The 115,343-nt window shown below is 39.8% G+C and carries 95 protein-coding genes and 1 pseudogene (2 of these 96 running past the window's edge); 10 read left to right on the top strand and 86 right to left on the bottom strand.

The genetic code is table 11. The features are described from left to right. Window positions 1–19 precede the first annotated feature (19 nt). The 7 genes from B0H99_RS07275 to B0H99_RS07245 form a co-directional block, all read right to left on the bottom strand. Window positions 20–1,741, bottom strand: coding sequence for a CocE/NonD family hydrolase (locus B0H99_RS07275; protein WP_106532987.1), 1,722 nt, complete (start codon window positions 1,739–1,741; stop codon window positions 20–22). Between the two features lie 183 nt (window positions 1,742–1,924). Continuing rightward, complete coding sequence (locus B0H99_RS07270; protein ID WP_106532986.1) at window positions 1,925–3,019, bottom strand: acyltransferase; 1,095 nt, start codon at window positions 3,017–3,019, stop codon at window positions 1,925–1,927. A 256-nt stretch (window positions 3,020–3,275) separates the two neighbouring features. Further along, window positions 3,276–4,787, bottom strand: coding sequence for a glycerol kinase GlpK (gene glpK / locus B0H99_RS07265; protein WP_106532985.1), 1,512 nt, complete (start codon window positions 4,785–4,787; stop codon window positions 3,276–3,278). Window positions 4,788–4,990: 203 nt separating this feature from the next. Further along, the gene (locus B0H99_RS07260) at window positions 4,991–5,425 is read right to left on the bottom strand and encodes a VanZ family protein (RefSeq protein WP_245894431.1); all 435 of its coding nucleotides are present in this window, start codon (window positions 5,423–5,425) and stop codon (window positions 4,991–4,993) included. 359 nt (window positions 5,426–5,784) lie between these two features. After that, window positions 5,785–7,311 (bottom strand): right-handed parallel beta-helix repeat-containing protein, encoded by a 1,527-nt coding sequence (locus tag B0H99_RS07255; protein WP_106532983.1) that lies wholly within the window; start codon window positions 7,309–7,311, stop codon window positions 5,785–5,787. 539 nt (window positions 7,312–7,850) lie between these two features. After that, the gene (locus B0H99_RS07250; protein ID WP_106532982.1) at window positions 7,851–8,396 is read right to left on the bottom strand and encodes a DUF2179 domain-containing protein; all 546 of its coding nucleotides are present in this window, start codon (window positions 8,394–8,396) and stop codon (window positions 7,851–7,853) included. Window positions 8,397–8,789: 393 nt separating this feature from the next. After that, window positions 8,790–11,534, bottom strand: a complete 2,745-nt coding sequence (locus tag B0H99_RS07245; protein WP_181313606.1) for a S8 family serine peptidase — start codon at window positions 11,532–11,534, stop codon at window positions 8,790–8,792. A 278-nt stretch (window positions 11,535–11,812) separates the two neighbouring features. On the opposite strand from B0H99_RS07245, the gene B0H99_RS07240 reads away from it, so the two are divergent. Continuing rightward, a complete protein-coding gene (locus B0H99_RS07240; RefSeq protein ID WP_146137256.1) occupies window positions 11,813–13,846 on the top strand; it encodes a sensor domain-containing protein in 2,034 nt (677 codons plus the stop codon). 109 nt (window positions 13,847–13,955) lie between these two features. Here the strand turns inward: B0H99_RS07240 and B0H99_RS07235 are convergent, their stop codons facing one another. Further along, window positions 13,956–15,584, bottom strand: a complete 1,629-nt coding sequence (locus tag B0H99_RS07235) for a sensor domain-containing diguanylate cyclase (protein ID WP_106532979.1) — start codon at window positions 15,582–15,584, stop codon at window positions 13,956–13,958. 272 nt (window positions 15,585–15,856) lie between these two features. On the opposite strand from B0H99_RS07235, the gene B0H99_RS07230 reads away from it, so the two are divergent. Continuing rightward, window positions 15,857–17,212: a hypothetical protein gene (locus B0H99_RS07230; RefSeq protein ID WP_106532978.1), complete on the top strand. Its 1,356-nt coding sequence runs from the start codon at window positions 15,857–15,859 to the stop codon at window positions 17,210–17,212. 60 nt (window positions 17,213–17,272) lie between these two features. Here B0H99_RS07230 and B0H99_RS07225 read toward each other — a convergent pair whose 3' ends face one another. The 3 genes from B0H99_RS07225 to B0H99_RS07215 all read right to left on the bottom strand — a co-directional run bounded on the left by B0H99_RS07225 (window position 17,273) and on the right by B0H99_RS07215 (window position 19,799). Further along, window positions 17,273–17,704, bottom strand: coding sequence for a CBS domain-containing protein (locus B0H99_RS07225; RefSeq protein WP_245894429.1), 432 nt, complete (start codon window positions 17,702–17,704; stop codon window positions 17,273–17,275). Window positions 17,705–17,781: 77 nt separating this feature from the next. Continuing rightward, window positions 17,782–18,003, bottom strand: coding sequence for a YgaP family membrane protein (locus B0H99_RS07220; protein ID WP_106532977.1), 222 nt, complete (start codon window positions 18,001–18,003; stop codon window positions 17,782–17,784). Window positions 18,004–18,347: 344 nt separating this feature from the next. After that, window positions 18,348–19,799 (bottom strand): amidase family protein, encoded by a 1,452-nt coding sequence (locus tag B0H99_RS07215; protein ID WP_106532976.1) that lies wholly within the window; start codon window positions 19,797–19,799, stop codon window positions 18,348–18,350. A gap of 228 nt (window positions 19,800–20,027) precedes the next feature. On the opposite strand from B0H99_RS07215, the gene B0H99_RS07210 reads away from it, so the two are divergent. Then, entirely contained in the window at window positions 20,028–21,083 is a 1,056-nt protein-coding gene (locus B0H99_RS07210) for a mechanosensitive ion channel family protein (RefSeq protein ID WP_245894427.1), read from the top strand. Between the two features lie 90 nt (window positions 21,084–21,173). On the opposite strand, the gene B0H99_RS07205 is transcribed toward B0H99_RS07210, so the two are convergent. From B0H99_RS07205 to B0H99_RS07195, 3 genes are all read right to left on the bottom strand, one after another. After that, window positions 21,174–21,977 carry an ABC transporter ATP-binding protein gene (locus B0H99_RS07205; protein ID WP_106532975.1) on the bottom strand — a complete coding sequence of 268 codons (804 nt, stop codon included), beginning with the start codon at window positions 21,975–21,977 and terminating at the stop codon, window positions 21,174–21,176. Window positions 21,978–22,115: 138 nt separating this feature from the next. Next, on the bottom strand, window positions 22,116–23,354 hold the full coding sequence (locus B0H99_RS07200) for a S8 family serine peptidase (protein WP_106532974.1): 1,239 nt from the start codon (window positions 23,352–23,354) through the stop codon (window positions 22,116–22,118). Between the two features lie 305 nt (window positions 23,355–23,659). Next, window positions 23,660–25,459: a M3 family oligoendopeptidase gene (locus B0H99_RS07195; RefSeq protein ID WP_106532973.1), complete on the bottom strand. Its 1,800-nt coding sequence runs from the start codon at window positions 25,457–25,459 to the stop codon at window positions 23,660–23,662. Window positions 25,460–25,672: 213 nt separating this feature from the next. Between B0H99_RS07195 and B0H99_RS07190 the strand changes: the two genes are divergently transcribed. Next, complete coding sequence (locus B0H99_RS07190; protein ID WP_106532972.1) at window positions 25,673–26,497, top strand: aldo/keto reductase; 825 nt, start codon at window positions 25,673–25,675, stop codon at window positions 26,495–26,497. Between the two features lie 252 nt (window positions 26,498–26,749). Further along, window positions 26,750–27,139, top strand: coding sequence for an EAL domain-containing protein (locus B0H99_RS07185; protein WP_342750493.1), 390 nt, complete (start codon window positions 26,750–26,752; stop codon window positions 27,137–27,139). Window positions 27,140–27,916: 777 nt separating this feature from the next. Here the strand turns inward: B0H99_RS07185 and B0H99_RS07180 are convergent. From B0H99_RS07180 to B0H99_RS07125, 14 genes and pseudogenes are all read right to left on the bottom strand, one after another. Next, window positions 27,917–29,209: a lipopolysaccharide biosynthesis protein gene (locus tag B0H99_RS07180; protein WP_106532971.1), complete on the bottom strand. Its 1,293-nt coding sequence runs from the start codon at window positions 29,207–29,209 to the stop codon at window positions 27,917–27,919. Window positions 29,210–29,324: 115 nt separating this feature from the next. Next, a complete protein-coding gene (locus B0H99_RS07175; RefSeq protein WP_106532970.1) occupies window positions 29,325–30,068 on the bottom strand; it encodes a WecB/TagA/CpsF family glycosyltransferase in 744 nt (247 codons plus the stop codon). Between the two features lie 46 nt (window positions 30,069–30,114). Beyond that, entirely contained in the window at window positions 30,115–31,389 is a 1,275-nt protein-coding gene (locus tag B0H99_RS07170; protein WP_106532969.1) for an O-antigen ligase family protein, read from the bottom strand. A gap of 119 nt (window positions 31,390–31,508) precedes the next feature. Then, the gene (locus B0H99_RS07165) at window positions 31,509–32,186 is read right to left on the bottom strand and encodes a CpsD/CapB family tyrosine-protein kinase (RefSeq protein ID WP_106532968.1); all 678 of its coding nucleotides are present in this window, start codon (window positions 32,184–32,186) and stop codon (window positions 31,509–31,511) included. A gap of 6 nt (window positions 32,187–32,192) precedes the next feature. Beyond that, window positions 32,193–32,921, bottom strand: a complete 729-nt coding sequence (locus B0H99_RS07160) for a YveK family protein (protein WP_106532967.1) — start codon at window positions 32,919–32,921, stop codon at window positions 32,193–32,195. Window positions 32,922–33,104: 183 nt separating this feature from the next. After that, window positions 33,105–33,305 (bottom strand): annotated as a pseudogene (locus B0H99_RS07155) (sugar phosphate nucleotidyltransferase); the annotation flags it as partial. A 453-nt stretch (window positions 33,306–33,758) separates the two neighbouring features. Then, window positions 33,759–34,442, bottom strand: a complete 684-nt coding sequence (locus B0H99_RS07150) for a hypothetical protein (protein WP_106532966.1) — start codon at window positions 34,440–34,442, stop codon at window positions 33,759–33,761. A 512-nt stretch (window positions 34,443–34,954) separates the two neighbouring features. After that, window positions 34,955–36,004 (bottom strand): DUF1015 family protein, encoded by a 1,050-nt coding sequence (locus B0H99_RS07145; RefSeq protein ID WP_106532965.1) that lies wholly within the window; start codon window positions 36,002–36,004, stop codon window positions 34,955–34,957. Window positions 36,005–36,296: 292 nt separating this feature from the next. Next, entirely contained in the window at window positions 36,297–38,147 is a 1,851-nt protein-coding gene (locus B0H99_RS07140; protein ID WP_106532964.1) for an aminotransferase class I/II-fold pyridoxal phosphate-dependent enzyme, read from the bottom strand. A gap of 631 nt (window positions 38,148–38,778) precedes the next feature. Continuing rightward, complete coding sequence (locus B0H99_RS17815) at window positions 38,779–38,955, bottom strand: hypothetical protein (protein WP_181313604.1); 177 nt, start codon at window positions 38,953–38,955, stop codon at window positions 38,779–38,781. Window positions 38,956–39,261: 306 nt separating this feature from the next. Continuing rightward, the gene (locus B0H99_RS07135) at window positions 39,262–39,921 is read right to left on the bottom strand and encodes a sugar transferase (RefSeq protein ID WP_181313612.1); all 660 of its coding nucleotides are present in this window, start codon (window positions 39,919–39,921) and stop codon (window positions 39,262–39,264) included. Between the two features lie 621 nt (window positions 39,922–40,542). After that, complete coding sequence (locus tag B0H99_RS07130; RefSeq protein WP_106532962.1) at window positions 40,543–40,779, bottom strand: LbetaH domain-containing protein; 237 nt, start codon at window positions 40,777–40,779, stop codon at window positions 40,543–40,545. A gap of 63 nt (window positions 40,780–40,842) precedes the next feature. Continuing rightward, on the bottom strand, window positions 40,843–41,001 hold the full coding sequence (locus tag B0H99_RS17810) for a PglD-related sugar-binding protein (protein WP_181313603.1): 159 nt from the start codon (window positions 40,999–41,001) through the stop codon (window positions 40,843–40,845). Between the two features lie 261 nt (window positions 41,002–41,262). Then, window positions 41,263–41,472, bottom strand: a complete 210-nt coding sequence (locus tag B0H99_RS07125) for a DUF1028 domain-containing protein (protein ID WP_146137255.1) — start codon at window positions 41,470–41,472, stop codon at window positions 41,263–41,265. A gap of 593 nt (window positions 41,473–42,065) precedes the next feature. On the opposite strand from B0H99_RS07125, the gene B0H99_RS07120 reads away from it, so the two are divergent. Then, window positions 42,066–44,495 (top strand): EAL domain-containing protein, encoded by a 2,430-nt coding sequence (locus B0H99_RS07120; protein WP_106532960.1) that lies wholly within the window; start codon window positions 42,066–42,068, stop codon window positions 44,493–44,495. Between the two features lie 47 nt (window positions 44,496–44,542). On the opposite strand, the gene B0H99_RS07115 is transcribed toward B0H99_RS07120, so the two are convergent. From B0H99_RS07115 to B0H99_RS07100, 6 genes are all read right to left on the bottom strand, one after another. Further along, window positions 44,543–45,181, bottom strand: coding sequence for an acetyltransferase (locus B0H99_RS07115; RefSeq protein WP_181313602.1), 639 nt, complete (start codon window positions 45,179–45,181; stop codon window positions 44,543–44,545). Between the two features lie 291 nt (window positions 45,182–45,472). Further along, window positions 45,473–46,189 (bottom strand): DUF1028 domain-containing protein, encoded by a 717-nt coding sequence (locus B0H99_RS07110; protein WP_106532959.1) that lies wholly within the window; start codon window positions 46,187–46,189, stop codon window positions 45,473–45,475. Between the two features lie 17 nt (window positions 46,190–46,206). After that, window positions 46,207–46,329: a hypothetical protein gene (locus B0H99_RS18150; protein WP_281258867.1), complete on the bottom strand. Its 123-nt coding sequence runs from the start codon at window positions 46,327–46,329 to the stop codon at window positions 46,207–46,209. Further along, window positions 46,326–47,762, bottom strand: coding sequence for a sodium:solute symporter family transporter (locus tag B0H99_RS07105; protein ID WP_106532958.1), 1,437 nt, complete (start codon window positions 47,760–47,762; stop codon window positions 46,326–46,328). Before B0H99_RS07105 ends, B0H99_RS18150 begins: the two co-directional genes overlap by 4 nt. Continuing rightward, window positions 47,759–47,881: a hypothetical protein gene (locus B0H99_RS18145; protein WP_281258866.1), complete on the bottom strand. Its 123-nt coding sequence runs from the start codon at window positions 47,879–47,881 to the stop codon at window positions 47,759–47,761. The genes B0H99_RS07105 and B0H99_RS18145 overlap by 4 nt, the downstream gene beginning before the upstream one ends. Window positions 47,882–48,237: 356 nt before the next feature. Next, entirely contained in the window at window positions 48,238–49,764 is a 1,527-nt protein-coding gene (locus tag B0H99_RS07100) for a glycosyl hydrolase family 28-related protein (protein ID WP_106532957.1), read from the bottom strand. Window positions 49,765–50,242: 478 nt separating this feature from the next. On the opposite strand from B0H99_RS07100, the gene B0H99_RS07090 reads away from it, so the two are divergent. Further along, window positions 50,243–50,782: a serine O-acetyltransferase gene (locus B0H99_RS07090; RefSeq protein ID WP_106532955.1), complete on the top strand. Its 540-nt coding sequence runs from the start codon at window positions 50,243–50,245 to the stop codon at window positions 50,780–50,782. Between the two features lie 102 nt (window positions 50,783–50,884). On the opposite strand, the gene B0H99_RS07085 is transcribed toward B0H99_RS07090, so the two are convergent. The 28 genes from B0H99_RS07085 to lexA form a co-directional block, all read right to left on the bottom strand. Further along, window positions 50,885–51,790, bottom strand: coding sequence for an AEC family transporter (locus tag B0H99_RS07085; RefSeq protein WP_106532954.1), 906 nt, complete (start codon window positions 51,788–51,790; stop codon window positions 50,885–50,887). A 192-nt stretch (window positions 51,791–51,982) separates the two neighbouring features. After that, window positions 51,983–53,080 carry an acyltransferase family protein gene (locus B0H99_RS07080; RefSeq protein ID WP_281258868.1) on the bottom strand — a complete coding sequence of 366 codons (1,098 nt, stop codon included), beginning with the start codon at window positions 53,078–53,080 and terminating at the stop codon, window positions 51,983–51,985. A 439-nt stretch (window positions 53,081–53,519) separates the two neighbouring features. Beyond that, entirely contained in the window at window positions 53,520–54,863 is a 1,344-nt protein-coding gene (locus B0H99_RS07075; RefSeq protein ID WP_106532952.1) for an Ig-like domain-containing protein, read from the bottom strand. Window positions 54,864–55,164: 301 nt separating this feature from the next. After that, entirely contained in the window at window positions 55,165–55,512 is a 348-nt protein-coding gene (locus B0H99_RS07070; RefSeq protein ID WP_146137253.1) for a fibronectin type III domain-containing protein, read from the bottom strand. A gap of 38 nt (window positions 55,513–55,550) precedes the next feature. Continuing rightward, entirely contained in the window at window positions 55,551–55,790 is a 240-nt protein-coding gene (locus tag B0H99_RS07065) for a hypothetical protein (protein WP_106532950.1), read from the bottom strand. A 531-nt stretch (window positions 55,791–56,321) separates the two neighbouring features. Then, window positions 56,322–57,743 (bottom strand): Na+/H+ antiporter NhaC, encoded by a 1,422-nt coding sequence (gene nhaC, locus B0H99_RS07060; RefSeq protein ID WP_106532949.1) that lies wholly within the window; start codon window positions 57,741–57,743, stop codon window positions 56,322–56,324. A 543-nt stretch (window positions 57,744–58,286) separates the two neighbouring features. After that, window positions 58,287–59,753 (bottom strand): alpha-ketoglutaric semialdehyde dehydrogenase GucD, encoded by a 1,467-nt coding sequence (gene gucD / locus B0H99_RS07055; protein ID WP_106532948.1) that lies wholly within the window; start codon window positions 59,751–59,753, stop codon window positions 58,287–58,289. Between the two features lie 90 nt (window positions 59,754–59,843). Then, a complete protein-coding gene (locus tag B0H99_RS07050) occupies window positions 59,844–61,010 on the bottom strand; it encodes a mandelate racemase/muconate lactonizing enzyme family protein (protein WP_106533019.1) in 1,167 nt (388 codons plus the stop codon). Between the two features lie 51 nt (window positions 61,011–61,061). Beyond that, window positions 61,062–62,000: a dihydrodipicolinate synthase family protein gene (locus B0H99_RS07045; RefSeq protein WP_106532947.1), complete on the bottom strand. Its 939-nt coding sequence runs from the start codon at window positions 61,998–62,000 to the stop codon at window positions 61,062–61,064. Between the two features lie 13 nt (window positions 62,001–62,013). Then, window positions 62,014–62,994: an alpha/beta hydrolase gene (locus B0H99_RS07040; RefSeq protein ID WP_181313601.1), complete on the bottom strand. Its 981-nt coding sequence runs from the start codon at window positions 62,992–62,994 to the stop codon at window positions 62,014–62,016. Continuing rightward, window positions 62,942–63,814 carry a hypothetical protein gene (locus B0H99_RS07035; protein WP_106532945.1) on the bottom strand — a complete coding sequence of 291 codons (873 nt, stop codon included), beginning with the start codon at window positions 63,812–63,814 and terminating at the stop codon, window positions 62,942–62,944. The genes B0H99_RS07040 and B0H99_RS07035 overlap by 53 nt, the downstream gene beginning before the upstream one ends. A 10-nt stretch (window positions 63,815–63,824) precedes the next feature. Then, window positions 63,825–64,580, bottom strand: a complete 756-nt coding sequence (locus tag B0H99_RS07030; RefSeq protein ID WP_106532944.1) for an SDR family NAD(P)-dependent oxidoreductase — start codon at window positions 64,578–64,580, stop codon at window positions 63,825–63,827. A gap of 12 nt (window positions 64,581–64,592) precedes the next feature. Continuing rightward, window positions 64,593–65,555 carry an MBL fold metallo-hydrolase gene (locus tag B0H99_RS07025; RefSeq protein WP_106532943.1) on the bottom strand — a complete coding sequence of 321 codons (963 nt, stop codon included), beginning with the start codon at window positions 65,553–65,555 and terminating at the stop codon, window positions 64,593–64,595. Between the two features lie 4 nt (window positions 65,556–65,559). Continuing rightward, window positions 65,560–66,009, bottom strand: coding sequence for an ureidoglycolate lyase (locus tag B0H99_RS07020; protein ID WP_106532942.1), 450 nt, complete (start codon window positions 66,007–66,009; stop codon window positions 65,560–65,562). A 2-nt stretch (window positions 66,010–66,011) separates the two neighbouring features. Then, a complete protein-coding gene (locus tag B0H99_RS07015) occupies window positions 66,012–67,310 on the bottom strand; it encodes a TRAP transporter large permease (RefSeq protein WP_181313600.1) in 1,299 nt (432 codons plus the stop codon). Beyond that, entirely contained in the window at window positions 67,307–67,771 is a 465-nt protein-coding gene (locus B0H99_RS07010) for a TRAP transporter small permease (protein WP_106532941.1), read from the bottom strand. The genes B0H99_RS07015 and B0H99_RS07010 overlap by 4 nt, the downstream gene beginning before the upstream one ends. Before the next feature lie 121 nt (window positions 67,772–67,892). Beyond that, window positions 67,893–68,954 (bottom strand): TRAP transporter substrate-binding protein, encoded by a 1,062-nt coding sequence (locus B0H99_RS07005; protein ID WP_106532940.1) that lies wholly within the window; start codon window positions 68,952–68,954, stop codon window positions 67,893–67,895. A 197-nt stretch (window positions 68,955–69,151) separates the two neighbouring features. Further along, window positions 69,152–70,699, bottom strand: coding sequence for a response regulator (locus B0H99_RS07000; RefSeq protein WP_106532939.1), 1,548 nt, complete (start codon window positions 70,697–70,699; stop codon window positions 69,152–69,154). Between the two features lie 4 nt (window positions 70,700–70,703). After that, window positions 70,704–72,176 carry a sensor histidine kinase gene (locus B0H99_RS06995; RefSeq protein ID WP_106532938.1) on the bottom strand — a complete coding sequence of 491 codons (1,473 nt, stop codon included), beginning with the start codon at window positions 72,174–72,176 and terminating at the stop codon, window positions 70,704–70,706. Between the two features lie 198 nt (window positions 72,177–72,374). Next, entirely contained in the window at window positions 72,375–72,632 is a 258-nt protein-coding gene (locus tag B0H99_RS06990; protein WP_146137251.1) for a hypothetical protein, read from the bottom strand. 176 nt (window positions 72,633–72,808) lie between these two features. After that, complete coding sequence (locus tag B0H99_RS06985; RefSeq protein WP_106532936.1) at window positions 72,809–74,200, bottom strand: cytosine permease; 1,392 nt, start codon at window positions 74,198–74,200, stop codon at window positions 72,809–72,811. Window position 74,201: 1 nt separating this feature from the next. Next, complete coding sequence (gene hydA, locus B0H99_RS06980; RefSeq protein ID WP_106532935.1) at window positions 74,202–75,590, bottom strand: dihydropyrimidinase; 1,389 nt, start codon at window positions 75,588–75,590, stop codon at window positions 74,202–74,204. A 42-nt stretch (window positions 75,591–75,632) separates the two neighbouring features. After that, window positions 75,633–76,328, bottom strand: a complete 696-nt coding sequence (locus tag B0H99_RS06975; protein ID WP_106532934.1) for a FadR/GntR family transcriptional regulator — start codon at window positions 76,326–76,328, stop codon at window positions 75,633–75,635. Window positions 76,329–76,676: 348 nt separating this feature from the next. After that, window positions 76,677–77,594 (bottom strand): Ig-like domain-containing protein, encoded by a 918-nt coding sequence (locus B0H99_RS06970; protein ID WP_245894426.1) that lies wholly within the window; start codon window positions 77,592–77,594, stop codon window positions 76,677–76,679. 650 nt (window positions 77,595–78,244) lie between these two features. Then, the gene (locus tag B0H99_RS06965) at window positions 78,245–78,448 is read right to left on the bottom strand and encodes a hypothetical protein (RefSeq protein ID WP_106532932.1); all 204 of its coding nucleotides are present in this window, start codon (window positions 78,446–78,448) and stop codon (window positions 78,245–78,247) included. A gap of 309 nt (window positions 78,449–78,757) precedes the next feature. Then, window positions 78,758–80,137 (bottom strand): purple acid phosphatase family protein, encoded by a 1,380-nt coding sequence (locus tag B0H99_RS06960; protein WP_106532931.1) that lies wholly within the window; start codon window positions 80,135–80,137, stop codon window positions 78,758–78,760. A 498-nt stretch (window positions 80,138–80,635) separates the two neighbouring features. Continuing rightward, a complete protein-coding gene (locus tag B0H99_RS06955; RefSeq protein WP_106532930.1) occupies window positions 80,636–81,598 on the bottom strand; it encodes a GNAT family protein in 963 nt (320 codons plus the stop codon). 520 nt (window positions 81,599–82,118) lie between these two features. Beyond that, a complete protein-coding gene (gene lexA / locus B0H99_RS06950; RefSeq protein ID WP_106532929.1) occupies window positions 82,119–84,548 on the bottom strand; it encodes a transcriptional repressor LexA in 2,430 nt (809 codons plus the stop codon). Window positions 84,549–85,113: 565 nt separating this feature from the next. On the opposite strand from lexA, the gene B0H99_RS06945 reads away from it, so the two are divergent. Beyond that, the gene (locus tag B0H99_RS06945; protein WP_106532928.1) at window positions 85,114–86,487 is read left to right on the top strand and encodes an LA2681 family HEPN domain-containing protein; all 1,374 of its coding nucleotides are present in this window, start codon (window positions 85,114–85,116) and stop codon (window positions 86,485–86,487) included. Window positions 86,488–86,968: 481 nt separating this feature from the next. On the opposite strand, the gene B0H99_RS06940 is transcribed toward B0H99_RS06945, so the two are convergent. Both B0H99_RS06940 and B0H99_RS06935 read right to left on the bottom strand, forming a co-directional pair. Further along, window positions 86,969–87,430: a type II toxin-antitoxin system VapC family toxin gene (locus B0H99_RS06940; protein WP_181313599.1), complete on the bottom strand. Its 462-nt coding sequence runs from the start codon at window positions 87,428–87,430 to the stop codon at window positions 86,969–86,971. Beyond that, entirely contained in the window at window positions 87,427–87,681 is a 255-nt protein-coding gene (locus tag B0H99_RS06935; protein ID WP_146137250.1) for a hypothetical protein, read from the bottom strand. Before B0H99_RS06935 ends, B0H99_RS06940 begins: the two co-directional genes overlap by 4 nt. A gap of 371 nt (window positions 87,682–88,052) precedes the next feature. Here B0H99_RS06935 and B0H99_RS06930 point away from each other — a divergent pair, with 371 nt between their 5' ends. Continuing rightward, the gene (locus B0H99_RS06930; RefSeq protein WP_106532925.1) at window positions 88,053–88,844 is read left to right on the top strand and encodes a hypothetical protein; all 792 of its coding nucleotides are present in this window, start codon (window positions 88,053–88,055) and stop codon (window positions 88,842–88,844) included. Between the two features lie 651 nt (window positions 88,845–89,495). Here B0H99_RS06930 and ilvA read toward each other — a convergent pair. From ilvA to B0H99_RS06840, 18 genes are all read right to left on the bottom strand, one after another. After that, entirely contained in the window at window positions 89,496–90,782 is a 1,287-nt protein-coding gene (gene ilvA / locus B0H99_RS06925) for a threonine ammonia-lyase IlvA (RefSeq protein ID WP_106532924.1), read from the bottom strand. 549 nt (window positions 90,783–91,331) lie between these two features. After that, window positions 91,332–92,210, bottom strand: coding sequence for a UTP--glucose-1-phosphate uridylyltransferase GalU (gene galU / locus B0H99_RS06920; RefSeq protein ID WP_106532923.1), 879 nt, complete (start codon window positions 92,208–92,210; stop codon window positions 91,332–91,334). A 147-nt stretch (window positions 92,211–92,357) separates the two neighbouring features. After that, window positions 92,358–93,365 (bottom strand): UDP-glucose 4-epimerase GalE, encoded by a 1,008-nt coding sequence (gene galE, locus B0H99_RS06915; protein WP_106532922.1) that lies wholly within the window; start codon window positions 93,363–93,365, stop codon window positions 92,358–92,360. Between the two features lie 209 nt (window positions 93,366–93,574). Further along, a complete protein-coding gene (locus B0H99_RS06910; protein WP_106532921.1) occupies window positions 93,575–94,090 on the bottom strand; it encodes an acyltransferase in 516 nt (171 codons plus the stop codon). 23 nt (window positions 94,091–94,113) lie between these two features. Continuing rightward, window positions 94,114–94,734 carry an acyltransferase gene (locus tag B0H99_RS06905; protein WP_181313598.1) on the bottom strand — a complete coding sequence of 207 codons (621 nt, stop codon included), beginning with the start codon at window positions 94,732–94,734 and terminating at the stop codon, window positions 94,114–94,116. Between the two features lie 118 nt (window positions 94,735–94,852). Further along, on the bottom strand, window positions 94,853–96,376 hold the full coding sequence (locus tag B0H99_RS06900; RefSeq protein ID WP_106532919.1) for a lipopolysaccharide biosynthesis protein: 1,524 nt from the start codon (window positions 96,374–96,376) through the stop codon (window positions 94,853–94,855). A 17-nt stretch (window positions 96,377–96,393) separates the two neighbouring features. Then, entirely contained in the window at window positions 96,394–97,554 is a 1,161-nt protein-coding gene (locus B0H99_RS06895) for a glycosyltransferase (protein WP_106532918.1), read from the bottom strand. 16 nt (window positions 97,555–97,570) lie between these two features. After that, a complete protein-coding gene (locus B0H99_RS06890; protein WP_106532917.1) occupies window positions 97,571–98,545 on the bottom strand; it encodes a glycosyltransferase in 975 nt (324 codons plus the stop codon). Window positions 98,546–98,570: 25 nt separating this feature from the next. Further along, window positions 98,571–99,761, bottom strand: coding sequence for a CDP-glycerol glycerophosphotransferase family protein (locus B0H99_RS06885; RefSeq protein ID WP_106532916.1), 1,191 nt, complete (start codon window positions 99,759–99,761; stop codon window positions 98,571–98,573). A gap of 98 nt (window positions 99,762–99,859) precedes the next feature. Next, the gene (locus B0H99_RS06880) at window positions 99,860–101,077 is read right to left on the bottom strand and encodes an O-antigen ligase family protein (protein ID WP_181313597.1); all 1,218 of its coding nucleotides are present in this window, start codon (window positions 101,075–101,077) and stop codon (window positions 99,860–99,862) included. Between the two features lie 57 nt (window positions 101,078–101,134). After that, window positions 101,135–102,271 carry a glycosyltransferase family 4 protein gene (locus B0H99_RS06875; protein ID WP_106532914.1) on the bottom strand — a complete coding sequence of 379 codons (1,137 nt, stop codon included), beginning with the start codon at window positions 102,269–102,271 and terminating at the stop codon, window positions 101,135–101,137. Window positions 102,272–102,325: 54 nt separating this feature from the next. After that, on the bottom strand, window positions 102,326–103,093 hold the full coding sequence (locus B0H99_RS06870; RefSeq protein WP_106532913.1) for a glycosyltransferase family 2 protein: 768 nt from the start codon (window positions 103,091–103,093) through the stop codon (window positions 102,326–102,328). A gap of 83 nt (window positions 103,094–103,176) precedes the next feature. Continuing rightward, window positions 103,177–104,508, bottom strand: a complete 1,332-nt coding sequence (locus B0H99_RS06865; protein ID WP_106532912.1) for a UDP-glucose dehydrogenase family protein — start codon at window positions 104,506–104,508, stop codon at window positions 103,177–103,179. Window positions 104,509–104,578: 70 nt separating this feature from the next. Then, a complete protein-coding gene (locus B0H99_RS06860; protein WP_106532911.1) occupies window positions 104,579–105,160 on the bottom strand; it encodes a sugar transferase in 582 nt (193 codons plus the stop codon). Between the two features lie 51 nt (window positions 105,161–105,211). Then, window positions 105,212–107,044, bottom strand: coding sequence for a polysaccharide biosynthesis protein (locus B0H99_RS06855; RefSeq protein WP_106532910.1), 1,833 nt, complete (start codon window positions 107,042–107,044; stop codon window positions 105,212–105,214). A 302-nt stretch (window positions 107,045–107,346) separates the two neighbouring features. Beyond that, window positions 107,347–108,114 (bottom strand): tyrosine-protein phosphatase, encoded by a 768-nt coding sequence (locus B0H99_RS06850; RefSeq protein ID WP_106532909.1) that lies wholly within the window; start codon window positions 108,112–108,114, stop codon window positions 107,347–107,349. A 51-nt stretch (window positions 108,115–108,165) separates the two neighbouring features. Further along, window positions 108,166–108,879, bottom strand: coding sequence for a CpsD/CapB family tyrosine-protein kinase (locus B0H99_RS06845; protein WP_106532908.1), 714 nt, complete (start codon window positions 108,877–108,879; stop codon window positions 108,166–108,168). 2 nt (window positions 108,880–108,881) lie between these two features. Next, window positions 108,882–109,601 carry a YveK family protein gene (locus tag B0H99_RS06840; protein WP_106532907.1) on the bottom strand — a complete coding sequence of 240 codons (720 nt, stop codon included), beginning with the start codon at window positions 109,599–109,601 and terminating at the stop codon, window positions 108,882–108,884. A gap of 367 nt (window positions 109,602–109,968) precedes the next feature. Here B0H99_RS06840 and B0H99_RS06835 point away from each other — a divergent pair, with 367 nt between their 5' ends. Then, entirely contained in the window at window positions 109,969–110,898 is a 930-nt protein-coding gene (locus B0H99_RS06835; RefSeq protein WP_106532906.1) for a hypothetical protein, read from the top strand. A 197-nt stretch (window positions 110,899–111,095) separates the two neighbouring features. Here the strand turns inward: B0H99_RS06835 and B0H99_RS06830 are convergent, their stop codons facing one another. Further along, window positions 111,096–111,302: a hypothetical protein gene (locus B0H99_RS06830; protein WP_106532905.1), complete on the bottom strand. Its 207-nt coding sequence runs from the start codon at window positions 111,300–111,302 to the stop codon at window positions 111,096–111,098. A 129-nt stretch (window positions 111,303–111,431) separates the two neighbouring features. Beyond that, window positions 111,432–112,346: a trypsin-like peptidase domain-containing protein gene (locus tag B0H99_RS06825; RefSeq protein ID WP_181313596.1), complete on the bottom strand. Its 915-nt coding sequence runs from the start codon at window positions 112,344–112,346 to the stop codon at window positions 111,432–111,434. A gap of 363 nt (window positions 112,347–112,709) precedes the next feature. Further along, window positions 112,710–115,343: the 3' portion of a S8 family serine peptidase gene (locus tag B0H99_RS06820; protein WP_106532904.1), read on the bottom strand. The gene runs 33 nt beyond the window's last position; only the last 2,634 of its 2,667 coding nucleotides appear in the window; its start codon lies off the right edge, out of view; its stop codon occupies window positions 112,710–112,712. Further along, window positions 115,271–115,343, bottom strand: partial view of a S8 family serine peptidase gene (locus B0H99_RS17665; protein WP_146137248.1) — the end only. Its footprint extends 440 nt past the window's final position; the window shows 73 of its 513 coding nt (coding positions 441–513); the start codon falls outside the window, past its right edge; the stop codon is at window positions 115,271–115,273. The genes B0H99_RS06820 and B0H99_RS17665 overlap by 106 nt, the downstream gene beginning before the upstream one ends.

The following is a 115,343-nucleotide window of genomic DNA, read 5'->3' as shown; positions in this document are numbered from 1 at the left end:
TTCTCTAATTTCTCAACTTTTAGTTTCTTCTATCCAACTCTAATGTTTCTTGTCCAATTACCGGCAATCTTAAGCTAGATGGATATTTGGAGCCTTGATAAACAATGACCGTTGACCCAATCGGATTTATTCCCGGTCCTTGAGGTGATTTTTGTTTAGGAAACGCTTTTGTGCCGCCTGCAAGACTTAGTCTAATTCGATGTCCTTTTTTAAAGACATAGGAAGTTGGATAGATTTTTATAGTGTATTTCTTAATTTTGCCTGGTTCAACCATTATCGGTTCTGCGAGCGAATTTGCTCGTGCGGCATTCAAGTAACCTGCAGTTACTTGTCTAGAAGTTCCATTTGGCGCTGCATCTGTAATCTGGACCACAAAGTCGGCATCTTCTGCATTTACTGCCGCCCAAAAAGTCATCGACAGATTACCGGTTATCTCGGTTGGCTCAGCAAGCGCACCGGTTGTCCATGTCAGTGTTTGTTTTTCGTAGGGTTGCTGATTAATAGTCAAACGCCCAGTCGCACTCAATAATGTCGGCAAGAACGGTCCGGTTTCCGGAGAGTATTCATACATGGCCGTCGCTTCCTTATCGGTTGTTTTTTCTTCAATTAACAATCCGTCATTTATGCTATTGATAGAATCGCTTTTTTTGTTTGTTAAATAAAAATCGATGTAATTTGTACCAATAAGCGGCCATTTCTTTTCATAACGCCATTGATTGGCACCTTGCACATAAATAAGCACCGGATCATGTTGATTAACTCCATTGTTCTTATCTTTCAAATAATGGTCGAACCATTGAGCTTGATAATCTTCAAATCCATAAGGCATAACTCCTGACAAATATGTATGAGCATCAGAAGAAACAATTAATTTACTGTGTATGCTAGTTTTGCTATATTGTTCAAATGCCTCTATATTGTCTGGACTGATATAATCATTCCATCCTCCAGTGATAAAAGCAGCTACACCGTGCTTGGCTATTCTATTTAAGTCTTCAGTAGAAACTACACGCTCTTGCCACCAGCCGTCAAAGTTTCGGTGTTCTTTCGCCGCCTTGTATTCAACGCTACGTGCAATCCGTCCTGGTCCTGCTTCCATTCCACCAGGATGCCAAAGCATCTCATAACAATCGGCGCATGCAGCTGCTGGACTGATCGCTTTTAGACTTGGAGGCAATTCCTTTGCAGCAAGCCATTGGCTGATACCTAACAGGGAAAGGCCAATTGTTCCTACTTTGCCGTTACTCCATCCTTGCTCTGCCGCCCACTCGATGACATCATAGCCATCTGAACTATAAAAATTGTAAAGGCCTGCTTTTCCTTCTGAAGTTCCGGTTCCCCTCAAACTTACATGGACAACCGCATAGCCGCGTTCTGCCAGATCCATTAATTTCGTTTCGCTTTTGCCTCTGTCCGATTCATGCCCATATCCATTAAGTTGCACAATGGTCGGCAAAGGCTCTTTCACTCCTTTTGGTAAAAGCAAACGCCCTTTCAGGATGATCCCGTCTCTAACTTTAATATTTATATCTTCAATGACTCGAACTTCGTTTTTCTCATGGGACATCTTTTCTTCTTTTACTACCCATTTCCTTTCTAATGTCCCCTTGCCTTTGATTGAGGTTTCTGTTGGCCTCGCAAGAGCCTTTTCTTCATAGTATGTATCCAAACTTTCCACAAATCCAAACATTGAAAATACAATTCCAACAAAAAATAATATAAAAATAATATGGAGTTTCATCGCCTAAATTTCTCCTCTCCATTACTATCTTTTTAGATTATTCTAATCTATTGGTTACCATTCCACTATTGTTTTGATTTTTTCAGTTACTATTACTTTAAAAAATACTTTTTTTAGTTCATCCTTTCCCAAAAAATAAACAATAGCCTTGCGAATGCAAGGCTATTGTTTATAATCTTCCGCTTATAAAGAATTGGATACTGAAGTTGATAAATTTTCTTTTACAACCGGACTATTTCTTTTCGCTTTACCGATTGGTATTAGGTAGTTTGCTTTTGGTAAGAACATTATCAAATGAACAATAATTAGGCTTGTGAGAAGTACAATTCCAATTGTCACTAGTATTAATTCGGGTTCCCAAAAACTTGGTGGAGTATTTCTTCTTAAAATACCTTTCACCATCGGGTGTACTAGGTAGATACCCATCGAGTAATTGCCGATAATATTTAAACCGCTAAGAATAAAAGGAACTTTCGCAATCAAACCTTGAATAGATAATAAAAACAGCACGAAAATTGGCACATACAATAAATTTATCGGTCTTGAAGAAGTGAAAATATTATTTGGGTCAATTTCAAGACATAGCGCTAGAAAAATCAATATTGCAGAAACAAATAATACAACTTTTTGACGCTTCACAAATTTTAATATCTCTGAATAATAACTGACCAATACTGCTCCAAACATAAAGAACCCGATCCAATTCAGCAAAAATGAACGATGCCCGATTATTATATCAAGCAAATCAATTCCCGTATGTATTTTTGATCCTGTAAACCAGTAAAGGTTTACAAGCAAACTAACAAAGAAAAACCCTAATAGCATTTTTCGGTTTCGTATCAATTGAAGTAAAGGAAACATAATATAGAATTGAATAACAGTAATCATAAAGTAAAGGTGATAATATCCTGTTCCAACCAAAAAGTATTTTGCTGTACTTTGAGCATCTGGAAATATTTCATTACTATAAAAATATTTTTTAAAGCTTAAATAGATCAACGTCCAGATAATAAAAGGCAAAACGATTTTCGTTGTTCTTGATGTTAAAAAATGCTTAATATTGAAGCCACGTCGGTTCACAGAACCAAAAAGCAAGAATGCGCTGATCACCGCAAAAATAGGTGTCCCTAAGCGTGGTAACTCATACAAATATAAATTTAATGTATTTATAGAACCATTAGCTGCAGTAATAGTTCCAGATGAAACATGGACAAAAACAACCATAATACAAGCAATAGCCCGCACAAAAGGAATTTCTTCATAAAACTTTTTTTGCATTATATTTCACTTGCCCTTCATTAATTTCCAATAAAATTATATCATTATAACCCTACTAATATAATTTTTTAACTTTTTAGAATACTGCATATAAAAGCGACTCCTTTTTGGAGCCGCTTTTGTGTTACATGCCTATTATTCCCAAATCTTCTCTAACTTGCTTTACTAATAAAAAGAGACTTAAGCAAAGTTGCAGAATTTCTCTGCCTCACTTGCTAAGTCTCCTAATAGCTAGTCACCATATTTTTTTAAAAAATCATTTATCTAATTTTGCTTTTTTAAAGCTTCTAGTTGATGCCACCGCAAGCTTCCAGCCTTCGTAAAGTTCTTCGCTCTTTTCAGCATCCATTTCGCGCTTAAACGTTTTTTCAACTTTCCATTGCTGGGCAATTTCTTCTTTGTCTTTCCAGAAGCCGACCGCAAGACCCGCGAGATAAGCTGCCCCAAGCGCCGTCGTCTCCAAAATGCCTGGCCGTTCCACCGGAACATCCAAAATATCGCTTTGGAATTGCATCAAAAGATCGTTCGCTACGGCACCGCCATCAACTCGAAGCGTCTTCAGTTCAATTCCTGCGTCTTCAATCATCACATCGACTACATCTTTTGTCTGGTAGGCAAGAGATTCAAGCGTCGCACGGATAAAATGCGCTTTTGTTGTCCCGCGTGTTATGCCAAATATGGCACCTCTTGCATCAGTATCCCAATAAGGAGTGCCAAGGCCAACAAATGCCGGCACCATATAAACCCCATCCGTTGAATCCACAGATGCAGCATAGGTTTCACTTTCTCGTGCAGAATTAATAATTTGTAGCCCGTCCCGCAGCCATTGGATAGCGGAACCAGCTACAAAAATACTGCCTTCTAACGCATATTCCACTTTGCCGTCGATTCCCCATGCAAGTGTCGTCAATAAGCCATGCTCAGATTTTACACTTTGTTCGCCTGTGTTCATCAGCATAAAACAACCCGTGCCATAGGTGTTTTTCGCCATACCTTTTTCAAAGCAAGCTTGGCCGAAAAGAGCAGCTTGTTGGTCACCCGCTATACCGGCAATCGGCACTTCGTGGCCGAAGAAATGGTAGTTGATCGTATGCGCGTATATTTCAGAAGACTGCTTGACTTCCGGCAACATGCTCTTTGGCACTGTCAGGATTTCCAAAAGTTCATCGTCCCAAACCAAGTCGTAAATATTGTACATCAATGTCCGGGAAGCATTGCTGTAATCGGTGATATGTTTTTGGCCTCCGGATAACTTATAGACTAACCATGAATCGATAGTGCCGAACATTAAGTCACCATTGTCCGCTTTTTCCCTCGCCCCTTCAACATTATCCAATATCCATTTCACTTTTGTTCCTGAAAAATAAGGGTCGATAAGCAATCCCGTTTTGTTGCGGAACGTCTCTTCATGGCCATGCTCAATCAATTCTTTGCAAATGCCGTCGGTCTGGCGTGATTGCCATACTATTGCTTTGTAGACTGGCTTGCCTGTTGTACGGTCCCATACAACTGCCGTTTCCCGCTGGTTGGTTATGCCGATTCCCGCTACTTCACTAGGTTCTGCGTCCGCTTTCCGCAATACGCCAGCGATACAGGCCAGAACCGATGTCCAGATTTCATTTGCGTCATGCTCCACCCATCCTGGTTTCGGAAAAAATTGCTGGAATTCCTGCTGTGCAGTTTCAACAACCTCACCTTCATGGTTGAACAGCATTGCGCGAGAACTTGTCGTTCCTTGGTCAATTGATAATATATATTTTTTTTTCATAGAGATTCCTCCTTTACCAGTTTTGATACGTATGTTTCTATTACTCGGCTCTTCCTTAATTCTACCCTTGCCACTTCTGATAAAACCAGCACAAACTTTGTCCCCGATAGTTAAATGCACATAAAAAATAAAGAAAAGGCATGGTGGACTCCATCCAACATGCCTTTTCTTTATCATAAATTCATGAATTGCCATATATTTTGTTAAAAAACTTCATTCCAGCTCTTGCTTTGTTTTTTCATAGCCTTGAACTCGGCAATCATTACGTATAATCCGGCTCCAACCGCCGCACCGGCACTATCAATCGCTACATCCATCAAAGCAGGCCCTCTTCCTGGGATGAACATTTGATGGAACTCATCTGAAATAGCATAAACAAAACAAATACTTATAGCCCATATTAAGGCCCGGCATCTCGAAACACCGCTTGTTTTGAGCGCATTCATCACCAGTACACCCAGTACAAGATAAATGATGAAATGAGCGTTTTTCCGGACAATGTGATGGACCATATCCACATGCTCCCGCAACTCAGGCGCAATTTTTTCTGCTGCCATTAAGATAACTTCCACAACCCCTGAGCTTAACTCACTTGAATCCGTTGATGGCTGGTGGGATAGAAAAAAGATTAAAGCCATCCAAAGAGTAACTCCAGTCCAGGCTATTACTTTGCATTTAGACATATATATATTCCCTTTTCATATTGATTTAACAAATAAGGCATTATTGAATCTTTTTCAAAAGCTTATAAACGCCCTATTTATTATAGCATCCCCTAGTCCAAATGCTTTAAGTAAAAAGTCACTTTCGAAGCTGCCATAAAGAAATGCGATTAAATAAAATTCGGTAACTTTGTTGAAGCTAAGGTATTGCTTCTATCAGTCAACAATAAAAGGCCGCAGTTAAAATCCTTCGTGGATTCTAGCCGCAACCTTCTTGTTAAAACTGTTTCTACATTATTCTCCATTCCTCTTTATCGTTCCATTCAACATAACAATTACAAAATCGGATTGGTATATGAAACCATCCAACTTTTTTTATTCCTGCTATAAAAAGCGACAATTTTGTATCCAGCCCCCGCAGGCGCCTCTACGCCCTTTTTGCCGTCCTTATTGTTAACATCAGCAGAATCGCATACTATTTGAACCGGCTGGCCGGCGCTGTCTTCAACATACATTTCCAGAACTTCTCCAAATTTATGGGAAGGGGCCGCCGGAAGTTCAAACCGGATAGGATTGGTATCCCCGGATTTCCGATTGACGGTAATGCGCGGTTCCTGGTCCCGGCTGAAAGACGCGCTTTCCGGCTCTTCTCCTATATACTGATATAGCTGACCGTTATGAATTACACTAACAGTACTATAGTCAAAGTAGTTTTCGCGCAGTGATGTCAGGGAAGCAATGCCTTCACCCACCCCATCAACCGGTTTCGCCAATAGCGGTTCAAGGATGGTTAGGCCTGATGGATAATCCAAAATTGCATTTGCATAGCCGTTGTTTTCAAAATAAGCATGCGTAATGGAATTGGAATAAGCAGGCGTTGTATCGATAGAGCCGCTCCCGATATGGATACCGGTGATTCCATTGGAATCGAAATTGCCGCCTTGTATATGATGGCCGTAGAGTCCGCGCACCATGAGGCCCGCTCCTTTATTGCCGACAAAATGACAATCATAGATGCCGTAGACATTGTTGTCGCTTCCCCTATCCGTGTGGAGTCCGCAGCCGATATGGATGGCATACTCAGTCCCGACACTTAAAGGGCGTTTCAAATCCGGCGAGACTTTGATGCTGTTTGTGCCCACTTCATCAATGTGGTAGACCGAACCTTCTCCGCTCCCCACTTTCAAGTATGCCCCGACATATACACCGCTTTCTTTTGGATTGAAAGCCAAAAAGGATACTTTACTTCCGGAGCCTGAACCGCCTCTCCCTTTTGCAACTGTTCCATTTTGTGAAAACTGGCAGAGCCGTTCGAACACGCATAAATTATTGTTTCCTTCTCCTGTAATTTGAAGCCCATGAATCAGTGCCCATTCAAATACAGAATTCGAGAAGATCTTGTCATGAATATCAGTTGCCAACATGCAGACTTTGGCGTATTGCACATAGCCGTTTTCAGGATCGCTTCCTATGAATTTGATGCCTTTGACAGCTCCGCCGCTTCCGCGCATTCTGACCAGGTAATCCATCGGTTGCGAAGGCGCGATAATGGTAGAATCAGGGCTATGGCCAAGCCAAGCAACAGGGCTTCCGTCTTTAACTTCAGGCACTTCAAGCGGCCCGCTGATCCGGTACAGGCCTGGGGGGAAGAATAAGTTTCCTCCTTTTGAAGTGCGATAGACGGCATCAATGGCTTCCTGAAGCGCTTTGCGGTCATCTGCCTTGCCATCGCCTCTGGCGCCATAGGACTTCACATTAAAAATCTGGTCACTCGTTTTTTTAGGAATCCACATTTCCCGAATCAAATCTTCTTTGCTTCTAAGTTCTAAGGCCGTTTTACCGATATTGCTTCTGACAACCATCTATGTCCACTCCTTACTCCGTATACGCGTTCACGTCAATTTGCAGGCTTCCAATCTCTTTTCCTATGGATAAGATTACACTTGCAAGGTTAAATAAATGTTAAAAGTTGAAACTAATAGGGCCAGAAAATTCATCTTACGGTTCCGCCAAATCCTGCCCTCTTTTTAGCCGGATTTCTCTCGTTTGTAAACTGGACTTGAACCGCTCAGCCTCTAAATTAATATTCCTATTATTTGTTATACCAACACTATTTCGCTAAACAAATTCTATAGTTTAATTTTAATAATAGCACCAGCTTCCAAGTTGTCAAACTATTGTAAAGATTGGGAATGGGAGCTGTTACTAAAGTCGATATTTATACCAGACATACTGCATCTATATCGACAATGAAAATTCGGTTTTTAAACTGAGGGTTTAGGGGAGTTCGTACTAACTGATGATTGCTGCACTCGCGTTTTCCGATGAAACACCTAGTGATTATAAACTTAAAAACACAAAACCCGCAGTGCTGTCGCTCTGCGGGTTTTACAATATACTATTACGAATTAAACAGCCGGCCGCGTTTAATTGTCCGGATCCAAAATCCTCCATGAATAGTTTTTGAATCATTGGCTACTACAAACGCTTGAGGCTCCAACTCCTTGATTGTCTGATATAATTTTAGTTCATGTTTTTTCGGTGTCAAAATCTGCAATGAACGGCGCTTGCCTTCATGGCCATTCGTTTCCCAATCCGTTACGCCATAGCCTTTTTCCCTTAACTGTTTTGATAGTTTATCCGAGTTTTCCGGAGAAACAACACTAGCTGTTACATAACCTAAAGTCAATTTATCTTCGATTACAGAACCTACAATAATTCCTGCACCAAATCCAGCGGCGTATGAGATCAAGTTCTGGATTTGCGATATGTTTTCAAGCACCAAACCTAGTCCTAGAATATTGATGATAACCTCAAGCACGGATAAGGCGGCAGCCAAGTACCGATAACCTTTCATCATCAAAATCATCCGGACCGTCGATAATGTCACATAGACAATACTAATCGTAAAGATGATGAATACTAATAAGATCGGATTTAAGCCCAAAATAAAACCTTCTTTCCATTAAATATTATCTCTTTCCTGATGAAACGGTTTTTCCCCTGCAAAACAGCATGTAAACGTGTGTATTCCTTTTTTCATATTCTTTAAACTTCGTTAATAGTTTTTACATGATGACTTACTTATGCCCAGCCTTTAATTGGCACACTATTATTTCTGTAGTATTTTATTCGGAAGGCAAAAATAGCAAAACAAGCAGGATGGAAAAAATTTTTATCCCCTTGCTCTTCCCTATTTATTTCATCTATATTTCCACTTACTTATCTTTCCTAAACAATAATTCTCTATCTTTCTATAATATTTAGTGAATTTCCCGATCTTAGCTTCAGTTTTCTACGTAAAAGAAAGCTTGCTCCAGAATTCGGAACAAGCTTTCTTTCATGGTTTGTATGAACTAATTGTCGTAAAAGAACTATAAATCTTCTTTCCATTCACAATACGGTAGGCTCTTACTTTGTAATAATAAGTTTTACCTCTTACCAAACTTTTGTTTGAAAATTTGATAGTCGATCCGGAAGCGGTAGTTTTTATTTTAGTATAATTCCCTTTTTTGCTAGTTGCACGGTAAAGTTCATATCCGCTGGCTTCACTGGCTTTGCGCCAAGTTACTTTAAAAGTAGTGGTACTCGCCTTACTAATTGAAATGCTCACTGGTTTTGCCAGAACCGGCATTGTCCTTGTAATACTGGAGTAGGGACCAAAATGTTTTTTTCCATTGACCGTACGATAGGCCCTTACTTTGTAGTAGTAAGTTTTTCCAGTCGTCAAACCTGTTCTGGTGAAGCTCAGTGTGCTGCTTCCTACTGTTTTAACATTGCTGTACGTACCGTTTCTCGAAGTCGACTGATACACCACATAACCACTGGCTCCAGCCACTTTTGACCAGCTAACTTTGTTTTTGTTGTAGCCTGCAGTTGCCGCTTTTATAGAAGAAACTGCAGAAATGGTTGGTTTGATGCTCACAGCACTAGAATACGGACTATAATGTTTTTTTCCATTGACCGTGCGATAAGCCCTTACTTTATAATAATAGGTCGTTCCTGTTGCCAAGCTTGTATCGTAGTAGCTGAGCAAACTGCCGCTTTCGACGGTTTTGATATTGCTATAAGTCCCCGCCTTCGAAGTCGCTCTGTATAAGACGTACCCGCTTGCCCCGCTAACTTTAGACCAACTTATTTTGCTCTTATTGTAACCGGGTGATGCGGCTTTTACTGAAGCTGAATGAAAGATAGCCGGCTTTCCGTTCGCAACGCCAGTATACGGCCCATACACTTTGCCTCCGTCTGCCATCCGATACGCCCGCACTTTGTAATGATAAGTTTTGCCAGTTGCAAGGCCGCTGTTGATATAGCTTAACGTTTTTCCGTTGGTAACTGTACTGATTTTGCTGTAAGTTCCTGAACCTGATGCGCTCCGGTATATTTCATAGCCGTTCGCTCCAGCAACTTGTGCCCAGCTCACTTTTAGCTTATTGTATGCTGTCGCCGCAACTTTCACAGTGCCGTCAGCAACAGTAATTTTTGCTGCCGGGCTTTTATTCCCTGCTGCGTCTTTTGCAACCACGCTAACAGTTGTACCTGCTGTCTGCCTAGGGATTTTCATCATGAAGTTTCCGCCGATTGCTGCAGCTTTGCCAATTTCTTTGTTTCCTGCATAAGCGGAAACAGTGGATTCAAGTTCGGCCTTTCCAACAATCGAAGTTGCATTGTGATAAAGAGAAATGACTAGTGGCGGCTCAGGTGGGGTTACGTCAACTACAAAAACTTCTTTTTCCACTTTGCCAAAACGGTTTTCGGCAGTAATCGTTAGCTTGGTTCCCGCTTTCTGTTTCAAGATGGCAATGCCGAATGTCTCTTCCGCCGTTGCTGTACCAGTTCCTAAAACAGTTTCTCCTCGCTTAACAGTCACTGCAGCGTCCACTTCTGCTTTTCCAATTACCTCGTTTGACTGATCACTTACTTCGTCCACTTCCGGTATTGCAGGCGGAAGCAATAAGGCATCTTTTGCATTTACCCGGCCATTGCCGAAAAAATCGTCTTTGCCGGGTGCTCCTAAATCTTTTGCCGTTTCGTATAACCGCTTTTCAATGTCTAAGTTGGTTAACTTCGGATCATCAGCTAACACTAAAGCTGCGACTCCCGCGACTACCGGAGAAGCCATCGATGTTCCACTCATTTCCCCGAACGAATCTCCAGGAAGGGTCGATTGGATCGAACTGCCTGGAGCGGTAATATCAATCGTTGGCCCATAATTAGAGAAACTGGATAACTCATCATTAGCTGTAGTAGAACCGACTGAAATAACTTCTGGATAAGCCGCCGGATAATTTGGTTCGCTTTTTCCGTTATTGCCCGCGGCCGCAACCATGACTACTCCATTTTCATGTGCGCTTTGAACCGCTGTTTCAAGAGCTTCGCTAGGCTCTTCAGTCCAAAGGCTCATATTTATAATATCCGCACCGTTTTCCACTGCATAGTTGATGCCCAATATAACATCAGAAGTGTATGCGTACTCCCCATTAAAAACATTGATTGGCATGATGCTCGTTCTTGGAGCAATGCCTGCCCCCATCTTTTGGTTGTCAATTGAGCTTCCTATTATACCGGCCACGTGTGTTCCATGGGCTCCCGTTGGAATAGCAGTATTGCTTTTCTTTACTACATCGTACGGAGAAACAAATTTGCCTTCTAAATCTGTATGAAGCATATCAACGCCATCATCAATGACAGCGACCACCACTTCCGTGGATCCGAGGGTTTTATCCCAGGCCCGCATGGTTCCGATTGTCTGATGGTGATATTGCTTTAGACTTACGTATGAATCATTTGCAGTATACGCAAGCTTGATCTTGTGATCCGGCTCAACCTTTTCAATATCACTTCTTTTCTCTAGTTCTTCCATAAAACTCTCTACCGTTTCATTCTCTGGAACTTTCACTGATACCAACTGGCTATCTTGTCCTTCAACCGGAATCACTTCACCATTCTCTAGTGGATGTAAAGATTTTTCCTCCATTAGAACAATGACTTGATCAGTTTCCGCCTGTTGTGTTTCTGCAGATATGGTTATATCCAACTGTAAAAATATTATTAATGCCATTAGTACGGCTAAGGTTTGCTTCATTATTATTCTCCTTTTCATCAAAGCGACATCAAAATATAGATAATATCGCTATTTTCAAGAACTTTTACCAAACTTTCCTCCCACATGATATCATAATTCCAAAAGGATTATATACATTATTTTTTTACAAATATAGTAATATTTTTTATTATTTTTCAGCTATAATAGCTTATATCAATATTTTTCTGATTTCCATACAGAAAGAACCATAAATTTTTCTCAATCGTCTTAAAAGTTTTTTGTTTATACAATTTACCTATCTATCAGGAGTGGAAAAAGTGAAACAACAAATAAACCTATCAGAAGAATGGTTTTATGCAGCTACAGATCCGCTTATAGTAATTGATGACAAGGGAAAAATTATACAAGTGAACCAAGCATGGGAAAAAGCATGTTTAAAATACAATTTGTCGAAAGAGTGGACCGGCATCGGATCCGATTATTTTCAACTTAGCCGACAATCAGGAAACCAAAATGAAATTCGTGCCTTGCTTGCTGTGTTGAATAAAGAGCAATTTACAGTGGAAACAAAGCAACACTTTCCCGCAAAAACTGGAGATTATATTTCTTTATCATTCGAAGCAATCCCCATAAATTTTGACGCAAGTTTCCCTGACTATGCGCTGCTTTTACAGAAACCGACCAGTATCCATTCCGTGCAAGCTATCTCAGCAGAAAGTGTTTTAGAAAGTATGACTGAAGGGTTTTTCCTAATAGACCATCAATTCACCCTCTTCTACCTTAATGATGTTGCAGAACGAATCGTTCGTTGCCGCAGGGAAGATGTAATTGGCAGAAACTTATGGGAATCCTTTCCATCAGCTAAGAGCATTAGGCCATTATACGAAGGATATGAGCTTGCATTAAAAGACAAAGTTGAAGTTGAAGTAGAAACTTTCTTCGAATCGCTTGATACTTGGTTCAGGGTCAAAGCTTACCCTTTAGCAATCGGTGGATTAGCGGTCTACTTCCAAGACATCGGAAAACAAAAACAGGCTGAAATCACCTTGACCCAGTATGCTTATTTCGATGACCTAACCGGCCTTCCAAATCGGAGAAATCTTATACAAGAAGGCCTTTCTTTCAAAGGACAAGAAAAGCCATTTTCGATGTATTTTATCAATCTGGATAACTTAAAGCTGATTAATACTTTGCATGACTACAATACTGGAAATCAGATTTTAAAAATGGTGGCAGAAAAGCTCCGAGCAATGGCAGGCGAACAACATAAAGTTGGTCGACGCGACGGCGATAATTTTATTTATCTTCGTTGTGAGCCAGATTATGCAAATTCTTCTCAATTTGCTGAGAAGATACTTGCAGTCTTCGAACAGCCATTCAAATTAGGAAACTTTAAAACCATCAAAGTTACAGCCAGTATCGGAATTGCTCATTTTCCACACGATGCAGAAACCCTTGATCAATTAGTGGCTAATGCAGAAACAGCTATGCTGGAAGCGAAAAAATTGAAGGGTTCTTCGTATGCAATTTTTAATCCATCGATAAATGAGAAACGCACTCGCAGATTATTAATCGAAGAAGAACTTACAAAAGATTTACACGAGTCTGGTTTTCACTTTGCTCTACAGCCTCAGATTGACGGGAATTCCGGCCAACTTATAGGAGCAGAAATTCTTTCGCGGTGGGCTCATCCGGTACTTGGTGAACTTTCCCCATTAGAATTTATAGAAGTCGCGGAACAGGCTGGAACAATCATTCCTTTAACTTATCATTTACTGACAGAAGTTTTTAAGAAGATGAAAGAATGGGAGTCGCGGTATGGACGCCATATTAAAACTGCTGTCAATATGACGCCTTCGCTTCTGTCCTGTCCTACTTTTTTCGATATACTTACCGAAATGATGGAGCAATACGGCATCCTGCCAGAGTGGATTGAAATTGAAATTACGGAACAGGCCGAAATGACTTATTCGGAGCAGACGCTTGAAAACTTACTGCGCTGTAAAGCAAACGGCATTTCCATCGCCATCGATGATTTTGGCACCGGCTTTTCCATGATTTCTTACTTGACTCAGTTTCCAGTCAATAAAATAAAAATCGATAAATGCTTCGTCCAAGAAATTGGAAAATGCCGCAAAACAGAAGCCGTACTGAAGTCGCTTATCCATCTGGCAAAAAGCATTGAATGCGAATTAATAGCTGAAGGAGTAGAACGTCCGGAAGAAATCGATTTTCTTAAAAACAATGGCTGCACCGTTTACCAAGGATACCTATTTGATAAACCGCTAACCATAGAGGAATTTGAAACAAAGTATCTCCAGGAGAATTACCAGTTTTCGATTGAATACTAGAGAAAGCTCAAAGGGATAAGAAGAATCCTTCTGCTTATCCCTTTCCTGTCTCTGAGAACACAAAAAAGCAGAAAATCAAAAATTGATTTTCTGCTTTTTTGATACGCTTTTACATCGCAAGTACCGCTTCATTAAAATGAACACGGTTCTTGCCTGTGCGTTTTACGTTATATAACGCTTCGTCAGCCTGTCTGATTACATCGCTGATGCTTTCTTGATCAACGTCCCAAACAGCACCGCCGATGCTGCAGCCGATTGAAAGTATTTCCCCTTCAATAAGGTATGGCTTGTTAATTGCTGCGATGATTTGTTCGCCGATCGCTTTTCCATTCTCTACGGAAGAATTTTCAGAAGTCAGAACTACTACAAATTCATCTCCCCCCACTCGTGAAACGAGCTCTTCGCTATTAATATTCTGACTTAATCTCTTTGCTACCTGTTCAAGAAGTACATCCCCAATATGATGGCCATAAGTGTCATTTATTGATTTATAACCGTCTAAATCTATGTAAAGCACAGCAATCGTATCGTACTTCTGGACCGCCGCATCCACAAACTGATCGAGTGCATTGCGGTTTGGAAGGCCGGTCAAGGCGTCGTGGTAAGCTACATTCTCCATTCTTTCCAAAGCTGTTTCGGTCTGTGTCAAATTGGAAACAAGTTTCCGCAATGAATCTGTCAAGATTTCGATTTCTAGAATTCCTTTATAGGAGGGAATTTCAACAGTCTTGCCGGCTCTCAAGCGGTCTGCCACCGCTGTAATCCTTTTCAAAGGACGCGCGACTCGGTCTGCCAAAATCCAGCCTAGCCCTGCAAAAACGAAAATCAATAGGATACCGGATATCAAAATGAACCCCATCAATTCTTTGATTGGCGCATAAGCGACTTCCACCGGCTGCCTGACCAAGATAGTCCACCCGAGGCCTGGGTATTCTTGATAGCCTTCTTCGACAACATATCCCGTTAAGTACCGCTTGCCGTCTCCCCATTTTTCAAGTGTCCAGCCGTTTTTGTTCGTTTTTGCCAGTTCCATGCTTTTAACGTTCAGCGGATGGCCCACCATTTCTTTTGGCCCCAGTAACACATCATTGTTTTGTTTACTGACGATGAAAAATTGAATACCCTCTTGACCATTTACCGTTTTACTCATGGACTCTTCAATTTCTTTCATCCATTCCCAACTCAAATGGGTAGCCAATACACCGATAAACTTGTTTTGATAGTCATAAACAGGCGTGCTGATATCAACGAACTTCATCTTTTCCCCTGTAGGATTGGGCAATAAATCGGCTAATAAAACCGCTTCGTGAACATCTCCGATAAACTTTTCTTTCAATGCCATTTGATATACAGGCCGCTCCGAAATGTCCACGCCTTCAAGTATACTGTCAGTAGCGGCTGTTACAATGCCATCTGCGTCAGTATACCCAATCCAGGAAAAAGATGGAAATGTGGACTTTGACTGATCGAGCAGATCTTGGACTTGATCTATGTCTTCCGGCTGCCTCAATTCCTGCAGCTTACTCAAAATTTCAATTTCACCATACCGTGACCACATATATTGATCAAGTGTATTACTCATTAAATGAGCGCTTTCCGCAAGTGAACTTCCTATTTGAAGCTGGACTTGCTTAACGGAACGGTAGCCGATAACAGCACTTAGCACGATGATTAAAGTAAAAACCAATATCGCAAATACAACTGATAAACGTGTCCGAAGACTTGTGGTTCTTTTCATTTTTCTCCCCCGATTGCAAATAACTCAGGAAATTATATCATACTTTTCACACTGGAAAAGCGTTAATTAATGATTATTATTACCCATATAGCCTTTCCCTAATTTATTTTTATTTCTTCAGTCGGCCGTTCCTCCAAAAAAGGTATTCTTTCTGCCTTTTAGTCGATTTCTTATTTATATTGATGATTTTATTCTCCTTTTTGCTTTTTAAAAGACTATTGCCAAATTATCTGTCAAACTGAAGATTATTAGAAAACCGAAGGAGTTTTACCATGAAACCGATAATCAGGCCGCTTAGCACGTTGCTCATGGGTGGAACTTATTTGCTGTCGATTTTTTATCCATTTTCTTTCGCCCCGTCCCTTGTCAGCTTGTTTGCATTGATCGCCCTGCTGTCTTTTTTTCCATACTTGAATCGTGTCCCGAAAGTACTGATTTTGGTGTTGACCATCGGAGCGCTCAGCATAGAATTGAGCCGGGAAGGATTGCATCAGCTTTTCATTGGACTGCAGACAAATGCGAATGTCTTGGCCATTTTCATATTTGTCCCGCTTCTTGCTATACCAATCAAACAAGGAAACTATTTAGCATATGTAGAAGTCATATTTTCTTCTTATATTAAGAAAACGCATCAGTTGTACTTGTTTTCAACAATTTCTGCTGCTAGCATCGGCGCCGTCATGAATGTCGGTTCTTTGCCGATTTTGTATCAGCTGACCGATACCAAGTCGTTCCAGCCGTACACAACGCTTCGGCTTCAGTCGATGAGCCGGGGATTTGTGCTGGCTTTTCTCTGGTCCCCTTATTTCATTTCCGTTGGGCTTGTGCTCGCTTATTTTGACATCACGTGGCTGCAACTTTTCGTCCCTGGCATCTCCCTGGCCCTGCTCATCATGCTGACTGGATATTTTCTAGAAGGAAAAAAACGCGAAGAAATTCCGATAGATGTACCCAAACCTAGCCAAGATGTATTAAAAAAGGCCAAGTGGAAAGTGGCGGAATTGGCACTCATAGTTGCCTTAATTACCGCCATTATCATGATCATTGAAAGTCTTACCGGCCTGTCAGTTTTAACAGTCATTCCACTGGTCGCCATTTTGATGTCATTCGTCTGGTCGCTGTTCTTCAGCACCCGACAAGAACTGGTCCAAAATTATCGGGCATTTTTCGACGCGCGAATTCCCGGCATGGGCAACGAACTTTCACTGTTCATCATCGCCGGCGCTTTCGGTACAGCTCTCTTGGATAACGGTGCTGATGAGTGGATTTTGGCGCTGCTCGGTTCACTGAACATTTCGCATGTTCTTTTGCTTATCCCATTAATTTTACTTCTTATGGTTATACCAGCCATTGTCGGCCTTCACCCGGTCATTACAGCAACGATATTGGCCATTACATTGAGCAATTCCCCGCTTTTTGTCGGGGACCATCTTTACTTAAGCCTCGGCCTTCTTGCCAGCTGGATGGCTGCGATACTTGTCTCGCCATTTTCCGGCGTCAACTTGCTGCTCGCTGCCATCAGCAGAAAAAGTCCATTTGAAATCAGTTTGAAGAACAATGCAGGGTTTGCGGTTCTGTTGTGGGGGATATGTTATGCAGGGATTGTGGGGTTGTATTTATTGAAGTAAATCAAAAACAAGCCTTACTTGAAATAAACCAATTTCAAGTAAGGCTTGTTTATTTAATAGTTAGCCATTCGGCTTAGCAGGTTTCGAAATATTCTCGATCGCCTCGCTAGAATTTTCGGCTGTCTGGTCTTTAACTGCAATGTCACCGAGCGCGACAATGCCCAGAAGTTTGTTCCCTTCGCAGATAGGCAAACGGCGAATTTGGTGTTCCGACATCAAGGTGGCGGCATCTTCAACATCCATATCAGGCGTTCCAGTCACAAGGTCGGAAGAAATGATCTGGCCGACCGGCGTATCCAGCGCAAATTGCGCAGCAATCCCCCGGATGACAATGTCCCGGTCCGTGATGATGCCGACAAGCCCTCCACCGTTAGTATCCACGACCGGAATTGAACCTACATCCAAATTCAACATTTGGATTGCTACGGCCTGGATCGGTGTGTCTGTTGTGCAAGTTTCTACTTCTGTCGTCATAATTTCTGTCACTTTCACGATTAGTTCCTCCTTTTGGTTTGGGTAACTAAGCTCAGTAAGTTTCTTGAAATCAACTACAGATTAAAGGCGAAACATTACGCAGTAATTCGAGTTTTCTTCTGGTCCATGCCGAGCGCGTCAGTCAACGGGCAATAACGGGTAATTCCTTCAGCTACTTTTTGCGCACCCATCAGCGACACGAAAAGTTGTCCGCCAGATGGCTTTTCCCGCGCCATTTTAGCAATTGACCACGCAAGCAGCGTCAATCCGCACGAAATCCGGACCATCGAATCGATTGTTCCAATGTTTTGCTTCATCCAATATCCCCTCCCAGTATTCCTGATTTACACCTATAGTGTTCCCTTTTCTTTTCAGGCTAAACGATTTTTTCGTTTACAGTTTAAAGTCAAGAACATCAAAAAGACGGCTTTTCGCAAGAGAAAAGCGGAAAAATAAACGGACAGAGCATGTTATGCACGTTCAGGAGAAAATATGCACGCTCGTCGTAACTTATGCACGCTCAGAAGAAAATACGCACGCTCAGCCCAATTTATGCACGTTCAGAAGAAAATACGCACGTTCAACCCAACTTATGCACGCTCAACAAAATTTCCCGCAAAAAAGTCTCTCTCGTTAGTTTACGAGAGAGACCACACTACATTTATTCAAATTTTGGCGCTATGCGTTTTTTCGTCGCCTGTTCGTAGGAATAAGCGAGTTCGATCAATCTTGCTTCGCTGTATGCAAGTGCGCTGAACGTCACTCCGACTGGCTCACCTGTTGAAGTATAGCCGGCAGGCACCGTAATCGACGGATAGCCCGCTTTTGCCGGCATGGCAGCGCCGCGATTGTTTTCGAACAATAAAGCGTCCAAACTGTAGCGCGCCATGACCACATCAATTCCTTCAGCTGCAGAAATTCGGAGATCGGTTTCACGATGTTCCAGGTAAGTTGGATCTAGCGGGTCGTCGCTGAGCACCAGTGCCTTTTCCAATTCGCTTTGTCCAAATTTCATACGGACGGCAGGATCCATTTTATTGAACTCGATAACATCCACTAGCGATTTTACCGGCACTGTGTCGGATACTTTACGCAAGTAATCGTTAACGCCCCGCTTAAACTCATACCACAATACTTCCGAATCAAATTCCGCCCTCGGGATGATCACTTCTTCAACAATCGCCCCGAATGCTTCCAGCTCTTTGATTGCCTCTTCCATAATTGTACGTTCTTCTTTGTCCGCTTCGCTCAGGAAAGAACGGTCGACCCCGATTCGCGCGCCTTTTAACCCGTCCACTTTTAAATGAGGAGTATAATCAACTAATGCTTTTTCAGCATTTGAAAGAGTTTTGGGATCCCGTTCATCCACCCCAGTCAAAGCGCCAAGCGTAATTGCCGCATCTGCAACGGTACGTGCCATTGGCCCTGCCGTGTCCTGGCTTTCAGCAATCGGGATAATTCCTGTACGGCTAATCAAACCGACCGTCGGTTTAATGCCAACGATAGAGTTGGCGCTCGCGGGGCTCAAAATCGAGCCCGATGTTTCTGTGCCGATTCCGACGACCGCAAAGTTTGATGCGATGCTTGCGCCGGTTCCAGAACTTGAACCGCCGACGCTTCCCGCTTCAAAGGTTCCTACACCATAAGGGTTAAGTACCTGTCCACCAAGCCCGCTATAGCCGCTCGGCACGTTTTGCGTCATAAAATAAGCCCATTCGCTCATATTCACTTTGCCAAGAATAATTGCGCCAGCTTGTCTTAACTGCTCTGCAACAAAAGCATCGTCTTCAGCAAAATTGTCTTTTAGGGCAACTGTTCCTGCAGTAGTAGGCATGTTGTCCACCGTATCGATATTGTCTTTCAAAAGCACCGGAATTCCGTATAACGGCCCTTGGCCATCTTCACCCCGTTTTTCATCCAGCACTGTTGCAATCTTAAGTACATCCGGATTTATGGACAGAACAGAATTGATTTCCGGTCCGTTTTTGTCGTATTTCTCGATTCTGTCCAGATAAGCTTGCACCAGTTCGACAGATGTCAGGTGCTTGTTTTGGAAGGCTTGCTGAATATCGCTGATTGTTGCTTCTTCTATTTCGAATGCTGTTCTTTCCATGTAGTTGCCCCTTTTTTCCAGAGAATGGTTGGAAGTTTAATGTGTACATAGTAGAGCAAACCAATTGCCCTTCTTCTATTATATAAATAAATTAATAAAATAATAAAAAAATTCGTACCGGAGGAGCGTATTTTCAAGAACTCTCCACTATTTCTCAAAACCCTTTGTTTGAAAATGCTTGCAAAGGGAAAAATCATACTACTATTTCGTTTGAAAAGGAGAGGGATAATGAATAGCCAATTGTTTCAAGGTATTGAGTTTATGAAAAACCTTTCCTTGGTCGAGTTTTTCATGTTTTTCGTTTATGTCGCATTGATTTTTGCGGCAAAATCGGTGATCGTTTTTCTTTTAAGAACGTTGATTCCCTCCGAGCGGTTTCATGACCGCATCTTCCCTGTTCTTTCAGAAGTATTAAACTGGCTTGCTTTCTACGGAGCAATTCTCTTTTTCCTGCTCTACTTTTCAAAGGCGAACTGGCTGTTTTATCCGTTCTATGAAACCGAAGGCGTCAAGGTTTCGGTATTTCTGATTGTCGCAGTTGCCATTATCGTCAACTTTGCGAGCCGGCTTGTAAAATCGTTTAATCGGTACATTATGCCATTTATCTACGAACAGTTTGATGTCGACCTCGGCATGAGCTATACATTCAACCGGATCATCTACTATATCGTGATGTTTATCGCTTTGGCCCTTAGCTTTACGGCAGTCGGGCTGGATTTGACTGCGCTCGGCGTCGTCTTCAGCGTGCTTGGCATCGGGATTGGTTTTGGTGTACGGAACATTGCGGCAAACTTTGTATCAGGTATCATTATCCTATTCGAACGGCCGATGGAAGTCGGTGAACTGGTGGAAATTGACAACAAAATCGGACGGATTTCCAGAATCACTCTTCGTTCGACGGTAGTTGAAACATTAAAGAGCGGAACGCTCGTTGTGCCGAATAAATACTTTATCGAACAAATTGTTAAAAATCGCTCTAGTGCAAAACTCTTCGCCCGTGTGGTGGTGAGCGTCGCCTATGGCAGCGATACCGAAAAAGTGGAACGGCTCTTGATGCAGGCAGCCGAAAAAGAACAGCAAAAAATGGAAAACGTCCCAGGAGAGGCTCCAGACGTCCGGTTTATCGATTTCCGGAATTCCGCGCTTGATTTCCAGATAGAGGTAAGTGTCATGAATGTCGAAATGAAGGAAAAGCTGGAAAGCCGGATTCGCCACGCCATTTCAGAAGTGTTTATTGAAAATGATGTGAAGTTGGCCGAAGTGCCGATATTTCGGGAAGTATAAAAAACTAGCTAGCAACAAATGCAAGCCCGCAGAATTTTTTTTGTGGTCTTGCACTTTTTATTTCCATGTTTCCCCTTCCCCTTTCTATATTCACTTAGCCGTTATTTCATTGCCTATTGCTTTCGAAAGCAGTGGCCGGTTGTTGTGCCACATGACGGTCACCGGGATTTCGAAGAACTTGGACAGCCCTTCGCTAGTGATCAGTTCTTCCATATTGCCCGAAGCAAACACTTCTCCGTCTTTCAGCAAAAGAGTTTTATCGAATACCGGAAGTATTTCTTCAATATGATGTGTTACGTATATGACTGTCGGGGCATCTGGTTGCTTCGTGATTCTTTCAATCGCCTCGAGCAATTCTTCTCTTGCGATAAAATCCAATCCGTTTGTCGGTTCATCCAGGACTAAGAGCGCTGGCTCCGCCATCAAAGCCCGCCCGATCAATACACGCTGCTTTTCACCTTGGGACAACGTCTCGTAAGGGCGGTTCGCATAGTCAAGACAGCCTAATTTCTTTAGAATTTCAACACCCCTCTTGTCCATTTCCGCTGTTGTTTCTTCGAACAAGCCGATTGAAGCAAATGCACCGCTTAGCACCACTTCATATGCATTGTCCGACGGAGGAATTTTGTGCTGGAGCGAAGAAGAGACAAATCCTATTTGCTTGCGAAGCTTTTCAGCCAAATACGTCTTGCCGAACTCCATTCCGAGGACGCTTATCTTTCCTTGGGTCGGAAAAAAGTAAGCGTTGATCAAATCAAGAAGCGATGTTTTTCCAGCGCCGTTCATACCATAAAGAATCCAGTGCTCTCCCTGTTCAATCTGCCAATTCACATTTTTCAGCAGCGTCTTATCGCCTCGTCTTCTCGAAATATTTTCTAGGTCCAAAATTTTCATTTTTCTTCCCCCTTCCATCTCTTTACTAAGACTCACATTTATATTGAAAGAAAATTTTGATAAATTACAGTTTACCTTATTAGAACAATAAAATAAACCACATAAAAAGGTTGAGCCTAAGCTCAACCTTTTTCTCTCTTATTGCAACGCCTTATAAACATTCACGATACCATGCCCAAAATATTGGCGGCTCTTGCCTGTTCCGCCGTCTGCTGTTTGTTGAAGCAACGTAATGATTTGAGAACCTTTCAACTCAGGGTTTTGCGCTTTTACCAAAGCAGCAGCTGCAGCCACTTTCGGTGCGGCCATGCTGGTTCCGTTCATCGTCCCGTAGCCTCCGCGGCTAACCCGAATGGTGTTGTAAGCGCGGGCTTCAGAATCTCCGCCTGGAGCTGCAAGTTCCACGTTCCCATAGTTCGAGTATGAAGCTAGTCCGTCACGGATAGTAGAAGAAGAAACGCTAATCACCCAAGGAATATCAGTAAATGTATCGAATAACGGACCTTCCCACTGAGCTCCCTCGCCTGGCTTTGTCGCCATTTTCTTTCCTAAATCGATTGCATCGTTGCCGTTCGCGCCGACAATGATCATGTCTTTGCTTTTCGCGTAGCGGACCGCCCGGGATGCAGCCAGGTGAAGAGTGCGTTCCTGTTCGTTATTTTTGAATGAGTATGTTCCCAAACTCAAGTTGGCAACATCCACTCCATCGTCAGCGGCTGTTGTTACACCGGCCAGAATGCTTGTCCAGTTGGAAACGCGGTATGACGCAATTCCAAGTTCCGGCCCGACTCCCATGACGCGTCCGTTTGCGGCAATCGCGCCTGCCACATGTGTTCCGTGGTCCCCATTAAAGGAGTTCTGTGCGGTACCAGGCACAAATGATTTACTATAAAGCAGGTTCTTCTGCAAATCCGGATGCGTATAGTCAACGCCGCCATCTATGATCGCCACCACAACATCGTGATTTCCTGAATGAAGCGCCCATGACTTGCCGTTATTTGTTACGCGTTTAATGTCCCATTGGTATTGCTCGTAAAGATCAGCTGTGCCCACTTCTGCACGCAAACTTTCAGGTGCCGCTTCCACTTCCAGTTGAGGCGAGCGGATCTCTACATCTTCTGCAACCGCAGCAATGCCGGACTGGCTTTTCGCCCAAGCTTCAAAATCGGGATTGGATGTACTGACATTGATCACGCCGATTTGCGGCACTTGCTGCACAATCTCAACGTCCAAGCTCTTCATTTCCTCCACTAAACCTTGCGGAACTTCCTCTCCGCTAAACGTCACGATATAGTCCGTCTTTTCTGCTGCCAAAGCGTTTCCGCCGCCAAATGCCAGCAACCCCGTTAACGTCATGCCCATCAAAAACTTCTTCATAAAAACCCTCCTCAAATTTAATTTACTTTTGTCTGATTTTATTATATTCCATTTCCGAAATAAAAAAGGCAATTATTTCATATTTATGAAAAATGAGAAAATAGAACTTCTCTTCTATAGTTATAATAGATTAACCAAGTAACCCCCTATTGGAAAATTGGGTTTCCACTTATGTATTTGTATATATGTCCCAACATTCATTCCCTTCACACAAAAAACGGCCTCTTTGAAACGCATAGGTTTCAAAGAGGCTGTTAAGATATAAAATAATGTATTCTTCTGTCGTAAGATGCAAATTAACGCTGTTACCCCACAGGCACTTCTGTCAATTCCAGAAATTCCTCTACATCCTTCACGCAAAGCGCAATGGCTTCTTCCCAGAAGCCGGCTTGTTCAAGATCGACGCCAAGGTGTTTTTGAGCTAGTTGTTCCACAGTCATACGGCCGGTATCGCGAAGAAGTGCTTTATAAGACTCTTCAAAGCCGCCTTCTGTCTGGAGTGCTTTGGCGTAAATTCCCTGGCTGAATAGATAGCCGAACGTATACGGGAAGTTATAGAACGGCACGCCCGTAATATGGAAGTGAAGGGTCGAAGCCCAGAATGTCGGGTTGTAGCTTGCAAGTTCCCCGCCGTACGCTTCCTGTTGCGCTTCCACTGCGAGCTGGTTCAGGCGATCTACAGAAACAGCGCCATTTTTGCGCTCTTCGTAAAAGCGCGTTTCAAAAAGAAAACGGGAATGGATATTCATGAAGAACGCGATGCTCCGTTTGATTTTGTCCTCGAGCAAAGCGATCCTCTCTTCTTTGGTGCCAGCATTTTTCACCGAAGCATCCGAAACGACCATTTCCGCGAATGTCGAAGCGGTTTCTGCAACGTTCATGGCGTAACGCTGGTTCAATGCTTCCGTATCGTTCATAACATGCTGGTGGTAAGCGTGGCCAAGTTCGTGCGCAAGTGTTGAGATATTTGTCGCCGATCCCGAAAATGTCATAAAAATACGGGTTTGTTGACTGTCTGGAAAACTCGTACAAAAGCCTCCAGGACGCTTGCCGGCACGGTCTTCCGCTTCGATCCAGCGCTTTTCGAACGCCATCTGTGAAAATTCCGCCAGTTGCGGGCTGAACTTGGCGAACTGCTCCAAAATGAACGCTGCAGCTTCATCGTAGTTCACTCTTTGAGTCGATTTGGTGATCGGCGCGTTCAAGTCCTGCCACTCCAGTTTCTCAAGACCAAGCAGTTCCGCCTTGCGTTTCAAGTAAGAAACGAACGGCGCTTTTTGGTCGGTAATTGCCTTCCACATTGTATCCAACGTTTTTTCGCTCATGCGGTTAAGCTCAAGAGGCTCTTTTAACGGATTGTCCCATTTCCGGTGTTTGTATGTCTGCAGGCGGAAGCCCGCCAAGTTGTTTAACGTTTCACCGAAAAGCTCTGATTCCTCTTCCCATGCCCGGCTGATTTTGCCAAACACTTCTTTTCGCGCGGCGCTATCCGGTGTGCTCAGGCGGTTCGCGGCCTGCCCCATCGACAGTTTCTTTGTCTCACCGTTTTCCGTATGCTCGATGCTCATTTTTGCAACGATGCTGCTGTACATTTGGTTCCATGCCGAATAACCGTTGACCGATAAATCATTGATGAGAATTTCCTGCTCAAGCGGCAACCTTTCTTTCGCATTCGCCCGGCGCTCATCCAGCACAAACGCCAGTGGCTGAAAAGCAGGCTGTTCTAATAGTCTAGTCCAGACCCCATCTTCCGTTTGCAGGAACTTCTGGTCCAGCTTTGCCAGGATTGAGACATACTCGGCTCCCAGTTCGCTTCGTTTGCCTGTCAGTATTTTCGCTTCGTTGTCGCTCATATCCTGGGCCGTCAAGCAGCTTGCAAATGCGCCGATTTCCCGCAGCTGTTTCGTTGTTGTCTCCATTAACGACAAAATCTTAACTAGTTCCTCAGTCTGTTCTGCAGAAGTTGGAACACTGAAGGCCTCCACGCTTTTCGCCAAATCTTCCATATTGCCTTTAAATAAAGTTATATACGATTTCAATTCTTCTGATTTGCTGCCGCCTTTAAAAATGGAATCCAAATCCCATGTCGATTCGTAATGGTTCATTAAGTTTCTCCCCTTACTCATTGATGTATAGTGAAAATATTTCGATTCCCTAAATTCCACTCTCTATATTTTAATTTAAAAATTCTTTCAATTCAAGCTGGTTTAAAAATGTTCGCACCTTAGGAGTCAGAATAAAGGAAATAAAAGATAAAATCATTTAGACTATAGAAGTAATCTGTAAATCTATCCAATTGGAAAAGGAGCTTATATGATATGGAATTTGTAACGTTGAACAACGGATTGAAAATGCCTCAGCTTGGATTTGGAGTATGGCAAGTGCCAGATGAAGGAGCAGCTGCTGCAGTATCGAAAGCGCTTGAAGTTGGCTACCGCTCGATTGACACAGCGATGATTTACAAAAATGAAAAAGGCGTTGGCCAAGCGTTGAAGGAATCGAATGTTCCCCGCGAAGAGCTTTTCATCACGACAAAAGTATGGAACAGCGACCAAGGCTACGAAAACACACTTCGTGCATTTGATGAAAGCTTGGAACGTTTGGGCCTTGACTATGTCGATTTGTATTTGATCCACTGGCCAACACCGCAGTTTGACGAATACATTGATACATACAAAGCACTTGAAAAATTGTACAAAGACAAACGCGTCAAAGCAATCGGCGTCTGCAACTTTGAAATTGAGCACTTGGAGCGCTTACTCGCGGAATGCGAAGTGCCCCCTGTCTTGAACCAAGTCGAGTGCCATCCCTACTTGGCACAAACAGAACTAAAATCATTCTGCGCAGAACACAATATCTTCGTTGAAGCATGGAGCCCGCTTGACCAAGGCGGCGAAGCATTGCAAGACGAAACGATCAAAACAATTGCAGAAGCACACGGCAAAACGACTGCCCAAGTCATCTTGCGCTGGCACCTGCAGAACAATTCGATTGTCATCCCTAAATCAGTTACGCCATCACGCATTGAAGAAAACTTCAATGTATTTGGTTTCGAACTGTCAGATGATGAAATGGAGCAGATCCATAACTTGGACCGCAACCGCCGCAAAGGCGCTCATCCGAATGAGATGAACGTGCGGTAAATTGCAATGTTATCGATTATAAATAGTGTGTAATTTAAAAAGAAGCTTGCCCTAACTTGGGAATTGTCAACGCCGGTTTAAATTTGTGCTGCGTAAGGCATGCGAACAAAACAAGGCGCGGCAAGATGCCGACCTGCCCCATTTCCGGTTAGCAGTCAACATCTCGGCACTCTAATTCACTCAAGCTAAATTTGCTGAAACCGTCAAGAATACGTAGAGGATTCCAGATTAGATCCGCATTACCTGGAACTGATGGATAGCATCATTCAAGGTTCCAAAAGCGCCATTTCCACGATGCAAGAGCTGAAAGCGATGAACATCCATTTGTTTATTGACGATTTTGGGAGAGGCTACTCCTCGTTAAGTTACTTGAAACTGTTTCCTATCGACACCTTGAAAATTGACCAATCGTTTACCCGCAACCTCCACCTGGATGCAAAAACGGCCGCCTTGTTGGATACAATCATTGGTAAGGCCCATAACTTGGAGTTAAACATCATTGCCGAAGGCGTCGAAACGAAAGAACTGCTTGAGTTCTTGAAGCGGAAGCAATGCGACCAGACACAAGGTTATTATTTCAACCGGCCGTTGCCTGTAGAAGAGATCGAGAAAATCTATATGCCGATGAAAAGCTTAAAATAATAAGAGAGCATTCATACAGGTACTGTACTTATTATGAAGACAAAATCCCCAACCGGTTTGCATCGGTTGGGGATTTAGTTATTAATCAGCTTACCTCAAGTATTGCAATACACAGTATCCATTCGATATACTACTTATTTTGAACAGACTTATTAGCTGTGCTGAAGAAATTTCTTCTATTACTTAATTATTTATAACTATATAATTCTCATTACTCTTTGGATAAGACTTCTTTTAAAAACAGCATCTTTAAATAAAACTCACTGTAACCGCCATTCAAAGCTTTTCTAAACTTTCGCTGTTATAATAGAAGATAAAATTCATGCCGCTTTTTAGTTCTTATTATTGCATCCTCGTACTGATAGGCAGTATACTGATTTACTTCGTCCAGCAACTCAGCTATTTCTTTATAATGGGCTATTTTTTGTCAATACAAATTAGTTTGTGCCCAAGAACCACTCACATCTACTCAATAAGCTGACATTATTTTATTTATAAAATAAACTGTGACTTTGAGCGAAAAATGAAGAACATCCTCCACTTTTATAGCAATGCTGACAAGCAGTAAAATTGGAGATAAAAGGATAAGCCTTATTATGGCAACCAATACATCAATTAACCGTTTATTATCAAATATTCTACAGTGTCATTAGGCAATATTTTTTCAAATGCATTTTCTATTGAAATCTTTATCAAGGGTTCTTCTCTTCTTACAGGTGGGTAGATTGACATTGGAATCACCATCTTGATTTTAAATCAACATATTATCTACAAAAGCTACCTTCCTTGCCGTGAAAAACTTCTACAAATGTAGATAGTAATTATCATTAATGCAATGTTCATTAAGGCGCCTGATATTCCAAAAATAGCGATAGTAATCTGCTCACTTTCAAATATGTATGCACCGATAGATAGGCCAGTAGCCCATATAAAAACCATCACTACTGTATAGATAAGGTGAAAAGCTTGGGCTGATAGTACAGGCAAAGCTACAGTGCTAGGTTTTGCCATTAACCCAAAGAATAACCATAACGCAATCCATCTTCCATATTCTCCTGCTACAATCCACTCTTCACCAAAAACCAATACAAAAATATATGGACCAAAAAACATAATGGCTCCAAAAGGAAGCAGCCCTACTACCCCTAGCAAAAAACTAGCTTTTACAAGCAACAAAGGAAGATCTTCGTCATTTTTTGCGGCTACTGTAAACCTTTGATAAAATACATCACCAATTGATTGTTTTATAAGATTTGCAGGTACATTTAAAACTGTTCTCCCGATTGAATAGAACCCTGCTGAAGCAGGACCGAAGAAACTTGCCAATAACAGCAGCGGCAAACTTTCAGAGATGGAGTACAATAGAATCTGAGGAGCTCTAAACAACGGGAAATCTTTGTATTTTTTTGCTATACCCTTTAATGTAGCAACTGTTTCACCTGAAAAAGATATTCTGTTATATCCAGCGTAATGGGAAAAGAGGTTTAATAAAGCAGCTTTAAAAGCTTGACCTAGTGACCAACTAAATATGAGTACGAAAGACGTTGGCTGAAAAAATCCGATTCCTAATCGGCTACCTTGCAATACCAGCGCTTGCAATACTTCGACTCTTGCACTGACCAGAAATTGTTCTTTTCGAATAAGCCATTGTTCTATAATCTGCAAATAACCGGAGAAAAGAATTACAAATGGAATAAGGTAAAACAATGACGTGATTTTTTCTAGATGAAACAAGTGCCCTATAAAACTACTAAAGGCAAGTAAAATTGCAGATGTAACAAGCGATACCACAATGCAAACCCTTAAAGAAATGTTCGCTAAACCTTGTGCTTCAGTATCATCCTTTGCCATCACAATGGCGCTTGGATAAGTTAATGCTGCTATCGGAATAATTAAGTAACAAAAAGAAATAAATATTCCCATTAATCCGTAAGCTTCTGGACCATATAATCTAGTAATAAGAGGAGCCATCAGTATAGTAATAATTTGTCCGCCAGCTGTTCCGCTTCCCATAATCAGAATGTTTTTTATGAATGGTTTCTCTATATACCTCATAACTTTTTCATGCATTGGCTCAATCCCCTTTAATCACCTCTTTTAGATTAAAGATCATACAATAAAACTTTCTTCAATCTTCATGATTCTTTTCAAAGTTTTAAATTAGGGAATTATTAGTACGGATATTTTATTTGGTGAATTTGAAAGAAGCAATTTTCAGTAAATAACTGAAATTACCAAAAATATATCTTCTAGAAAGGCGAAAAGGCTCTTGAGAAAGTCTATACAGCCATTCAAAACCTACTTTTTGCATTAATAAGGGAGCACGTTTTACATTATTCGAATAATAGTCGAATAGACCTCCACATGTAATTATGGATAAGCTCTCTATTTCTTTCTGATGGGCATTTACCCACTTTTCTTGAACCGGATTTCCGAATCCTACAAATAATATATCGGCTTTTGTTTGGTTGACCAGTTCTATAATTTTTTTGCTTTCTAAATTTTTATCGAAATATCCATGATGAAATCCGACAATTTGAACACCGGGATACCTTTCACTAAACGTTTTTGCGACTTTTTTTACAGTGTCCCCTTTTCCACCTAATAAAAAAATCCTTATTTCTTCTTGTCTTTTATCTATTTCTTCCATCAATGCAGGAAATAAATCAGTAGTAGCGATACGTTCTTTTGCCACTGGTAAGTTCAGTATTTTTTGAGAAAAGATGATGCCCATACCATCTACATAAACGATATTCTCATTATTATTAATTATTTTTCTATACTCTTCATCTTTCCAATACTTAAGCATACAATCAGGATTTAATGCATAATATGATGTTTTTTTTCTTGAAGTTATATTATCTAAAATAAGAGTTAACAAATCATTTTGAGTACCTAAAAACATCTCTCGATCAATGAATTTTTTCATTTTCCCAATCCCCTATAAAATTTGTAGAATAGCCTTTGCTGCAAAACTACTGCTTTTCTTTCTCCCAATTATTATTATTCAAAAGCAAAGCAACAAATACAAAGTAAAGACAAATCAACCAGTTTGCTCCATCCACATCTTCTACTATAAAAACGAGAGGCATTAAAAAAATAAATATACTTATTATTTTTCTATCCAGATTATTTTTTAATAGAATAATTTTTAAATTAATAAAAATGAACATACATATTCCTAAAAACAAGCCAACTGTTCCTGTTTTATAAAAAAAACCAATAAATGTTGAATGAGAACCAAGCGGATAGCCACTCGAGGAATTATCCTTTACCCCCATGCCTATTATGGGTGAATCTCTTAAAGTGATGCCTATACTTTCAGCTACAATTACTTCCCTACTGTCATTGCTTCCTTCTCTTGCAGTTGACAATTCTTCGATCTGTAGAACAATTAGATTATGAAAATCAGTAATAAAAAGAATTGTGATCAGTATAGAAAAACTTAAAAAGGAAAGGAAAAAAAACACATTTTTATTTATAGTGTTATAGAAGAAATAAATAGCCCCCAACCCTATTGCTGTTCCAATAATCAAGTATCCACTTCTGGAGTAACTGCTAATAATAGGAAGAACTCCTGTAAATAATAATGTTGCTTGCATAATCTTGCTTTTAAAATTACGAATGTACATAAAAAACAAGGGATAGAAAAAGATACAAAACATTACAATTAAATTAGGATAATCCATCAGCCCTACAAATCTTGTGACAATTTGATGATTGAAAGTTTCATTGTAATATAATGTTCGGTTAATCAAGTTCATTTCGGTAATATTTGTGATGGAATGAACTGCCATACTTAATCCCCAAAGTATAATCAGTAGCAAGTAATTAATAAATCCAATCTTTTTTAATTTTTTCATGTCAATGCCAACTTTTTTGTACATTAAATATAATACAAAAGCCAATATCCAAATGCTTAAAGAATTGAATGCTGCTAATATTCGAATATAGTGAGAAGAACGTGTCAACACGTTAAAAAAAATGGAAAAGGCATAAAGCATAATATAGGAATAGAGAAAATAACTAAGAGTATCAAAGTACAATTTATGTCTTCTTAATAAAAGCAATGCAATTAATGACAATAAAACAAACTGTAATTCTTTAGGTGAGATAATAATTGGCCAAAGCATATAAAAAAGAAGCAAGTCGCTATTTAAAAAATAACCACCAGTCTTGATTTTTGTTTTTTGGAAAACATCTTGTGAATATTTCGCTTTTGCCTTATTACTGGAACCTAAAGTCAGCAATAATATCACCACCTTCTATCGAAACTTAAACTTTCAAAGAAAAAGCAATTGACTATTTCATTAAATGCCCAGCTTATTTATGATCCATACTAATAAAGCTTGTCTTCGTACATTTCACTTTAAGCCTTCATTCCATTTATTGGAGCTTTATAGTTATTTAATACAGCACCTAGTAACTTAGATTCTGATATATCAAGTATTTCCTTTGCTTTCAATGCAAGGGTTTTTTCCGTTCCTTGAGAGTTGATTACTAAAATAGAACAGTGGCACTTATCCGCAAGCAATTGGGCATCAGAAAGATACAAAACAGGTGGTGAATCGAATATAACTAAATCATAGGCGGTATTTAATGTGGCTATAAGTTCATCCATTGTATGAGATGCTAGCAATTCAACAGGATTTGGAGGTATCGATCCACCTGTTAAGATTTTCAGCCCTTGGATTGAGGAAGGCTTTATCGCATTCTCAAAAGAAATTTGCTGATTCAACACATTTGACAGGCCATGAATATTTTGCTGGTTGAAAATCTGATGTACTGTCGGTTTACGCATATCCGCATCAATGAGCAACACTTTTTTTCCTTCTTCTGCAAATACTGCTGACAAGTTTACCGCTGTAGTCGTTTTGCCCTCTGAATACGAAGGTGACGTGATGACAATTGAATTGACTCTTTGATTTTTAGTTTGCAAATTTATGCTTGTTCTTAAATTCCGAAATTGTTCTGCTTCGTAAGATTGAGGGGTTGAAGCGACAATAAGCTTATGATCTCCGCGTTTCACGTTCTTTTTTATTGCCATAGATTCTCAAACCTCCTTTCTTTCAAAAGTAGTCTTGACGATTTCTTTAGGCTTTTCTTTCTCCACCAAAGAAGGGATCATAGCAAGGACAGGTATATTCAGAACATTTTCCACATCTTGATCGTTTTTTATGGTCGTATTCAAGTAGTTGATCAAGAAGGCAAGACTTGTGCCAAATAGCAAACCAATTAGAGACGTTATTGCCGTATTCAAAAAAACTTTCGGACCCACTGGTAAAGGATTGTCTTCTATGTCTGCAGCAGATATAACGGATACATTACTTACATTTAGCAATTTTCTAACTTCTTCACTGAACACTTCTACTATCGTATTAGCAATTGATACAGCTCTTTCAATATTCTTATCTCTTACAGAAATACTAATGACCTGTGAGTTTTCATTGGAGGTGACGGTTATCTGTTCGCTCATTTGCTTAGCTGTAAGACCTAAGTTAAGTTGTTCACTTACGGTTTTCAATATTTCCGGATTTTCTACAATATCACTGTAGGTCTTAATCAATCGTATATCGGCTTCAACATCCTGGCCCGTCAGTTGGTTATTTTGTGCTCTATTTTGGTTAACCAAAATCTCCGTTGAACCTTCATAAACTGGTGGAAGTACAAAATAAGACAGTATCCCTGCCAATAGTGCAGCAACAAAAGTGATAGAAAGAATTAACACTTTATATTTATTAAGTATATTAAACACTTCTCTTAAACTGATTCCTTCTTCCATTTCTTACCTCCTATTTTTTATTCCTGTTGAGCATTCTTTAATTTGTTCCAAGTAATACCTATTTAACCCATTAACCCTTTTACATTACTTGATATACTATATCTTGCATTGATAATTTCTATTTTTATACTTTAACTAATTGCACTTTTATCCAGTGTTTCTAGCTATTTATGAACTCTGCCTATTTCCCAATAAACTTAAATAAGATGAAATACTCCTAGGATTAGAAATGATCAATATTTCTCTAATGCCTACTCTCATTGAAATTGAAAGTGGATAATAAAACTTTGGCTTATCGTATACCGGAAGCATTTGCTTTCATATTGCTTTGATCAATGGATATAATCGTGTGCCTTTTCCGCCAGCTAAAATAATACCTTTCAATGATTCTTCCTTTCTGCTTTTTATGCTCCATCACTAGGAAAAATTTAAACTTCTTTTTTTGGCATTAGAACAAATGTTATTTTCAACTTTTAAAGAATGATTCATGCCTATAAAAAGGTCTCATGTTGATTTTAAAGATTTCGCATAACTGAAATAGTATAATTTTATCTATATAAATACAAAAATAATAAAATAAACTAGATAATAGTTACTTTTTATCTAGTTTATTTATTAAAATCCATTCTAACATAATTATTATTACAAATAACAGATAATTTAAAAAATTAAAAAGAAAAAATTATTACTTTAATTTTTAAAATATGCTCTGAAAAGCGTTTATTTTCTGTCCTTATATAATTTTTTAAAATTAAACATTATGATATTGATCTTAGTAAATAAGGTTTGTATAAAATATTTCATTAGTATTTTTTAGAAAGTATAGTTTGATTATAATCAAAAATTTTTTTTCTTTAATATTCCAATAGCATCAACATTAACAATACTTGGTGACATCCAAAATTCAAACTTTTCATCAGGAACTTTCCAATTTATACCATATTTTTCTTCTAAAGCTTTTTCCGGATTTTTTGGCACAGGTACTCGAGTACCATTAAGAATTATATTTTCCAATTCATTTATTTTAGAAAAATTATATTCAAATACACTAAAATCAGTTATTTTTTTATAATGGACTTCTGGTAATCGATAAAAAGAATAACATTTACTTTTATTTTCTTCATTTTTGTAATAGAAAAAATCTACTTTTACACCTTGAATTTTATATGATTCTTCTACAACCTCTCCTTCATAAATAAATTCTTGAGTTTTTATAAAACCCCTTTTTTTCATTTCGTATTCAATAAGTTTCCGTTCTCCTTCCTCGTTAATTAAAACCCCGAAATCCAAATCTGCATCATGTGATATAAAATTTTTTTCTCTAATAAAACCTAATAGCGTTCCAAAATCTGCAAAGTGTTTTAAGTTAAGTGATTGAAAAACTTCATTTACTAAATTTAAAACATAAAATCCATTTTTCTTTATTGCTTTTGTACGAATGGGAGTAACAAGCATAAAATATAAATCGTATATTATTTTGTATCGCTTCAAATAGTCTTTAGTTGATCCAATGATATTCATTTACAGCACACCCCTTCCCTCTTTTTCTTTTACAAAGAAATTTTACTATTATCTTATATATAGTATTGTTCTTTTCCAATTTTCATCAATCATTTTATAACTATTCAAATCTTTCCATTCAAACGATCTACTAATCGTTAAATATGATATGATTTCATTCTAAATCTACTATAATTTGTAGTTTTTTTAGGGTAATGTTTAACCCCCAAAATTAGAAGTATAAAAAACTGTTAAACTTTCTCTTTTAAATATTAAGAAAAAACTTGATTTTCATCATCTTTATTTTCGCATTCCACTTTGAATAAACAATAATAGTGGAAGGTTGTGGCAAGTTTCGAAAATATTTTGATTTAGAACAAACATCACTTTCCAGTGCATACAAATTCAGTAAAAAAGGAAGACCCACGTTAAATCATCAAAACGACAACTCTACAACAAAATTAATAGCAAAATCAAACAATCCATATGCTACTTCAATCGTCTATAAACTATTTTTTATTAATTTCAAGCAATTATTTATACTGTTTAAAAACCAAAAACGATGGAAACTTAGGTGCGAACCATGTAGATTTCGGCGGCATTATAGTGTTGTTATTGGCACAATTCATAAATTCTTCTTTAGTTACGGGATACGTTTCGATTAAGATATTCTTCTTGCCAGGCGATGATTTATAATTTTTTAATTCCATATTTGAGAGATACAGAAGGCTGCCTGTATCAAAAATACGGAAAGCTTGAGTAATAATTTGTGTATTTAAGCGGTATATGTCATTATTCCAAAAAGCATCTGAATTTAACTCTATTAGATCTACAACAAACTTTTCTTCTTCATATTCAAGGCGGACTTTGCCTTTTGATAGAGGCGTGTGTTCTGTCATCACATTAAATTTTCTATGAATAAAATCTTTCGCATTTTCAAAGAGCTGTGCATCAATATTTGGAATAAGCCGATGGATGGGTAAAATATCTAAGTATTCGAAGCTAATCAAGCAAGACAAAACCGAGCTTTTAAAGCTTGATAACGAAGTTGTATATAGGCGATGATGCCCATCAGCCACATAAACATTTTCTTCATCCACAAATTCTTTTGTGATTTTAACAGCTTCTACTCCACAAAAAACGTAAATCTCCAATCCTTCACTTAAACTAAAATTTTCTACATACTTCTTTTCAGAAATATAGTATGAGTAATTAATTTTTTTCCGGTGTGCCAGTAAGATTGGAGCCGCTTCACAATTATAACTGTGGAGATTACTTAACATTCCTTGAACAGTGTCAGGCATCACAAGCTCATGGCATTTTATCCGGCCAGAGTCATACTCCTTGATCGGCACGTCTCCAATCATCCCATAAACATGTTTATACTTAAAAATATAAACGGCATCATTATAATTTTTAATTGGCTGTACATTTAGTCTTTCTTTCTCCACATGAGTAAGAAACAGAGTCCTCTCATCAAGCGCTACTTTATCTCCTTCTATGTTGACCAAGTTAATATATTCAGAATCGTATATTTCCCCGCTAATATTGATAAAAGATTTTTCCAACACATTAATTTCCAAAATATCTCACCACCTTGTAAAATTCGTTTCTATTTTTTAGGAGCAATCCACCATCTTCACTTTCTTCTCGATAAAGAAATTTTTATTAAAAAATCTTTCATAACCTCAAATTATCTTAGTAGCTTCCGACGTACTGCTATTCATCAAGCCTGTATATAGGAGTTTTAACAGACATTCCTTCATAATAGGTTTATTAAAATATCATCGGCCAAGCCAGCTTTCTTTAATGCTTTGATATAAAAACCAAAAACTAATTCAGCGCATATATCGCAACTAAAAACATCGGCACGAATTAAATTTTCTGTTCGTGCACCTCTACTATTATATTGTTTGGTTCTAAAATTTCTTTTAAAGCTGCAACCATTTTTTTGTTTTCTTCCGGCCTCTTTACTGCAAGTCGAACATACTCTCCGTCTGCTCCATTTTTTTGCGACAAATCTTTTATTAGCAGATTGAATCTGTCCAACAATGCTTCTGTCACATCTTTCGTTTTGTAAGCTCCTAAAATTTCGCACATTACATAATTCGCTTGAGAAGGTACAACACGTATAGAGTCTATAGCTTCCAGATTTTCGATATAATCTCGTCTTACTAATTTAAATTTTTGCATGGCATTCTCATAATCATCTCTATACTTCTCAAAAATCTGCATATAAAATTCCCCAAAGGAATTGATATTCCAAATAGCTATATCTTTTCTTATAGTTTCAATTAGTTCCATATTATTGGCTGCAAGAATACCTAGACGTAGCCCTGGTACACCAAAGGATTTGGAGATGCTTTTAAGGACAATCAGATTAGGAAAGCTCGATAAAATTTCTTCTTGTAAAAGAGTAGCACTTGTCTCGTCCGCAAAGTCGACAAATGATTCATCCAAAATAAAGTTTATCTGTTTGCTTTCAGCCCATGCCGCAAGTTTCAAAATACCACTCTTATTGATATAGTTTCCTGAAGGATTATCGGGATTAATTAGTAGTAAAACCGATATATCCTTATCTTCATAGAAATTTATTAAATCGTCTGCTGTGTAGGAATAATTCTTGTTATCCGGATAGAAAGGAACAAGATCATTAGAACGTTTCCGATTTACATATTCTTCAAATGTGGGAAGAGCCATGCCAATCTTACCATCAAAAATTCCCATCAAAGACTTAATTAATTCAGCCGCACCATTCCCAACAACTACGTGCTCTTTCTTCAATCCAAAATATTTAGCAGCCAGCAAGCTATTAACTTCAATTCCTGAAGGATAATCGCAGATCAAGCGATCGAAATTCGCTTTTATTTCATCAAGCAATTTTGGAGGCGGGTAAAAAGGGTTCACCAAATAACAAAAGTCAATTAGACCTGGATACCTCCAATAGCCACCATATCTGTTTTGTATTTTGTTTAACTTCTCATGAGAAGAAGTGGCAAAAATAGATTCTGCTATATCAAGGTCTTGTACATCATCTATTTCATACCAAGGCTCATTTTCTAAAATAGTCGCTTTTATTTCTGGTTTATCAAGCATCGTAATTACTTTAAGTACTTGTTCGTAATATTCATTGTTCCCAAGCGCTTTGCTATAAGCTTCTAAAAAAGGAACATAATGAGTAGCGGAAAATTCTTTGCTGAATTTATATATGTTAACTGTTTTGAAATATTCGTGCCGATCTTCATATTTGAAATCTTTTTTACTTAAAAAACTTTTTATATTGTTGTCTTCATCCAAAGTGACTACTGTACCATCCATCCAGCTTTCATATTTAGCCACTAATGCAAGACTTGGGTAAGGATTATCAATCAACTTACTTAGTATAGAACTTTCAAAGATTAAATCTGATTCTAATAACAATGTATCTTCCCTTAACAGATAGTCTCTCGCCATGTAAAGTGAGTAGATATTGTTCGTTTTATCATAGATTTTATTTTCCACATATTCTATTGGTGTATGGATTCCTAAAGTTGAAACAAACTCGAGCAATTCTTTTCCTTTATATCCAATTACTAAGACAATTTTTGAAAGCTGGAGTTCATCTAATTGGCGAAGCATTCTTTCAATCATAGTTACGCCATTTACTTTCACCATACTTTTTGTATTGTTATTTGTTAATTCTTTAAGACGCTTTCCCATCCCCGCTGCTAATATCATCCCCTGCATTTTGCTTCAGTCCTTTACTAGATAATGAAAAAATTAAATTTATTAATATTGAAACAAGACCTCTTTACTTGAATTTAAACTCCTCCTTAGGATTAATTTACAATAATAGAATTCTAAGCTATTAGTAAAAAATAGATTAATCACAATTTTACGAATAATCTGATAAAATATCAAGTTAATATTTTTATAATAAATTTCGATTAATGAAATATATAAACTATCCATTAATTTTCCCATTAGTCTTTACTTTTTATGAATCCTTATCCATTAGTATTTATATGGATTATTAAAGAATTTATACCAGCTTGGTAATTTAGTATTGATTAATGCCTCAAAATTTTTATAAAATTTTTAACCGAGAGTTATGTCGTAAGTCTAATTCTTATAGATACCTAGCAACTGTTCTTTAATAAATCTATTCTTCTTAACTACTCAGATCATATAACGAACAATAATGACTTCAAATATCCCTTTTAAAAAAAGCTCTGTGAATAGTTGAAATGCAACTGTCCACAGAGCTTTTTATTTTCATTTTGCTGTTATAAATACTCTTATATAAAATTTCCTCTTCAAAAGTTCCTGTAATAAAAAAAGAAGCTTTTTTCAGTAGTCCCTGAATAAAAAGCTTCTTTCAACCCTTCATTTGATTTTTATTTTGAGCATCGTAAGATGTTTTCCCTACTTTTTTTCTTTCAAGCAATTCGGTACGGTGTGCATCAGTAATTTTGTCAGAACGAGAACTAGCTTTAGCTAAAGAAAAGACAATGGCTAGAATTAATAATCCTCCACTCATAAATACTCCCCACATAGGAAACGCCTCTTTTAAGTTTATTTTTTATAAATACTAAATTTAAAATACCTTTTTGCTTTTATTTTGGACCTTTATACAAAAACTTCTTTGTTAATTAAAACCCAACATTTTCTATATTTTTCTACTTTAATTATATCATTTTTTCTTCTAGACCATAGAATTCTTTACCTTCTTTCTAGAATTTTATAATGTAATTGTCAATAATGATCAAGTACTGGCTCCCCAACTTTAACTGATGAACAATTTAATTTCCCACAAAAAAGTAAAACCTCTGCCGAAATCAAATTGGCAGAGGTTTATATTCTAATAAGCGTTACGTGAACCAAAGAGAACTAATAACGTTTTAAATATTAGTTTTAAATCCACTAAAATACATTGCTCTTCTATATATTTCAGGTCCAAAGCAACCCATTCTTCAAATCCAATACTACTTCTTCCACTTACCTGCCAATAGCAAGTAAGTCCTGGAGTTACAGCCAACCGCTTTTTTTCATGAACAGTATATTGCTCCACCTCATCCGGCAGCGGTGGTCTCGGTCCTACTAAACTCATTTCTCCTTTGAGCACATTTAATAGCTGAGGCAGTTCATCAATACTTGTTTTTCTGATAAATCTTCCTATTTTCGTAACTCGCGGATCGTGTTTAATTTTAAAAACTGGTCCTGTTGCTTCATTTCGTTTTGCCAAAGTTGCTTTTAACGCTTCCGCATTGCTTACCATTGAACGAAATTTATACATATAAAATACCTTTTCGTCTTTTCCAACTCGTTGTTGCTTAAAAAAGATTGGGCTGCGCCAGTCTTCACTCTTAATTAAAATACATATAACTACCAACAATGGAAGGAGAAGAATAATCCCAATTAATGAAAATAAGATGTCGATAAAACGCTTAATATATTTATAAGTACTGTTAACATTATTTACAGCTACTTTAATAGTAGGTTGCAGAAAGTCGGTTGCTATCTCCTGTTTTCTTCTCTCAGAAACTTTCAAAAAGATCCCCCCTTTTTCGTCTGGTAATCTACAATTAAGTTTTGAAATTCTCGTTTAATCTCCTAAGTCTAATTGAGCAATTTTTTGACTTAATTAACACTAGAGACAATTACTAGTTTAATAGAGTTTTAAGAACTAGTTTTGAAACAGTACTGCAACCCCCCCGATCTTTTTCTGAATTTTCAATAATTAATCATATTATAGTTTAATTTAACATTCTTTTAACAATTAATTTTTTAAAACTAGTAAAATGTAACTTAATATTCAGTTTACTTAATCTACTTTTTAATAAACCTGAATACATTTGCCTAATTAAAAATTAAATCTTTTTCTATCTTTATTCTCTTACTTTTAAATTTTTTAGTATGCTAGAAAGCTAGAATATAATTGGAAAAGAATATAATCCATAGTTGACTTGAATGAAGACAACTTGGCCAATGTAATAGATACAATGACCGAGCTGTTTTGATTATAGATGTATAATGTTTAGTTATTTTAATACTTTCGTACTTATAACCTTCGCTGGAAATCCTACAACAGTAGAAAATTCCTCTACATTTTCCAACACAGCAGAATCGTATGAATAATACTCTATTGCCCAACTTCTATCATCGGCAAAATGGCATCTTCAGTTCTAATTAATGCCATTCCCCTATTCTTTGCACTACCTGCTATTGCAGCACCTGGAGATATATAGATAAAATTCCCGTTTCTAAAATCACGTTCCACCATAGTTCTCAAGTTTACTATCGTATGTCTGCCGATGCTTGCAGCAGCGTTCACTACCGCTCCCGGCATAATAGTCGGTATTTGATCCAAGACACTCAACGATTTTGCTTCTCACCGTATTGGCACCGATTGCGATAAAGACTTTTGCCTGCTCTTTTCGGATCAATGTATGTACTTCAGAAATCGGCCGAACCAGCAATTTTTTAAAAAAAGACCGGTGTATTTATCGTCCAGCTTTGCTACAACTCGGTTCCCACAAGATACTACATTATCGGCAATGACGCTGGCATGGCCACTATCTCCAATCAGTATAATGTTCATTTGCCTTCTTCCTCAATCAATTTAGTATTTTGCATTTTAATCTGATTTCTTTCCTTGTTATGTTATTTTTGTTATTTTCAGTATATATTCTCCTATGAAACTTGACATATAAGTAGTTAAAAAGTAACATTTTATTTATGTAAAAATAAGCGCCAAAAGATGTTTTTAATACTTTTATCAAATTCACAGCCACCTTAAAGAAATTGATGCACTTCCTTTAAAGCGGCCCTATTTAAAAATTTTATTTGTCTTTCGCTGTACTTACTCACTATCTTGCAACAACTCCATCTTCCGGGAAGACTCAAAATCAAACTTGCCCGCCGGGTTTTCCAAAGTCGGCAGCATGTCCAGAAACGGGAACAGCTCTTTCTTCGCCACTTCGTACATCCGTCCGAGTTCTTTTACCGGATCTGGATGTTCATCCACCCGCAAATCAACGAGCGGGTATTCTTCTATGGAATACATTTTCAACGAAGCGGACTGACGGCACTCTTATCGCCTCTAGTGGCTTGCCCCGCTTCAATGGCTTTCAAGAGTCGTTCCGCTAATGTTAAACCGCCTGTGCTTCCAAAGGATTTTTTTATTTCTGGGTCGTGTCCTCGCTAGGACAAAACTAGGAGACACTAATCAAAAATACTGACTTGGCCTTGTATCGTACAAAAAATACCGGCAGATTCACTAATCGAAATTTCAACTAATATTTCTATATCAATAACTAATAATTCGTAAATTTTCATCAACAATCTTTCTGTAATTTTAAATTGTCAAGCACATACTATTCAAAGAAATAACTTTTAAAACAATATCTATATTTCATTTCTAAAAAAATCCTATCTGTAAAGAATGAATAACTTCTATAGATTTATAAGTCAACTATATTTTCAGTTTTGATTACCACATACTTATTCCGCACATTGCTAACTTTAATTCCGTAAAAATCTGCATTCATACTAGTGAAATTTTACTACTTATATGTTATTGTAAAGTAATAATTGGCCTACACATAATCCAAAGTACTCCCTATTTCAAACTATACATTCTGCTGCAAGGAAGCGTGATTTTTTATGGAATCTATTTCGTTTAATTATGATGCATCACTAGTAACCCTTTCTATCCTAGTAGCATTTTTCTCTTCATTTGTTGCGCTGGATATCAGCAGTCGGCTTGCAGCGGCTTCCGGCCCCAATCAGCTCCGTTGGATCATTTCAGGTGCAGCGGTCATGGGGCTTGGCATTTGGGCAATGCATTTTATCGCGATGCTTGCTTTCCATCTTTCGGTTGCCGTCAGTTATAATTTACCGCTCGTTTTTCTGTCGATTATTCCGGCACTTGTTTCAAGCGGCATTGCCTTTTACTTGATAAGTACTCCCGCGGCCACCCGTCTGCACTTATTTTCCGGCGCTTTTTTTATTGGGATGGGAGCCATCGCGATGCATTATCTGGGAATGGCTTCTATGGATCTGGGAGCAGATATCAGTTATGACCCGATTCTTTATCTTTTATCAGTTGGCATGGCTTTCGCTACTTCCATCGTCGCTTTATCCCGCCTGTTTTATTTGCGTGAGATGCAAGGTTTTCATTGGAAAAAAGCAGCAAGTGCGGCACTTATGTCTATGGGCATAGCCGGTTTCCATTATACCGCCATGGAAGCAGCCATTTTTTCTCCAACCATTCATCATGTAAGCAAAGGCGTTGCTTTAGAAGATGGGAAGTCGATCGGCTACGGCATTGGAACTGGAATTTTAATTATTTTATTGCTGGCACTAGGGAGTATCCGAATCGATAAGAAGCTTCTTGCCCAAAGGGAAGAATCGGAACGGAAATTTCAAACCGTGATTGAATCGGCGCACGATGCGATCATTGTCGCTGATCAATTTGGCACCATCGTTCACTGGAATCACGGTGCAAAAATGATTTTTGGCTATGAAAAAGAAGAAGTGCTTGGATTGGATATTGAAATGATTGTCCCGGGCCGTTTTAAAAACGTACTGCCAAAAGGAATTCAAGGTTATCACTTATCAAAAATTGAAGATGTTGCAGGAAAAATCATTGAAGTAACAGGAGTCAGAAAAAACGGCGACGAGTTCCCGCTGGAAATGTCTTTGAGTACGTGGCAAACGGACGAAGGCACGTTTTTCAGCAGTATCATCCGAGACGTTACAGAACGCAAGCAGTCAGAGGAAAAGATCAACAGCTTGGTATACTTGGATCCTTTGACAGGATTGCCAAACCGCCGTTTGTTCCATGAACGCCTCGACCAAGCATTAAATGAGGCTGCGGAAAAAGAGAACATCTTCTCTTTGCTGTATTTGGATCTTGACCATTTCAAATTGATCAATGATACATTCGGCCACTCTATCGGAGATCAATTACTTGTGGAAGCGACGGAACGGCTACAGCGGCATGCGACCCAGGAAGATTTGATTGCACGGCTCGGGGGTGACGAGTTTATCCTGCTGCTGCCGCATGCCGGCCGTAAAAAAGCCGCCAATTTGGCCCGGGGCCTTTTGAAGAGTTTTGAGGAACCTTTTCACTTTAACGGGGAAGAAATGTTTGTCAGTCTATCAATCGGGATCAGCAGGTATCCGGAAGACGGGAAAGATCAGGAGACGCTGATTAAAAACGCCGATTTGGCCCTGTACCGCACAAAAGATATCGGCAGAAACGGGTTCCACTTCCATACCAGTGAAATGAATGAAATTGTCATCAGAAAGTCGAAGCTGGCGTCTAGTCTCCGGACAGGGTTGGAGAATGGCGAGTTTGTCATCCTCTATCAGCCGCAGATTGATTTGAAAACAGAAAAAATCATCGGTGTCGAAGCGCTCGTTCGCTGGAACCATCCGAAACTCGGAACAATTTCGCCTGCTGAATTCATCCCGCTAGCGGAAGAAACAGGATCAATCATCCCAATCGGCGAATACGTCCTCCGCAAAGCGTGCCAGCAAAGCAAAGCTTGGCAAGACGCGGGTCTTCCTCCTTTCCGGGTCGCCATCAACATATCTGCCCGCCAGTTCACGCAGACAAACCTGGCTGAAACCGTCAAAAGCGCTCTAGAAGAATCAGGTCTGTCGCCGCAGTATTTGGAGCTTGAACTGACCGAAAGCATCATACAAGGCTCTAAAAGTTCTATTGCTACGATGCAGGAACTTAAAAAAATGGGCATTCACTTATCGATCGATGATTTTGGAACCGGCTATTCATCTTTGAGTTACTTAAAGCTGTTTCCAATCGACTCGCTGAAAATTGATCAATACTTTACGCGCAATATCCAGGTGGACTCAAAAGATGCCGCTTTGGTCGATACCATCATTCGCATGGGCCATAATTTAAATTTGAATGTTATTGCAGAAGGCGTGGAAACGGCCGAGCAGCTGGATTTTCTAAAATCCCGGCTTTGCGACCAAGCCCAAGGCTATTACTTTAATAAGCCCCTTCCTGCTGAAGAAATCAGCAAGATTTATTGCCAGAAGAAAAGCGAGTATGCATTAAGTTGAACTGTAAAAGCTCTGCCGTCGATTACCCAATTGCGACGGCAGAGCTTTTATTTTACAACTTCTGTTACAGATGGAACTTTTCGCGCCGGAACGCCCACAACACTTGAAAACTCTTCGACATCCTCTACGACAGCTGATCCTGCATGGACAATGCTCCACTGTCCTATATTCTTCACTGGGGTAACAGCGGCTCCCGCTTCGATCAAAGCACCTTCTTCAATCTTAACTACTCCGGCCACTGCGGCACCAGGAGAAACATGGACAAAATCGGCAATCCGACAATCATGTTCAACAACAGAACGGGAGTTGAGGATTACGTGATTGCCAATAGTCGCAGCCGCATTAACAACCGCTCCAGGCATAATAACCGTCCCAGAGCCGATAACAGCGCTCGGGCTGACAATCGCATCTTTATGTATGGCGGTCGCGTAGCCAGCAGGAACCAAAGAAAGGCGTTCCACGATTTTTTTCCTGACTGCGTTATTGCCGATAGCTATAATCACTTTTGCTTCTTCTTTTTTAATCAGCGAATTTGCTTCAGATACCGGTCCGAACCAGCAACCGCCTCTGTTGAAAAGTTCGGTATACTTGTCATCCAACTTCGCCACTACATTGTTCCCACATGAAACGATGTTATCAGCAATGACCCGCGCATGTCCGCTGTCGCCTATCAAGATAATGTTCATCCTCAGCCCTCCTGCCTGTTTTACATCCACTGTTTTGCACTTAGCCCTTCGACGTCCAATCCTTCTTTTAAATTTCTTACTTTACTTCTTTCACACCTACCAAACTGCTACTTTTAGTATAACTGTTCACTTGTATAATGGTAGTAGTATAATTAAAAAGTCACAAAAAGAGCGATTCTACTCTGTATTACAGGTATTGCTGCTGCCAAAACAAAAATGCCCTAAAAGGTTTCCTTTAGGGCAATGAACCATTCATTTAGTTAGCTTAAATTTCTTTTATTTTTCTACCTATCATTCACTATCCTGCAGCAAGCCCATTTCCCGTGAAGATTCGAAATCGAACTTGCCAGCCGGGTTTTTCAAAGTCGGCAGCATGTCCATGAACGGAAATAGCTCTTTCTTCGCAACTTCGTATATCCGTCCGAGTTCTTTTACCGGATCCGGATGCTCATCCACCCGCAAGTCAACGAGCGGGTATTCTTCAGTGGAATATACTTTCAAAGAAGCCGACTGCCGCCCCCGCTTGTCTCCTCCAGCTGCTTGCCCCGCTTCCATGGCTTTTAAGAGCCGTTCCGCTAACGTCAAATCGCCTGTACTTTCAAAGGATTTTTTCATTTCCTGAATAGTGTCTTCACTGACCAGCATGTTTCCGGCAATGGCGTAGTTCTCACCCGTGACATGCCCGTACCAGCCGTCGCATTTATCTCCCGAAAACGATACGGCTAAACCATTCCGGTCGACGATTGAGAACTGGCGAATAGACGGATCCCGATCTTCCTGTAAAGTACGGTCCATTACTTCCTGCGCGGACAGCCCTTCCTCCAAATACTTCAATCCGTTGATGCCGATGTACGGATTGACGAACGACTGGGTGGCTATGGCGCCGACTCCCGCTTTTACAAACGGACAAAGCAAACCGACCGCCGGAACTTTTGTCGATACGGCTACCCCAAACTGGCCGGTCTTTTCATCCCGCGCCGCAATGGAAAAGGTATTGAGTTTTAACATTGTCATCCTCCTAAGAGTCACCAGATTTTGTTCTTTCTTAATTCGTAGATGAAATACCCAAAAATTGTCAACATCAAAAGCGCTGATCCAATAATGCTGACCCAGATCAAAATGGTGAACATGCCGAGTGAGATTGTCATTTACGCTCTACCTCCGATGCTTGGCTTTGTCCGACCCGGTACAGTTTATTCCAGTTGAAGTCCGCCGGTTTTACTAGGCTGCCGATCCAGCAAACAAGGAACGACACCCAGCCGCTAGCCACCACGCCCTGTAAATCCCCGACTGAGTAATAAACGATATAGCCGACGATAATTGCCAGGATTGAAGCGATAAAAGAGACGGTAGCATCGAGCTTTTTCCAGAACAATCCGTAGATGATCGGAAACACGAACGCTGCATTAATGACACCGAGGAAAATCAGCATTTGCAGCATCGTCAGGAATTTCGGCAACGAGATCAACAGTGCCAATACACCGATTACCACCGTTAGAATTTTGCTGATGCGGAGCAGCTTTGCATTATCCGCCCGCGGGTTGATACTTTGGTAAATGTCATGGATCAAGAGCGATACGAGCGCATTCAGAATCGCCGCAATGGTAGAAGCAAGTGCTGACCAAACGCCTACCAAAAATACCCAACTGACAAAATTCCCGCCGTAGATTTGTGCGATGAATGGCGCCACTTGATTGACTTCTGCCGGTGCCTGATTGGTGCCAATGGCGACAAATGCGAGTGTTGCAGTGGCGAGCGGAACGAAAAACCAGCCAATTCCAGCCAAGCCGAATATGCTCATCAGCTTGTCTTTCCGGACCGCATAAGCCCGCTGCCAAAATGTGTTGTCCATAAACACTTCACCGATGGCGAACATCGCTCCGGCAAACATGAAGAGAATACCTGCCGGCAAGAGCAAGTCCAGTTTTTCCGGCGCAAACTGCGCCATTCCCGTATAGATTGGCGCGACACCGGTCGAAAAATAAACAAGCGGCGGCACAACAATCACAACGACGAAGATAAGCATGACTTGGAAAAATGCAATACCTGTAATCGAAGAAAAGCCGCCCATAGTGGCATAGGCAATGACGATAATAAACGTCAGAACAACTGCCAACACATACGGCACATCGAAAATTTGTTCAAGCAGCAATCCGCCGCCGATTCCTTGGGTCATCAAAAGGCCGAACATATAGATGAAGAGCATGATCATAAAAAAGTAATAGTTCTTTTTATCAAAACGGTTCTTGTAAAAATCACCGACAGTTTTGCCGTTGGGAATGATTTCATGAATGCGCTTGCCAAGAGGCGAAAACGATACGACTGCAACACCACCAAGGAACGAGTACGCAATCGCTCCAATGACGCCCAATCCGTAAGCCGCTTCCGGCGCTGCCATGATTGTATTTCCGGTAATCCAGAACGCTAAGAGCGAAGTCGTACCAAATGCCACCCCGAGCTTGCCATTCCCTGAAATATATTCATCCGCCGTCGATACTTTACGGGAGATGAACCAGCTTGATGCAATGAAAATAACGCCAAGGACCAAAATAACAAGTATATTCCCCCACGGAATATTCACTTGTGATCATCTCCTTTTTCCTTATGAATCATTTCACCGTACAAACCGAATAACGGGCCATAGGCAGAAATCACAACTATGAAAAACAATACGATGCTGCTGGTAATCCAGAACGTCATGTTGTTTCCTCCTGTCACTTTTATTAATAAAAAGGCCATACACCCAAAAACCAGCTTTTTGTTCTTTTTCTCCTCATAACAAGGACAAAAAGAGAAAGAGAAACCCAAAACTGTTACAGAAAGATATTGTAAATAACATCATCCTTTCGCTTGATAAACTGAACTTACTGTAGAGTATATTGAGACCCTCCTAAATTGTCAAACTAATCAGATTATTAATAAACTTCTAGTGCAATTCCTAAAAGAACTGCTTTCTCGTACACTAAAGCAATAAATTTCACTGACAGTTTCTCAACAAAAAAAGACATCTCAAAAGAGATGCCGATTCCTATCTTTATGCTTTATGTTCTTCTGAATCACTCGATTGGCGTTGTATGTGACACCATCCAGGAATTTTTTCTTCTATTATAATAGGCAATGATCTTATACCCTTCCCCTATGGGGGTCAATATTCCGATGGTTCCCGGTTTATTGTTTACGTTTGCGAAATCGCATAAAAGCTGTACCGGCTGGCCTCCGCTGTCTTCAACGTAGATTTCCACTTCTTCTACAAACTTATGGTTTGGCGCAGGAGGCAGTTTAACGATTGCAGGCAGTTTAGAACCGCGCGGGCGGTCAATTGACAGAGGTTGCATGCCTTCCATTTCAAAGGACGGGCTTGGAGACACATCCCGGGCATACCCGTAAAGCTTGCCGTTATAAAGAATGCTCGTCGAATCGGAATCGAAGTAATAGTCCCGCAACGACATAATGGAAGCAATCCCTTCTGCCATTCCGTCCTGCGGCGCAGCCAAAAGCGGATCAAGAATGCTCAAACCTGATGGGTAATCTAGGATAACATTGGCGTAGCCATTGTTTTCAAAATATGCATGATTGATCGTGTTGGAATAGGCCGGTGTCGTATTGATTGAACCGCTTCCGATGTGGATGCCCGTAATGCCATTCGAGTCGAAGTTCCCTCCTTGGACATGGTGGCCATACAGGCCCCGTACCATGAGTCCCGCGCCTTTATTGCCGACAAAATGGCAGTCATAAATGCCATAAACGTTATTGTCGCTCCCTCTTTCTGTCTGAAGGCCACAGCCGATATGGATGGCGTATTCAGTTCCTGGCGTAACCGGCTCGTTCAGACCAGGCGATATGGCAATGGAATCCTCAGTTATGGAATCGATATGATAGACGGATCCTTCACCCTTCCCTACTTTAAAATAAGCACCAACATGGACGTCTCCATCCAAGGGGTTAAAGCTGGAAAAACGGATCACTTCCCCTGATCCTTCTGCATCTTTTCCCTGGATCATTGTGCCATTTTGGCTGAAGCGGCATAGCCCGTCAAAAACACAGAGGTTGTTGTTGCCTTCTTTCGTAATTTGTAGACCGTGGACCGATCCCCAGACAAATGCCGCATCCGAAAAACGCTTGTTCAAAATATTCGACGCAAGCATGCAGACTTTCGCGTATTGGGCATAACCATTCATCGGATCCGTCCCGCGAAACTTTATGCCTTGGACAACACCGCCACCGCCCCGCATACGCACCAGATAATCCATCGGCTGCGAAGGAGCAATGACTGTCGTATGTTGGCTATGCCCGAGCCACGATACCGTTTCATCGGTTTCAGGCACTTCGAGCGGCGCGCTGATTCGGTACAGCCCGGGCGGGAAAAACAGCGTTCCGCCACCGGGCGTTCGATACACGGCATTGATGGCTCCTTGCAGCGCCCGCCAGTCATCGATTTTCCCGTCTCCTACTGCTCCGTACGCTTTAACATTGAAAAAATGGTCCGGGTGAGCGCCAGAAAAACCACTTTCTTCAATAAGTTTAGACTCCCTGCTTTGTGAAGTGTTATTCGTCCCCTTATCTCTCCCAAACCCAAAAGCCAAATCGGATTCCCCCTCTTGTCCCTATGAACTTTGTCTCTATTTCCGACGAGATTCATCTTTACTAATTCCACAAAGGAGAGGAATTTCCTTTATGGGGATGAGTATTTTGGTCAACCTCTTATTTTTTAATTTCTTAATTATTCAAACCTTCGTTATGCAAACTCAAAATACACCTTCCAGATTTTACTTAGGCAATTTCAATTACTTCTTTTCCAAGTTTATCTTTACTTTATTAATCTTAGTTTTTTCGTTACTGAAGTTAACCGTGATAAAGCGGAAGAAAAAACATCGAAAGTTAATACTATTTTAATAATCCCTATGTTATTATAAGTTAAATTTAACTAGATAATATTACCTAATATTATTGTGAAAACAAGAATGTCTTCTTGTATAATTTACTGGAAAATAAGACAAAAAATCATGCGTTTATTCAAGCTACAGAATTTTTCATATTCCATATAGAATTGGGGCAGTCGAGATGAACTTAAACACAGATAGCAAATTTGTTCAAATGGCCATGAATTTTGTCCAGCATTATGACGACATTAAGTATTGGAAGATGAGAAAATCTGTCATAGATCCAAACTCAAACGCTCCTACAATCGTTAAACTGATTTACCTTTTCCGCATCAAACGAATGGACGCTTTTAATAATGCCTCATTTGGTACAAACATTGGCCAAGGCGCTTTTTTCTCAGAGCCCCCTCAATTGCCCCATGGTTTGAACGGCATCATCATTCATCCGAATGTAAGAATTGGCAAAGGCTGCGTTCTTCATCAACAAGTGACGATTGGCGATAACCACGATGGCAAAGCCCCTACCATTGGGGAAAATTGCTTTATAGGTGCCGGAGCAAAAATTGTTGGAGATATTATCATTGGCAATAACGTTAAGATTGGTGCAAACTGCGTTGTATTTCAAGATATTCCGGATAATGCAACAGTTGTAATTGAAAAACCAAGAATTATTGTTAAACCGGAGTATGAAAAGAAAATTGAAGTTGTTAGAGTCGTTTAAAGTATTCAATTTTATGGAGAAGTGATTCATAGGAATGTCTCCAACAGAAAAAAAGCACCTAGTCCAGAATCTGGAGAGGTGCTTCTTTTTATGAGTACGTCTTTATAACATTAACAGCAAAATTGGAATCGTTATAATGCTCGCTATGGTGCTGATGAACATGGCGCTCGATACCATATCCGGGTTCATCCCGAATTTAATGGCGAGCAACGTCGTAGTTGCAGCGGTCGGCGTGGCAGCACCAATCAAGAGAACTTTAGCTTCTAATGAGCCTGGTGGATAGATCCATCCAAGCAACAGGAAAGCAAGGACCGGCATGGCAACCAACTTAAATACGGTCGCTGTTCCGATAAACGCGAGAACGTTCTTGATCTGAATCGATGCTAACGTGACGCCAAGAAGCGTCAGCATTAACGGAATCGAAGCCTGTCCAAGCAACCCCGTCGCATTCTCAATGGCTTGCGGCACTGTAATACCAGTGACTTTCAGTGCGAATGCCAACAAAATTGCGATAACCCCCGGCATGCGAATGACAGTCAGGACAATGTCCTTTTTCGGCACTTGCGCGTGATTCGATGCATAGAAAACACCCGCCGAATTCATTAAAAACGATTGCATCGCCAAATAGATAATGCCGATTGCCACTCCTTCCTCCCCAAAAGCGAACAAGATGATCGGCAGCCCGTAATTTCCGGCATTCGGAAATCCGCTGGCCAGCATCAATGTATTTTGATAAGCCGTTTCCCATTTGAAAATCTTTCCGATTACGTAAATAAGCACTGCAAACAAAAGGAACAACGAAAAAGCAAAGAGGATAACCTGTCCAAAATCACGCATATCCATCTCAGAAGTTGAAACGGAATAAAAGAAAAGAGCGGGGCTGAACACATAAATCGACAAGTCGGATAGCGACTTCGAATCAATCTTCATGTACTTGCCAATGATAAAACCGACACCCATCAATAAGAAGACCGGCAAGACAACATTTAATATTTCAACAATGACCAATTGCGCTCACATCCGATGATTAGATTGGAAAATATCATTTTTGTGATTCCCTGATTTTGTTTACGAAAATCTCATATATCATATTGGAGATAGGAGGTTAAATCTTATTGTATATACCTTTGATAAAACCAGGTTCTAAAAAAAGAGTGCCTTTAAGCACTCTTTTGCATTGAATATCCATTGTAAAGCAAATCATCGTTCATTTATAGGCTTTTCCAAGTTGTTAATCCATTTGGCAAAACCTGACCACATTTTTTGAACGGTTGGCTCAGCTTTTTTAGCCAACCATTTGATTGGGGCTGAAACGTAGTCGACAATGTTGCCTTCAATAAGAAACTTCATCGTTATATTCACAGGTTTAGATCCAAGAACCAATACTAAAACAATGGCATATACAGGCAACTGGAAGTAATGCCATACGGTCGTAAATTCTTCAGGTTCAATCACATATACATATAGTGTCCGGACGATGGCTCCGTGAAGAATATAGATATAGGCGGTTCTTCTTCCCATATGAGTAAAGAATGTTTTTCTTTGCGGAACAAAAGACAAGAATGCAAACCCGGCCAAAAGTGAAAATGAATAGAACATTAATTGCTTCAATCCGATATACCATTGTCCATGCCCATTTGTCACATAAGAGCGGTGGGCTGCTAACCAGGATTGAACTTCTCCTGCGGGAAATTGAGTAACGACCACCCAGAGAATAGCGAAAATAACAAATCCAACTAACCGGGCTGACCTCTTTTTCGCAATCTCAAAATGCTCTTTTTTCAAGTAAAATCCGAGCATGAAGAACGGGAAATACGTTAATGTACGCTGGACATTCATGTAATGGCCGGCTGATTCAACGTACCCAATGCCAACTCCTACAACAATAGCCCATAAAAGGGGATGTTTGATTTTCGTAAAGATGAACAACAAGCACTTCCAGATAAATAAGCTGAGAATGAACCACATAGTAAATTGCGGCTGAAAAAAATCAAAAGTAAATACATTTTTGTTGTATAACAAATAATAATAGTAAGCAAAGATAATTTGGAAAATCATATAAGGAACCAGCAATGTCTTCACTGTTTTTTCTATGTAACCAGGGCGATTGAAGTTTTTTGATAAAAAACCTGTTATTACAATCAATGCAGGCATTCGAATCAATGACAAGAAATTGTTCATTTCTTTAATAAACAAATGATGCGATTGCACTTGTGAAATAAAATGGCCAAAAACAACAAAAAAGACAAGAATGAATTTTGCATTATCTAAAAAAGGATCTCGTTCTTTAACTCCAATGATGACAATTCCCCCTATCTAAAAACAATATTTTTGTTCTATGTAATCTATGTGATGAATCTTTGATACTAGAGTCAACTGCCAAAAAAATACCAATGTTAATTATATCTTGAATTAATCCTATTTCAATAAAACTAAAGGAAAACACTCCTTTCTTCCTTCTATGGATTTTTTATCAGTATATTATTTTAGAAAAAAGTCCTATTCTTTCACTTCTTTATAAACTTTCTATTTACTTTATTGGTGTTTTTTACTAATCGTATTTGTATTTGATCTATGTTATTTATCTTAAATAAATTCTCAAAGTATACTTAAACACAAAAAGGCCTCAGCTTTTAAAAGCTGAGGCCTTTTTACTTGTTCGTTTAATTAAGTCACCATAACAATCAAATTGCCGAAACTAGTTTTTACTTAATGGCATGGCAGCTAAACTTAAATTTTACTTAGGCACTGTAATTGTTGCAGTTGTTGTTTTGCCGTTTGTTGTTGTAGCGGTAATTTTAGCGGTTCCTGCAGCAATGGCCGTCACTTTACCTTTGGCGTCGACTTTCGCTACGTTAGTATTCGAGCTTTTCCATACCAAGGTTTTGTTTGTCGTGTTGCTTGGGCTTACTGTAGCCGTTAACGTAAGGGCTTTGCCTTTTGATAGCGTTGCAGTAGATTGGCTCATCTTCACGGACGTAGCAGCGACTGGCGGGATAACCGTCACTTTCGCCGTTACGGCTTTAGCATTTTTGACAGTAGCTGTAATCGTCGCCGTTCCGTTTGCTTTGCCTGTTACTTTGCCTTTGCTGTCGACAACAGCGACATTTGTATTCGAACTTTTCCAAGTGACCGTTTTATCCAGGCTGTCAATCGGTGATACTGTTGCAGTCAAAGTGCTGGCATAGCCTCTTGTAACCGTTAAACTGGTTTTATTAAGCTTGACTGTTTTCGGTGATACAGTTACCGTCAAACTTTTCACTACTTTTGAAGTAGCTTTCGAAGTTGCGGTAATGGTCGCTGATCCATTGGCGATTCCTTTGATGTTTCCGGATGCATCAACCGTTGCGACATTTGTATTTGAACTTTTCCAAGTGACCGCTTTGTTTGTAGCATCCGAAGGTGCAACAGTTGCCGTTACTTTGTACGTTTGGGTTGGAGTGATTGCTAAAGATGTCTTGCTCAATTTAATGCTTGTTGGAATAATGGCTTTCGCTTTAAAAAGCATTGTACCTGCAAGCTCAGAGATGTAAACTTTTTGTCCTGCCGTTAACTTCTGTTCAACAGGAGCAGCGGATGGATGCAGCTCAAGTTCCTTAATAATTTCGTTTTGAGCGTTATAGACATAGATATAGTTTTCATATATGTTGTTTTTTGCCTGATCAACGTCAAGCAAATAAGCTCCTGCTGGAATTTCAGCACCAACTTCGTACAATCCACTAGCCATTTTTTTCAAATCCACTGCCGGAGCTTTTGCAACTTGAACAGTTGTTCTCGTTGAAAAGGGGTAAACTTCGATCAGGTCCCCTGTTTTTAATTTGACCGTTATTTGGTTAGGATAAAAAATATTTTCACTATCAATAGTTTCCCAAACTATATCAATACCAGCTCTTGTTACAAAAACATCAGCCATGCCCGATGGAACGCTTAGTTTAGTAAGACCAGCAGGAACATGTTCCCCTACCTTATACACGCCTTGTTTTAATGTACTAAGACTTTCCGCATGTACAGTGTTGCTCACTAAAATTGATAGGAACAATACCAGTACAGATAATACCTTCAAACAACTTTTCTTTTTCACAGATTTACCTTCTTTCGTTTTTTGTTTTATATTGCTGCTACTAGCAGGAAATACCTTTGATTGATTTCAAAAGACAACTCGAAGTACAAGACAGCAATTCCACTTGCATACGAGACATTGTGTTTAGTCACACCGCCATTAACTAGTTAATATTTATTATAAAATTAATAAGCAAAAACTACTAGTCTTTTTTAACCAGTTATTTTCTTTTTTTTGTTAACAACTTCTTTTTATTTTACTGACAGGAACTCTTTCAAATAAAAAAACAGCTTCTCCTATCAATAAATAGGAGAAGCCACTTTTATAATTTTGATGAAACAATTGCCATATATGAGCTATAAATCTTCTTGCCATTCACGATCCGGTAGGCCCGCACTTTATAGAAATAAGTTTTCCCTTTGCCGAGACTGATATTCGTATAGCTTACTGAAGATCCTGAATTTCGGGTGTTGACCTTTGTATAGGTTCCTGTCTTGATAGTTGCCCGGTACACCTCATACCCGCTCGCCTCGCTCACCTTGCTCCAGGAAGTTTTAATGGACGTGCTGCTCGCTTTCTCTATTGAAATCTTGGACGGTTCGGTTAATACAGGAGTGGCACTGACTATACGTGAATACGGTCCATATAAATCTTTTCTGTTAGAAAACATGTATGCACTCACTTTGTAATAATAGGTTTTACCTGCCATCAATCCTGTATCTTCATAGCTGCAGTTAAATATGCAGCCATCTGTTTTAATCTCCTTATACGTTCCATTTTTTCAGTTGCCCGGTACACCGCATATTCTCCTGTGCCTCTGACTTTAGACCAGCTAAGTTTGATCTTGTTGTAACCTGATGGAACCGCTTTAATAGAAGCAACTTCTTTTAATTCAGATGATCCGCTTCCTTCACTTGAGTAATAATCGTATACTTTTTTGCCATTCACGATCCGATAAGAACGAACTTTATAATAATAGATACTTCCTAACCAGACATCTCTATCCCTATAAGACAGGATACTGCTTTTTTCACTGTTGCGATTTTGCTGAAGTTTTTTGTGAAGTAGGCGCGGTATATATCATAACCACTTGCGCCAGGCACTTCATGCCAGCTGACTTTCAGCTGATCAAAATCAGTTGGGGTCACTTGGACAGAAGTATTTAATACGGTGGTGTTTACCGACGCACGCTTTTTCGCTGTTTTATCATGACAGGCACTTAATTTAGATGAAATTAAGAAAACTTAAAGCCGCTGTTATTTTAAAAAGAAACCATTTCTAATTTAATGAATTATTTTCATTATTTTATATGCTTTCGAGTCACTGATAAGTAAATTAATAGTGTATAGAAGTGTAATTTACACATTACTAATAAATTGAAAAAAGCCAATCCCGGAAATCGTTAAGGTTTCCGGGATTGGCTTCCTAATTTCACTATAGAACATATTTTAGTACAGAAGTGAGCTATCTAATCCCCAATCAGCTTTGCAAAGCTTTTTTCGCAGCTACCGGTTTTTCTTTTTCAGTTGCCGGAGAATCAACTTTTGCAATGCCAAAACCGGTAAGGATGTAAATGATGGCAAAAACGATGCCCAGGTAAAGCATCGGAGCAAAAGGTGCATATTGCAGTGTCGGAACGCCAAGTGTTCCGGCGATGAAAGCGCCCGTTACACTCCACGGGATCAACGGCGCCAATGCAGTTCCGGTGTCTTCCAGTGTTCTTGAAAAGTTCTTGCGGTGCAAGCCGTATTGATCATACATCGATTTCATCATCGGTCCTAGTACTGCAAACGTTACATAGTAGCTTCCTGTAATGATGAAAAGGAAGGAATGGAGCGATAAGCTCGATAACATGATGCCTTTTCCTGTTTTCACGACTCTTTGAATGCCGTTTAAAATTACATCAATCACTCCGGCAGTCCGCAGCGGTGAACCGAAAATGGCCGCTGCAATCAATAGCGCAACTGTTCCGAGCATGCTGGAAAGCCCACCGCGCTGCAACATGCGGTCCACTACTTCCACGCCTGTCGAAGCGGTGTATCCGTCATTCAACGCAACCGCGATTTCTGCCAATCCGTTTCCTTGGAAGATAATTGCAAGCAAAGCGCCTAACAGGATCCCCACACCAAAAACAGGCAACGTCGGTTTGTTTTTATAGATCAAGAATAAAATGACGAAAGGCGGCAACAGAAGCAACGGATTCAAGTTGAAATTCGTTTCCAGCGTATTCAGAATGCTGGTGATTTGCTCGTTCTCAACTTGTCCGCTGACCCGAAAGCCCAAAAACAGAAAAAGGATCAACGAAATGACCAGTCCAGGAACCGTGGTGTAAAGCATATGTTTAATATGGTCCACCAGTTTCACATCCGTAACAGCGGCAGCCATGACGGTCGTATCCGATAGGGGCGACATCTTATCGCCAAAAAGTGCTCCGACAACGACAGCGCCTGCCGTATATTGAAGCGGAATATCCAAGCCGACAGAGACGCCCATAAAAGCAACACCAATCGTCCCGATCGTTCCCCAAGATGTTCCCGCCATAACGGACATCAACGCACAGGCGAGACAGGCTACAAACAAAAATACACTCGGTTTGATCAGCAGCAACCCGTAGTAAACTATCACAGGGATGGTGCCTGCCAGCATCCATATTCCGATCATCAAGCCAACTGCGAGCAGGATAAGGATTGGTGTAAACATAGCACGCAAGTTTTCCATCAAATCTTTCTCTATTGCATCCCATTTGATGCCCCAAAGCAAACTAAGAATAATAAGAGCCGTTCCAGCAGCAAGCAACACAATGGTTGATTCTGCATCTATAAAGATAATACCTCCGAATATGATAGCGATTGATACGGCGATAAGTGTAACCGCTTTCCATGGTGCTAATGTTGCGTTCATCTTTCTTCCCCCTTACAAATTGTTTGCCAACATACCCTTTCAATCCTTGTGCATTTTTATGCACAAGCTTATTTCTATATTGTCCACTTCCTTCTCTCTTATAGATTCAATTTACCTAAATGTAATAATATCATTGAGCAAAATAGGGTTAAACTATTTTTAAAAACTACGTTCTTCTGATTTTAAATAGCATAAAAATGAATCACCTTGTATAATAAACAGCTTTTTTGAAACCGTAGTGGAAGAAGATTTTCCAATTTACACTTAAAACTGCTGAATCAAGATTTGGCAATTCTCATCTGCCCTAAAAGTGGAAGTGACGGCATTAAACTGTGGTGCTTCTGTTTTAAGTATGATTATGGAGACCCAGTAATCCAGTAAACAGAAAAACCCCTGTCCTAAAAACATTAAAATTTCAGGATAGGGGTTTACTGGTATGCAATTGCAGAAAAAAACTAAGTTGTTGTCGGTAAAGTGACTTTATACTAATTGGATTTTCCATCTGAAAGCAGCAGACAGCCTTTCGCCTAAATTACTACTTTTTTATTTTTTTACAAATACCGTTTTGATCGACGTAAAGAATTCGATGGCGGCACGCCCTTGTTCACGGGAATGAGAGCTTGACTGCTTCATACCGCCAAATGGAGCCTGTAATTCCACGCCAGCGCTTTCTGCATTAACACGGACAAGCCCGGCTTCCATATCATTGATGAATTCCAGCATATTGCCGATATTCGTCGTAAAAATCGAAGCGCTCAATCCGTATTCCGAGTCATTAGCCAACTTTATTGCCTCTTCTAACGTCTCCACTTTCAGCAACGCCAGCACCGGACCGAAAATTTCTTCCCGGGCGATGGTCATGTCAGCTGTAACTTTATCAAAAACCGTCGGTTCGACAAAATACCCGTTGCCGAGCCCGTTAGCCGTCACGCGATTTCCTCCATGAAGCAGTTCTGCACCTTCCGCTTTGCCTTTTTCGATATAGGACAGGACATTATCCAATTGGTTTTTGCTCGCTACCGGCCCCATCCAACTGCTGTCTTCCATCCCGTTTCCGACGGTGATCTCTGACACTTTCTGAATCAGTTTTTCACGGAATTCTTCGTAGACACCTTGCTGGACAATAACCCGGCTGGTCGCTGTGCATTTTTGGCCTGTCGATTTCAATCCCCCACTGATTGTCGCAGCCACTGCCAAATCCAGATCTGCATCATCTGCGACAATAACCGGGTTTTTTCCGCCCATTTCCAACTGGTATTTGATGCCACGATCAAGTGCTGCACGCCCAATCTGCTTTCCTATTGCATTGGATCCTGTAAAGGTGATGCCGTCCACACCTGGATGTTCCGCCAAGCCTTGACCTATGACTGACCCAGAACCCGTGATCATGTTCACAACGCCTTTCGGCAATCCTGCTTCATGGAAGCATTCGATTACACGCGCGGCAGTGACAGCCGTATCGCTTGCCGGCTTTAGAACAACCGTGTTTCCATAAATAAGCGCTGGTGCCATTTTCCATATCGGAATGGCTACTGGAAAATTCCAAGGAGTGATGACGCCAACTACCCCAAGGGGGGTCCGTGTTGTAAACATCAACGCTTCGCTGTCGGATGAAGGAATCACATCTCCTACAGGCCGCATGCCTTCACCTGCATAGTACCGAAGAATGGCGACGCCGCGCGCCGTTTCTCCTTTTGCTTCGGTGAAGGTCTTGCCCATTTCCTTGGTCATCGCTTCTGCTACATATTCGGTCTTTTCTTCCAGGACAGCTGCCACTTTGAAAAGAAAATCGCCTCTTGCTGTACCGGAGAGTTTGCGCCAGGCTTTTTGAGCAGCCTTTGCCGCTTTTACTGCTTCATCCAAATCGTTGGCGGATGACATTTGAAAAGAGCCGAGCACTTCCTGGCTATTAGACGGGTTGAAACTGTCGCTAGTCTTGCCTGTATCGGATACTTTCCATTCACCGTTAATATAGTTCATGTACGTTTTCGTTTCTGTGTTTACTGTCATGTTATCCCTCCTTGGTTTTAAGACCCGGGCTATATGAACGTTCTGCATACTTTCTGCTGAAAATGCAAGGCTCTAAACCTCTTTTTCTCTTTATTTCACTTGTGCAGTTCGATCCTGGAGCTGGTGTACCGTCACGTCTCCCCAACTTAAATCATCGATTCTATATTTCTCTATTAAATCCCAATCTAACTCTACGCCCAATCCTGGCAAACTTCGATCCGGTACATGCAAATACCCATCAATATATTGAATTTTATTTTTCACGACATCCCCGACGTATAATTCAGGTCCTGTGGGATCAGAAGTATAATTGAGATTCAATAATGTGCCGCCCAGATGCGCCATGGCAGCAGTACCGATCGAGAGTTCTTGGGTCGTCCCTAAAAGGACGCTTTTCCCTACTACTTCTGCAGCAGAAGCCGCTTTCTTTGCAGCTGTTATTCCACCGATAAAGATAGGTGAGATGTTATAGATATCAACCGAATCACGCTTGATCATCTCGTATTGCTGCCGGTTGCTCCAAACATGTTCACTGATTGGGTGATCAATGCGGGTGCGAATGTGGTAAAGTCCATCGAAATCATTTCGGACAGCCGGGCTTTCCACCATTTCAAAGTCATATTTCGACAGCCTTTTTACAATTTTCAAAGATTCTTTCCAATCCAATAAATGGCTGAAATCCAATGACTTTATCTTGACTTCGGAACCGAATTCCTGCTGGACAGCATCTAAGAAGGCTTCATCCGCGTCCACATTTTTCCCTGCGTATAAGCGGAACACATCAAACCCTTGAGCATACCGCTGCCGCACCACTTCCAAATTCTCTTCCACTTCTTCTATAAAGCGATGGCGGAATATCGGATAACAAACTTTGATTTTTTCCTGGTACCTGCCACCGAGCAGCTCGGCGACAGAGATATTGAGATATTTCCCGCAGAGGTCGTGCAAAGCGGCATCGATCCCATTCCGGATAAAGCTCCCTTTTTCATAGTAGTACATGGCTTCCGGAAAATTATCCAGCAGCTCTTTGTTGATCAACGAAATATCAAAAGGATTTTTGCCGACCAGCATCGATTTCAAAACATTGGCCAAGTCCTTGATATCCACGGCATAGCGAGGCAGATGCGAGAAATCGGACATTTCACCGATTCCTGTAATTCCTTCGTTAGTGAACAGTTCCACAATCACATGCTTATTGACAAAACCCGTATGCCTTGGAATTCCGACTACAGTAAGTCTTAAATCCGTTATTTTTATCATCGCTTTTCCCCCTTTTTCAATTCCGATCAGTCCTAATACTTCCAGTTCTCAGCCTTTCGAAATCATATTTTCACTTTTCAATTCAAAACCCCATGCTTCCAGCAAATCCATAACTGCCTGCCTGTCGGTTGCATCCAGCGGACCCACAGGTTCTCTTGTGACGCCTGCTCTTAATCCTGCCAATTCCATCGCCTCTTTTATCACGACCACATTATTGCCGTTATTGTACTTGGCACGCAGATCTTCAAACGGCAGCACTTCTCGCCATAGTTTCCAAACTGTTTCCTGATCTCCTTCCTGCAAAGCAGTCAACAGCTCAAAAGATTTTTGCGGATAGAGATTAACAAGGCCGGAAGTAAATCCTTTAGCTCCGGCATTAAAGAAAAATGGCGCCCATTTTTCGGCTGTTCCGCAAATCCACGTGAGGTTGTTTTCTTCTGCCGGAACTTCAGCAACGATTTTGGCAAAACGCGGCAAGTCATTGATGGCGTATTTGATTCCCACTAACTTGTCCAGGGAAGCGAGTTGCTTGATGACGGTATCGCTGATTGAAGAATCTTTGAAGTAAATCAAAGAAGGGATATTGAGGGCTTCGATTATTCCTCTAAAATAGTCGGTCAAGCCTTCATTTGTGATATAAGGATGAACAGGCATATGTATCATCACAGCGTCCGCCCCCACTTGTTCCGCATCTTTCCCAAGCTCTATGGCCGTCTTCATCGAATAGCCGATGCCAGCCACCACTTTTGCCCGACCGTTGACGATCTCCACCACTCGTTTCACTTCTTCTTTTGCCTCTTCAATGGTCAAAGCATAAAACTCGCTCGTATTTCCACACGGAACAATCACTTCAACTCCGTTTGCGATCAAGAATTCGATATTCTCTTTTAACGCATCCCAGTCGATTTCTTTTGTTCCTTCCTTGAACGGTGTAAGGCTGATTCCTGAAATTGTTTCCAACTCTTTGCTGAACCTTTTGTAATCCATGTAAAAACCTCCTTTATTTTTGAGCACCACTTTTTTGTCCGTCTCTATTTCCTACAGAGTCTCCACCCGGTTGGTTCAAGAATTCAGCTATCGAACGGAATGCCTCCTCCGATTCTTCCAACCTATGAAAACGATTTAAAAAGCCATGGTTCATCCTCTGTATCCTTTTGTGAAAAACAGGGGTTCCTTCATGCTTTAAGCGCTCAGCATAACGTTCTCCCTCATCCCGCAGAATGTCATATTCTGCCGTAATAACCAGGCATGCCGGAAGATTTTGGAGGCTTTCGGCCCTTATAGGCGAAGCGTACGGATGATTTCCTCTTCCTGGCGTCTTTAAATAATGCTGCCAGAAAAGGCTCATTCTCATCCTAGACAATCCATGCTGGTCAAATCGATAATAAGAATCATAGACCGTTTCTTCACCTGCCTGGAAATGATCGATTACAGGGTAGAGCAGGACTTGCTTCGATACCATGCTCTTCTGGCGGTCACGCGCCATTATACAGACAGCCGCCGCCAGGTTTCCCCCGGCACTGTCTCCCCCGATGCTGATGCGGGAGCTGTCGCCGTCCAGTCTATCGCCATTTAGCCATAGCCATTCCAGTGCTGCATAACAATCCTCGAGTGCTGCAGGAAATGGCGATTCAGGAGCCAGCCGATAGTCTACTGAAACCACTTTATGTTGGCTAGAGTTAGCAAGTTTACGGCAAATCACATCATGCGTATCCAGATTTCCCAAAACAAAACCGCCGCCGTGGAAATAGAGAAAAAGCGGGAACGGCCCTTGTCCTTCCGGTGTATAGACGCGGATGGCAATGGATCTCTTCTCCAGTGGAATTTGCATATCCTCAACCGAAAAGACAGGCGGCCGCTGCTCGAAAGGAACCGTCATCTCCTTGTTTCTCATGCGAAGTTCTTCCAAAGCCGGAATATGGCCAGCTTCAGGAACCGGTTGGGCTTCCAGGAATTTTTGAATTTCGGGATGTATCGGCATTGGCATCTCCTTTCCGGCAATCCGGCAATGCATCCATCGGAAACCCGAATTTATAGCCGTTCACATTTGCCCATTCGCAGCAGTCCATTATCTTCTTTTTGATTTCCGGGGAATCCAACTGGTTTTCATGCGTAAAAATACACTGGCTATGCTCCCGGTCATGAAAAGCATTTTTCCTGGCCTCCAGCTTCAGAACAGGAGCTGGTTCATTCTCCAGCCGCAAATTTGTTTTAATGAAGAAAAGCTTTTCATCAGCATCAAAATAACGTTCCTTTTCTAGCAGCTGTTCCCTTTGGCATCCATCTAAATAATAGACCTCGTCTCTCGAATCATCTGCCGTCAGCAATCCTGTAATTCCATGCTTTGCATCTCTCCAGACCCTGATTTTCTCCCGTGTTCCATAATAGAAATGGATTCTCGGGACACTATCAAGGGCTTGGACACCGGCAAACCTGCAAATAGCATCCGTAATAATGGAATAATGGTCGAGCGCTTCTTTTGCCGACAGGCTTTCATTGGACAAGCAGTACTTGGTTTCATAGCCATAAGAATGAAACCCAAATCGCAGCCATCCTGAAGATTGCTCGAATTCTCCCTTGAAGTGTTCCGGCATTCTGTCTAAGTTCCACCGGCCGTCATTTCTGGAGTAAAAACAGTACAGCGAAAAAACAGCACCATACTGCTCGTGAAGTTGTCGAAAAAACGAAAAAGCCGGGTGGTCCCATACTGATCCGTACTTACGCTGCTCCAGTTCCCGAAGCATTTCGATCACATCATCGACAGAGATATGGATGGAATTGCGGTGACTAATCGGATCCATCAGCCATCACCTACTGCAAGGTGTAGGTCAATGAATTTCTTCCACCATCCACGACCAGCGCCTCTCCATTGATGAACGACGCTTTCCGGGATGCCAGAAAAGCTACCGCATACGCAATATCTTCCGGCTGCCCGATGCGCCCTGCAGGATGGTAAGGCAACACCTTCTCTAAATAACCGCTTTTTTCATAGAACTCCGGATCCATGATTGCTGTCTCTATGAATCCTGGACACACGGCATTCACCCTGATCCCGTCTTTGCTCAAGTCGATCGCCATCCCTTTCGTCATGCTGATAATGCCGCCTTTTGTAGCGTTATAAGGAAAAAAGTTCGGCTGCGTACGGATCGCGTGTGTAGAAGCGATATTCACGATATTTGCACCGGGTTCTTTTTTCATTAAAGGAATCGCATGCTTAGAACATAAATAATGGCCTTTTAGATTGATCGCGATACAAAGATCGAACTCATCGGGCGGGCAATCTTCAACGCTATACCGAAAATTCACTCCCGCATTATTCACCAGCAGATCAATTTTCCCTGTCCATTCCACAGTCTTTTCGATCATTTGGATAATGGATTCTTCATCTGCGATATCCACCAATAGTGCGCGCGCTTCTCCCCCGTTTTTATTGATATCCTCTGCCACCAATGCGGCATTATCTTCGTTCCGGTCGCCCAGCACTACCCGGTAACCTTCCTGGGCCAGTTCTTTTGCAATGGCTTTTCCAATACCGGAACCGCCTCCTGTAACAATCGCTGTTTTCATATCCGCACCACCCTAATCTCTTCTCTGCCAAACAATTTCTTGCCCGTTCTCTACTGGCTTCACCATTCCCTGCCGGGCCAGTTCTTCGAGTCCGCCCTGGAGGCAATAAAACAAATCGAAATTTTTTTCCTCCGGCCAATCCCCCAGTTTCTTTCCTACATGATCGATCAAACTCCTAACAGAAACAGAACCTTCTTTTTCAACTTCGTTTAAGATGTAAGCATCCACCATAGCAACAAACTCCCTGCTTTCGGCTACGAAGCGAGCAATTTCTTCTTTTCCGGAAATGAGCGGAAAGTGGCTTGTCAGAAGATGGTCAATATCCAGAGCTTCTATCTCCGTAATGGTCTCAAGATACATCCCGGGATAGCGGTTGGTGGGGCATAGAGCCAAGCCTCCCTCTCTTGCCGGAACTCCTTTTCCGAGTATGGCGTCAGCAACAATGGCCATCCGGTTTTTTGGATCATATACCATCATGTGCCCTTTCGTATGTCCCGGTGAATGCTGTAACTGGACTTTCCAGTCGGCTGACAACCGGAAACTTTCCTCTCCGGCCAAGGCGATATCTACGCTGCATTTTTCTCCCATATTCTTTAAGGACTGCTTGTTTTTTTCTTCGCTATAAGCCAAACCCAGATGTTCCAGTTCGTTATACCGATTCTTCAAAAGCTGGTTTGGATCTTCAATATTCTCGCTGTCGAATCGGTGCGCCATTATCTTCAGTTTCGGGAATAACGTTTTCAATGCCGCGTTTCCTCCGCTATGATCCGAATCCCCGTGCGTGACCAGTAAAAACGGGGATTGTTCTTCCACTATTTTTTCCTTGTCAACATATGGCCCGATTGCCTCCATCGGAGTTGCAGCCACTCCAGAATCGATAAAAAGAAGATTGTCTGTTCCAACCAAAATATGCTGGAACAGGTAGCGATTGTGATAATGCACTTCAATTCTATGGACACCAGGAAAGATTTCCAATGGCTTATACGCCTCCTGTCACGGATACTTCAAAAGGATTTTCCAGCTCATATTCTTCCGATTCCACGTACGAGTTCTCACAAATTGAAAGAACGGCTTGTTCCGATAAAGCTAGCGTTCCGTGCCAAATGTTTTTGTGAAGAAAAATTGGTCTGTCCAACAAAAATGCAGCAACTTCCTCAGGCACTTCAGAATTGGATACGCAAAGGAGTGAAATTCCCTGAAGCGGCGAGAAGCTTTCTACCGTATTCGGATGGCGCGCCAATTTTTCGATCGTTGTATTTTCAAAAGTAGAGACGGCCAACCTCCAACCGACCTTTTCGTCTTCATCGAAAAAAACCTCGAATCCTGCTGCAGCTCCCTGCTCTCCCAAGACGCCGCCATATTTTGAAAAGGTTTCAGCGGAAATTCGTTTAATAGGTCTTTTCATATCCCCACCCCAATCTTCAGACATTTTTATTTATCCCCCAGCAAGTTAGGCAAGAACAGGACGATATCAGGGATAAAGGTAATAATCAGCAAGGTCGCGACCATAACCCCGTAAAAAGGCAGCATCGCAATCGACAGCTTTTCAATGCTCACTTTTCCGATAGCACTGCCAATAAATAGCGTCGAACCTACTGGCGGCGTCACCAGACCGACTCCTAATGCCAAGATCATGATGACTCCAAAATGAACCGGATCTACGCCTACTTGTACGACAATCGGCAAAAGGATCGGAGTCATGATCAGGATCAAGGAAGCCATATCCATGAACATGCCCAATATCAACAGCAGAATCAGTACAATCAGCATGACAGTGAATTTGCTGTCAGAAAAACCAAGAATACTCGTTGCAATAAATGCAGGAATTCTAAGATAAGAAATCAACCAGCCGAAAGCGCTGGATACACCTACCAAGATCATTACAATGGATAAGGTCATAATGCTTCTTCCCAAAATTCCATTGATTTCTCTCAATGGAATTTCCCGGTAGACGAAGAAGGTGATGATCAATGCGTATACCACTGCAATAGCTGCTGACTCAGTAGCTGTAAAAACTCCTGAAATAACTCCTCCTACGACGATAAATACAGTTCCTAGCCCCAAAACCGACTTCCAAAACGATTTAATGGTCGCTTTCAAATTGAATTTATCACCTACCGGGTATTTCCGTTTGATAGCCAGAATGTAGACATAAACCATCAGCGCCAACCCGAGCAGGAAACCTGGAACCAACCCTGCCAGAAATAATTCGCCTATTGACACACCGCCTGCCACTAATGCGAAAAGGACCATATTGTGGCTTGGAGGAATCAGGATTCCTTGAACAGAGCTTGTCATCGTAACCGAAGTCGAGAACTCTGCATCATATCCCGACTTTTTCATCATCGGAATCAAGACCGATCCAATCGAGGAAGTATCGGCTGCAGACGAGCCCGATATTCCGCCGAAAAACATACTGGCTACAATATTCACTTGAGCCAGTCCGCCTCTTGCCCAACCTACCAGCGAATTGGAGAACTCGATCAACCGGTTTGAAATGCCCCCGGAACCCATTATTTCCCCGGCAATGATAAAAAACGGAACAGCCATCAGTGCGTATACGTTGACTCCTTTGACCATGTTCTGAGCTACTGTCATCAGTGGAATATCGATGTAGAGCGTCGTAGCGACAGTAGCGATCCCGATGGCAAAAACGATGTGGAAGCCAAGGACGATCAGGACAATAAAGGTGCCAAGAAGAATCGTGACTGCAATCGGATCTGTTATCATACTGCTTTCCTCGCTTTCCCAAATAAGGCTACTAATATACAGACCCCTGTCACCATGACGGATGAATAAAGCCAAGCAGAAGAAATCTTCAATCCGGGAATCATGCTGTTGGAAGTCAGTTGGATCAATTCATACCCTGCCTTCACCATAAACAATGCAAACGCTAACGTAAGGAGATAATACATCCGTTTAAAAATCTTCAATCCCCGATGGGGCAATACCAAATCAATGACGCTCATCCGGATATGCGTATTGTCCTTGAATGCCAGTGCGCTGCTTAGAAACGAAAACCAGACCATCAACATAAGAATCGCAGGTTCGCCCCATGGAGGGGTGTTGTTCAGTACATACCTTCCGAATACAATATAGGAGGTAATGATGATTTGCAGCGCCAGCATGATTTTGCATATCGTAAGAATTGTGGAAAAGAACAGATCATAAACCCGTCTGATATTAGGCATGGGGTTTCCCCGCCTTTCTAGTCAATTTAAAAGGAATTTTCCTGGATCATGGATCTAGGAAAATTCCTTGTTGCTGATTCTATCCCTAGATTTTGAACCTTTACGAAATCGCCCTTATGCCTTATTGAGTTGCTTGGATTTTTTCGATCACGTCCAAATGTTCAGCTCCATACTTTTCATATAGCGGCTTAACAGCTTCGACCCATTTTTCGCGGTCTTCCAGTTCAGAAATTGTCACACCAGCTTCTTCCATTGTTTTAAGAGAGTTCTCATCTTCTTCTTTTCCTAGTTTATGCATAAAGTCTTCCGTTTCTTTCATTGCTTCTTTCATTAACTTTTGGTCTTCTTCACTCAACGAATTCCAAGTAAGCTCGGAAACCAGGATGACACTTGGCGCAAGTTCGTGGCCATTCATCGTATAGTAAGGAGCCACCTCCGAATAATTATTGGCATCATAGCCTGCGATCGGCTGCTCGGCGCCATCTACAATCCCCGTCTGCAAAGCACTGTACAGCTCCGAGAAAGCAATCGGAGTTGGGCTTGCTCCAAACGATTCAACGATGTCCAAGTACATTTGGCTAGGCGGAACACGCAGCTTCAACCCTTTCATGTCTTCCAGTTTCGTAACCGGCTCCTTGCGGAAGAAAAAGTTCCGAGGGCTTTCCGCCAAATAACCCAGCCCGACCATTTGCTGTCCAGATTCGTTGATCACATCCAGAAATTCCTGGCCGATCGGTGAATCGATGACGTTCCAAGCGTGTTCCACATCCCTGAAAAGAAACGGCAGATGGAGAACATTCATTTTCGCCATTCCCAAATCCGATAGATAGGATGGATTTGTTCGATACAGATCCAATGCGCCCATTTGCAGCGATTGAATCATCGTCTGCTGATCTCCCAATTGTCCGGAAGGAAAAACTTCAACTGTGATGCGGCCATCCGTCTTTTCATCAATCAGCCTTCCGAATTCATAGATCGACTTTGTCACAATATGAGTATCGGGGTTAAGTTCTCCAAATTTAAGAACCAATTTCTCTTCTGCCGCTGCTGCATCCGCCTTAGGTTGCGAATCTTCTCCGCTGGATGTATTTTCCGGTTCAGTCGTAGATCCTCCGCAAGCCGCCAAAAGAAGAACCAGCATCGCAACAAAAAGCGATAAGAACACTTTCAGGTTTTTACTCATCTCTTCAGCTCCCCTTTCACAGATTCTAGCGCCATGGCTATTTCCTCTCTATCCCGTTGAACCGCAATAATGTTAACGCTTACATTCTGTCTTTGCATTTTCTCTCCCCCTTTTAGTTTCTGTCTCAATATTATCATCTGAATTTTCTGATAACTACGGTGATAAGTTGCCATACCTGGAATTTTTTGTCCTAACTTTTATCTTTTGAAATTTTGCATGTATTCTCTGGGAGATAATCCGGTGTATTTCCTGAAGGCCTTGCTAAAATAATTCGGATCTGTATATCCTGCTTCCAACGCAATATCCTGAATGGTTTTCTTCCCCTCTTCCATATGGCGGATGGCTTCATCCATTCGTATTTTTGTTAGGAATTCTTTAAATGACATGCCTTCTTGTTTCTTGAAAGAACGGCTGAGGTAAAACGAACTGACCCCAATGTGGTCGGCCATCTGATTGAGGGAAATATCATAATTCTTATAATTCTCTTTTATGTAAAGCTTCACTTTCTCCGTCATTCGATTTGGCTGATCCTGCCGTTTTTCCTCGATGTACATGATGAGGTCAATCACCACTTCTTCCATATAAAACGCCAATTCTTTGATCCCTTCAATCTCTTCAATTTCGTTCAGAACATTGTCCACGTCTTTCAGCTTGAAGTGTCCATCGTAAAATTGGATGACCCGTCTTTCAATCAGAATGCATAGCTGCTGGGCATAACGCTTTATTTGTTCCAGTTCTCCCTTGCTGACGATTTCCAGGAGAATTTTTTCTAAAAGGGCCATAGCTTCATGGATTTCCGTATTCAAGATTTTTTCGCAAAGCAAATTTTCCTGCTTATATAAATTGGGTTTTTTACTGTTTATCTCTTGGTTCAACAGGGATAAATTACGCTGAAACTGCTTTTTTGCCTCTTTATAAGAATCATTGATTTTACCTACATCTTGATAGACGGCACTTTCCCCTAACAAGGTCGGCAATGAGTCCACTTGTTTCAGCTCTTCCTGTATCCTCATATGAAGATCTTTGAAAACCGAGCTTGCCGCTTTTTGTTCGATGCTATCGGAAAAAAGAAAAAGAACGAACTCATTAAAAAATGAAAAACAGATGATGTGGGGCGTTACTGCTTTATAGCTCGCAATGACTTTCGATATAACAGCATCGCTGAATTTCTCTTCCAATGTGGAACGGTAAATAAGGCACTTGAATTTTTCATCTTGAATTTCCAAAAACTCTTTCAGCTGCATCACTTTATCTATTGAAATTTCTCTGGAATGCACCAATTCCATGATCATTTCCCTTTCAATAAAAAGGGACATCCGCTCTGTCCGCTTTTTCAATAACCGCACATCACTGGTTTCGCTTTTCTTTTGGTTCACTTTCAGAATGAGCCGTTCCATCGACCTGCAGAAATCCTCATTGGAATACGGTTTGACTAGATAATCGGTAATACCGATTTCAATCGATTTTTTTGCATAATCGAATTGTCCGTAAGCTGTTAAGATGATTATTTCGCATTCAGGAATTTTTTTTTTCACTTCCGCCGAAGCTGTCAGGCCGTCCATCTCCGGCATATTGATATCCATCAATATGATATCCGGTTTAGTTTCCAATGCTTTTTCCACAGCTTCTATGCCATTTGCGGCTTCGCCGACAATTTCTATTTTCTCCTTAAAATACTTGTTCAAAATAAAATGGATGGATTTTCTCTCAATCACTTCATCTTCTACAATCATCAATTGCAGCATGGAATCATCCTGCCTTCCTTGGTAATTTTATTTGCACTGTAGTACCTTTATTCAGGGTGCTATAAATTTGCATTAAATCGCCCTGATTGAAGGTCAGTTCCAATCTTTTTTTCACATTGGCCAAGCCGATGCTCTTTTTCTTTTCCTTTGGCAATTGCGCTTCATCCTCCGAATTCAAAATGCGTTTTACTTTCTCTTCTTCAATTCCTTTGCCGTTGTCTTGAATGATAATTTCCGCTGCGTCTTCCTTTACGCTTATGTTAATATTCACTTCTCCCCCTGATACCGTGTCATCGAGGCCGTGTATCAAACAATTTTCCACAATTGGCTGAAGGCTTAATGGGGGAATCAGGAAAGGTTCCATATCCACTTCATTGTTCATGGAGAAAGTGATCCGTTCCTGAAAACGCATTCCTTGGATAAAGATATAAGCCTGCAATGCATTCAGTTCATCGCTCAGCGGAACCATCTTCCCTTCATTCTCCAAATTGAAGCGCAACATGACAGAGATTGATTCGATCAATTTTATCGTGGACTGGTTATCCTCCAACATGGCGGTTCTGCCAACCATATTTAACGTATTAAATAAAAAGTGCGGGTTCATCTGCATTTGCAGATTTAGTAGTTGCGATTCTTTCAGGAGTTTTTCTTTTTCAATGGTCATCAGGCTCTGCTTTTGCAGTTGAAGTTCAACCTCCGCTTTTTCATTCAGTTCCGTAATGTACGTATTGATGCCCTCTTTCATTTTGTTGAAGGCATTTGCGACATGATCCAGTTCTTTATACTGAATTTCTTGGATATCCGGCAAATGCCAATTTTCTTCAGCCAACAGCTTTGCATTTGTCGAGAGTTCCTTCAAAGTCCTGAAAATATCCTTCAAAAGCATAAAGGCGAAAATAATGCTGAAAAACCCGAAAAGAATAAGAATCGAGTTGATACTCACTTCTTCCTGTCTGATTTTCTCCATAGTGGTTTCAAAGTTTTTACTGCTAGATCCCTGATAAGACATCATCAAGGACTGTGAAGAGCGGTTCATATAAATATACAAATTCTTGATATAGACCACTTCCCTATAGCTTTCACTGCCGTTTTGCTGATCGATGATAATGTTGTGGGCTTTTTCCTGCTGATAGCGGTGCATATTCGATAAAACCCTGACATGCATGAGACTTTCCCTGTCCCCTTGGATTGCTGGCTGGACCGACTCTAGGATAGAAGAGATTTCATCATTGATCAGCCCAATCTGATTAATTGTTTCATTACTTCTCGTTCTCGTCAGAACATCAAATTTGGTCGCCAATTCGTTTATGAGAACAGGAAGTGTGCTTAACCTCCTATTTTCATTGATGTAATGATCATATTCTTCTCTTATGTTGCTGTTCGCATTATTCGTCACCCAATTTCCAATCAGGTGCACGGAAGACAATGTGATCAAAATCAGCATAAGCTTGAATTTGATCGATTTTTTCTGCTTCACTGGAATTCACCTCGTTCCTCTTTTTTAATGAATCTGATTGTTAAAAGTTTTGCTCCTTTCTTCCTTAAGCACATAGTGGTGAAATAATTAGATGATTTTTAAATAGGTCGTTGTAAAGTACTTATACAGTTACCTGCATTTATAACTTTTTAAATAATCAGAATATGGGCTAATGATATAGTTAATTTCAAAAGACTGTCAATGTGTTTTTAGATAGTTCATCTTCGGCTTTTTCTTTTTATCCTTATAGGAAATAATGATTTGGCATGCAATTTCAGCTTGCCAGTCGATAGACAACATCATCGCTTGAGATAAAACCGCTTGTTTTTCAATGTAGATCGAAATTAAAAAGCCCCCTCTAGAAACCAAAAGGTTTCTAGAGGGGGCCGCCGTTTCATAACAGGGACATACCGACAAAAGAGAAATTGTACTGTCCATCGCCATGTACTTTGCCATAGTCGCTATACCATAGATGAAGTCATAGAGAAGGTCTCGTCCGATGAGACATCCCAGCCTAGCGTCAATAATACAGGGTTTCAAAAGTTTCACTTGCCTACAGGTCTAGTAAAGTAAGTTGAAATTTGTTAGTTTCACTGCTGCTTTATTTGGGGCAGTTCGGTTTGTTCTTCTGCCTATTTTGCCACTTCTTTTTGCGGATATTTTTTTATGATCCATTTGGTCATGAGAAAATAATAGACGACCGCCCCGACTCCCATTGAAATGAAGAAGGCGTAGTCCGGGAAAAACAATCCGGATAATATTCCTGGAACAAAGACGATAAAAGCCGCAGGGTTAAAATTGCTCATATATCTGTATTGCCCATGCTCATTATAGAGATCATCAATGGACAACTTTCTTTTTCTAACGAAATAGTAGTCGCTGACCATTATTCCAAGTATCGGGCCTAGAAGCAAAGAAATAATCAATAATATAGTGGAAACGTATTCCGCGAATTGCCATGGCTGAACCAGCAGGCCGATAATTCCTGCTATTATAACAGCTGTACTGAATTTCAGTTTATGCGGGAAGAGATTGACGAACACATAACCTGGGGGCATCAAGTTTTGTCCAGTGTTGGATGCAACTTGGGCAAAAATAACAAACGCAGCCAACACGAAAACCAATAAGAAGATATTGTCGCTAAAGATATCCGTCATTACTGTAATAGGGTTCCATTCTCCTGTTGCAATCCCGCTGACCATTCCGATTGCCACAAACAAAGCCATCGGGATGATCAATCCCCAGAACTGGGAATGCATACTTCCTTTGTTCAATTTGAAAAAACTTTCGTCCCTTCCTCTTTCCATGAACCTTGTCATGTCTGCAATACTAACGGCCATAGTTATTTGAGCGCCCGCCATGATGGCCATTGCCGTTACAAAGGAAGTTCCCCCTTCTCCAGGAGTCATAAAATCGGCTAACGTAATATTATATTGCGTAATCATAAAATAAAGAATATATAAACCTGTTATGAAAAGCACTGGAGTCGCTACCCAGTCAAATTTTTCAATCGCATTAATACCGGATGCCGTATTGTAAATTTGAAAAGCCCCAAAAATGATGATGATCAAAGTTAGATTGGAGTATCCAGTCAAAGCAATCATGATTTCGTTGATAGCCAAAGATCCAAGCCAAGTTTGGAAACCGAACCAGAAAATGGCCGGCAATGCTCTGATCAACGCTGGAATATGCGCACCAAGGTAACCGAAAGGTGCACGGGCGTATACTGCATAAGGTATGCCATGTTTAAGGCCGATGTCCCCCGTCAAGACAAGGAGCACCCACACAATAAGATTCCCGAGTACAGCGGATAAGATAATCGCAATTGGAGATAACCCTGGATAAAGTTGCGCTCCTGCGATAAAAGAAACCAATTGAACATACATGCCAACACTTATCATGAAAAAGCCCAGGCTAGAAACCGATCGCTCACTGTCATTTGTCGGCATAATGTCTTTCCCGCTCAGGTTCAGTTTATTGGACTTTCCTGGTTGGTCGGGCCGCTCTTTAGTAGCACTAGTCATGTTATCCCTCCTGCTTTATCGGTTTTGCTCTTTTGACAAAGGATCCATGAAACTGCTCATCTACGAGTTCACCATCAGCGATGACATGCTGGCCTCCTACTAGTGTGTGCACTACTCTTCCTTTTAGCTCTTTTCCTTCGAACGGCGTATAGTCGGTCTGCATATGCAACTGATCGGATGCGAGTAGCTGGATAAATTCGGGATCAATGATTGTTAGGTCAGCATCGCTTCCAACATCTATCCTGCCCTTTTTTGGATACATGCCCATAATTTTCGCTGTGTTCGTCGAAGTTGTTGCCGCAAATTGCTGCCGGTTTATTCGTCCTCCCTGGACCCCTTCACTGTAATAGACGATTCCTCTTGTTTCCACGCCAGGCAGACCGTTCGGAGCATTTGGAAAATAGTCTTTGTATTTATTTTTTTGTGCTGAATCATAGCAACAATGATCGCTGTTCACCAAATCCACCAAACCCTCAGAAATCATTTGCCATAATGCCTCTTTTTCTTCTTTTTCCCGAATTGGCGGACTGCAAATATACAGCTGGCCTTTTTCCTCCCTGTAAACATCTCCTTCTAATGATAGATAATGAGTGCATACTTCCGTAAAAACGGGAAGATTTTTTTCTTCCCTGTAATAGTCAAGAAGATCTTTTGTTTTCCCTGTACTCATATGAACAAATAAAGCAGAGGCTCCTGTGTCTTCTATAAGAGCTAGCAGGCTGGCCACTTCCTCGGCTTCTGCAATTGCCGGCCTGCTCGTTGCATGGCCCGCGGGTGAAAGGTTTTTCTTTTCAACATGCTTGGTTATTTCCCTTGTGATGATTTCATTGTTCTCAGCATGAAATAACGCTAACCCATCATGAGCAGCGATTTCCTTTAAAATATCATAGATGGCACCTTTGTTTATCCGGACGATGCCATCATAAACCGTAAACATCTTGATGCTTGGTATGCCTAAGCCGATAAGCTCTTTGACTTGTTGAATCTCATTAATATTGGATTCTGTAAAACATCCGTGAAAAGAATAGTTCACATAACACTGATTTTCCGCCTCCTTGAACCTCCGTTCCAATGCGTCCAATGGAGTCTCACCTTCGTAAGGAATTGCAAATTCTATAATGGTAGTCGTTCCTCCAAACGCCGCAGCTTTTGTGGCATTTTCAAATGAATCCAGAGTAGAAAATTCACCAAGTTTCAAGTTGATGTGCACATGAGAATCAATCATCCCAGGATATACTTCCATACCTGAAGCATCAATCACGTTCTGGGCCTCCGGGAAATACCTACTGTCTCCAATTTGCACAATCACGCCGTCTTTGATCCCGATATCTACGGCGGCAATTGAATCTGCATTGACCACTATCCCATTTTTGATGATAGTATCCAGCATAGTTTCTCTCCCTCTCACGAAAATGATAGACCGATCTTTTTCTTATTCATAAAACATATTTTTCAAATGTTCGATATGGTGCTTCATCAGTTCTTCAGCTTTTTTCTGATCTTTGGTCTTGATTGCGGCCAAAATCCCTTCATGTTCATGAAGTTGGTGTTCCCTTGCTTCGTAACTGAGCAAAACTTTCATATTCAGATGCCGCCATAGTGGATGGGCATCCTGCTCAAAAAGGCTGTTGGCAATCTGGATCAAAACATCATTTTGCGTTGCCTCGGCTAATTTTTTGTGGAACGCCACACCATATCTAAAAAAATCATCTATCCGTTCTTGGTTTTTTATGGTCTGCCTCAACCCCTCGTTTGTAGCTTCAATGGCTTTTATGTTTTGCTCAGTAGCCCGCTCAATTGCCAATTTCACAATAACGGATTCAATGTACATCCTTACTTCGATCAATTCGAATACGCTGCTGTCTTTAGTTTCAAACTGGAAATTCGAAGTCCGCTGCTTTACATAGGATCCGTCGCCTACCTTCACGTCAATCACATTCATGATCTCCAACACAGCCAAAGCTTCCCTAATCGATGCCCTGCTTACATTCAGCTGCGAAGCCAGTTCTCTTTCTGTCGGCAGTTTGTCTCCTGGCTTGTACATATCGCTTTCTATGGCATTATTGATTTGCTGAGCGATTTTCACATACAGCTTTTCCTTTTTCCCTATGGGTTCCAAAGACTTCATCTTCCATCCATCCTTTTTGCAAAAACTTCAAAATAATTTTCAAGTAATCTAGTTGCCTGACCAATTTTAACAACCCATAACTCCCTCTAAAAATATATTTACTAAAAATTCTCCGTATTGTTAATTAAATATTCTGAATTCAATTGCATTATATGACTGCCCTTCGAGACTGTCAATTCAAATTAATAAAATTTCGTATGAAGATACAAACTTATTTCGTTCATCTTTTAAGGTAAGCGTATTACAACAAAAAAAGCGCATCCCCGCAATAATTAGGATGCGCTTCTTTTTATCAACTACTGCAGATATCTTAAAATTACTATTAACAGCTACCCACGATTTCACCTGTCACTTTTTCGCAAAGCTCACTTTATTCAACCCAGAAATCTGAATCCGGTCCCCATCTTTTAGCGTAGTCGTCACACTTGTGACCGAATAATCACTCCGTTTGGCTGAAAGAATTTCATTGGCGATCAACGACTGGGCTCTAGTTACAATGAAATTTCCCATGCGGTCTGTCGTAGTGACTTTGTATCTTCCGGCGCTGATATCTTTTCCGACGGTCCAGTAGCCGGCGTGCAAGGTGTTCGATTTCTTATGGGCTACTTGGGTGAACAACACTTTGTCGAGGCCCATAATCTGGATTTCATCGCCTTTTTTAATGTCAGTTGTTACCGCCGTCACGCCATTTTTGGCATTGCTCGCAAGAATTTCGTTTATATAGCGGTCGTAAGAATCTACGGCGATGAACAAATTGCCTGAATAAGAAGTTGTCGTGATTTTATAGCGCCCTGCCGGTAAATGGGTGCCGGCTTTCCATGTTCCCGCACTTAAGCTTTTGCTGTAAGGGACGGTGATCGCTGCAGTGGCCGTTTTGCCGTTGCTGGTCGTAACGGTAATTTTAGCGGAGCCCGCTCCGACGGCTGTCACTTTCCCTTTGCTGTCTACTTTTGCAACTTTGGTATTTGAACTTTTCCATTTCAAGGTTTTGTTTGTTGCATTGCCCGGGCTGATGGTTGCGGTCAACGTGAGCGTTTTGCCTTTCGTAAGTGTTGCAGAAGTCTTGTTCAGTTTTACCGACTTTGCCGCTACAGCTGCAGATGTCATTTTCTCCGTTACTGAGCTTTTTGATGTAACAGCCGAGTCTGTACCCGTCTTCCCTGTTGCAGGCAACCCGTTTGCGAGAGCCTGTACTGTGGTTCCAAACACCAATGACACTAACAGCAGCAACATAAACACCTTTCTAACTATAAATACCTTTTTCACCCCTGCACCTTCTTTCTTTTTTATACTACTGTTGATGGACAACAGTAAATACCGGTTTTTCGTTGCAGTACTCTGTATCGAACCCATCTTTTCAAAAAACAGGCTTCGTATTTAAAAATAGAACGAACTGGCAATAACTTAAGCTTTTTACTTTCAAAAAACAACTGTTGGCGAAGAGAATGCTTTTCTATCCTTTTCTTAATAGAAGTCATATTAAGATGCCCAGGTTAAAAAACGGTTAAAAATAATAATTATTTAACACTAAAGACAAAAAAACACAAGAATTTATATAGAATTATGCTAGTGTAAAGCTTTCTATTCTTTTTACAAGAGCTTTACCAAAATCTTATTTGCCTTATAATTTATAAGATAAGTACATACTTTTGCAGAAATAAATGTGTAAAGTATGGCAGACATGGACCCGCCGGTGATATAATCCGGCGGGTCTTTTTTATTAAGCAACTTTATTTCTCCAGTTCACATTTTGCCTTGTATGCGGTTCATTAATAACTAATAAAATTATCTAGAAAACACAAAATCCCCCTACAAAAACCATTGTGATTTTTGTAGGGGGATTTATCTGCATTCAACTGGATTAAGTAAGCTGAATTTTTTTTAAACAGAGATGTGATTTACTATCTTCTCAAAAATTATTCGTTCTCTCGATTATCCTCTGCCTGTTTCCGTTTGCTATACTCTATCGCCTCTGCATCATGATCGACATCATCGTAATTAGTTGCTTCGTTTTCGCCATCGAAAACTTCTTTTACCTTCTTGACAGCTTTGTCGACTGCAGAGTCGTTGGCGCCTATATTGGATTGGGGTGCGCGACCCGCCGTGCCTTTTCTCGTCATTAAAAATCCCTCCTGTTTAAACTTTGTTACTAGAGTTTACCCGTAATTACTAAAATTAAGCGCATTCATTATTGCTTTGACTATTTCCGCCTCAATTTGCAGTATAAGTTGCTTCCACTATTTTCCTCATGAAGTTTTCGCTCTCTTACATGAACTATTTGTTTTTCTACATGAACTTTTAAGCTCCTTACATGACTTTCTGAACTCTCTACATACATTGCTCACCTTTTTACATGAAATTCCGCAAAAAGACACAAAAAAAGCCGCCTCCAGAAACCAAAAAGGTTTCTAAACGCAGCTAATATGCACTTATAGTGAATAACTTGAATCGTTTTCAACAAAGGGACAAACTTTAATACCAGCAACAACACCGGAACCGTCACAAAACCCTGGAAGTTCGACTGTGATCGACTCATCCTTGATAATCTTGTACGAATCGCTCACTTCCATCGTATCCGTGCGATAGGTCATCAACTCCAAACTGTTATCAGTAATTTCCACATTGGTGAATGTCGGAACATCCAATTGCTCTTTCACTGCCGCATACGGTTCTTCTTCATCTGACAAGGCATAGAATTTACTGCCGCTTGAGGAATTGACCGTTAGATAGAGCGTTCCATCCGGGTTGATGACCGCGCCGTCCTGGACCTTTTGGTTGTTCAAAGGGGAGAAACCTTTCATCTGATGGGTTCTGGCGTAGGAATGGTCATGCCCCATAAGAACCGCATCAATATCTATTTTGTCGATCGCTGGAACAAGACCTTCCCTCAGCGCCAGAATATCCGGTGAATACGCGTGCCCCCCTACGCTATAGATGGAATGGTGAAAAACAATCAGTTTCCACTTGAAATCCTGTTTTTCCGTAGCGGCTATTGTCTCTTCCATAAATTGAACGTGTTCTGCTATATCATTGCTGTTCGTATTGATATTCATGATTAACGTGTTGCCGTAGGTGTAATAATAGTTTCCCGGAGAGTCGGCCGTTTCCCCGAGTTCCTCGCTTTGGTTCGGCATATGGAAATAGTCCTTGTAGAGAATGCCGTGGTCATGGTTTCCGACGGTCGCGGCCAAAGGAATCTTCGATAGGACTTCAGGAGAAAAGAGCCCACTGTATTCCTCTTTGGAATCGGCGTTTTCCACTTGGTCCCCGGCACTCTGGATAAAGCTGCTTTCCGGGTATGTAGAGAGCGCTTTATCCAATGTGTCGGTCCAGTTTTCCACGTCCCCTTCCAGATCCCCTGAAGAGCCAAGCTGCGGATCGCCCATCAATATAAAATTGAAGTTTTCCGGATCCTGCGTTCTAAACTGCTCTTTTTCGGTCCAGTTGCCTTCGCCGTCCCCGAAGCGATAGGTATATTCCGCGGAAGATTCCAACCCGCTGATGGTCGCTTCGTTTTCGATCCATTCACCGTCCGCTTTTTGGGTTGCGGCTTTGACTTGTTGCGCTTTTGCATCGCCACCCGCTTTGGCAAACTCAATCACGCCTGGAGCAGAATCGCCGGAAGTCAGCCAAGAGAAATTCACTCTTGTTTCATCGCTGCCGGGCGATATGGAAAAAGAAGTGACGGAATAGTCCCCCGGCTCAGCCTGATCCCTTGATACGAAAAAACTAAAAAACCCGATCAATGCCAGCAGAACCCCTGCACCAAAAAACACCCGCCTTTTTTTGTTTTGAACTGGCCCTTTCATTGAATACCACTCCGATTCCAGTTTCTCTAGATTCTAATCAGGCATTGCTCTTCTATTTCTTAAGTTGTATACCTTCATCTCATTTTTAAGTTTAAAGAAAATTTAGATTTTTTCATAAGAATATTATACAATAGCGTAGGTTTTTATTACTACTAACATTAGCATTCTATAGTTAAATTACAGTTAACTTAATGATAAGAAAATCGAAAGACAGTCATGAAAGGAATTCAGTTTGTAAAATAAATAGATGCTAGAAAATAGCGAGCATGTTTCTTTCCCACATTCATATTTACAATTCTATATCTATGTCGCATCAATTTTTTAACTAAATAGAAGCTTATCCCACTAATAAATGGGATAGGCTTCTATTTGCAATCTAATATCATCAAGGGTGATATAAGGATTATAATTTTTGACTATAGAAATTAGCATTTATAAAACTCAATGTATATACGAAATGCTAAACCAGAACCGACAACCACACTCCATCCTTACCCGTTAAGCAAAATCATAGACTTCCGTCTCCCCGTTTTCCGCAACGTCGCATAACTTCCGGTAAATCCCTCTATCCCAAACCCGCTGCCCGATGTAATAGTCAAATCTCGTGTTCTGGCTGAATTGCTTTTTGAAGAGGTGCCTGTCGCTTGCTACAGGATCGATCAGCCAGCTGCTATCGAGAATGAGATCAACGCCCTTTTCTTTTCCCCATAACGTGAGGCCGAAGTGCATGATATGCTCCGGTGAGAGATAGCAAAAAGAAGGATTTACTACAGACAGGTGGGTAAGCAACACATTGTTGGAAAGAAAGTTCAATCCCATGCCAATCACTTGCCCTTTATATAACGATTCAACAAGCACAATCTGTTTGCCAAATGATTTTCCACATTCCCCAAAAAAGTCGGCCTTGAATTTCTTCTCGCCTTTCCCAACAAAAGAAGAATAGAATTTATAAAACTGATGAAGATTTTTTGGCTTTTCTATAATCCGATATTCGACGCAAGCCTCTAAAGCTCTCCAGACCGTTTTTTTAGCAGTCTCCGAAAACTCTTCCTGAACCGGATCTGCAAACGTTTGCAAATCGGTGCCGAATATTTGGCCGATATAATGAAGATCATAGCATTCGGCAAAATCTTCTGCGTTCCCTGTGACCGGGTGAAAACGCACGTATTCCCAGACAATCCGATGTTCCTTGCAGTACCTTTCAAATGCGAGATCGAACTCATAAGCCAACTTCCGTTTATTCGCCTCTTCGCAGCCGGTAATTATCGGCCCTCCGTATGCACAGGACGTAACGAGTTCATAGAAAACTTTTCCGCCGATTTTGATCGGAATCTCCCGCTTGGTGAATATATGTTTTACCGTTCCCAATGCATGTAAGAAATCGAATACTTCGCACGTTCCATTTTCCATGGCTTCATGCAACCGGCCAAAGCTTTGATCGACATACAAATCTTTCATCATTCCAGCCTCTCTTCTTTGAAGGATTCCGTTGTCTCCTTTTGGCCCCAGTCTCTTCTTATTAAGATAGATGCTAGACCCATTAGGTTAAAATCCGGTTAAAATAATTAACCACTTAGGTTGAAAAAAAAATAACGCCTTTTAGTAACCCAACATCACTGGCTTACCAAAAGGCGTTTCTTGTTCTCTTCTGTTATCAGTATTGCGTAATCTATTTTAGAGCTACTTGCAAAAGCGTACAGTTAAATTCTCAAATCCACTTACTATAAATTGTCCACCCCCTTCCAATATTTTCTTCATGAAGTTTTCAGCTTCTTACATGCACTTTTTGAGTTTCTACATGCACTTTCCAGCTCCCTATATGACTTTTCAAATTCACTTCATGCTGTTCTCGCGTTTCTTCATGAACTCACTGCAAAAAGATACAAAAAAAGCCACTTCCAGAAACCAAAAAGGTTCCCAGACGCAGCCGCCGGTTAATATATTTCAATCTATAGCAGTATTTCTCTTCTAGTTCCACATTCTACTTCTTCAAAACCCCAATTACCCGCCCATTTATATAGACATCTTCACTTCGCATCATAATCGGTTCGTAGCTTGGATTTTCCGACAGCAGAAGAATTTCGCTGCCCATCGCCATGTATTTTTTCATGGTCGCTTCACCATCGATGACTGCAATGACAATGTCGTTGTTCGATACAGTGTTCTGCTGGTGAACAATCACGATATCACCTTTATCGATTCCAGCACCGGTCATACTGTCGCCGGTGACGGTTAATGAGAAAGTTTCGCTCGGTGACACCACCCATTCACGCGGTAAGTGAAGCGTTGTTTCGTATGATTCGCTTGCCAAAGTAGGAATTCCAGCCGCAACGTTCCCAATCAATGGCACCGCCACCGTCTCATGCACTTGCATCAGCACTTCTGAACCTGCTTCTTTCACTTCGATTTGGCCAGGTGCATCTTGTTCTTCCGCATAGTCATACTGCCTACCGTTCTTGAAATTTTTGTACACCCGCCGGCTTTTTGTATCCGGTAGAAACTGCGGACGGCATTTCGGCAAATCCTGCACTTCTTCGCCTTGCCGGTCGATGATTTTGACTTCAAGCCCGTCGGTTGCGATTCCGTAAAACGCGCGGCTGTCAGCTTCCAAGTAACTTTTCACTTGTGCCACGGCGTCTTCGATGCCGCTGCCAAATCGCTTCACTTCTGCAATGATATACGGTCGCGCCTCCCCACCGGAATAAACCATTACCACAATGTCGCAATAACCTTTTTTCGAGAACTGCTGCACGGGATACTCCAATTGCATCAGTTCCAGCGGATAACCATAGGTTTCATTTAATTCCCGGATCAGCCATTGGCGGGTAAGCTCTTCTTTGGAATGAAGATCCACCAGTCCATCTGTTAACCGGTAATCGGTCATGCTGATTGATTCGAATGGCCGGAGAGACGCGTCTTTTTTCATCCGCAAATGCTTGCGGTTGATTTCCTTGATGAAACTGGAAGGCTTTTTCACAGAAGACATATACAACAGCTCATTTGCCCGAGTCATACCAACATACAGGAGCTTGCGCTCATCTGACTCCACTGTCTTTTGATCTTCGGCATCCGCATACAAGTCCTGGGGAATCAATCCGCTATTCAAGTCAATAAGAAAGATGACTTTAAACTCTAAGCCTTTTATCGAATGCATCGTCACCAGTTTCACTTTATCCGATTCAAAATCCGGATCTTGGTTTTGCAAGATTTCGCATTGAATTCCCGCCTTTTCCAAGTCAATCGCTGCGCTTTCAATATTTCGTTTCCCTCTTGCAACGATGCACATATCAGACAAAGCATAATCGTTCTTGAGCAAATTGATTTCATCAGCCAAAAACTTCACTTGCTGCTGAGGTGTTAAAAAGAACCGGTAAATCGGCGGATGGCCGTGCCGGTCAATCAAAGCAGGTTTGACAAAATCAACATTCGACTGGATGCTCTCATCCGCTTCGATTAAATGGAACGCCGCTGTCGAAATCTCCGTCGTCGTCCGGTAATTTTTGCTTAGCGTCCGTGATTTCCCGCTCATATCAAACCCAATTGTCGTATATGGCCGGCCTTTCCCGAGCCAAGATTGCGGGTAAATGCTTTGCGTATTGTCCGCAACGAACATTAGTGAAGAATGCGCCTTTTCTTTGTACAGCTCTTTTAGAAACTCCAGCTGGACGCGTGTCAAATCTTGGCTTTCGTCGATAATGATATGTGTGTAGCTGCCTGAAGCACTTTGCCGCACTTCATTCAGTGCCTGAAGATTCATCTGCTTAAATGTTACAAACCCTTCTTTTTCGAGCAATTGCCAAAAAAACCGCGAAACTTCAAAAATAGCCGCTCGTGTTTGCGAGTTTTTCAGCAATTTTTGAGGTGTCCCGCTATTGCCCGACGCCCGCCCAATCCTGTCAACAGACTGATACGTTTCTACATCTTCCATCGAACAGGAATAAAGCCATTCTACTTCGTCCAGCAGGAATCTGCTGTTCTTCGGTGATAGCAATTTCACTTCCGGATAGGATTTTTTCACCTCATGGATGGCCATGATCATCGCTTTATGTATCTTTTCAACAGAAGCAATTTCAAGCTTTTTTCCTATCCGCTTCTGATAGTTTCTAAATGCCGTAAACATCAAGCTGTCGATTGTCACAATCTCCACTTCCGCATTCGACGTGAAAAAGCGCTCCGCATCTTGCTCGCTGTCAGCCAACCGGTCATACTGATGCTTTATATAATTTAGTAAAGTTTTGTTATAAGTGACTAGCAAAATCTTGTCATCTTCTTCATGGCAATAATGATCCATCAGGAACTGGATTCTTCGTATGGCAACAGTCGTCTTTCCGGATCCCGCAACCCCCTTCACTAGCATAGGGCCCGTTGGTTCCAGCTCAACAATCCGGCGCTGCTCAACATTTAGCTTCATTTTTGACACTTCCCGTCTCTTTACAACTTCTACCTTTATTTTATGAATATTGACATACAATAGCAAGGGATAAAAGACTAGTATTCATTGAATTGAAAAATTCATGAGAAGTTTCACTTTCAATATTTTTTTCATGAAGTTTTCGCCTTCTTACATGTGTTTCTCGAATTTCTAAACGAACTTTTAAGCTTCTTACATGACTTTCTGAACTCTCTACATGCATTTCCGCCTTTCTACATGAAAACTCACAAAAAGATACAAAAAAGCGCCTCCAGAGACCAAAAAAGTTGCCCAGACGCAGCCGTCGATTCCCACAACTATTCTGTTCCCGTTTGCTGTACTCTACCCCTCCTGCCTCATAATTGAAGTCACCGTAGTTTGTCCCTTCGAACTCCCTTCTATTTAAACTCTGTTAAGAGAGTTCACCCGCAATCATCAGAAATAACCACGTTAAAGTGAACCTTCCCCCGCTTTCCTTTACAATAGACCTACAGGAACTTGGTTGCCCAATAGAGGTTACTAATAGACAACCAACTTTCATCAGTATATTCCAAGGAGGCTTCCCATGACGACAGTAAATGACATCATCCAAGCAGAGGATTATGGACAGTTTGAGATAAAAGAAATCTACCAGGCAGCGCAGCTTTTGTTGCAGGAATTCCAGAAGACGAAGCAGGAACCGGAGAAATTGGGAGACCTGATTACGCATTTGAAAAAACGGCTCGAAGGCCAGGCGGCGTATCCGCTGGCGGTGATGCTGGAATGCAGCCAGTTCGGCATCCGGCATCAGTTGCAGCAAGACTGGAACAGCCCGATGAAGCAGCGCCAGCTGTTTTTGTTTGAAAGCCTCCACTTCCAATTTCGCGGGAAAGTGCCGGCGACCGTATGGAATCAAATCTGCCTGAACTATTCAGAGACGCTGATCTACGTTGGACGTGCAATTGAAGGGATTCAAGTGGTGGAGACCATGGTTGAGGTGGCCGATGATCCTTCGTTTGCCAGAAAAGACGGCGAACGGGGCTGGGGACTCCTGTTTTATTCCACTTTCCTGCAGGACACGATCGAGAAAGCCGAAGCGCTTCATGCAGCGCGTGATTTTCTCCGGCAATCGCTCGAGAAGATCCAGGATGAAAATGGACGTGCCATTTACGCGGAGCGGTTGAAGCTTGCGGAAAACATGCTGGAAAAGCTCGGACCGGTCGATGTGACCTCGGGCTATAAACCGAACTTTTTTGAAGGCCGCGAGAAGGAATACCGCGACTGGTGCGCAAAACACCGGCTTTTGCTGAATAGCACGAATGAATTTGATGCGGATAACATGATGAAGATTGATACGCTCAGCTACCGCCACAAGGGCGATGACAAAAATCACGGCGCTTTTCTTTCCGGCTTTATGGATGCGCTCGTCTCGGAATTCACATCACTCCGCTGGACGCTGTTCGAGGCGCTCGAACAGGACGCAAAAGAGTCGAACCGCAACGAGCGGCTGAAGAGCGTGTTCCGGCAGGCATTTTCGTTATTTGATAAGATTGCTTCCTTCTTGAACCAGTACTACAAACTCGAAGTGCCGGAGCAGCGCGTCGGCATGCAGCGCATTTGGTTTGAGGAAGAACATCCGAAAAAGCCGCTCAAGCCCTTCATCCAGAACTCAGAAAATGCCGCTTTAAAGGCGCTCTATTGGCAGGCGAAGGAAGTATTCGGCTATGAACGCTCCGAGCAGCAAAGCATTCCCATGCTCCGCGCGCTTCAGTTGTGCCACCAGATGGAACGAAGCTTTATGCAGGTCATCGACTCACCGGAAGAAGTGGCAAAAGAAGGCGAACTCCGAAAGCATCAGATGACGCGGTTGGAGCTTGAGCGTTTGTCGATGGCTATGACGTTCAGGGCAAGGAATGCATTGATGTATTTGGGCTTTGCGTTGGGGTTGAGGAAGAAATAGTTGGGAAGCGATAAAGAGCGCGGGCAGCTGGTATGCTGTCCGTGCTCTTTTTTGTTTGCTCATAATATAAATTATGCTTTTTTCTATGGCATAGTATGTTCCTACGATTGATAATGATCAAACTCGTACTTCTCCTTAAACGAACGCATGAAGAGTACCATTTGAGTTCGGATATAACCGCTTAAAGGCAAGTTGAATTGCGTTTTAATGTCAATCAGCTTGACTTGACCATCGCAGTAGACAACTTTCCCTTTATAGTTTAACATTCAAAAATCGATTGAAGTCTCTGCAATGCATACAGATTTTCACTAAGAATCGATCTATAAAAATACAATAAGACACAAAAAATTAAAGCCTGATCCTCCTATATGGAGAATCAGGCTTTTTCATCCAAACCAGCAATTGGTGTTGATTGTTTTTCATTATCAATAGAGCGTTGATTTTTATCTCTTAATTATGTCCGGGCAATCCTGCAATCAGATTAACTGATTGACTTTTTAAACGCTTCCAGTCCTGCTGCATCTATAGGATTTATGTACTCTAATTTAAAATTCTTTTTAATATAATCAAAATCCCGATCGTTATTACTGTATAAAGTGGCATTATGGAAAATAGCGGAAGCAGCAATCAGAGCATCCCCATGCTTTAATTTTTTTCCGGTCTCTATATTCCATTTCCTTCTTATTTCAGCAGCTTTCAAGGCTATATCTATTGTTGTGCTAATGATTCCATCTGCTGCCTCGATATAGCCTTGCCTTGCTGCTCTTATTTCTTCATTCGTTTCTACTTCGTGATACCACATCAATTCCATAGCGATGATAGAAGGCATGTGAATTTCTTTTCCACTATCGATTACCTGATCAAAGAGATCCTGTAGCGGACGGTATCCCAAATAGTGGTTTACATATATATTTGTATCAAATATTACAATTTCTCGATTCAATCCTCCTCTTCCCTCCATGCTCCTTCGCGATTGCTTAAACGATTAAGCTCTTCAATGTTATCTCCTAAATCCAGGGCTTTACCGGCAAGCTCTTTGTAACGTCTCTTTTTCTCTTTACGCACTGCTAAATCTGTTTCTTCATCATCCCGTTCCTTGGACTCTCCAATTATCTTCACTTCAGAAAAAAGACTTAAGATTTCCTCTAACTTTTCCTTTTCACTTGTTTTAACTTTATATTCTTTAATAGCCAAGTTAAACACCCCACTCCTGCTTCTTTTAATCATTATAACATCTTACATTTTATTTACTCTCTCAAAAAGACTAAATAATCTAACAAATGAAACTTACTCTGTATCACAGGGACGCGACATTCATCGAACTTCCATTAACACTCCTAAAGTTGTGATAAGAATCTGTCATTTTATCAGAATTTTCAGAATTATCGTTGATTCTTCAAATAATTATTATATAATTAGTAAAAAGATGATTTGCAAATTTTCATGTTTCTATTAATTAGTAAAATTATTTAGACGTAAGATATAAAAACTACTAAGAAAGGAGTTTTTGAATATCTAATTATTTTTATTCATAACACCTAACATTTTTGATTGGAGGGTGAAATATGTACGCACATAAAAGCTTAATTAGATTAGGGATAATAAAAATCAATAAAATCAAATACGAATTAGCTGAAGATTTCAATAAACTAGAAAATGAGCTTGAAAAATTTCAATACGCTCGTAAGTTACAATTAAAAGCAACTGCAACCGAAGAAGAAAAAAAGATCCGTGAAGACTTAGCTACACTTTATATTCGCATTAATATCATTGAAATTACAGCGATTTTTAAAAATCTACGTTATCTCGCTTCATTTGTTCTTGGTTTGAGCATAATAGCATCATGTTATGGCATATGGTATGTTTTTAATTTCATCGATAGTTTCCCAAATCCAAGTACTACTACACCAAGTACTACTACAAGACCTTTTGACACCTCAGTAGCAGCATTGATAATAATTCCAAATGTAATTGGTGGATTGCTTTTTGTTCTCTATTCCAAAATCATAGATCAATATAAGTATTTTTATGAAAAATTAGATAATGTTACAGATATTAGAACAGCTGATCTTTATATTAAGGCAATAGAAAACGCTGATTTGAAAATTACTCTACAAAAAGCTTTTGTTGAAAATTTGTTAAAAAGAAGCAGTGAAGAAATTTCTTCTATTTCTTCTACTTCTTCTACTGCTACCGAGAATACTGGAACTGCCGGGAACACTGGAACTGCCGAGAACACTGGAACTGCTCAGAACACTGGAACTGCCGGGAATACTGGAAATACACTAGCAGCAGTAGTAGCGGCAATAGCAGCGGTTTTAGTTGCAGCTGTAGTGGATCGAAATAACTTAAGGTAAAACGCTAAAGAGATAAATTCGCACAAAATAAAACTGACCTGAGAACTCTTCAAGTCAGTTTTATTTCCTTTTTTAGATTAATAATATTTATCATTATTATTATTTTTCTTTTAATATATTGCCTTGAAATGTCATCAAAATAAGCTTAATTATCTTTGTGGTTAAATTTATTAATAAGCTTATGTGATTGTATCAGGCATAGTTTTATGTACAATATGAGGCCTCTAAATTCCTTCGATTTCCCCCCTGTGTTCTGCTCAATTATGACTACTAAGATTATCTAATAAAAATACAAAGTCCCCCCTCCAAAAACCATTATAATTTCTGGGGTGGGATCTAACTACATGCAATTGTAATGAATGGATTGAATTGCTTTCAACTTGTCTAAACTGCTATATTATAAACCTTCTCCTACTTGCTTTTACAATAAACTTAAAGGAATTCAAAGGCTTAATAGCATTAATTGAAACTTCTTATATACCTGGAAAACAATAGTTCTTTGGATTGCCAGTTATCTATTTACTATCGCCGGGCGCTTTCCCAATGCCCTAAACATGCAGAAACCATCTTCGAAACCAGATGATTTCATTGAGGTTGGCTATTTTGACTAGTTAAATGTCCTATCACCAGCACTTGAAGAAAATTCCCTTATCAGATCAGCAAGTTAAACAACGTCGGATCATTATTAATTTCCTTATAAGGAAATCCATTCTCGCCCATTCGTTGCACAAGCGGGCCGTAGTCTTCCCGGCACTTTAGTTCGATGCCGACGATGACGGGGCCTGCCTCACGATTGGTCCGTTTTGTGTATTCAAAATGCGTGATGTCGTCCTGCTCTCCCAGAACCTGGTCCATAAACTTCCGCAGCGCGCCGGCACGCTGCGGGAACGTGACGATAAAGTAATGCTTCAGCCCTTCATAAATAAGCGATTTTTCTTTGATCTCTTGCATCCGCTCAATATCGTTGTTGCCGCCACTGATAATACATACTACATTTTTCCCTTTGATTTCTTCTCTATAGAAATCCAGCGCCGCTACCGACAAGGCACCTGCTGGTTCCGCTACAATCGCATTTTCGTTGTATAGCTGCAGAATGGTCGTGCAGACTTTGCCTTCAGGCACAAGTGCGATATCATCCAAAACGCCGCTGCAGATTGCTACCGGCAGCTCGCCAACCTGTTTAACCGCTGCCCCGTCGACAAATGTATCAATCGAATCGAGACGGGTCACTTTGCCATTGCTCAGCGATGCCTTCATACTGGCAGCTCCCGCAGGCTCAACGCCGATTAGTTTCGTGGACGGGCTAATCCCTTTTAAATACGTTCCAATGCCTGACGCTAACCCGCCACCGCCGATGGCACAAAATGTATAGTCGACCGGCTCCTGCATGTCGTTCAGGATTTCCACTGCCACAGTGCCTTGGCCGGCTATCACCAGGCTATTGTCAAATGGATGGACAAACACCTTTTCTTCGGCTGCACCAGATTCGACTGCCGCTGTATAGGCATCGTCAAACGTATCTCCTGTAAGGACGACTGATACTTGATCGCCGCCAAAGCGCTTTACTTGGGAAACTTTTTGGCTAGGAGTTGTCAGCGGCATGAAGATTTTCCCTTCAATTCCCAGTGCAAAGCAGGAGTACGCAACGCCTTGAGCATGGTTGCCGGCGCTGGCACAAACGACTCCTTTGTTTCGTTCTTCTATCGACAGGCTGCGGATAAAGTTATAAGCCCCACGCAACTTGAATGAGCGCACCACTTGCAAATCTTCCCGTTTCAAATAGACGTTACAGCCGTACCTAGCAGAAAGAATTTCATTTCGCTGCAACGGCGTTTTGATCACTACGTCTTTGAGCGCCTGGTTCGCCACCATAATCTCTTCAATCGATACTTTCGACGTTGTTTTTCTTTCCAATTCTTCGATGTGGTTTCTAGCCATATGGGTCACCTTCTTGTTTTTTGTATTTCCTTACTCTACCACAATATATTGCATAATTGGCAAGAAGATTTCGACAATATTGTTGCTGTGCTTGAAACAGATAGAATCCGTTTCTCAAACAGTTGGTGTTTGCTGGAACGGCTTTTTTGGACTGGAGGGGCAGTAGCAAGGTAGAAACGCTGCGCCTTTCGTAATCGGTTAACGCTATTCATTACAGCACTGGCTAAGTTGGGAAAAGAATTGAAGATCCATCCTTCAACGCCAATTTAAAAATCGTTACTGCCAAAATTCCCGAAAAGAGGCTTCACTAAAATTGTGGAAGAAAAAATTGAAGAGACGTTGACAAATTTCTCGTTTGAAAATAAGTCTTCCATTCTAAAAACCTTTTTCCCTTCGATTTATTCACCTTTTAATCTCGCATTTTTTCTTACATGAACAATATTTCCTCCTACAGCTTAAAACTTATTTAAGATATAGGGATGCTTCAACCAACAAAAAAAGATATTCCGCAAATTAATTGGGAACATCTTTTTTATTTTATCTATTAAATTACTGATTAACTAACGACTCTTTAATTTTCTTTTCAAACAACTCAAGTAGCTGCTCTTTCAGCTCTGGACGCTTCAATGCAAACTCAATCGTCGTCTCAATAAATCCAAACTTCTCACCCACATCAAACCGCTGTCCTTCAAAATCATAAGCGTAAACTGACTGCACCTCGTTCAGCTTCTGAATGGCATCCGTCAATTGAATTTCTCCTCCTGCACCCAATTGATGCTCTCCCAAGAAATTAAAAATTTCAGGAGTTAAAACATACCGACCCATAATGGCATAGTTTGACGGAGCAGTTCCAGCAGCCGGCTTTTCCACGAAGCGATTGACTTTAATCAATCTTCCATCTACTCGAACCGGATCAATTATACCGTAGCGGTCAGTATGATTTCCGGCTACTTGCTGAACGCCAATCACACTCTTACCTGTTTGTTCATGCTGGTTCATCAATTGCGCCAAGCAAGGTTCTTCGTTCTCAACAATGTCATCACCAAGCAATACTGCGAATGGCTCGTTTGCAATGAAGTTACGGGCAGACCAGATAGCATGCCCTAATCCAAGTGGCTGCTTTTGGCGGATATAATGTATTTCAACGTTAGACGTTTCAAGGACGCTCTCCAACATATCGAGATTGCCCTTTTTTAGCAAGGTTTCTTCCAATTCAAACGCATGGTCGAAATGATCTTCAATGGCGCGTTTTCCTTTACCAGTGACGATTATGATGTCTTCAATTCCGGAAGCGATCGCTTCTTCTACTATGTATTGAATTGTTGGTTTATCAACAATCGGAAGCATTTCTTTTGGCATGGCTTTTGTTGCAGGAAGGAAGCGTGTACCGAGTCCTGCGGCAGGAATTATTGCTTTTCTTACTTTCACTCTCTTCACCTTTTCATTATTATTTATTATTAACGTTTAAACATTTTACAATTACATTTATTTAATAATTAACACATATACCATAATTTCCTCATTTTTGAAATTAAATCATCAAATATGTTTGAAAAATTATTTTATTATATGTTATCAAAAACCATTTGGATTTTTTATTTGCCAATTCCAAGAATCTTTGCACATATCTTTTAAGTTTTTAGTAGATTTCCATCCTAAAAGGTTTCTAGCTTTACTTGGATCAGCATAACTTATTGAAACATCTCCAGGTCTTCTTCCTTCAATTTGGAAAGGGATATTGACGTTATTCACTTCGCTAAAGCTATTTACTAATTCCAACACACTATGACCAACACCGGATCCTAAGTTGAAAGCTTCAATACCTCTATAATTTTTTAAATAATTTAATGCCTTAAGATGACCTTTAACTAAATCAACTACATGAATGTAATCCCTTACACCAGTGCCATCAGTAGTATTATAATCATCTCCAAATATATAGAGCTTTTCTCTTTTTCCTATACCTACTTGAGTAATGTAAGGCATAAGATTGTTAGGAATCCCATTAGGAAACTCACCAATTTCTCCACTTTCGTGAGCCCCTATAGGGTTAAAATATCTTAAAATAGCAATTCTCCAAGAACAATCAGAGGAAGTTAACTCTTGCAAAAATTCTTCAATTACTAGTTTTGTTCGACCATAGGGGTTTGTAGCAGAAAGCGGAAAAGATTCAGTAATTGGTACACTTTGTGGTTTTCCATATACAGTTGCAGATGAACTGAAGACCAGCTTTTTTACATTAAATTTATTCATAATATTACATAAATTCACGGTCCCCATTATATTGTTATAATAATATTTTATTGGCTCAGCAATTGATTCTCCAACTGATTTCATACCAGCAAAATGCATTACTCCATCAATCTCATGTTTAGAGAAAATTTCATTTAAACTTTCAGCATCTAATAAATCAACTTGATAAAAAGGGAATTCTTTTCCTGTCATTGCTTTTACTCGATTTATAGATTCTATCTTACTGTTAGACAAATTATCTACTACTATTATCTCATAGTCATTTTCTAAGAGTTCTAAAATTGCATGGCTACCAATATAGCCTGCTCCTCCAGTTACTAAAATCTTCATTCTTGTCCCCTTTTGAGTTTCTTTATTTATAATATAAACTCGTTTAATTTCTTTCGAAATATCATCGCATTTAAGATCACATTATAACTTCTGGTAAATTATAATCCGAACTACACATGTCATTTTGAATTAGTATAATGACTTTTCATTTCAACATCCTCAAAATACAAGAATCTTACAAATTTATAATGTGGTTTATAATTTAAAACTTAATATCTTTTTTTTACTACTTTTGCTGGATTTCCAATCGCAATCGAATAAGATGGAATACTTTTAGTAACAATAGAACCTGATCCAATTACACTACCTTTTCCAATTCTTACACCTGGTAAAATAATTACTCCATGACCAATCCATACATCATCTTCCACTTCAACCACTTGATGTTCTGTATAACCTTGCAATCTCATAGGTATATTTACGTCACTAATCATATGGTTTCTAGAGTAAATAGCTACTTCCGGACCTATCATAACATCATTACCTATTTTTACTTCTCCAAATATTTTGCAATTAATACCGATACCAGAACCACTGCCTAATTTAGTACGTGAAGAAAAAATAGCACCTTTTTCAATATTACAATCAGTTCCAATTTCCTCTAATATACGCTTTGCAAAAAAAAGTCTTATTTTTTTAGCTAAAGGAAAGATAAAAGATGGAGGTAAATTTTGAGCAAAAAAATAGTACATTAATAACCATCTTTTTTTATATAGTGTTCGCATTTTATTCCTCCGGATTTTTTATATTATTGTTCCCATTCAATATTGTCATTGATTACTCTCGCTGGTACACCCGCCACTAGCGAATAAGAGGGAACATCTTTGTTAATTAGAGAACATGCTGCAATTACTGAACCTTTTCCTATTTTCACTCCTTTTAAGATCGTTGCTCTAGTACCTATCCAGACTTTTTCTTCAATTTCTATAGGTAAAGTAACTTCTTTATATCCAATCTTATGATTATCTGAATCTCTAATCATTACCTCTTCAGCTATAATTACATTATTTCCTATTTTAACTTGCTCAAAAACATGGATTGAACTTCCTTTATTTATAAATCCATTATTAAGAATTAAAGAAGCATTATTATTTACAGTTATGGTCGTTCCACAATATACTTTGAAATTACCATTTATAATTAATTTTGCATTTTCTCTTAAAATTATTGAGGACTTATAATTAGCACCCTTCTCCCAAGTTTTTCCTAGTTCTAAAGAGCCGTTTATATCAATTTTTGCACTTTTATGTATATAAACATTAGTATTTGGATAAACTATTATTTTATAACCTTTTAAAATCATACCAAATGTCTTTAAAAGGTTTATTTTGGATAACTTTTTTATTCTTTCTAACTTCTTATTTTTCACTCTTATTCCTCCAAAATACATCTAGTTTATAATAACTAAATAACATATAATTTTTTAAATTCTTTCTTATAAAAATCTATTAATTATTTACATGCTTTGAGGAATACAAAGCTATATATTACATTGATTGTTTTAATTTCCCCGAATAAATTTTCACAAAAACTTGCTTTATGTAAATAAATTCTTTTGTCTTTCTATATAACAGATAAAAGATTGTATTTATAAAGATAAGACAGATTCCCATTTTAAATATAAAATTTGTTAGATTGCTTTCGTCAAAATTACTAATTAATGGTTGAATTATAATTATAGTAGTTATTATTGTGAAGGCATATTTCAACATTGTTATATAGTATGGGATAAGGGATTTTTTCAACCCTTTTTTGTGTACAATGTATGGATCATACCACATTGAAGTTATAGCCCTACTTAAGATTGTTCCCCAAAAAACTCCCGATAGACCAATAACTTGTGCTAAAACCACAGAAAAAAGAATATTTAATATTGATTCAACTAAAGGCACATATTTACCAAATACAAAAAGTCCTTGGGCATTTCTAAACATATTTGTAGGACCTAACATGCAACTCGTGAAGAAACTTATAACTATTGGTAATACTACCTGTTGGGGTAGTAAGAAATCTTCCCCTAACCACAATAGAATAAACGGATTCATAAGAATATAAAAACAACATGTAATTAAACCAATTAACCAAAAGTACAAAAAGTTTATTAAATTAAACATTTCATAACTTTTATTATTTGTATCAGTTGCAATTAAATTTCCAACACTGGCTGTTAGCGATTTAAAAACTTTACCTAAAACTGTTCCTATACTTACAATTAATAAAAAATAGTTTGCATATAGTCCTACATAATGTAATCCAAAAAATATCGTGATTACAATATTATCTGTTCCATTAATAACAGCAGTAGAAATATTGTATATCATTATGGCATAGGTATTTTTAAAGAGTTCTTTTTTTTCTTTTATTGTTAATTTTATCTTTTTCTTTGATTTTAAAAGAGGATACAATGATCTAACTCGTATTGTTATAACTACTCTTTGAATAAATGTAATTAATATTTGAGTAATTAAGTATAATACAAAATCCTTTGTTATAACTAAAACTGCTATTTGCAGTATAGTTAAGATAATTTGAAAGCTAGAATCAATCCAAACAAGTTTATAATTTTTTTGATCTGCAGATATCAGCGAACGATTGTATACTAAAAAATATGATAAAGCTGAATTTAGTACAAAGAGTACATATATTAATTTTAAATCTGGAATATCTTCCTTCACTAAAATATCTAAAAAAGGAATTATTATCATTCCTAGCAAAAATACAATAATCCCTATTATTCTAAATGCAGTTTTATAAAAATTCATTAATGCTATTACTTTATCATCGTCTTTTTCCGCTAGTGGTTTATACAGTTTATAAACGATAGCAGTTCCTATACCTAAATTAGCTAAAGAAAGCATCATTATAATATTCGTAAATAAACCATTAACCCCTAAATATTCTACTCCTAATATAGAAATAAAAATTGTTCGACTAATAAAGCCTAATAAAATTGTTAAAACATGTCTCGCTAAATCTGTAAGAATATTTCTAATAGCGTTTAACGTTCTCATATATGCCCTCTAATTTTCTATTCTAATAGCAAACTTTCTATCTCACAAACCATTCTTTTCGTATCAAAGTATTTACTGCGTTCTATTGCTTCTAACTTCATTAGCGCTCTCAGCTTTTTATCATTTAGCACTTTTTTTATTGCATAGTATAAATCTTCAGTATTATTTTTAGTGATGAGACCTGCATTTGTATGCCCAAATATTTCTGCCATTCCTGAACATTCTGTAGCTATTACTGGAATACCTAATATAATAGATTCCGTAACAACAGTACTATAAGCTTCAAATTTAGAAGAGCAAATTACGAAATCACTTTTTGACATATATTTGTAAGGATTAGCATCATATCCAATCAAATGAATATAATCATTCAAATTATTATCATTAATAGCTTTTTCAAGTTTTTGATACTCTGGGCCGTCTCCTATTATATTAAAATGAAATAAATATCCTTCATTTTTTAATTTTAAAGTAATACTTATCAATCTTTCAAAAGCCTTTTCATGAGATAATCTTCCAACTGCACAAAAATTAATAACATCTTTACTGTACTTAATCTCTTCTTGAATTTTTTGATTATTATTAGCAAGGGATTTAATTCTTTCTATATCATTAGGATTATATCTTACAACAACTTTTTCCTCGTCAATATCAAATTTATTCAAAAAACCTTTTCTCGCTGTTTCAGCTACGCATATAATCTTGTCACAATTCTTTAATGCTTCCACTCTCTTCTTCAATATAGTTTTTGATAAAAAGCTCATTCGTTTTCCTAATTGCTTTATTTCTGTTATGTCATCTATTATTGTATAGTCAGCATGAATCCAGCTTACCTTTTTACCTTTTGCTCCTCGTAAAAAGTAAATCATGGGTTCATGAAATGATATATATATATCATACTTGTCTTTCAAAAATATTTTTTGAATAATTTTTCCTGGAACGAACATTCTGCTATACTTATAAATTCTTTTAAAAAGCGAATTATATTCTCGCGGGTTTTTGTTGAACATATATTTAATTTTTATTTCTTTAGGAATCTGATCATCCCACACATTTTTATTTAATAACATCACCGTGATATCAAATTTCTCTTTGTCTAAATTTTTTAGAAGAGTTAACAAAACTCTTTCTACTCCACCTACACACATCTCAGGCTGCAGTATAATCATTTTTTTCATAAAAGTCACCTTTTTTTTAAACTTTATTGCCTTTTAATTTATATAATAACTGACATGCTATATCCCAATATAAAAAAGTTATTACACCAATCTTTTCGTTAAAATTCATTTTTCTACTCTTTAGTAGATCAAGAATATAAGTTTTTATAAAAGTTCTAGCTTCTTTTACAAAAATTTTATTCTCTTTTACTTTTTTTGTAGAATAAATAATTCCTATCCATTTCCAAACTCTTTTAATACAAAACCACAGTGTGCTTAAATAAATTTCTTCATAATCTGCTTTTAGATGATCTATTACATGTTTTGAGGCTTTTATTATATCTATGCTTGGTTTTTTATAAACATTGCCCATAGTACTGTCATTACGAATATTGTAAAAATATTTGAATTCAGGTGTGTAGATTATCTGGTTACTCCTTAAAAATATCTCTGGAATAATTGAAAAATCTTCAAAAATCTTACCTTCCTCAAACCTCAATTTGTTGAATATATGGCTTTTATACAGTTTATTACATGGAGATACTACTAAATACTTTCCTTCTAATGTTAATTTCATAGCTTCTTTACTGTCGAGTATGCATTCCTTCATAGTTAAAGATGGCCATTTCGTATTTAGATCGTTTCTGACTTTCCATGAGTTACATATTGCTATATCACTATCGCTAGCAATTATTTTTGAATGTAAAAGTTCATACATATCGGCTTCTATATAATCATCACTATCAATAAAACCTATATAACTGCCTGAAGCAATATCAAGCCCCGCATTTCTAGCTGATGATTGTCCACCATTCTTTTTATGTATAACTTTTATTCTTTTGTCCTTTTCAGCGTAATAATTACAAAGCAAACCACTATCATCAGTAGATCCATCATTAATTAAAATAATTTCTAAATTTTTGTATGTTTGATTAATAATAGATTCTATGCATTTTTTAAAATATAGTTCTACGTTATATACCGGGATAATGATACTTATTAAACTCGACATAATAAACCCCTTATTATTTTTAAAGTTACAAATTTAATATACTTCTAAAATTACGTTCACAATTTTTTTTATCTATAATAGGAAAAAATTCTTCGATTCTTTTTCTATATATACTACTAATTTTAAAATTTTTTTCTGCCATATTCGTTAATTCATTAATCAAATGCTCTTCATTCTTAACTACTGGTCCAAAGCCATTATTATGATAATTAAAATAGCCAGCAGTATAATGTTGCTTTCTATATCGTTCATAATCAAATTGAAAATAAATAAGTGGTTTGTTCATATAAGCAAAGTCGAAATATACACTTGAATAATCTGTTATTAATACACTTGAGGACTTTAATAATTCTTGAATATCGTGTTTTTTAGTACTAGCAACTATTATATTTTTATTTAATCCTATAAAAGTATTTTTATACTTTAAGAATTTAGGATGTAAACACAATATAAACGTTAATTTATTATCTTCTAGGTAAGTATTTAAATTAGAACTTTCTAATAAAGACTTAATATGATAAAAATATTCGCTAGCTTTAAAAGTTTCCTCAGTAGTGTTGTCTAACCATCTTCTCCAAGTCGGCATGTACATTATTTGGTTTTTACTTTGTTTGTTTTCTATAAGTTCATCAAATCTTGCTAATCCAATATACTTAACTTCGTCCTTTTGATATCCAAAATTACTTTTAACATATTCGTATTCCGGTAAAGCACCACAAACGAAAAGATCAAAATTAGCTTTCTTTTTTGTTAAGCCAGGTAAAAAATCTTTTATTATTCCATGCTTCAGATAAACTTTTTTAGCTTTTGATTTTCTAACTAGTTCAACCAAACTACACGCATATTTATTTGGCATTGATCCATATCCAGCTCCATGCGTAGAAATATGTCTTATTGCTAAAAAATAATAAAGGTAATGTTTAAATGTTCCAAAAAAAACAATATTTTTAAGAGGTGCAACTTTTTTGACATCTGAAGAACTTCTTTTGATTATGTAATAACAGTCAACCTCACTATAGTTTTTCCTAATATATTTGAAAAGATGAAAACCATTATCACGTGCTTCAGAAGGCCTTTCCGATATTAGCCATATGTTAGTATTTTTATTTTTAGATAGAATAATGTAAGAAAGTAACAACATTGGTATAGCTTTATAAAAGAAATAAAAAATGCCTTTAATTGCTTCTAAACTGAAATATTTTTCTCTCAGGGTCATAAGTTTTCTCTTCCTTTTCAAATTATTAAGAAGCAAAAAGGGACAATAAATTAAACTAATACTTAAAAAGAGTTATGTTTTATCTTAAAAAACTACATTTAAAAATTGTTTAGTGCATTTTTGTCACTTAAATTTCTTTTAGTAATGCTTTTTAAAGAGATTCCTAATAAAATCCAAAAGCTATAGTCTATTAAATAGGAACTACTTACTAATAACGGAATAAATCCTAAACAGATCCATACTAATATTAATTTCGAATGTTGATTGCTGCTAAAAAGAAAGGCCCTTAAGAGTAAAGATATTAGTAAAACCACAATAATTAACCCTACAAATACTCCGAAATTTGTCAGGATTTCTAGTACAATATTATGAGTATACCTACCCCCAAAATACTGTCTATCACCAGCTAAACCCATTCCTATCAAGGGACTTTGTTTTATTTGAAACCAAATATCTCCATAAATATTATCTCTGCCACTAAGATATACTTCATCTTTTAGCAACAACCTTAAGCTCCTACTTGATAGATTGAATCTCTCTAAGCTGTTTAATAAAAATTGGAGAATCTGTTTTTGATACAATAATGTTAAAATTGTCATAAACAAAATACCAATGTACACTATAAAAGTTTTAGATGTTTGTTTTTTGATAGTAATTATTAAAAAGATTAAAACAAAGATTCCTATACTCAATAATGGACCTCTTGATCCAAAGGAAAGAATAACGCTTAATGAGATTAAAAATATTACCAAAGGTTTAATGGTATATTGGTCGAGAAATTTCCTTACAAATACAAGTGTGGGTAGTAACATATAATAAGAAAGAGACATACTATACATCCCAATTTCCATCCTATTTGTTAAAACTAAAAGCCCTACTATGGTTCCAATAAAAAAAACAATTAAACTAGCAAATTCCATCATTTTTTCTAAAATCCAGCTTTTTTCAATAGAATAACTATATATAAAGCAAGGCAAACATAAGAAAAAAAAAGAAAAAGTTATATTTTTTAAATAAGATGTATTTTGCGGAAAAAAGAGAAAATTTAATAAAAAAACAAACAAACTTACAAAATACACACTTATTAAAAGTATTTTGTTTCTCTTAAATACTATTGGAAAAGAATAAATGAATATCACACCAACGACTAATTTAGATACCATTTGAATAATCATTCCACTACTTGTTCCAATGATTTTAAAATAATATAGAATAAAGAATTGTAGAGATAGTACCACAAAAGAAGAAAGTATGGAAAGACTTAAAATATAGTCTTCTTTTAATTCAATATTAGTTAATTTGTTACTTGGGCTCATTTTATCCATCCAAATCTAAAATTAATAAGGTCAAATTTAATTTAATGCATTTAATCTCTACAATTTCCCATTATATATCTCTATATATTTCCTCGATATAATATTCCAGTTAAATAATTTCGATTTTTCTATACAGCTTTGTGAAATTTCTACATAGTTTTCGTTAATTTTCTTTATTGCATTCACGATCATATCTGGACTTAAGGAAGGTACACCAAAACCAACTTCTCCTTCATTGAAAAAACCGTCAATAGCTTGATTTTGTGAATAAATTACAGGAATTCCACGAGACATTGCTTCTACATAAACTAAACCAAAAGTTTCTGTTAAAGAAGGAAGTATGAAAATATCACACTTATCCATGATAGATCTTATTTTTTCTTTATCATTTATATATCCATGAAATCTAACTTTTTCGCTTATATTAAGTTTCTGGCATAAATTTTTGGACTCTTCTTCAAGAGGTCCGTTCCCAATCACTTGTAAAAAGACATTATATCCCTCCTTATATAATTCTGAACAAGCAAAAATTAAAGTTTCTAGATTTTTTCTTTTAATTAATGAACCCATAAAAAGTAAGTTTAGGGCTTGTCCATTGTTTCTTTTATGGTTTTCAACAGGAATATTATGCCAAAAATTATCTATACCATTTGGTATTACTACACATTTCTTTTCTATTTCCGATAAAATATTTTTTGGTAGTAGAGAAAATAAAAGGTTTTTATACGCATATGAAATAAAAACAATTTTATTGGCATTCAATAAAATTTTATTCATAAAAGGTCTTAGGTGAATAGCATATTTGTAAAAAACGTTTATATCCGTATCACGAACAGCAACTGCATAATCAATATTATATTTCCGCTTTATTTTATACGCAGTTCCACCATCGCTAAATATTGTATGCGCATGAATATAATCTATATCCTGATCTAAAATTTGATTCTTTTCAATTTCTTTCATTTGCTTATTGATTTTATTATGATATAAATATTTGTCATGTTTTTTTAAAATGGTTTTATAGTAGTAGTTTATGTTAATTGATTCGTCTAATAATTCGTTTTCTCCAATCAATTTTTCATTTTTTATAGGGATAAATATATGTTGTTTAATTCCTTCTTGTGAAAGCTCTTTTACTAGATTTTTATATATTTTACTTCCTATATAATATGAACATATATGCAATACTTCCATAATTTCATTCCTTTTGAAAAGATTTAAATGCAGATTTTGATTCAGTAATCGTTTTTAAGAATAATGCTTCTTAACAGCATTTACAGCAAAACATAATGAAAAATATAATGACTTAAAAAAATTAATGTTCTCAAGTTCTCGATATATCCTCCATACTTTTTTTAAAGATTGAAATTTATTAGAAGATACTGATCCTGGCACTTTTCTATACTTTACTAGGGCTTCATTTAATCCATATGCTTTTATTCCTTTTCGCAATAATAACAACCAAGTTGCATAATCTTGTCCTGCTCGTATTAAAGGCATTCTAAAATCTCCAAGCAAATTTCTGTCAACTATTACAGTTGAACAAGGAATAATAGTATTTTTTAATATATAGTTATAGTCCACAACTTGTTTTATATTTTTTTTTAACTTAATTGTATTTCCCATTTCATTAATTGTTTCAATTGCAGTATATGAAAAGGCTGCATTCTTTTGTTTCATCATTTCTAACTGCTTTTCTATCTTTTCCTCTTGCCATATATCATCACTATCAAGAAAAGCTAAAAACCTACCTTTAGATAATTCTATTGCTTTATTTCTCGCAACTGCTGGCCCTAAATTTTTTTCATTTTTGTAATAAAAAATATTCTTATTTTCTGCCATTAGTTCTTTGATAATATCGAACGATTTATCAATAGAGCAATCATCTACTATAATAATTTCAACTTCTTTGTACGTTTGGCTTAATATAGACATGATAGCTTGTTTTACAAATCTTTCAGCATTATAAACTGGCATTATTACAGACACTAACCCATTAATAAATTGTTTTGACATATAGCTTTCCCTTCTTCAATTGAGCAAGTGATTTGTTTTTATTATATTTTTAGTTTAATAATACTTGTGGTTTCTTACATTCTTTATTGAACTAAAGCTTTTTCGCATAGAATTGTCGGTCTTCCGATAGAGTAATAGTTTAAATTAGCTCTAATTGCATCACTCAACTCATAACAATTTCGCCCATCAAAAACAACATTATCTTTTAGTTTTTGGTGATATTTACTAAGTGGCGTTGTTACAATTTCTGTCCATTCTGTCATAATAAACGCTGTATCAGCATTAGATAATGCCTCTTCTACTGAATTAACATATTCTACTGCATCTGGCAGATTTCTTTTAGCATTTTCTATAGCTATTGGATCGTATGCAATTACTTGAGCCCCCGCTAATATTAACTTTTCTGCAGTAATTATAGAGGCAGCTTCTCTCATATCGTCAGTATTAGGCTTGAAAGATAAACCTAATAAAGCAACCTTTTTCCCCTTCAGTGACCCATAATGTTCTTTTGCTTTTTCTACTAATAATAATTGTTGTTTATTATTAACCTCTATTACAGCTTTTAATAAATTGAATTCATGATTTATATTGCCAGCTATTTGCACAAGCGCTTTAGTATCTTTTGGGAAGCAAGAACCTCCATACCCAATACCAGCATTTAAAAATGTATTACCGATACGTTTGTCAAATCCCATTCCTTTAGATACTTCCTGAATATTCGCTCCTAAATCCCCACTAATATTTGCAATTTCGTTAATAAAGCTTATTTTCGTCGCTAGAAACGCATTAGAAGCATATTTTATCATTTCTGCACTTCGAAGATTTGTTTTATATATCTCTATTCCAAAAGGTTTGTTTATTTCTTCAATAATATTTGCGGCTTCTTCTGTTTGAGAACCGATAATTATACGATCTCCGTAGAACGTGTCATGTACTGCTGATCCTTCTCTTAAGAATTCTGGATTAGAAACAACTGCAAAAGGCACTTTAGTATATGTTGATATTATTTTTTGAATATACTCATTGGTACCTACAGGTACTGTGCTTTTTGTTACAACAACTACTTTGTTAGTAATATTAAAAGCAATATCTTGGCATACATTTTCAATATACTTTAAATCAGCTGTACCATCTTCTTTTTCTGGAGTCCCTACTGCTATATAAATCACCTCAGCATTTGTAAAAGCTTTTTGATGGTCAGTAGTAAATTTCAAATTTCCATTATTAATATTTTTTATCATTAATTCTTCCAAACCAGGTTCATATATTGGAGATTTGCCTTTAGTCATGTGTGCAACTTTTTCTGCATTAATATCTACACAATATACTAAATGTCCTATTTCCGATAAAGCGACCCCAGTTACAAGTCCAACATAACCTGTACCTACAACAGCAATTTTTTTTCTATTTCTCATTTTTATTCTCCTCTATTATTTATTAGAAACTATATTTCCCTGTCTCATAATTAACACTACTAACCTCTTATTATTTCCCATCCTTTATACCTTCACTTTTTAAAACACTAAAAAACGTTTTTACAAATATCAAAGTATCTAGAGCAGGATTTTTCTTCTTTACATATTCGCCATCGATTTTTGCTTTTACTTCTATAGATAATTCATCTCGACCACTAATCTGTGCAAGGCCAGTCAAGCCTGGAAGAACATTATTAGCTTGATATTTATCTCTTTCTGCTATTAAATCAGTTTGATTCCATAGGGCAGGTCGTGGACCAATTAGGCTCATATCCCCTTTTAAAATATTAACTAGTTGTGGAATTTCATCTAAGCTGGTTTTGCGTAAAAACTTGCCTACTCTGGTTATGTAAGCATCGGGTTTATCTAATAAATGAGTTGGCATATCATTTGGTGCTTCTGTTTTCATCGTTCTAAACTTTAAAATCTCAAATTCTTGTTTGTCTTTCCCAACTCGTTTTTGCTTAAAAAGAATCGGCCCTGGCGAATCTAGTTTAATCAACAAGCAAAGAATAAAAAGAATTATGGACAACACAACAAGTGTTACTAGCGATAAAGAGAAATCAATAATTCTTTTGGTCACTGAGAACATTTTTTGTTCCCCTTTCTTTTTGCAATTTCGTCTTATTTTATATAATGAGAATTACATACTACTAGCTAACAATTCCTTGGAATCAACATTTTTTCTATTAGCCATCGCAACGATAACTTCTTTTATTTCTTTGTCACTCATTTCAGGAAGCTTCTCCAGTACATAGAACAGTTCCAAATCACTTACCGGGTTCGCTTTACCAATGTATATCTTTGGAAATATTTGCTTACTTTGAATTTCATCTTCATTTAATAATTCTTCGAACATCTTCTCACCAGGTCGTATTCCCGCAAATTCAATCCCTATTTCCTCTTCCGTATATCCAGATAATCGAATCAAGTTTTTCGCCAGATCGACAATCTTTACCGGTTCTCCCATATCTAGGACGAACACTTCCCCGCCTCGTGCTAAAGATCCCGCTTGGATAACAAGCCTCGAAGCTTCCGGAATTGTCATGAAGTAGCGGGTCATGTCTGGATGAGTGACGGTTACAGGGCCGCCTGCTGCTATTTGCTTTTTGAAAAGTGGAATGACTGATCCACGTGAGCCTAGTACATTACCAAAACGTACTGCAACAAATTTCGTATCGCTGCGTTTCGCTAAATTTTGAACGATCATTTCAGCAAAGCGTTTTGATGCACCCATGACGTTCGGCGGGTTTACTGCTTTGTCAGTAGAAATCATTACAAAACTGTCTACTCCGCATATATGAGCTGCTTGAGCAACATTTTTCGTTCCGTAGATGTTGTTTTTCACTGCTTCTATCGGATTCCCTTCCATTAAAGGAACATGTTTATGGGCAGCTGCGTGATAGACTACATCCGGCCGGTATTGTTCCATGATCTGCATGATGCGTTCGCTGTCTTGTACATCCGCGATAATTGGAACAAGTTCTGTATCCGGCGCTATCTTCTTGCGCAGCTCCATATCGATTGTATAAATTGAGTTTTCGCCGTGTCCTAGAAGTAATAATCTCTTCGGACCAAAACGTGCAATTTGGCGAGAGATTTCTGAACCAATCGAACCGCCTGCTCCTGTAACAAGAATCGTTTTTCCGGTAAGCTGAGCTGCAATCGTATTCATGTCCAGCTGCACTTCTTCTCTTCCAAGAAGATCTTCTATCTTCACGTCTTGAATATCAGTAACCGATACTTTCCCAGTCATGATGTCTTCGATGCGTGGAATCGTCTGTGTACGAATGCCGGCATCAAAGCAGTTTTTGATCAGTTCGGCTGTTTCATTTTTATTAAGTGACGGAATGGCAATGATGATGTGTTCGATGTTGTTGTCTTTTGCGATATCAACGATGGCGCTTGAACCGCCAGCCACCCGGATGCCGTAAATTTCAAGTCCATGTTTCCGGTTATCGTCGTCTACATAAAGCACCGGTAACAAGCCGTTTTCCGGATTGTTTAAGAGCTGTCGGGCAACCATCGTACCGGCCTTACCGGCTCCAATGATCATCGTCCGTTTTAAGTCGGATCCTTTCCGGTCGATTTTAGTGTCCCGGAGGAGCCGCCATGAAAGACGGGATCCGCCGATCAGCAGCAAGTGCAGCATCCATGTAATTGCAAGAGCACGGAACAGGATATCTCCGTGAACGAGGAATTGGACAACCCCTACAGCAATTACAGAAAGCGTGACCGCTTTAAAGATTGAGGTCAACTCACCGATTGATGCGTATTCCCACACTTTCCGGTATAAGCCGTAGTACGTGGCAAACGCATGGTGCGCTGCAAAAATGGTGATGGCACTCGCCAGCAAGAAAAAGTTTTCAAAAACGTTGGTAAATGGGTGAAGAAGAAAATAGCCAAGGAAGATTGAGAAAAAGACAATTAAAGAATCTACCAAGACCAGTAAAGGAAATCTGCGCTTTAGTGACAAGTGGGTCCATCCTTTCGTAGGTTGTTACTTTTTGCATAAGTATGTATGAATTCCGTACTAATTCTATCATACTATTTAATGGAAAAGATAGGATTTATAAAGCAAAAATTTACTTTTTTTCCAACATTTTATGTAAAGCGTTTTCACAGTGAGGATGAAACTATCTTTTTCACATATTTATATTTTTAATAACAGAAACGAAAGACTATTTACCTACTAAAGTTTCACATTAACTTTGTTTAAATCTTTAATTGCCATAAATAGAACTTTAAAGAAACAATTTTTAGCGCGCTGCTTTTACTTTATTCAAAAATATTCCACCATTTGGGTTTAGGAATGTCCTGCGGTTCTAGCACATAAAGATGCTCATTCCGTACAATGCGTTCGTTGTTCTCCAGAAAAATGTCCACCACCTCGTGGCGCTTTTTCTTTTCCAGGTAATCCAGGCCTTCGTTAAATAAAAATGGTCTTTTCGTTAAGTGATGGACGTCGGATCCGTACACATGGATCAAGTTGGCGTCGATCAAGTTCATTGCAGTTTTTTGGATGGCTTTCCCGAAGCTGCCGGCGACGGATCCTGCTGTTACTTGTGCGAGTGCACCGTGGCGCAGGAGCCGTTCCAGGCGCTCCGGTTTTTGGATAATTCCTTGGTTGCGTTCGGCATGGGCAATGATGGGCACGTAATTGCTTGAGATCAGCAGCTGGATGATTTGGACGGTGTATGCTGGAATTCCGGAGGACGGAAGTTCGAGCAATACGTAACGGCTTTCTGCTAAAGAAAGTGCCTGTCCGGTTTTTAACTGCTCTGGCAGTTTCTCCGATAAGCGGCATTCCTGTCCGCTATACACTTGAATCGGGAGTTGTTGCTCAGCAATCCACGATCGGGTTGCGGCGAGCTGCTCGTGCAGCGCAGCTAGATCTGTTTTAAATTGGGGGTGATGGGCATGGGGCGTTGCAATAATTCCGGTGATTTGTTCGTCGACTGCTTTTTCGAGCATCCGCTTTGTTTCTTCCATTGTTTCGGCGCCGTCATCAAGGCCGGCTAGTATGTGTGCATGCGTATCGATCATTGTTGTTCCTCCTCAACTTTTCAAAGAAAAAAGTAAAAAGGAGAACCCTTTTTACTTTTCGGAACCGTAATACTGATAGTAGTAACTGTCTTTTGGTGGAACAAAGTTATTTAAAACGGCACCAATTAACCGGCTGTTGGATGAAGCGATCGCTTCTTTCGCTTTGAGCGCAGATTCTTTTTCTGTCTTCCCTGAGTTGACGACTAGTATCGTGCCTTCGCATTTGCTGGCTAGTATTTGTGCATCCGCAACTGATAATACAGGTGGTGCATCAAAGATAATTAAGTCGTACAGGCCTTTCAGCTGTTCGATCAATGCTGTCATTGATTGGGATGCTATGAGTTCTGCCGGGTTTGGCGGAATCGGACCGCAAGTTAATAAATCAAGTCGTTCCACCAAAGTCTGGTGAACCGCATCTTCGATAGAAGCCTGGCGTGTCAAAACGCTTGATAAGCCTTGGGAGTTCGACATATGGAATGTATGGTGCGTAGTCGGTTTCCGCATATCGCCGTCGATTAGGAGCACTTTCTTTCCTTCTTGAGCGAATACGACAGCCAAGTTCGCTGCAGCTGTCGACTTGCCTTCTTCCGGTGAAGCCGACGTGATGACGATCGAACGAAGATCGCCGTCCGGTGATGAAAAGTTGATGTTTGTACGCAGTGTGCGGAACTGTTCTACGACGAACGAGCGCGGGTTCGTGTGCGCAACCAACTTCCGTGCGGTCGGCTGCAGTTTTTTGCGTTTTCTTCTGAATTTCAAGGCCATTGTTATCCCGCCCTTCTTCTGGATGATGTCTCTAGGTCTGTAGCGTCTTCTTTAATAGGAGAGATTACACCAAGCAATGGAAGATCGAGTACGTCTTCGATATCCTGGTCGTTTTTAAGTGTCGTATCTAAATAGTCCAATAAGAAAGCAATGCCGACACCAAGCATCAGTCCGATAACTGCGGCAATCGCCATGTTCATCATCGGGTTCGGCGCGATCGGTGCCGGGTTTTCTTTCATTACGGCCGGTGCCAAAATCGATACGTTATCGACTTTCATCAATTCCTGGATTTTTTCCTGGAACACATTCGCTGTCGTGTTGGCAATGTCAACCGCAATTGCCGGGTCCGGATCTTTTACTGCAACGTTGACTACTTGGGAATTTTCAGCGTTGGTCACGGTGATTTTGCTGTTAAGCTGCTCTACCGTAAGGCCAAGGTCAAGTTCCTGGGACACCGGTTCTAGAATCGCTGGGCTTTTGATAATGACGCTGTATGTGTTGATCAATTGCAGATCGGTTTGGATGTTTTGATTAAGAAGTTGTGCTGTTTCAGATTTTTCTTGGTTAACAAGAATTTGCGTTGATGTTTCATAAATTGGTGTCAGTACTTTGTAGCTGACTACCCCTGCGATGATGACAGCAAGAAGGGTTAAGATGGCAATCATGCCGAGCCTTTTTTTCAACGTGGCAAACAGTTCTTGCAATGAGATGGTTTCTTCCATTTGAGGTGTATCTCCTTTATTTGTAAAATACTTTTTTCAGTATAGCATGAAGTTATTATGGTGTAGATACTTTTTTGGTATTTATTTCTTAGGTCTTTCATCATGATAAAACGTTGTTTTCATTTTAGCAACATTTTTATGGGGGACTATGGTTTAAAGTTATGTAAAATCGGGTAGAATTTTGGAATTTCCTTGCTTTAAGACTTTTAATATTACAATTTTATGGTATTGTTTGTATAGCAAGTTTTATAAAATAGGTTTTATTGCTTACGTTGATGGCCAATGGATGTATTAAAATTATGTGCTATAAAGTTTTACTGCTATATGGTATTGTAAAAAGAAGGTTTTTACTTAGGAGGATTGTTGGATGAAAAAGCACTGGAAGAAAATCGCACTTATTTTAGGGGTACTTGTATTAGCTGTCGCCGGTTCTGTGTTCTACACGTTCCAAGTGAAGGAATACGACGTGGCAGATGAGAAAGTGGACGAGGTCACAAAAGAAAAAATCGAAATCGATTTGCCTGATGACACGAAGCTCACTGTTGACGAAGACGGCAATGTAACAGAAGAAAAAGACGAAAAAGATGAAAACGATACAGAGTCTTCAGATGAAGAAGGCTCAAGCACTGAAGGCACAACTGGTTCTTCTGCTACTGGATCATCTGCAGCAGTAGCTACAACGAAAACTTCTTCTGATACGAAAGCAGTTTCAAGTTCTACTGGTTCGAATGTATCGAAAGCTTCTGCTAACAACGGATCTTCTGCTGGATCTAACGGAAACAACGGTTCGGATGGCAAAGGTTCAAATGGCAATAGCGGATCGAACGGCAACACTGGTTCGAACTCGAATGGATCAAACGGAAACAACGGTTCGGATAAAGGATCAAACGGTAATAACGGTTCTAATGGAAACGGCTCTAATGGAAACAATGGCTCAGACAAACCAAAAGATCGCGTTTCGGTTGCGGATATCAAAGAAAAGTATGCTACCGCTTTGGAAGGCTTGGAAGGCACAGCCAACGCTCGCCTTGATTCATTGATCGCTGTAGGTATTAAAGATTACAATGCAAACAAATCCAAAGGTTATCCATTCTTCTACAACAAGTACACAGCTGCCGCTGCGGATCTTGAAGCGCAAATGGATAAGGCTTTCTATGGTGTAGTTGATGTAATGAAGCGTGATTTGAAAGCGAACGGCTTGGCTGAGTCTCATGTTAAATCTGTGGTGAATGAGTATGAAAATACGAAAAAACAACGGAAACAAGAGATTATGAAAAAAGCTGTCGGTCTTAAATAAGAAGGATTGGAAACCACGACTTTCGGGTCGTGGTTTTTTTGTGGGGTGGATTGGGTTTTTGGGCGAGTTCCAACTGTTTGTGGGTGAGTTACAACTTTTCTATTATGAGTTGCAACTTAATTGGGCCGAGTTCCAACTTCCATCTTCTTTATTACGGCAAATAAAAATCCCTCCGCATTTTTTTGCGAAGGGATTTTTCATTTTTCCCATTGGCTGAATTTGAGGTCGTTCAACTTGTACAGATTCATGAAATGGACAACTGCTTGTCGCGGGATTCCCAGCTGCTTGGCGCTGACAGAAGGGCCGTGTTCTTGTCTGATGCAATGATCAATAAGGATTTCTTTTAGGTCCTGGTTAAATTGGCTTTCCAGTTTGTTTTTATAGGATTCAAAATCTGCTTTCATCCCTTCAACCCGCTTTCAGCTTGAATTTAACAGTGCAAAACTCTTCTACTGCTAGTGCTTATTCCAATTATAGGATATTAGGTATAAAGATGGTAGTAAAAATACCTATTTTTTTTTTTTTTTGTGGATTCAGAAGTTGTTTCTTTCTTCATGGTTGTTTATGATTTGTTCGATTTCTGTTGCCGGCATCGGGTCATTTAGCCAGTCGGCAAGGAGGTCTTGGACTGTGTGCATCGGGATGGAGAAGCCGATGGAGATGCCGTCTGTGTATTGGATGGAATTGATGGCAATCACTTTGCCGGTTGCTGCATCGACGAGCGGACCGCCGCTCGATCCTGGGGCAAGCTGGGCATCGATTTGGTACATGTCGCTATAAGTAAAGTTGTGCTGGAAGTCGCGGCCAGTGCCGGTGACATAACCAATGGAGGCAGAGTTCTCAAATCCGGACGGACTGCCAAAAGCAATCACTTCGGTGCCGACTGCCGTTCGGCCCCTTTCCACTTCAATCGGCGCGTTTCCGGCATAGGCATCGACTTGAATAAGCGCCACATCATCTATGACGGAAATTCCGATTACGCGTCCTGTCTCTTCTTCCCCGTCTACGTTCCGCACGAGCAGTTCTTTTTGTCCGGCTATTACGTGGGCATTGGTGACGAGTATGCCGCTATCCGTGAACAGGAAGCCGGTTCCGGTTGTTTTGCTTGTTTTGATTGTAAAGACTTTTTGCTGGGTTTCCTGGATAAGACTGATCTTTTCTTGCGCATTTTCTGCCTGGGGTGCGGTTTCTGGTGTAGGCGGCGGCTCCTGGGTTAGAGGTTGTCTGCTAGCGGTCTCTTCGATTGTTGGTGGTTTTGTCGCATCTTCCTTGGTAAGCTGTGCGGCAGAAAAACCTGCCCCGACGAGCAGAAAGGACAGGAAAAGTGTTTGGGTTTTGTTGCGCTTCTTTTGCTTGTGAATTCGGGTGATTCGATCCAGTGGCTGGCCGCAGTCTATGCAAAAACGTGCAATCTCTTTGTTTTTGTATCCGCAATTGGAACAAAACATAGCGGTCTCTCCCCTACTAGATAGTGTCATGGTTAGTATACCCGCATGCGGAATAAAAAGTCTGAATTTTATAATTATTTTATAGTTGAAGAATTGGATGGGTTATGACTTTTGGAGTTTGAGTTACAACTTTTTGAGTGCGAGTTACAACTTCTGTGGTTTCAACTTGAGAAGCGCTTGGCATTCGCGGCTGCGAATGCCTTCTTTTCAGAGTGAGGGCTTTTCGCCTTGGCGAAAAGCTTTCAAATTAGGGGTTTTTTGTTGGTGGGATTGGGTGAATTCCAACTTCCCCTAAACAATTCTCGCCGCAGCAGAAAAAAGAAGTGATCGGTGAGTGCGATCACTCCCCTTTAGGTTTGCTTTTTAAGGAGAAATTTCTGTTTTTTGCTCATGGTGATGTTTGGGGTCCCTTTCATCTATTTCGTAGATGTACTCGTTCCCAAGCTGGTCTTTGTATTCGATCACGTAAAACAATACCTCTAAGGAATCTCTTCTGTAGCTGATTTCGTTAGTTCCTTCGGCTAAGTTGTAAACTTCTCGATTCCGCTCTTTTTCATAGAAATAATAGTCATATGCATATAGGGTCATGGTGGTTGGCTCTGTTACATCTATTGAAAGATTTAGCTTGGCATCCGCCCACGAGTCGCCCGAAGGTGTAAAGAAACTTATATGGGATTTGAGCCAATTGGGCTTCTCTTCTTTTGTGATTTTCCCTTTGAACGCTGTTTCATTTCCCAAAGAGTTTTTCGCTTTGATCACGTAATAATAAATTTCTACTTCCGGATAAGTATAGTATCCGGCATCAACAATGCCATCCCAGTTAAAATGATTAAGGCCGGCCTTGCGGGTGGCTGCTTTTATTGTCCGTATTTTGGCATTGGTGCTATCATAAATTTCAACTGCTACAGATGCATCTTGCGATAATTTATAATAGACGTCGCCGCCGTACGCGCCTCCATAGAAATTGACAATCGGAGGAGCGGTGACTTCCACCGGTACTAACGCCATAATCATATTTCCAGTAGAAATATGCGTGTTTTTGTATTTATCGGCTGCGGTAATGGCGTATTGGTAGTTCCCATCGGCAAGAAGATTGCCTGCCTGGTCTTTGCCGTCCCAGACAAATTTATTGGCGCCGGTATTTTTTGCTTTGCCTGATTCTATGGTTTTAACGATTTTGCTACCATTCAATACTTGGATAGATACGGCAGCAGGCTTGTTAAGGGTATAGGTGAAAGAGGCAGTCCCTTCTTTCCTGTAGGCAAAATCTTTTGTTGCACTGACAACCGGTTTTCGCCGGTCTTCAAGAGCGAACACTTTCGACTTGGTGATCCTCACGTTTCCTGCGGCGTCTCTAACTTCTGTTTGGTACAGGTATTTCCCTTCAGCCACATACTTGCCCGAATCGTTTTTGCCGTCCCATTTCAAGAGGGCCTCTCCTGCGTTGAACGTTTGGTTATGGATAAGCCTTTTCACTTTTGCCCCTTTGTCTGTCGCTACATAAGCGGTTATCGAGACTTTTTCTTTTAAGGTGACTTTAAGTGCGGATTTCAAGGTCCCGTCGATTTTGAATGGAGATGCTAGCAGGTCGATTTGGGATGCGGGTTTGACGGTTTCCACTTCTATGGACACGTTCGCATTGGTAGCCTTGATTTTATTGGCGCCTGTTCCTGATACGACAAGTTTGTAGAGGCCGTCTTTCACTTTTTGCCCTCTGCTGTTGGTGCCGTCCCACTCAATTTTATTCCTTTTGGCGGTAACGGTTTTGTTGTAAAGGACCGTTTTCACGTATGTGTTTTTGCTGTCGTAGACTCTTGCGGCAATGGTTGTTGTCTGATTGATATCATAAGAGAGTGCGAGCTTGTTGAATGATTCCGGCGAGTAGACGGCTGATGAGCCCATCTTGATCGTCGGCTTAACTTTGTTTGTCAGCTTGACCGTTTTTGTCTTGTAGACGGTCTCCTTGCCGTTCGTCAATTTTACGACGAGCGTATAGCTGCCTGAAGATGCGTACAGGCCACTGTCCAATTTGCCGTCCCATGCGGCAGTCACCTTGCCGCCGTTCCATTTTTTCGGATTGACCAGCTTCTTGAGGGTCGTCCCTTTGGTTTTTTCGATGTACACAGATACCGTCGTTCCTTTTTGGGCAGTGAAGCTCATGCTGAGTTTGTTCGTCCCGGTGGGAGTGAATGTGGAAGCGGATGAAATAGCAGTCATAGGTGCTGGAGTTTGTTGCAGCGCTTTTAGGGCATCCACACGGCCGTATCCGAACTGTTCATCCCATCCTTTCCTCCATAGATCAAGAGCTGATTTAGCGAGAATATCTTCGACTTGGTCAGGGCTTAGGAATGGGTTTTTCGATAAAATCAAAGCGGCGACTCCGGAAACGACCGGTGCAGCCATTGACGTTCCGCTCATGTAATCATAGGAGCTTGCTGGCAACGTGGAATAAATATTCTCTCCTGGGGCGGATATGTCAATATGATTGCCCCAATTTGAAAACCAGGCACTCTTGTCTTTGTTGTCAGTGGCGGCGACTGCGATGACAGAAGGCAAGGCTGCCGGGTACATGCGTGCATTCGTACTGTTATTTCCGGCTGCGGCGATAATCACAACCCCTTTGCCTCTCGCATACTTCACTGCATCATCCTGCAGGGCACTGTAACCATAGCTTCCAAGGCTCATGTTAATGACATTCGCCCCTTTATCAGCTGCATAGACAATGGCTTTTGCAATGTCAAAATCATAAGCTATGTCATACATAAACACATTAATCGGCATAATTTTGACATTCGGAGCAATTCCCGCGACTCCTGTTTTGTTTATCGAAGCGGCTATAATGCCCGCTACATGCGTTCCGTGTGGATGGGCAGGGATACGGGTCCAGTCCATTATTACATCGTATGGCGACACAATTTTCCCTTTTAGATCGGGGTGGTCTGTTTGGACACCTCCGTCAATAACAGCGACCGTGATAGCGGAGGAACCTTTGGTAAG

Source organism: Planomicrobium soli, assembly GCF_003014655.1.
Lineage (GTDB): Bacteria > Bacillota > Bacilli > Bacillales_A > Planococcaceae > Planococcus > Planococcus soli_B.
This window is presented reverse-complemented; position numbering and strand designations above follow the sequence as displayed.

What these genes read in the sequence shown, in the direction of transcription:
- B0H99_RS17815 (WP_181313604.1), bottom strand. Translation starts at nt 38,955, where the DNA reads ATGTGGGGAGTATTTATGAGTGGAGGATTATTAATTCTAGCCATTGTC.
- galE (WP_106532922.1), bottom strand. Translation starts at nt 93,365, where the DNA reads ATGAAGATTTTAGTAACTGGAGGAGCAGGCTATATTGGTAGCCATGCA.
- B0H99_RS07245 (WP_181313606.1), bottom strand. Translation starts at nt 11,534, where the DNA reads ATGAAGCAAACCTTAGCCGTACTAATGGCATTAATAATATTTTTACAG.
- B0H99_RS07090 (WP_106532955.1), top strand. Translation starts at nt 50,243, where the DNA reads ATGAACTTAAACACAGATAGCAAATTTGTTCAAATGGCCATGAATTTT.
- B0H99_RS07220 (WP_106532977.1), bottom strand. Translation starts at nt 18,003, where the DNA reads ATGAAGCAAAACATTGGAACAATCGATTCGATGGTCCGGATTTCGTGC.
- B0H99_RS06890 (WP_106532917.1), bottom strand. Translation starts at nt 98,545, where the DNA reads ATGTCGAGTTTAATAAGTATCATTATCCCGGTATATAACGTAGAACTA.
- B0H99_RS07015 (WP_181313600.1), bottom strand. Translation starts at nt 67,310, where the DNA reads ATGATAACAGATCCGATTGCAGTCACGATTCTTCTTGGCACCTTTATT.
- B0H99_RS07040 (WP_181313601.1), bottom strand. Translation starts at nt 62,994, where the DNA reads ATGCCGATACATCCCGAAATTCAAAAATTCCTGGAAGCCCAACCGGTT.
- B0H99_RS06830 (WP_106532905.1), bottom strand. Translation starts at nt 111,302, where the DNA reads ATGAAAGCAGATTTTGAATCCTATAAAAACAAACTGGAAAGCCAATTT.
- B0H99_RS06880 (WP_181313597.1), bottom strand. Translation starts at nt 101,077, where the DNA reads ATGAGCCCAAGTAACAAATTAACTAATATTGAATTAAAAGAAGACTAT.
- B0H99_RS07180 (WP_106532971.1), bottom strand. Translation starts at nt 29,209, where the DNA reads ATGCATGAAAAAGTTATGAGGTATATAGAGAAACCATTCATAAAAAAC.
- B0H99_RS07030 (WP_106532944.1), bottom strand. Translation starts at nt 64,580, where the DNA reads ATGAAAACAGCGATTGTTACAGGAGGCGGTTCCGGTATTGGAAAAGCC.
- B0H99_RS06825 (WP_181313596.1), bottom strand. Translation starts at nt 112,346, where the DNA reads ATGTTTTGTTCCAATTGCGGATACAAAAACAAAGAGATTGCACGTTTT.
- B0H99_RS07045 (WP_106532947.1), bottom strand. Translation starts at nt 62,000, where the DNA reads ATGGATTACAAAAGGTTCAGCAAAGAGTTGGAAACAATTTCAGGAATC.
- B0H99_RS07165 (WP_106532968.1), bottom strand. Translation starts at nt 32,186, where the DNA reads ATGGCAATAAAAAAGAACGTGAAACGCGGAGATCATAAGCTTATTGTC.
- B0H99_RS07175 (WP_106532970.1), bottom strand. Translation starts at nt 30,068, where the DNA reads ATGAAAAAATTCATTGATCGAGAGATGTTTTTAGGTACTCAAAATGAT.
- B0H99_RS06840 (WP_106532907.1), bottom strand. Translation starts at nt 109,601, where the DNA reads ATGGAAGAAACCATCTCATTGCAAGAACTGTTTGCCACGTTGAAAAAA.
- B0H99_RS07195 (WP_106532973.1), bottom strand. Translation starts at nt 25,459, where the DNA reads ATGAACCATTACGAATCGACATGGGATTTGGATTCCATTTTTAAAGGC.
- B0H99_RS07270 (WP_106532986.1), bottom strand. Translation starts at nt 3,019, where the DNA reads ATGCAAAAAAAGTTTTATGAAGAAATTCCTTTTGTGCGGGCTATTGCT.
- B0H99_RS06900 (WP_106532919.1), bottom strand. Translation starts at nt 96,376, where the DNA reads ATGAGAACGTTAAACGCTATTAGAAATATTCTTACAGATTTAGCGAGA.
- B0H99_RS06930 (WP_106532925.1), top strand. Translation starts at nt 88,053, where the DNA reads ATGTACGCACATAAAAGCTTAATTAGATTAGGGATAATAAAAATCAAT.
- B0H99_RS06885 (WP_106532916.1), bottom strand. Translation starts at nt 99,761, where the DNA reads ATGACCCTGAGAGAAAAATATTTCAGTTTAGAAGCAATTAAAGGCATT.
- B0H99_RS18145 (WP_281258866.1), bottom strand. Translation starts at nt 47,881, where the DNA reads ATGACGTTCTGGATTACCAGCAGCATCGTATTGTTTTTCATAGTTGTG.
- B0H99_RS06990 (WP_146137251.1), bottom strand. Translation starts at nt 72,632, where the DNA reads ATGGCAAAGTACATGGCGATGGACAGTACAATTTCTCTTTTGTCGGTA.
- B0H99_RS06985 (WP_106532936.1), bottom strand. Translation starts at nt 74,200, where the DNA reads ATGACTAGTGCTACTAAAGAGCGGCCCGACCAACCAGGAAAGTCCAAT.
- B0H99_RS07210 (WP_245894427.1), top strand. Translation starts at nt 20,028, where the DNA reads ATGAATAGCCAATTGTTTCAAGGTATTGAGTTTATGAAAAACCTTTCC.
- B0H99_RS18150 (WP_281258867.1), bottom strand. Translation starts at nt 46,329, where the DNA reads ATGACAATCTCACTCGGCATGTTCACCATTTTGATCTGGGTCAGCATT.
- B0H99_RS06860 (WP_106532911.1), bottom strand. Translation starts at nt 105,160, where the DNA reads ATGTTCTCAGTGACCAAAAGAATTATTGATTTCTCTTTATCGCTAGTA.
- B0H99_RS07230 (WP_106532978.1), top strand. Translation starts at nt 15,857, where the DNA reads ATGAAACCGATAATCAGGCCGCTTAGCACGTTGCTCATGGGTGGAACT.
- B0H99_RS06870 (WP_106532913.1), bottom strand. Translation starts at nt 103,093, where the DNA reads ATGTCAAAACAATTTATTAATGGGTTAGTGTCTGTAATAATGCCAGTT.
- B0H99_RS06960 (WP_106532931.1), bottom strand. Translation starts at nt 80,137, where the DNA reads ATGAAAGGGCCAGTTCAAAACAAAAAAAGGCGGGTGTTTTTTGGTGCA.
- nhaC (WP_106532949.1), bottom strand. Translation starts at nt 57,743, where the DNA reads ATGAACGCAACATTAGCACCATGGAAAGCGGTTACACTTATCGCCGTA.
- B0H99_RS07205 (WP_106532975.1), bottom strand. Translation starts at nt 21,977, where the DNA reads ATGAAAATTTTGGACCTAGAAAATATTTCGAGAAGACGAGGCGATAAG.
- B0H99_RS06895 (WP_106532918.1), bottom strand. Translation starts at nt 97,554, where the DNA reads ATGAAAAAAATGATTATACTGCAGCCTGAGATGTGTGTAGGTGGAGTA.
- B0H99_RS07255 (WP_106532983.1), bottom strand. Translation starts at nt 7,311, where the DNA reads ATGGTTGTCAGAAGCAATATCGGTAAAACGGCCTTAGAACTTAGAAGC.
- B0H99_RS06875 (WP_106532914.1), bottom strand. Translation starts at nt 102,271, where the DNA reads ATGGAAGTATTGCATATATGTTCATATTATATAGGAAGTAAAATATAT.
- B0H99_RS07035 (WP_106532945.1), bottom strand. Translation starts at nt 63,814, where the DNA reads ATGGATCCGATTAGTCACCGCAATTCCATCCATATCTCTGTCGATGAT.
- B0H99_RS07150 (WP_106532966.1), bottom strand. Translation starts at nt 34,442, where the DNA reads ATGAATATCATTGGATCAACTAAAGACTATTTGAAGCGATACAAAATA.
- B0H99_RS06965 (WP_106532932.1), bottom strand. Translation starts at nt 78,448, where the DNA reads ATGACGAGAAAAGGCACGGCGGGTCGCGCACCCCAATCCAATATAGGC.
- B0H99_RS07120 (WP_106532960.1), top strand. Translation starts at nt 42,066, where the DNA reads ATGGAATCTATTTCGTTTAATTATGATGCATCACTAGTAACCCTTTCT.
- B0H99_RS07235 (WP_106532979.1), bottom strand. Translation starts at nt 15,584, where the DNA reads ATGAAAAGAACCACAAGTCTTCGGACACGTTTATCAGTTGTATTTGCG.
- B0H99_RS07200 (WP_106532974.1), bottom strand. Translation starts at nt 23,354, where the DNA reads ATGAAGAAGTTTTTGATGGGCATGACGTTAACGGGGTTGCTGGCATTT.
- B0H99_RS06945 (WP_106532928.1), top strand. Translation starts at nt 85,114, where the DNA reads ATGACGACAGTAAATGACATCATCCAAGCAGAGGATTATGGACAGTTT.
- B0H99_RS07160 (WP_106532967.1), bottom strand. Translation starts at nt 32,921, where the DNA reads ATGGAAGAAGGAATCAGTTTAAGAGAAGTGTTTAATATACTTAATAAA.
- B0H99_RS06955 (WP_106532930.1), bottom strand. Translation starts at nt 81,598, where the DNA reads ATGATGAAAGATTTGTATGTCGATCAAAGCTTTGGCCGGTTGCATGAA.
- hydA (WP_106532935.1), bottom strand. Translation starts at nt 75,590, where the DNA reads ATGCTGGATACTATCATCAAAAATGGGATAGTGGTCAATGCAGATTCA.
- B0H99_RS07020 (WP_106532942.1), bottom strand. Translation starts at nt 66,009, where the DNA reads ATGTCTGAAGATTGGGGTGGGGATATGAAAAGACCTATTAAACGAATT.
- B0H99_RS07115 (WP_181313602.1), bottom strand. Translation starts at nt 45,181, where the DNA reads ATGAACATTATCTTGATAGGCGACAGCGGACATGCGCGGGTCATTGCT.
- B0H99_RS06910 (WP_106532921.1), bottom strand. Translation starts at nt 94,090, where the DNA reads ATGCGAACACTATATAAAAAAAGATGGTTATTAATGTACTATTTTTTT.
- B0H99_RS07010 (WP_106532941.1), bottom strand. Translation starts at nt 67,771, where the DNA reads ATGCCTAATATCAGACGGGTTTATGATCTGTTCTTTTCCACAATTCTT.
- B0H99_RS07185 (WP_342750493.1), top strand. Translation starts at nt 26,750, where the DNA reads ATGGATAGCATCATTCAAGGTTCCAAAAGCGCCATTTCCACGATGCAA.
- B0H99_RS07215 (WP_106532976.1), bottom strand. Translation starts at nt 19,799, where the DNA reads ATGGAAAGAACAGCATTCGAAATAGAAGAAGCAACAATCAGCGATATT.
- B0H99_RS07005 (WP_106532940.1), bottom strand. Translation starts at nt 68,954, where the DNA reads ATGAGTAAAAACCTGAAAGTGTTCTTATCGCTTTTTGTTGCGATGCTG.
- B0H99_RS07140 (WP_106532964.1), bottom strand. Translation starts at nt 38,147, where the DNA reads ATGCAGGGGATGATATTAGCAGCGGGGATGGGAAAGCGTCTTAAAGAA.
- B0H99_RS06865 (WP_106532912.1), bottom strand. Translation starts at nt 104,508, where the DNA reads ATGAGAAATAGAAAAAAAATTGCTGTTGTAGGTACAGGTTATGTTGGA.
- B0H99_RS07260 (WP_245894431.1), bottom strand. Translation starts at nt 5,425, where the DNA reads ATGGCTTTAATCTTTTTTCTATCCCACCAGCCATCAACGGATTCAAGT.
- B0H99_RS06845 (WP_106532908.1), bottom strand. Translation starts at nt 108,879, where the DNA reads ATGGCCTTGAAATTCAGAAGAAAACGCAAAAAACTGCAGCCGACCGCA.
- B0H99_RS06850 (WP_106532909.1), bottom strand. Translation starts at nt 108,114, where the DNA reads ATGATCGATACGCATGCACACATACTAGCCGGCCTTGATGACGGCGCC.
- B0H99_RS07110 (WP_106532959.1), bottom strand. Translation starts at nt 46,189, where the DNA reads ATGTTAAAACTCAATACCTTTTCCATTGCGGCGCGGGATGAAAAGACC.
- B0H99_RS07070 (WP_146137253.1), bottom strand. Translation starts at nt 55,512, where the DNA reads ATGTTTTCTAACAGAAAAGATTTATATGGACCGTATTCACGTATAGTC.
- glpK (WP_106532985.1), bottom strand. Translation starts at nt 4,787, where the DNA reads ATGAAAAAAAAATATATATTATCAATTGACCAAGGAACGACAAGTTCT.
- B0H99_RS06835 (WP_106532906.1), top strand. Translation starts at nt 109,969, where the DNA reads ATGAAAAAGCACTGGAAGAAAATCGCACTTATTTTAGGGGTACTTGTA.
- B0H99_RS07275 (WP_106532987.1), bottom strand. Translation starts at nt 1,741, where the DNA reads ATGAAACTCCATATTATTTTTATATTATTTTTTGTTGGAATTGTATTT.
- B0H99_RS07190 (WP_106532972.1), top strand. Translation starts at nt 25,673, where the DNA reads ATGGAATTTGTAACGTTGAACAACGGATTGAAAATGCCTCAGCTTGGA.
- B0H99_RS07000 (WP_106532939.1), bottom strand. Translation starts at nt 70,699, where the DNA reads ATGCTGCAATTGATGATTGTAGAAGATGAAGTGATTGAGAGAAAATCC.
- gucD (WP_106532948.1), bottom strand. Translation starts at nt 59,753, where the DNA reads ATGACAGTAAACACAGAAACGAAAACGTACATGAACTATATTAACGGT.
- B0H99_RS17810 (WP_181313603.1), bottom strand. Translation starts at nt 41,001, where the DNA reads ATGAACATTATACTGATTGGAGATAGTGGCCATGCCAGCGTCATTGCC.
- lexA (WP_106532929.1), bottom strand. Translation starts at nt 84,548, where the DNA reads ATGAAGCTAAATGTTGAGCAGCGCCGGATTGTTGAGCTGGAACCAACG.
- ilvA (WP_106532924.1), bottom strand. Translation starts at nt 90,782, where the DNA reads ATGGCTAGAAACCACATCGAAGAATTGGAAAGAAAAACAACGTCGAAA.
- B0H99_RS06975 (WP_106532934.1), bottom strand. Translation starts at nt 76,328, where the DNA reads ATGAAGTCTTTGGAACCCATAGGGAAAAAGGAAAAGCTGTATGTGAAA.